Raw genomic sequence first — 111,426 nt, 5'->3', positions numbered from 1 at the left:
GCCAGGTCGAGCACTTCAGCTGGAAGGGCATGCTCGACTTCACGACCTGCACCGAGTGCGGTCGGTGCCAGTCGCAGTGCCCGGCCTGGAACACCGGCAAGCCGCTCTCGCCGAAACTGCTGATCACCGGCCTGCGCGACCACGCCTACGCCAAGGCTCCGTACCTGGCCGCCGGCGGTGGCAAGACCGTGGAGGGCGAGGAGAAGGCGTCGGAGGAGCAGCTCGCGGGGGTGTCGGCCACGGCGCTCGCCGAGGCCGAGCGTCCGCTGATCGGCGACCTCGACTCGCTCGGCGTCATCGACCCGGACGTGCTCTGGTCCTGCACCACCTGCGGTGCCTGCGTCGAGCAGTGCCCGGTCGACATCGAGCACGTCGACCACATCGTCGACATGCGTCGTTACCAGGTGATGATCGAGTCGAGCTTCCCGTCCGAGGCCGGCGTGATGCTCCGCAACATCGAGAACAAGGGCAACCCCTGGGGCGCCAACCCGAACGACCGCGAGGAGTGGACCAAGAACCTCGGGTTCGAGGTGCGCAAGGTCGAGCAGGGTGAGCCGCTTCCCGAGGACGTCGAGTACCTGTTCTGGGTCGGCTGCGCCGGCGCCCTCGAGGACCGCGCGAAGAAGGTCACCAAGGCCGTCGCGACGCTGCTGCACGAGGCCCAGGTCGAGTTCGCGATCCTCGGCACCGGCGAGACCTGCACCGGTGACCCGGCCCGCCGTATCGGCAACGAGTTCGTGTTCCAGATGCAGGCGATGCAGAACGTCGAGGTGCTGAACGCGGCGTTCGAGGAGCGTCAGCCCAAGGACAAGAAGATCGTCGCGACCTGCGCGCACTGCTTCAACACGCTCAAGAACGAGTACCCGAGCATCGGTGAGGACGGTGGCCACTACGAGGTCGTCCACCACACCGAGCTGCTCTCGACGCTGGTGCGCGACGGCAAGCTCACGCCGGTGACGCCGATCGAACAGAACGTCACGTTCCACGACCCCTGCTACCTGGGACGGCACAACCGGGTGTTCTCGGCGCCGCGCGAGGTGATCGGCGCGGTCGTCGACGCGTCGCCGAACTCCACGCTGACCGAGATGCCGCGCTTCAAGGAGCGCTCGTTCTGCTGCGGCGCCGGTGGCGCGCGGATGTGGATGGAGGAGCGCATCGGCAAGCGGATCAACGTCGAGCGCACCGAGGAGGCGCTCTCGACCGGCGCCGAGGTCGTCGCGATCGGCTGCCCGTTCTGCCTGACGATGCTGTCCGACGGGGTCACCGGGGCGAAGGCCGCCGGCACAGCGTCCGACGCCGTCGAGGTGATGGACGTCTCGCAGCTGCTGCTCAAATCGATCCAGCCGGCGGCCGGGCCCGCGAAGCCCGCGCCCAACCCGGTCGGCAACCCGGTTTCGGCGGAAGAGATCGGCCCGAACGAGCCGACGCACAGCTGATTTCTTCACGTACGGCGGTCACTCGAATACGGGTGGCCGCCGTACGCATATGCGTTACATGTCGGACAGACCTGATACGGGTGCGGCGAGACATCGAGCCGTACCATTAGTTGTCGTGAGACCCCGACATAGTTGCCTCGCGAAGAGGTGACCGGTCATTGACGTTCTAATACCCCTGATCGCGTTCGCTGCGCTGACCGCTGCGAACGCATTCTTCGTGGCCGCGGAGTTCTCGTTGGTCACCGTCGACCGCGCGAGCATCTCGGAACAGGCCGCCGCGGGTGACCGGTCCGCCAGACGCCTCTCCACCGCACTGCACTCGCTCTCGTTCCAGCTCTCCGGAGCGCAGCTGGGCATCACGCTCAGCGCGCTGCTCACCGGTTACCTGGCCGAGCCGGCGATCGCCGAGCTGATCGAGCCGGTGATCCCGGGCAGCGACGAGGTCGCGGACGGCATCGCGGTGGCGCTCGCGCTGGTCATCGCCACGCTGATCTCGATGCTGTTCGGCGAGCTGGTGCCGAAGAACGCCGCGCTGGCCCGTCCGCGCGGCCTCGCGCTCTGGACCGCCGGGCCGCTGCGGATCTTCTCCCTCGTGCTCCGGCCGATCATCGCGCTGCTCAACGGCACCGCGAACGTCATCGTCCGTCGGCTGGGCATCGAGCCGCAGGAGGAGCTGGCCAGCGCACGGTCACCCGAGGAGCTCGGACTGCTCGCGGCGATCTCGGCCCGCGCCGGCGCCCTGCCCACCGAAACCGCGACGCTGCTCCAGCGCACGATCCGGTTCGGCGACAAGCGCGCCGCCGAGGCGATGACGCCCCGCGTCGACGTCGTCGGGTTGGAGGCCACCGCGACGGTCGAGGACCTGTTGGCGCTGGCCACCGAGTCCGGGCACACCCGCTTCCCGATCTACATCGACACGCTCGACCAGGTGGTCGGCGTCGTCGGCGTGATCGACGCGCTGAGTGTCCCGGCGCAGCGTCGCGGCGAGACGCTGGCCCGCTCGATCGGGCGCGACCCGGTGCAGGTGCCGGAGAGCCTCGACCTGGACGCCGTGCTGGCCGCGCTGCGGGCCGGGAACGCCGAGATCGCGATCGTCGTCGACGAGTACGGCGGCACCGACGGCATCGTCACCACCGAGGACCTGGTGGAGGAGCTGGTCGGCGAGATCGACGACGAGTACGACCCGCCCACCGGCCTCGACACCCCGCGGATCACCGCGCCGGACGCCGACCAGGCCGTGCTCGTGCCGGGCGTGCTGCGTGAGGACGAACTGGCCGAGCTCACCGGGTTCCGGCTGCCGGACGGGCCGTACGAGACGCTCGCCGGGTTCGTGATGTCCCAGCTCGGGCGCATCCCGGTCGAAGGTGAGCGGGCCGAGTACAACGGCTGGACGTTCGTCGTCACGTCGGTCGAACGGCACCGCATCGAACAGGTGAAGGTGCGGCCGTCGCCGGAGTGGCTGGAAGAGCGGCGTCAGCAGGCCGCCGAGGCCCGCACCGGCGCCGATTCGTCCGCGGACGGCGGACAGGGCGCGGAGCACGAAGCCGATTCCGCGGTCAGGAATGCGTCCGGCGCCGCGGGCGGCGGAGCCGCCACCGCGAGCGGCGACCGCGGAGAGGGCCCGTCACGTGCGGTGTCCGGCCCGGCGGCGTCGGAAATGAAGTCTTTGTCGGTTTCGCGGGGGAAGGCGCAGTGAGCACGCTCAATCTGGCCGTGACGTTTCTGCTGCTGCTCGGGAACGCGTTTTTTGTCGGCGGCGAGTTCGCGCTGATCGCGTCGCGGCGGACGCAGTTGGAGCCGCTCGCGGCCCTGGGCTCACGGCGGGCGGCGGCGGCGCTCAAGGCGATGGCGCAGATCCCGCTGATGATCGCGGGCGCGCAGCTCGGTATCACGATCTGTTCGCTGGGCCTCGGCGCGATCGCCGAGCCGACGCTCGCGCACCTGCTCGAAGCGCCGTTCCACTCGCTCGGGATGTCCGACGATCTGCTGCACCCGATCGCGTTCGTGCTCGCGTTGGCGATCGTGGTGTTCCTGCACACCGTGCTCGGCGAGATGGTGCCGAAGAACATCGCACTGGCCGGGCCGGAGAAGGCCGTGATGTGGCTGGGCGCGCCGATGCTGTGGTTCGCGCAGGCCACGAAGCCGATCCTGGTGGCGCTGAAGTGGGTGTCGCGGACGCTGCTCGGGTTGCTGGGCATCGAGTCGCAGGACGCGGTGAAGACCGTCTACACCGCGGACGAACTCGCCAGCCTGGTGGCGGAGTCGCGCACCGAGGGTCTGCTCGACGCGGAGGACCACCGGCGGATCACCGGGGCGCTCTCGCTGGCCGAGAAGACCGCCGGCACGGTGGCGGTGCCGTGGCCGCAGGTCGACACCGTCAACGAGGAGATCAGCCCGGCCGCGCTGGAGGTGCTCGCGACGCGGGTACGCCGGTCACGGTTCCCGGTGGTGGACCGTTCCACGCTGGAGATCGTCGGGTTCGTGCACGTCAAGGACGTGCTGGGGATGAGCGGGGCCGAGCGGCGGGCGCCGCTGGCACCGTCGATCATCCGGACGCTGAAAGCGGTGCCGCCGTCGATGACGCTGGCCGATCTGCTGGTGCTGATGCGGCGCGAGCGGGTGCACTTCGTGCTGGTGACCGACGGGGTGACGCCGGTGGGGGTGGTCACGCTCGACGACGTGCTCCACGCCGTGTTCGGCGAAGTGGTCGCTTAGCGCTCCGTCGACCAGGTGCGGAAGTTCTTCCACGAGCGCGACGGCGTGGGGCCGCGTTGGCCCTGGTAGCGGGAGCCGAATACGGCTGAACCGTAGGGCTCGGTGGCCGGGCTGGAGAGCCGGAACAGGCAGAGCTGCCCGATCTTCATGCCCGGCCAGAGCGTGATCGGCAGGTTCGCGACGTTGGAGAGCTCCAGCGTCACGTGACCGGAGAAGCCCGGGTCGATGAACCCCGCGGTGGAGTGCGTCAGCAGGCCCAGACGGCCCAGGCTGGACTTGCCCTCGAGGCGACCGGCGAGGTCGTCGGGGAGCGTCACCAACTCCAGCGTCGAGCCGAGCACGAACTCGCCCGGGTGGAGCACGAACGGGCTCTTGTCGGGGGTTTCGACCAGCTCGGTGAGGTCGTCCTGCTGCTCGGACGGGTCGATGTGGGTGTACTGCATGTTGCGGAAGACCCGGAACCACCGGTCGAGCCGCACGTCGACGCTCGACGGCTGAACCAGCTCGGGTTCGTACGGATCGAGGCCCAGCCGGCCGGCGTCGATCTCGGCGCGGAGGTCCCGGTCGGAGAGCAGCATGCTGGCACCCTACCGAGGGCTATCGGGCCGGGGCTGCCCGGCGGTACCAGACGTGGGCGCCGTACCCGGCCGGTGCCGTGAGCACGACCAGGCAGAGGAGGAACGCCGCTGTCGCGGACCAGTGCACCGGCAGCAGGGCCACGGCGGCGAGTGCGGCGCCGAGCCCGATCTTCAACGCGGGGCTCAGCACCGGGTGGGTCGGCTCGTCCGCTGCGCGCTCGAGCGTGAGCTCAAGGACGCCGATCGTCGCCAGCGCCGCCCCGACGCCGACGAACAGCAGACCGGGAACGTCGTGCCCGGTCAGGGCCACGGTGACCATCGAGCCGGCCGCGGTGATCGCGAGCAGCGCCACCAGGTGCAGGTAAACCCAGCCCAGTGCGGTGGCGATCGCCTGGCGGGACGGGCGGCGCGCCACGAAATCGAAGTAGAGCCACCAGAACGCGAAGCAGATCGCCAGCCCGAGCGCCCCGGCGACCAGATTCTTCTCTTTCTCGAGCCCGTGGATGACCCCGACGACCGTCTCGCCGAGCACGATCATCGTGAACAGGCCGAACCGCTCCGGCCACTTCGAGCGGCTCAGCGGCGGCAGCGCGCTCTGCTGTTTCGTGGTGAACGCCGGGGTGACGATCTCGACGAGTACCGCCGCGGCGAACAGCAGGTCGTTGTCGGTCGCGAGGCTTCCGGCGACCAGCCCCGCGGCGATCACGTAACCGGCGGCGAACCGCAGCGCGATCGGGCGGAACGAGCGCTCGTGGGCGGCCGCACGCAGCCAGAGTGCGATGTTCAGCCCACGCGCGGCCAGATAGGCGCCGGCGAAGCCCTCGCCGATGCCGTCCGGCGCCCAGATCGCCAACCCCGCCACCGTGAGCAGCGCGAGGAACGTGAACAGGCGGTTCTCCAGGCCGTCGGTCTCGAAGCGCTCGGTGTAGTAGGTGAACGCGTTCCAGACCCAGAACACGGCCGCGAACTGCAGCGCGAAGCGGGTCAGGTGGTGCGGGTCGTGCGCGAGATCCTCGGCCAAGATCCCGATGACGACGACGAAGACCAGATCGAAGAAGAGCTCCAACCAGCCGACGGGCCGGTGTAACCCGTCCTCTTCGTCGCGGCGGATCTCGGCCCGGCGCCAGTAGGTGCGTTCCATGGTGGTTCTCCCCGTGAGTTGATGCAACAGTGATTACACCGTTGCTGTGAAGAGAACACAATGGAGATTGGCGGGTGGTGCGGGGTCGCCGTGTCGGCGGGGCGCGGAGGCGGTAAGGTAGCTAGCGCTGCGGGTGTAGTTCAATGGCAGAACATCAGCTTCCCAAGCTGACAGTGCGAGTTCGATTCTCGTCACCCGCTCGTTGAAGAAGGCCCAGGTCGGACGCGGTGAGCGTTCAACCTGGGCCTTCGTCGTTCGGGCCATCAGATGGGCCACGGGCCATCCACGGGCCACTAGCTCGCCGGGACCAGGGCGCCGGCCGCGCCTTCGTCCGGGTCGTTGGGGCGCTTCTTCTTGCGGGCCTTCCGCTTCTTTTTCTCCGCCGCCTTCAGCTCGGCGTTGATCGCGTCGGCGATCTTGCGGTCCGCTTCGGCCGACGCGTGCTGGTAGACGATCGCGGCGTCGGAGCTGTCGTGACCCATCCGAGCCATGAGGTCAGCGAGGCTCGCACCGGTCCGAGCCGCCAGCGTGTTCCCGGTGTGCCGGAGGTCGTGGAAGTGCAGGCCCGGCGCGCCGATCGCGGACACCGCTGCCATCCAGCCGACGACCTTGTTGAAGTTGCCCCGCCAGATCGGCCGACCACTCGGCACCGTGAAGACGAACGCATCAGGCTCGGCCGGAACGGAACCGATCAGGTGCTCACGAACCGCCGGAAGAATCGACGCCGGGATCGTGACCGTCCGGAGGCCCGCCCTCGACTTCGGCGGCCCAAGGACCAGCCCTTTCCCCCGCTGCTCCGTGAAGGCTTGCCGGACCCGAACCGTTCCGCGAACCAGGTCGATGTCCTGCCGCTGGAGAGCACTAGCTTCACCCCAGCGAAGACACGCGAACGTGCTGACGAGGATGAAGGCTCGGTATCGGCCGGGTACCGCGTCAGCGAGCTGGAACACCTGTGGCATCGTCAGGACGGGACGCTCCTCGGGTGACTCCTTGTCCGCGCCTGGGATGCGGCACGGATTGACGCGGAGGATGCCGTCCTCCTTGACCGCAGTCATCAGCACGGCCCTCAGGAGGCGGTACGACTTCGCCGCCATCGACACCGAGACGCCGTTGAGAAGCAGCGTCGATCGCCATTCGCGGACGAGCGGCGTATCGAGCTTCCCGAGCGGCACCCCACCGAGGTACGGCGTGATGTGCTTGCCCAGGAGCCAGGAGTACAGATCCCGAGTGCGCGGACGTAAGCCGGGTCGCTGCTCGATCCAGCGGACGGCGTAGTCACCGAGCCGTACTTCCGCGCGGGCTGGGTCGACCCACTCGCCGCGAATCATCTGAACCTCGATCAGGGACAGATACTTCTCGGCGTCGCTCTTCCGGGCGAAGGTCTCCGGTGCGGCGCGGGTCTGCCCGTCCGGGCCGGGATAGCGGACCTGGTAGCGACCGGAGTCACGCTTGCGGATGCTGCCGAAACGTCGACGACCGGTCATCACGCCACCGCCTTCAGGGTGTGCCAGGCGGTCGGAGCAGTCAGCGGCTCCACCCGTCCAGCGGCGATGAGTTCAGTGAGGTCGGATTCGGCGATGCGGACGCTGCGGCCGAGCTTGTGGAACGGGATGCGCCGTTCGGCGACGAGCCGACGTACGTAACGCGGGCTCATGTTGATCCGCACCGCCGCCTCGTCGATGGTGAGCAGGTTGTCGGTCATCGGTGCCTCCCGTCAGGCCGCGGTGGGTTGGGTTGCCGAAAGATCGGCGAGGGTGTCTTGGGCAGCGGCGTACTCCTGTCTCCAGCGGAGTCGGTCGGTGAGTATGCGCATCAGCAGTGATGCGATGGGTGGGCAGTCTTCGTCGGTGGGCTTGGCGCGTTCCCAGATGTAGGCGTCGGCGTTCTCGACCTGCTTGCCGACGGCGCCGAGGACACGGAGGACGTGGGCTTTGCGGTCGGCGCGGTGGTCGGTGAGCGTCTTGCCCGACCACTTCCGGGACACCAGCACGCGCCGGCCGACGAAGCCGAGGGTTTCCCTGCGATGCGCTTTGCCGGAACAGCGGCCAGGGGTCAGTCCGGCCTTCGCGTTGCGGGGTTGGATGCCGTAGAGCAGCCAGTTCGCGCACCGCTCGGAGCAGGGTTCGTACCGGAGCGCGGCGGCGAGCCGGTCGACGTGAGCTTTCTGGGCGTCGGTCTCGGGGGCGTGGCACTCCGCGACGGACTTGGTCAGGTACTTGGTGAGGTACCCGACGCACGTGTTCGCCGACTTGGTTCCGGCCGTGACGCCCTGGATATCGGCGACAGGCCCGAAGCGGACGACGTGCAGCGGTTCGGCGTCGTCGTCCAGCTCGTCGAGTGCGTCGTCGAAGGTCGGGAGGACTTCGCCGGTAGCGGTGTCGACGTAGCCGGCCTCTGTGTCCCAGACCGGGAACGTGTCTGGCGTGTTCGGGTCGAAGCGCATCTCAGTGAGTGCTGGCCACCACACCTGGTGGTAGGTCGCAGCAATGACCTGTTTGAGCAGCGCACGCGGGAAGGTGCCCCGGACGGCGGCGTGCAGGTGCGGAGCGAGACGCTTCTGTGGCTCGACTGCGGCGAAGTATTGGACGTCGTACCCGACGACGCGGCGGAGGTTCTGCCAGAACCGGTCGACGAGCCGGGGGAAGTGGATCGCGTCCCGAGCGGCCCGTTGGTAGTCGTAGGTGTTCGGGTTGACCGGTGTGCCGTCACCTTTGACCCGCCCGTAGGTGTCGCAGGTCAGGGTGAGGAAGGTCGAGGGCCGGAAGACGGTGCCGTCGTTGCCGAGGAAGGTCCGGCCGAGCGTGGTGTCGTCAACCTTGCGGAACGGCAGGTTCGGGGCGTCTTGACGCCGTTTCGTCGACCGCACGCGGCGGGGCTTGGGTGGGTCGGCCGGGTGGGGCAGCGAACCGCGGATTCCGGCGTTGAGCATCTGCTCCGAAACGTCGGCGATCGCAGCGTCCAGCTCGTCGCGCTCGGACAGGTCGCCGGCCTCGTCGGCGTCGGCGCGGGCGTCTTCGAGCGCTGCCCGCCATTCGATGAGGTCGACCTGGTCGTCGGTGGCCTCGTCGGGCGTGAGGTCGGGTTCGTCGTCAAGGTGCCAGCCCTCGCGACATTGCTGCATCCGGAGCCTCTTGGCTCGCTGAGCGCAGGCGGGGCATTTGCTGGCGAGGGTGGAGCCGCACGGAACACCGATGATCGAGGTCTGGCCGGTCGTCGTGTCCGTGCGGTGCATCGGTACGAGGTTTGTGCAGACGCCGTTGTTCGCGGCGACCTCGGAGAGGACGTCCACGGCGCGTGGCATCTTGGCCCGCTGGACGCGGGAGAGCCGCCGGTCGTCGGCCCGCTTGGTCAGGTGGTCGGCTGGTTCGGGTTCTGAGACAGCGTGCATGGTGGTCCTCTCCCGGCAGAGAAGCGCGACGGTGAAATGCGATCGGTCGATGAGTCGAAGCGGTCGTAGGGTTGGTTCGCCCGCGCTAGGCCGGCGCTAGACCCGAGTGACCGGTCCGCAGTTGGAGGGGGAGCCAGCCCGTTCGAGCCGGGCCGGGTGGGTTTCATTCGGCCCTGCGATGGGGTCACGTCGTCGGCTCGCAGTCCGGGCCGCCGTGGTTCCACCAGGCGACGAGGGCGTCGAGCGCTTCGACGGCGGTGCGGAAGGAGCGGCCCCAGGCGAGTGCTTCGCCGACGGGTTGGACGCCCCATTCGTGGTCGGTGCACCAGACCAGCTCGCCGACTAGGACGGCGGAGGTGGCCGACGGGCCGGTCTGGCGTTGCGGGCCGTAGACCAGCCAGCGTCGCGCCGAGGAGCGTTGCGTGAGCCAGCCGGACGGGAGGAAGGGTTGGAGCGCTTCGGACGGGTCGGGGAGAACCCGTCCGAAGGGCCGGTAGCCGTCTGCCGGGTCGTATCCGCCCGGGGCGCCGCTCCAGTAGGTAGGCATGGTTGTCAGGCCGCTTCCTGCGCGTCGTCGGGGAGGATCTGCGGGCGGAAGTTCGGTGCGTAGAGCTGGCAGGTCTCGGCGATCGCGTCGTCGTCGGGGTAGCCGAACCGGACGCGCACGGGGTCGGGGTCGTCGTCGAGCCGGACGTAGGCGACGCCCGGAAGCGCACGCGGGATGCGGTCGCAGAGGGCTCCGCGATCGCGGGCGCCGTCGCCGAGCACCATGTCGACTTGTTCGGCCTCAGTGAGCCGTAGTGCGATCCGGGTGGGGAAGAGGTCCCGGAACGGCACCACGTCCTTACGCGGGTCCTGGACCGCTGCGACCACGAGGAAGCCGGGTGCCCGACCCTGGCTCAGCAGGAGCGAGAGCGCCGCCTTGATCCGATCCCGCAGCTTCCGGTCGGACAGGTACGCGGTGAGCGCGGCGAGCTCGTCGACCAGGACGACGATCAGCGGGTCGCCCGGCGAGGGAGTGTGCAGCCGGGTGACGCCCTTGAGCCGCTGGGTCCGCGCCTGCATCCGCTCGGCGGCTTCCTCGAGGAGTTCGGCCATCGCTTCGGCGTCGGTGTCTTCGTAGCGGGCGAACAGCGGCTTGCCGAACGTCATCTCCATTCCGCCTTTGGGGTCGATGACCCACAGCTCGACCGACTGCTGAGCGACCAGCGGAGCCAGCGCGCGAATCAGGGACCAGAGCACCGAGCCTTTGCCCGCACCGGACGCGCCGGCCACGAGCACGTGCGTTCCGAGCAGCGCGAGCAGGAACGGCACCGCGTCCTCAGTGCGCCCGAGTTCGATCCGGCGCAGGTCCGGAAAGTCCTGCATCGGTAGCGGGCCGAGTGGCGTGGCGAGCGGATCGCGGTGGTAGAAGCGCAGCGTCACCACGCCGGGCTTGAGTTCGCGGGCCGTGCAGCGGTAGGCGCCGAAGACGTGCCGCAGGTTCTCGGCGACCAGCGCGAACCGCTCCGGGGTCTGGCCGTAGAGCAGCCTCACTCGCAGCTCGTCCGCCCACCGCGTTGACCGCACGCGCCGGATGACCGGCAGGTACTGCTTCTCGTCGTGGACGACGGCGAGCTGGCCGCCGATCATCGCGGGACGCCACAGCCTGCGGTAGCGGATCATCAGCCGCCATTGGCCGAGTAATCGCGCGCCGACCACCCGCTTGAAGCTGGCCGGATGCGCGAGCCACCAGGCGACGAGGAACAGCACCGCGCCCGTGAGGAGCGCCGCCGGCCCTGGCCAGTCCCACCGGAAGTACGCGATGACTAGGAGGAGCGCCGGACCGGTGATCGCACCGCGCCGGATGAGCCAGACGAGGGCACGCCAGAGGGCGCGGAAGCAGACGCCGGTCAGGGACATCCACAGCGGCATAACCCAGCGTTCGCGCGTGATCAGGCCGACTCGGGCTAGATCGTCGGCGCGGTATCCGTTGACCTTCATTACTGATCGCCTCCCGGAAAGGCAGCGTCGGATTCGACCCACTCGGGCCGTTGGGGAAGGAACTTCTGACCCCGGTAGTCCTCCGGGATCGCGTACCGCTCGGCCGCCTGCTCGGGCGTGGTGTCGTCGACCGCCGCGAGCTGCTCAGGAGTGGCGCCGAAGTGGATGGCCCACTGGCCAGCGTTCACCGCGAGTTGGTCGAGGTGGTCGGCCGCCGCTCGCTCAGTGGCCAGCGTCAGCAGGTAGCGGGATCGCAGTTCGATCGGGTCACGGCGGGCCGGGTCGAAGACGTCCGGGATCGGACGGAGTCGGGTCACGTAGGCCGAGACCGCAGCCCGCATGCCTGCCCGCAGCGCCAACCACTCCGGTCCCTGGGTGATCAGCTCGGACCGGTACAGGTGCTCAGGTCCGGTCATGCCGCATCACCGGACCACGCCGAGGCGGGCAGATATCGGCCGCGTTCGTCTCGTAGGGGCAGTGCGATGAGTCCGGCGCATCGGGGGCATTCGCCCTGGACGAGCGCGCCGGTCGGGTGAGGTTGGTAGCAGGTGACGCAGTCCCGGGTAGCCGAGCGCCGCGTCGAGTTGTGCTCACTCACGAGGTCTCCCAGGGAAGGAGGACGCGACCCGACAGGAGGGGAAGACGCCGGGTCGCGTCCCGGTCTATGAGGGCTCTCGCGGCCTTGCTCGGGGCGGCGTGAGCAGCGCGGCCCGGAGACCGCATCCCGGACGCGCGGTAGGAGTAGGCGACCCGTCCCCGGCACTGCGAGTGGCCGCCGCCCTTACACCGAGCCCCGTCGACGTAGGGGAAGACGGTCAGGTTCTCGAACTCCACCGGCCGGAACGGCGTCCCCGGAAGCGCTTCAGGGAGCACCGGCTGGACGGGCGCGACGATGGTGATCTTGAGTTCGGCCTGGCCGCGCTTCTGTGCGTCCTCGTCGCCGTCGACGCAGCGCACGACCCACAGCCGCTCGCCGGTTTCCTTGTCTCGCTTCTGGGTGTCGGCTGCTCCGGACTGCTTCCGCTCGAAGTCGATTTCCGGCTCGACGGCCATCGCGAACAGGCCGGCCGCGAATGCCGTGTCCATGCTGATGTGCATACGTCCCTTGATCACGCGAACTCCCTGTGGTTGCCCGCTGCCTCTCTGACAGCGCCAGGCACCTGTCCAGCATGGCTAGCCAAGTTGCATTTCGCAAAGGACTTGGCTAGGCAACCTAGAAAACCTCTAGAGTGTCGGCATGCCCTTTGACCCGGATGACCCCCGCCCGCCCTATCAGCAGGTGGCCTCTGACCTGCGGGCGAAGATCCTGACGAAGCAGTTCGAGCCCGGCGAGAAGTTGCCGTCGGGTCCGGAGTTGTCGAAGCACTACGCCGTGGCGCGGATGACCGTGCAGCAGGCGATCCGCCTTCTACGTGATGAGGGCTTGATCGTGTCCCGCCAGGGAAGCGGCGTCTTCGTCCGAGCCCGCACCGAGCGCCCGGTCGGACTTCGCCCGCACATCGAGCGGGCATTCGAGGCCGAGCACGTGACGGTGGACTTCGCCGGGTTCTCAGGCGAGACACTCGCAGGCGTGATGGCCGAGCCGCTGGACAAGATCCGTGCCGGCCGACTGACGCCGAAGTCTCTTCGCGTACGCGCGCTGGTCCCGGACACGTCTGTTCCGTGGGCGCTCCCGGTCCGTGCCGAAGACCTGGAGGACGACCCGGAGTTCCGCGAGCGCGCCGCCGGTATCACTAGCCGCAGCCTGTCTGCGATCACCGAGGCCGTACACGAGCTGGGGACGCTCGGGCTCGTTCAAGACGCAAAGGCCGAGGTCCGCGTCCACCGCGCGGCGCCCCTTTTCAAGCTCTACATTCTGAACGGGGACGAGGTCTTCTTCGGCTTCTACCCGGTCAGCGAGCACACCGTGACCATCAAGGGAACGGAGCACATCGTGTACGACCTCATGGGCAAGGACGCCACGCTCTTCCACCACTCCGTCACCGAAGATGACACCAGCATCGGCACGCAGTACGTCGAGCAGGCACGCCTGTGGCTGGACAGCATGTGGAACACCGTCGCTAGAGACCACACGCCGTGACCGAGCACGCGGTTGACGATTCCGGGAAGCTAACCGCGCTGCTCTCCCAAGCTCGCTACATCCTGCTCGACTTCGACGGACCGGTCTGCAAAGTCTTCGCCGGTCTCCCCGCGCACGAGATTGCCGCCGAGCTACAAGACCTCGTCGTAAGCCGCGGCTTCGACCTCCCAGTCGAGCTGCACCACACCGGCGACCCGCTCGCGATCCTCCGATGGGCAGCCGACGAGGACGACGACCTTGCCCAGGTCGTCGACAAGGCCCTCACCGACGCCGAAGTCCGCGCCGTCGCCACCGCCGAACCCACCCCCGGCGCCCGCGAATTCCTCGAAGCCTGCCAAGCCACCGGCCGCCCCGTCGCGATAGTCAGCAACAACAGCAGTGAAGCGATCCGCGCTTACCTAAACCGAACTGCGCTGACATCGCTGGTGGCTCATGTCGAGGGTCGGGACCACCAACGGCCGGATCAAATGAAACCGTCACCCTATTTGCTCTTTCGTGCGCTCTCAGTCGGGCGGGAGGCACCAACGGTTGCGGCTTTCGTTGGCGACTCCGTCACTGATGTCCAGGCGGGCAATCGAGCAAGGGTCATGACGATCGGATTCGCAAATAAACTGGGCAAGGTGAGTCAATTGAGCGGTGCTGGCAGCGCCGCCGTCGTACGGAAGCTGACCGAGCTGACCGAATCCATTGCCCGTTTGTAAGCTCGCTAGGCCGACCCCGCGTTACATATCACTGATTTTTGGGCGCGATAGCCATAGGCTCACCAAACGATTTTGCCGATGGCCTCGGCTGGACTTCGATCGTAGGCATCTCCGCTCCAGCGCATAATATGTAGCCTCTTCCGCCCTGCAGAAGTGGCGAGTAGCCACTCGCGTGCACCGTCAGAGAGCTCGGCGTTGGTGATTAGTGCGATTCTATGCGGAGATTTACTTGCCGTAGAAATGGCGCGCTGAATGTCATCTCGAGTGAGTATCCCATCCTTTTTGTACTTAACGATTATCCCCACAGACCCCTTATCTGTCGATAACACAAGGTCAATTTCCCCGTCGGTCGCCACCTGCTCAATTACGGCACTTGGAAACGAAGAAATTAGCATGACCCTTACACGATTCTCGAAGCTGAAGGCGTCTGTTGAGGTCGGTCCGGAAGTGCGAGATGCCACCTTCGGCAATTGCGCAGCGCCTAAGATTCTGAGTAACCTTTCAGACTCGACCATGCCAAAAGTCAGCTGATAAGTGCTCAGTGTATGTATCTCATCGTGGATGAGAGCATTTCTCAAGGCGAGAATCCGTCGAAACACGTGGGTATCGCTGTCCGTCCATGATGGGAGTACTAACAGTGCGGAGAGTGCCCGATCAAGCGGAAGGCTTTCACCTGGCTCCCCCAAGATCCGACCGGCTAAGTCCCGCGCACGACTCTCCAGCTTTGCGAAGTTGGCAATAAATTCCTCCGAGGCAATTTCGTCGGTGGATTCCTCCAGAAGGCCGAGACCTTCAGGTCGACGACGAGATAGATAGCCTAAACCGAGGCCGCCCGCGAGGAGTGAGAGTGGTGCCACGATTAGCGACCAGCCGCTGCCGCTGACTAAGAACATCGTCGGGACCACCAGTAAAGCGGCGTAGGCGAAGAATATGTTCCGAAGGCGAGTCTGTCGGGTTCGAGGATTTCCGCGAACTGGACGCCTCAATGCCGTACTGGTGGTCTCGGATCGCCTAATACCCTCTTTGATGTCCGCCGCGGTGATTTCTCTATCTGTGCGAATGCCGGCGGCGCGAGAAGCTTCGCTGAGGATTCGCTGGGATATTGATAGGAGATGCGTACGAAGCAGCTCTTCTGCGGCGGGCGTGAGTTCGTTCGACTCGAATTCAATGTTCGGAGTAGTTCGAAGCGGCTCAGGCTTGTTCATTTCGCCTCCTGAACCATATGACTAGGTACGCCTGGGCGGAAGCAGCTAGAAGGGTCAACCCCACGGCTGCAGCCCACTGAAAAGTGGAGTTCAGGTAACTCCCGAACATCCCCGCAAGAATCGGTAGAGGTACTAATAGAACCTGTAGGGCAAGCACTCTAAACGGGAGCGTTGCCTTTTTCAGGTGAGGATATCTAACTACCCTGTTGGCTTTTTCGATCATTGTTGCAGTAACTTCTGGCCGGTCAAAGCTTTCGGCTCTTTCACCTTCTTCGAGTCGCGAGGTTTCCCTCGCGAGGGCGCTCGCGAAGCTTTCGACACAACTTTGAAAATGTTCCTGAGCGCCTGAGCTTAGAATGCCTGGAGGGAGGTGAATAGTGACATGCGACTCCCGTTGGATAGCATTCGCGGATTTCGAGTTGCTATGCTCAACGAAATCCCGCACCAGCGGAACATTTGACTCGCCCTGTGCATCCAATTGCCCACGCGCCCCCCGGGCCTGCCTCTGACCGGCTCAGGATAGGCCGTCAGACTCTTCAAGTGGGCCCCGTGCTATCAACGTCCTGCATTTCGGGTTAGATCATCCCGCAATGTTTGTTATGCGATCATTCCGACCTTATATCGGATTCAGCAGTAGTGACCGCCAAAGTCCCGAGCATCGTTGCCGAGTTGCCCTGTAGTAGATCAAGCGGCCCGCCTGCGGCGGGCCGAGCGCGCGCGCCGATGCGAGCGTCTGGTGACGCCGTCGGCGTTCCGCGTCCGGAGCATGCGGCCTCCGGCCGGTCACCGGCCGCGCCGCCACGGCGTCGCATACGACGCGCGACCGCCGGCCATCGTCGGCGAGCTGGCCGCCGTAGCGGCACGCGCTTCATGCGACATGCGAGCACTCAGGCTCCGGGGATGAGGCATCCCGCCTACCGACGACCCAGGCAAGCCGAGCAGATCGTCGTCGGGGTCGCCAGCTTCCATCGAACGGGTTCACGATGTGGTGACAGGTGGCGACCCCGACGCCGCCCCGCTCCCCGGTGGGTGGGTCGACGGCAGACGGGATGCAGGTAAGAGGGGTTCGAGCGCGGGCCATCCACGGGCCAGAAGCCGGGGTAACGCAGTGGTCAACCAGGCCACTTCAGGCCACGCTCACCAGCTCGAACGCCGAGCGTCCTGCGGTACTGGTGCGATTCCCAAGCTGACAGTGCGAGTTCGATTCTCGTCACCCGCTCAAAGGTGGGGCCTCTGTGTCAGCGGGATGCGCTGACCAGGGGCCTTTTCGCAATGCCGCCCCGGGGCCGAGCCCCGGACCCCACGGTGCGTCTGGTGCCGGTTTGAGGATGGCGGGTCATCCACGGGCCACCAGCTCGTCGGCCGCGCCTCTTGCGGCCAGGGTGCCGGCCCGTCGGTGACCGTCTCGCAGCGCCGCCGGCGGCCCGACCCCGCAACCGGCACCTTGTGCCGCCATCGCTGCGTTGCGGGGATCACCCGCAACGCAGTGTCGCTGCGGCTCAGGCGAGTCAGGTGATCTTGATCGCGCTGGCCTTGTCGTTGAACGACGTGCCACCCAACTCCAGGTGGGTGAGGCTCTTGACGGTCTTCGAGGCGCCAGTGCAGTTGGCGTGCTCGTAAACCGTGATCTGGCGCCCGCTGCGATTCTCGATGAAGCTGGCCTCGTCGTTGAAGGCGTCCGGCACGAAGGAGCGGCAGCCTTCGACCTGGGCCGGGTATTGCCGCCAGAGCTGGCCGTTGTAACCGGAGTGTTCGAACAAGCAGATCGTGCCGGTGTACTTCGCACAATCATCCAGGGATGCCTGGGCCGGCTGAGCCGCGAACAGGGCCGCCGTGAGGCCGAGCGCTGCAGCGAGTGAGGCGCTTGCCGCACGGCGACGTGTGGGTCGGCGGCCCGCGATGAGTTCTGTCCTAAGGAGACGCATGGGGCGGAGGGTAGCGACTGGGACCAAGCCCGATGCCGAGTCGGATTCGGCGATGTCGTCGTGCCTCAGCTTCGCCGGCCATGACCACGGCGATGAGTTGCGCCTTGCTCCAGCCGGATGGGTCGGCGACCTTAGGTTACGAAGCTCGCAACGGGCCCGCTGATCAGGCCGACGCGAACAGTACGGAGCAACCACGAGCGAAAGGGCTTCCGACGCCGGTCCTCCCTCGCCGACTACCTGGAAGAACTCCGAGCGGTCCCTGTTTCCCGAGCTTGGTCAGGTCGGCCGCAGGGGCGTCCGCCAACGCCAGGTAGTGGCCGCGAGTCATGCCACTCCACAATTCGACTCGGGCTCCACACCTGGGTGCGCCCTACCGCCTTATCCGGCGCGGGCATCTGTTCGCGCGCGAAGGCCAGGGCCAAAGAGCTGCCTCCGGCGGGGATCTTCCAGCAAGGGGGGCCTGCCTACCGCGACGACCCGAGAGACCTGAGCAGACCGCCAGCCAGGGGCACCAGCCTCCAGTGGGCGCGTCAATCGTGCGTTGACGGGTGGCGCCCCGGGCCGTCCACCCGCTGCCCTGTGGGCGGGTCGACAGCAGACGGGATGAGCCCATCATCCCTGCCCCTCCCCCAGCGTCAGTCACGCTCAGTGGAGAAGGAACGATTCAGCTTCACGCCCGCTCGTCGGTATGCGCTTCCCGGTCCAGCGCTCTCGGAGCGTGTCGTCGCGGCACTGAGCCCTCAACCCACCACGCGGTAGTGGGTCGTGAGCCGTCCGTTCTCCCACACGTGGAACGCCAGGGCCGGCGGGGCGTCCAGGTCGACGATCCGGTCGCCGCCGGCCTCCCACGGCAGGAGCAGCGTCGACACCACGCCGGGGGCCACCAGTAACGGCCGTCCCGCGAACATCGACACGGCGGCCGTGTGCGCGTGCCCGGTCAGAACCGCGACGACCTGGGGAAAGTCGGCCAGCACGCGGGCCAGATCCTCCTCGCCGGCCAAGCGGATCTCGTCGATGTAGGGCTGGTGCAGCACCACCGGCGGATGGTGGAAGCAGACGAACGCCGGGACGTCGAGCGGAAGCGTGGCCAGCGAGCCCCGTATCCACTCGAGCGTCTCGGGGGCGAGCAGGCCGTCGTGGCGACCCGGGATCGAGGAGTCGCAGAGCAGCAACGCCGGGCCCTGGTCGCCCAGGCGATGGAGCCGGTTCACGGGCTCGTCGCCACCGGTCGGGTCGCCCAGGAGGACGGTCCGGTAGGGCTCCCGCCGGTCGTGGTTGCCGGGGCAGGTGAAGAGGTTGCCCCGGTCGGCGAACAGCTTCGCGGCTTCCTCGTACTCGGCCGGAGCACCGTGGTCGGCGATGTCGCCGGTCACCAGGATGACGTCGACCGAGCTGCGGTCGAGGTAGTCGAACACCGCGCCCGCGCGACGTGCCGCGCGCGGGCCACCGTCCAGGTGCAGATCACTCAGGTGCGCGATCACGGTCATCGGTCGAGCGTTTCACATGAAACGAGAGCCAACCGGCGGCCGCGATCCCGAGGCCGAAGATCACCGTGCCCGGAATGATCGCGTACCCCTCCTTGGGCACCGCGGGCGCGAGCACGAGGCCGAGCGTGGTGCCGAGGAAGGACAGCGTGATCCAGAGCGGCAGGAGCTTGTGCCGCAGCGCACCGAAGACGATGAGCAGCGGCCCGATCAGCAGCGGCAGCCCGGACACCAGCCCGAACAGGACCGTCGATTCCTCGATCGCGGTGAAGCCGTCCCGGCCCACGGCGGGGGCCACGTAGGCCTCGGCGTAGGAGCTCACCGGCATCAGCACGAGCGCGACCCACAGGAATCCGAGCCCGACGACCGCGGCCTTCGATCGGGCCAGTCGCTGTCTCAGCGCTCCCAGGCCGGCCGCGACGAGCACGGCCCCGGCGGCGAAGACGACGTGGGCGCCGGCCCAGGTGGGGTAGGTCAGGGCGGCCTCGTCGTGCTCCCAGGGGTGCATCGCGTTGCCGATGGCGAAGAGCACTCCGCCTGCGGTGACGGCGAGCGCTCGGAGGTCGGTGGTGGGCGGGGCGACGACGGTCGTGGTGGTCATGGCCCGCACCGTGCGCCTGCGCGCTTGCTCCCGGGTTGCCAGGTGGATCGCAAGAGCTTCACAAGCGGCTTCGCCGACAGTTCGAGGCGTCGAGATCCGACCCGAGAGAAGAGGCACCGCCATGACCCGCCCGATCGACGTCCGTCCCCGCTCCGCCGGCGAACCGGTCCCCGACATCCTCGGCATGAAGCTGGCCCACCGCGTGATGCTCAAGGACGCGGCCCGGCTCGTCGCGCTCGCCGAGGACCTCGCCGCCGGGCGAACCGTCAGCGACCGGCCGCGGGCGAAGGCGGTCGCCGCGTACGTCGTGGACTTCGCCGACTCCGTGCACCATCACCACACCGCCGAGGACGAGATCCTGTGGCCGGTCATCGAGGCGTCGGCGGGGCCGCACATCGACCTCACCGCGCTCAGCGACGACCACAGCGCGCTCGACCCGCGGCTCGATCAGCTGCGTGCGGCCGCGGCCCGGTTCGCGGCCGCGCCGAGCGAGGACAGCGCCACCGTGCTGGCGGTGGGCCTGGCCGAACTGCGTGACCTGCTGAACGAGCACATCGCCGACGAAGAGGTGTCGGTCTTCCCGGTGATCGAGGAGTACGTCTCGGTGTCGAACTGGCAGGAGGTCGAGTCGCGGATCCAGAAGCGCGCGTCGCTCACGTTCGAGATCCCGCGTGTGGTGGCGGCGACGACACCGACCGAGTACGCGACGCTCCGGGCCGAAGCGCCGCTGCCCGTGCGGCTCATGATCGCGCTCCTGGTGCCGCGCTTCCGCCGTCGCGAGCGGGCCGTGTTCGGATCAGAGACCCAGCGCTCCTAGCTCGGTGGTCACGTGTTCGCGGACCCGGGCGGCGCCGGCCCGGTGGGCGGCCGCGGCCTCCGCGTCACCCAGGAACTCCGCGATCGCGGCCAGCGCGTCGTCGACCGGGCCGACCGGCATCGTGCCGGAGTCCAACCCGGCCACCCGCCCGGCGTACGGCAGCAGGGCCGCACGGGCGGCGATCGCCTCGGCGGTGTCCCCGAGCCGCGCCGCCGCGTGCGCCCGCATCGCGGTCGTCATGAGCCAGTAGTAGTCCCGGGCCACCGGCACCCGCTGCGCCCAGGCCGCCCGCGCGTCCGCTTCCCGCCCCGCGTCCAGCCGGCACAGCGCCACCACCTCGGACATCGCGCCGGGGATCGCGTCGGCCAGCCAGTCGGCGTCGCCGACCACCGGGGACAGGTCCCGCCGGTCGAACCCCACGACGACCCGGCCGACGAGCGCCATCAGCCCGCCGTTCGTGGCGCCGGTCTCGGCCAGCCGCGCCGCGACCACCTCGTACTGCTGCAGGCCCTCGTCGTGCCGCCCGGCCAGCACGAGCAGCGCGCCGGAGAAGATCCCGATGACCCCGAGCAGGTGACCGAGCTGGCCACTGCTCGACAGCGCCACCGCCTGGTCGACGTGCGACCGCGCCCGCGTCAGGTCGGTGCGACCGGCGCAGGTCAGGAACAGCAGCCAGTGCGCCACCGCCTGGTAGTCGACCAGACCGGCGTCGGTGGCCACCTCGAGCAGCTCGGCGGCCAGCGCGTCACGTTGATCGGCGAGGTCGGGTCCGAGCGCCGCGTACGTGCGTACGTTCAGCGCCTCGCACAGCAACCGCGGGTTCCCCTCGGCCCGGGCCAGCTCGAGCGCCTCCGCGCTGGTCCGCAGGGCTTCGTCGTCGTCCTCGCCTTCGATTTCCCGGAACAAGGCACACAACAAGCCGATGCGGACGCTCGGCGCGAGCGTTCGTCCGTGGAGCAGCTCGCGGAGCGGGTCGAGGAGCTCGGCACTGATCGTGCTCTGCTCGCGGACCCGCCAGACGAGTGGTGCGTCCCAGGCGGCGAGCGCCCGGACCAGCTGGTCGTCGTCGGCGAGGTCGGTCGCGATCCGCACCGCGGTGTGCTGCTGCGTCCGCGCGGTCATCGCGTCACCGGCGCGGGCGTGCGCCGAGATCGACGGGAGCAGCAGTTCGAGCTGTTCGGCGGGGCTCCGGTCGGCGGCCAGCCGGACCGCGGTGGCCCACTGCTGCGCGGCCTCGCCGAGCGCCCCCAGCTTCTCGGCGGCGCGTGCGGCCGCGACCACGTACGCGATCGCCCGCTCGTCGTTGCCCGAGGCCACGGCGTGGTGGGCCAGCGTGGCCGCGTCGGCGTCCCGGTCGGCCAGGGTGCGGAGCGCGGCGGCGTGCAGCCGGGTCCGGCGCAGCACGGGCGTGTCGGCGTAGAGCGTGTCGCGGATCAGCGCGTGCGCGAACCGCACCCGGCCGGGCGCCGGTTCGTCGAGCAGTCCCGCGAGCACCGCGGTTTCCAGTGCGTCGATCATCTCGTCGGGGTCGCGACCGGCCACGTCGGCGAGCAGATCGACGTCGACTTCCCGGCCGAGTGCCGCGGCCTGACGCAGCACGGTCACCGACGGGCCGGGGAGCCGGGCGATCCGCCGCCGCAGCACGTCGCCGACGCCGGTCGGGACGACGGTGCGCGCGGCCGCCGTGCCCTCGGCGGCCATCAGCCGGGCCAGCTCGCGGACGAAGAGCGGGTTGCCGCCGGTGCGCTCCCGGAGCAGCGCGACGACACCCTGGTCGACGAGCGGCAGGCCGGCGGCGCGGGCGAGCCGTTCGATGCCGTCGTCGTCGAGGCCGGTCAGTGCCTCGCGGTGCGCGCTGGCCACCGCGAGGGCGGCGCGGGTCGCCGCGAGCTGGTCACCGTCCTCCGAGCCGCGGTAGGTCGCGAGGACGACGACCGGCAGCACCGACACCTGGTCGACGATCTGGCGCAGGAGTTGCAGGGTCAGACCGTCCGCGCGGTGGACGTCGTCGAGCACGATCAGCAGCGGCGCGCTCTTCGTCACATCGGTGACCAGGGCGGCGACGGCACGCGCGAGCCAGAACGCGTCGCCGGTGGTGCCTTCGACCGGGCGTTCGGCCAGCAGCGGTGCGAGCGCCGGGTCGTCGGAGTCACCGGGCAGCGCACGGACGACCTCGCTCCACGCCCAGGCCGGTGGCGCGCCGTCGACCTCCGGGCAGCGACCCCAGGCGACCTGCCAGCCCTGGTGACGCAGTTCAGCGGTGACGGTTTCGGCCAGCGTGGTCTTGCCTGCCCCGGCCTCACCGGCCACCCAGACGACGCCGGCGCCCGTCCGGCCGGTGACCGCCCCGACGATGCGCGCCGTCTCGGGTGCGCGCCGCTCCACGGCCGGCTCCGCGGCCCGGGAGGTGACCGCGGGGACCACGGCGGCCGGGCGCGGCGCGTCCAGGTCGGGCGACTGGGTGAGCATCGCCGACTCGAGCTCGCGCAGGGCCGGGCTCGGATCGATGCCCAACTCGTCGGCCAGATGGGCACGTGCCTCACGCAGGACGGCGAGCGCCTCCGCCTGCCGGCCGCTGCGGTAGAGCGCCAGGCTCAACAGCCGGACGGCCTCTTCCCGGGTGGGGTGGTCGTGCAGGTGTCGTTGCAGGTCCGGTACGAGCAGCGCGGCCCGGCCGAGCGAGAGTTCGGCGTCGGCACGGCTTTCCCGGGCCACCAGGCGCAGGCCGTCCAGCCGGGCGATCTCGGGTACCGCCCAGGACGCGTCGGCGGACTCGGCGTACGCGGGGCCGGACCAGCAGTCGAGCGCGCGGGTGAGCAGCTCGCTGCGGGCCGACGGATCGGCGGTGGCCTGCGCCTGCTCGAGCAGGGCCTCGAAGCGCCAGGCGTCGACCGCGTCCGTGGGAAGCGCCAGCGCATAGCCGGGTGCGGCGCTGACCAGCACCGTGGCCGCGGTGCGCCGGGCTCGCTCCGGCTCTAACGCCCGGCGCAGGTGCGACACGTGCACCTGGAGTGTGGCCAGGGCCTTCGGCGGTGGCTCACCGTCCCAGAGGTCGTCGATGAGCCGATCGGTGGAGACGACGTGCTGCCGGGCCATGACCAGCCGGGCGATGACCGAGCGTTGACGCGGTCCGCCGAGGTCGATCGGTACCCCGAGCCGGGTGGCCCGCACCGGACCGAGCACCGACAGCGTGATTGGCCCCATGACTCGGGAAGATATCCGCTTCCGGTAGCAGACCGGGGCTCACGCCTCCAGCGGGAACGTCAGGCAGGTCAGGCCGCTGACGTCCAGCCGGGTCGTCGTCGGGGTGGTGACGAGGCTCAGCAGCTCCGCGCCGCAGCCCCGGCAGCGCATGACCAGGCCGGGCCCGCCGAAGTAGACGCGGGTGTCGGCGAGCATCGACGTCCGGCCGCAGCTGGTGCACTGCCCCTCCACGGTGGTGGCCTCCACCGCCAGCAGTTCCTGTAACGGGCCGGCCGCGGCGTTGCCGTCGACGTACCCGTAGTCGTTGTCCACGGTTGCTGCCTCTCACCTGGGATGCCTCATTCTCTTGCTCAGCAGCGTCGCGATCAACGGGGCGAGCAGCAGCATGACGAGCAACCGCAGGATCTGGACGGTGAGGATCAGCGTCGTGTCGGCTCCGGTGCTGGTGGCGGTGGCCAGCACGGCGTAGAGCCCGCCGGGCGTGGTCGCGAGATAACCGTCGAGCGGGGACGCGCCGGCGAGGCTCAGCAGCGGGATACCGACCGCGGCCGTGGCCACGATCAGCACCAGCACCAGTGTGATCGCGAGCGGGAGCACCCGCCGGACCGAGCGCAGGCTCTCCCGGGTGAACGACAGCCCCACCTGGAGCCCGATGATCGCGTAGGCGACCTGCTCGACCGCGGCCGGTGCGGTGGCGCCGTGCGCGACGCCGGTGACGGTCAGGACCGCGGACAGCACCATCGGGCCGAGGAGCGAGAGCGCCGGCACCCGGGGCAACAGGCGGGCCAGCACGACGCCGACGGCGGCGCAGAGGACGGTGAACAGCAGGTTCCCGTGGCCCGGGGCCAGTTCGGCACCGGTTCCTTCACCGGCCGGGAGCGTTCCGGCCACGATCGGCATCGAGACCACGATGACCAGCACCCGCAGGTATTGGACGACGGCGACGACCCGCTGGTCGGCGCCGAGATCCTTACTGATCGCGGTGAGCCCGGACGCACCTCCGGCGACCAGCGCGAACGAGCCGGTGACCGCGCCGACGTCGCGGTGCAGGCCGAGCAGCGCGCCGGCGGCGAGGCTCACCAGGAGCGTGGCGACGGTCGCGGCGAGAACGACCAGCCAGTCGCTCGCGAGCGAGCCCAGCGCGCTCGGCTGCACCAGTGCGCCGATCAGCACCCCGACACAGGCCTGGGCGAGCCGGTTCGCGGACTCGGGCAGCCGGACGCGAGCCCGGTCGGCGTCGGCCGCCTCCGCTCGGGACCGCGCGAACCGACCGGCGAAGGGCCGGACGGACACCACGACGCCGACGAGCAGCGCGGCGAAGAGCGTCGCGGACGGGAGGCCGACGGCGTCGAGCGCGAACGCCAGGAGCGGAACTGCGGCGGCGATCGGGATCCAGACCATCAAACCCAGCCTAAGCGGGCTGGGAGAAAGATCTCGGAGGGGTGGGAATGATCCGAGGGCCGGGTACCTTGTAGAGAGTGCCGGTCCGGTCCATGCCCCCGGGCCTCACCTTCAGCCGCTACGAGCGGCCACTCGCCGAGAGGCGGCTGCCGGGCCGGCACACCAAGCACTACGGGCGCGGTCTCATTCGTGAGGCCGCGCCCGTTCAGTTTTCAGCGAGCGCACCCAGCGGGCCTGCCAGGGCATTTCCACGGCCTTGGGGTCATAGGCCTGTCGCACCCACGCCACCGCCTGGTCCGCGGGCATCCCGTCCAGCACCGCGAGCGCGGCCAGCGCCGTGCCGGTCCGTCCCCGGCCGCCCATGCACGCCACCTCGACGAACGCGCCGTCGTGGGCCTTCGTCAGCGCTTCGTTGAGTGCGTCGATCGCGTCGGCGCGGTCGCGGGGAACCCAGAAATCGGGCCAGACGATCCGGCGGTGCGGCCAGGCCGGCAGCGGCCCTGCCACCAGCGCGACCAGGAAGTCCGCCGGAGTGTCCGGCACGTCACGCATCCGGCGGCCCCGCACCCGCACCCCGGACGGCAACTCCACGACGCCAGTCATGCCTCCACTTTGTCGTACCCGGGCCCTAGCGTGCACGGCCATGACGCAGATCGAACGAACGCGAGCCGGGTACGACGCGATCGCCGCCGAGTACGCCGAACACTTCGCCGGTGACGACTTGAGCCGTCGCCCGATCGACCGGGCGTTCGTCGCCGCGTTCGCCGAGCTCGTGGTCGCCGACTCCGGCCCGGGGGCGCGGGTGGTCGACGTGGGGAGCGGCCCCGGTGACCAGACCGCGTTCTTGCAGGCGGCGGGCCTGGAGCCCACCGGCATCGACCTCTCCGCGCGCATGGTCGAGGTGGCACGCGAGCGTCACCCGCAGATCGAGTTCGAGGTCGGCTCGATGCTCGCGCTACCCCAGCCCGACGGGTCGCTGCCCGCTCTCTCCGCGATGTGGTCGATCATCCACGTCCCCGACGAGCTGTTGCCGACCGCGATCGGGGAGTTCGCCCGTGTCCTCGCGCCGGGCGGCCACGCACTCCTGATCTTCCAGACCGATGCCGAGACACGGCACTTCGACGAGGTGTTCGGCATCCCGGTCGACCTCGACTACCTGCGCCACCCGGTCGAACGGGTGGTGGGCCTGCTGGAGGCGGCCGGCCTCCGCGTGCACACCCGGATGCGCCGCGAGCCCGACGACACGATGACCGCGCCGCACGCGTTCCTGCTCGCCCGCAAGACACGATGACCGGATGGACGGTGCGGCTCAGCAGTACCTCGACGCTCTGATCGCGGCCGCTCGAGGCGTCCTCGGGGAGAACCTCGTGGGCGCCTACGCGGCCGGGTCGATCGGGCTGGACGCCTTCCAGCCCGGCCGCAGCGACGTCGACGTGGCGCTCACGGTCACGGATGCGCTGCCCGAGCCGCAGAAGCGTGCACTCGTGGCCGCGCTCCGGCACGAGAACCTGCCGTGCCCGGCGCGCGGCCTCGAGTTGGTCGTCTACCGCTGCGCGGTGGCGCGGTCGGGCACGGCCGAGCCGGGGTTCGAGGTCGAGTTGAACAGCGGCCCGCGGATGGACTTCCGCGAGACCTACTCCCCCGACGCGAGACCGGTCGCCGACGGACTCTTCTGGTACGCGCTGGACCGCAGCATCCTGCACCAGGCCGGCCGGACGTTGTTCGGTGCGCCGGCGGCGGAAGCCTTCGCCGACGTACGGCCGGCCGAACTGCACCAGCTCCTGGTCGACGCCCTGAGCTGGTGGATCGCGCGGCCGACACCGCCCGGCGACGAGCCGGCGCCCGGCACCGAGGACGCGATCCTCGGCGCGTGCCGCTCGCTGGTGAAACACCGCCACGGCGGTTGGCTCCCGAAGATCGCCGCCGGTCGGCGCCTGGCCACCGAGCCGACCGCACCCGATCGGGTCGCGTCGATCGAGAAGGCGATCGCGGCACGCACCGGTGGGCCACCGCCGTCCGGCCCCGAGGCCCGGGCCTTCCAGCTCTGGGTACTGGACGAGATCAGCGGCTCGCCAGCACGTCCAGGTAGTGCTGGTTGAGCATCACGCCGAGCACGTTGCCGAACGGGTCGACGACCGACGCGGTGACAAAACCGGGGCCGCGTTCGGTCGGCTCGTCGTGCTCGGTGGCGCCGAGTTCGAGCAGCCGCGCGTAGGCGGCCTCGACGTCGTCGACGGCCCAGTACGCCACCACACCCGCTCCGGGGGCTGTCGGCGGTGCGAAGCGGCGGTCGAGCAGACCGAGTTCGTGCTGGTAGTCGCCGATGCGGAACTCGACGTAGGCCGGCGGGCCTTCGACCGGCCGCTCGAAGTAGGGCGCGACGCCGAGCAACGTCGAGTACCAGGCCACCGCGGCCGGGACGTCGTCGGCGAAGTACGTGATCGTGGTGAGTCCGCGCAGCATTTCTGAGCTCCTTCGATCGGGTGAACTCAGCATCCGCCCCAAAGTGCTCACCCTCTGAGCACTTTCGGCGGGAGACTGGACTCATGCGCGCCGACCGCCTCGTGGCCACCCTGCTGCTGCTCCAGGCCCGCGGCCGGGTCACCGCGGCCGACCTCGCCACCGAGCTCGAGACCAGCGTCGCCACCGCCCGCCGGGACCTCGAGGCGCTCTCCGCCGCCGGGATCCCGGTCTATCCGCAGCCCGGCCGCGGTGGCGGCTGGTCACTCGTCGGGGGTGCGCGCACCGACCTGAGCGGGCTCTCGGCGCCCGAGGCCCAGGCCCTGTTCCGGCTGGTGGGGCCGGCGGCCGCGGTGTCCGACGAGGCGAAGACCGCGCTGCGCAAACTCGTCCAGGCGCTCCCGAAGACGTTCCGCGCCGACGCCGAGGCGGCCGCCGGTGCCACGATGATCGACCCCACGCGCTGGGGTGAACGGGACCGCAGCCGACCGGCCCGCGTCGACGAGCTGCAGACCGCGATCGTCCGGCAGCGCAAGGTCCGGCTGGTCTACGTCAACGGCCGGCGTGAGCGCACCGAGCGCGTGGTGGAGCCGTGGGGGCTCGTCGACAAAGACGACGTCTGGTACCTGATCGCCGGCACCGCGAACGGGCGGCGGACGTTCCGCGTCGACCGGATGCTCGACGCGGAACCGACCGACGAGCCGAGCACCCGGCCGGACGACTTCGCCCTCGCCGAGGCCTGGGCCGAGGTGGTCGGCGAGGTGGAGGAACGCCGGTCACGCACCTGGGCGACCGTCACGATCGCTACCCGGTTCGTGCCGATCCTGCGGAACCACTTCGGCCGCCACTGCCACGTGGAGGCCGAGAGCGACGACCGGTCGACCGTCCGCGTCGGCGCCCCCACCGCGCTCGACATCGCCCGCAACCTCGCCGGTTGGGGCAGTCAGGTGCAGGTGATCGAACCCGAACCGGTCCGGGCCCACCTGGCCCGGATCGGCTCGGAACTCGCGGACCTCTACCGGGCGAGGTAGGACGCCAGCGCCTTCAACGCGGGTTCGAAGACCTCCGCCGGGAAGAACGCGGTCCAGCGGGCCGCGTCGTCGGACTCGAACACCGCGCTGTACTCGAGGAACGATCGGCCGTCCGAGACCGGCGTCACGCGGAGCGTCGCGATGTAGTCGGTCACCGGGAACGGCGGCGTGCCGACGAACTCGTAGCTGTAGGTGCGTTCGAGGTCGGACAGCGCCAACAGACGTTCCCGAATAGTGCCCTCGCCGAGCTGGAACGACCGCACGGCCCCGACCTGGTCAGCGGCTTTGCCGTCTTCGATGTGGCTCTCGCTGCACGCCTCCGACCACCACGTCGCGAGTCCGTTGAAATCGCGGGCCACCGCCCAGACCGCGGCGGCGTCGTGCTCGAACACGGTGCTGTAGTACGACCGGGCCATGGAACTCCTCCTAGGACGAGAGTGCGGTCAGTCCGGCCCGCAGCATGGTCGGCTCGTGCCAGACCGGTAGCCGCAGGAACGTGCGTTGTCCGTCGTACGTGGAAAAACTCGGTCCGGCGGCCACGCGGACGCCGGCCCGCTTGCCGCGCTCGGCCAGCGCGACGGCGTCCTGGCCGGTGTCGACCCAGAGGCCGGAGCCACCGTCGATCGGGTTCCAGTGCCAGTCGGGATACGCGCACCGCAACTCCGACTCGGTGGCCGCCAGCGCCTCGGTCAGCATGGTCCGGCGCTGGTGCCGGGCCACGTCGGTACGTGCGATCAGTTCGACCGCGACGAGCTGGTCGGCGACCGAGGACGCGAGGTCGACGGCTTTGCGCAGCTCGATCAGCCCGTGGACGCGGGTCTCGCTGGCCCGGATCCAGCCGATGCGGACGCCGCCCCAGAACAGCTTCGAGGTGCTGCCGACGGTCACCAGCAGTTCGGGGTCGACGAGCCCGGCCAGCGTGCGTGCCACCGGCGCGCCCGCGAGCGTCAGATCGGCCGAGCAGGTGTCCTCGATGGTGGGCAGCCCGACGTCGTTGATCAGCGTGGCCAGCTCGGCGCGGCTCCCGTCCGTCATGCTCCGGCCGGTCGGGTTGTGGATAGCGGTCTGGCAGAACAGAGCCTGGGGTCTGCGGCTCGACGCGTGACGCACCTGCTCGACGTCGAGGCCGCCGCCGGCGAGCGGGATGCCCTCGGCCCGCGCGTCGGTCGAGCGCAGCACCTCGAGCACACCGCGGTACGTCGGCTCCTCGGTCAGCACCAGGTCGCCGCTGCCGGCCAGGCTGGTGACCGCCAGCCAGGTGGCCTGCTGGGCTCCGGAGGTGACGAGGATCTGTTGCGGGCGGGTGGGCAGGCCGTCACGGGTGTACTGGTCGGCGATGGCCTGGCGGAGCACCGGCAGCCCGGCCGGGAAGTAACCGTCGGTCGCCAGGTAGGCGGTCAGCTCGGCGCGTGGCCGGGCGAGCACGTCCGCCGCGACCGGCGAGGCGGGCAGCGCACCGGTCGACAGGTCGATGACGTCGGCCGGCGCACTGGTGAACGAGAAGAGCCGACCGCTCGGGCGGCCGTGCAGCTGGCTGCGCGCCGACCGCACCCGCGAGCCCGACCCGCGGCTGGTCGCCAGGTAACCGCGGGCTTCGAGGCACTCGTACGCGGACGTCACCGTTCCACGGGAAACCAGGAGCGCGGAGGCGAGCCGCCGCTGCGGCGGCAACAGGGCACCGGCGGGCACCAGCCCGGCGTCGATCAGCTCGACGAGTGCGGTGACCAGGTCGTCGGTGAGGGTGGCCGACCCGGTCGTCCAGCCACCGAGCAGACGGCAGACCTCACTCGCGTCCAGTGCCGTCATCGCCACTCGTGCACTGTCCCACTGCTGCGGGATCCAGGCGTGGGCCAATCCTCGAAAATTGGCCCAGATCTGCCGGGCTCGGCCCGCCTAGCCTCGGCGTAACCGTTCGTACGTGAGAGGAACAGGTCAATGGCGACCGTGGCACTGCTCGGCACGTTCGATACCAAAGGCGAGGAGTACTCGTGGCTGCGGAACCGCCTGGTCGAGGCCGGCGTCGACGTCGTCGCCATCGATGTCGGCTCGTTCTCCGACAGCACCCTCGCGGACGTGCACTCCGACGAGGTACTGCGCGCCGCCGGCGCCGACCCGGACACGCTGCGTAAACGCCGCGACCGCGGCGAGATGATGACCGCGATGGGCACCGGCGCCGCCCTGGTCGTCCGCCGGTTGTTCGACGAGGGCCGCCTGCACGGGCTGCTCGCCGTGGGTGGTTCCGGCGGGTCGTCGGTGGCCGCGCCCGCGATGCAGGTGCTGCCGATCGGCGTCCCCAAACTGCTGGTGTCGACGATGGCGAGCGGCGACGTGCAGCCGTACGTGGGTGAGGTCGACGCGACGCTGATGTACTCGGTCGTCGACGTGGCCGGGATCAACTCGGTCTCCGAGGCCGTCCTGGGCAACGCGGCCGCCGGTATCGCGGGCATGGCTCGCGCGTACGCCGAGCGTGTTCCGGCCGGGGACCGGAAGCCCCTCGTCGGCCTGACGATGTTCGGCGTCACCACCCCGGCCGCCGACGAGGCCCGCGAGCGCCTCACCGACCTCGGCTACGAGGTGCTCGTTTTCCACGCGACCGGCACCGGTGGCCGGGCGATGGAGAAGCTGGTGGAGTCCGGTCTGCTGGCCGGCGTCTGCGACCTGACGACGACCGAGCTGTGCGACGACCTGGTCGGCGGCGTGCTCAGCGCCGGTCCGTCGCGGCTGGAGATCGCCGGGCAGCTCGGCCTGCCCCAGGTGGTGAGCGTCGGCGCGCTCGACATGGTGAACTTCGGCCCGCGCGAGACCGTGCCGCCGCAGTTCGAAGACCGGAACCTGTTCGTGCACAACCCCACGGTGACGCTCATGCGGACGACGTCGGCGGAGATGGCCGAGCTGGGGCGCCGGATCGCCGGCAAACTCGCCGCCGCCACCGGACCGACCGCGCTGTTCCTGCCGCTGCGCGGAGTGAGCGCGATCGACGTCGACGGTGGTCCGTTCCGGGACGCGGACGCCGACAAAGCGCTGTTCGACGCGTTGCGTGCGGGGTTGGCGGGGTCCGGCGTGTCCGTCTACGAGCTGGACGTGGCGATCAACGACGCTGGGTTCGGCGCCGCGGCGGCGGAAGCGTTGCACGCGTACATCAAGGGGGCTTCGTGACTCGGCAGGACATCTTGGCGCGCTTCCGGGCCGCGGTGGCCGAAGGACGACCGATCATCGGCGGCGGCGCCGGGACCGGGATCACCGCGAAGTCGGCCGAGGCCGGCGGCATCGACCTGCTGATCATCTACAACTCGGGCCGGTTCCGGATGGCCGGGCGTGGGTCGTTGTCGGGCCTGCTGCCCTACGGCGACGCGAACGCGATCGTGATGGACATGGCGTCGGAAGTGCTCCCGGTCGTGTCGCGGACGCCGGTTCTGGCCGGGGTGTGTGGCACTGATCCTTTCCGCGTGATGCCGCACTTCCTGCGGCAGATCCGCGACATCGGCTTCGCGGGCGTGCAGAACTTCCCGACCGTCGGGCTGATCGACGGGGTGTTCCGCGCGAACCTCGAGGAGACGGGGATGGGGTTCGGGCTCGAGGTCGACATGATCCGGGCCGCGCACGAACTGGATCTGCTCACCGCGCCGTACGTGTTCGACGAGGAGCAGGCCGCGGACATGGCGCGGGCAGGCGCGGACATCCTGGTGCCGCACATGGGGCTGACGACGTCCGGGACGATCGGGGCGCAGACCGCGCTGTCGCTGGAGGAGGCGGCCCAGCGTGTTCAGGCACTGGCCGACGCCGCACGTCGGGTGAACCCCGACATCCTGTGCCTGTGCCACGGCGGTCCGATCGCCGAGCCGGCGGATGCCCAGTACGTGCTCGACCACACCGAGGGCGTGGTCGGCTTCTTCGGCGCCTCCTCGATCGAACGCCTCCCCACCGAGGTGGGCATCCGACGCCAGACCGAGGACTTCAAGGCCCTGACGTTCAACTCTTGACCCGATCGGAAAGAGTAGGACGCATGGTCATCGTGGCGGGACAGATCGTGGTGGCGGCGGCGGACCGGGAGGCCTACCTGGCCGGGTGCGTCAAAGTCGTCGAGTTGGCGCGCGCCGCGGAGGGGTGTCTCGACTTCTCGATCGCGGCGGACCTCGTCGATCCGGGCCGGATCAACGTCTTCGAACGGTGGGAGTCGCAGGAGGCCGTCGAGGCGTTCCGCGGCAGCGGCCCCGAGGAGGGCCAGTCCGCCGCGATGCTCTCCGCCTCGGTGGCCGAGTACGACGTCGCCGACGTCCGCTCGCTCACCTGACCGTACGCGGCGAACGGCTCGAACCCGCACTGATGGGTCGTCATGTGCTCCGACCCATGGCCGGGCCGAGGTTAGCCAGAGCCGAAGACCTTCCGAAATTCTCGATCGAGGGCTCCGGCGAATCCTGGAGACAGGCCAATGGTGAGTTGCCAGTCCAGATCCAAAGAATCGTCACTCCCGCTGGCCAGGTAGGGCTGAATTGTGTTGGCCTCCAAGATGAGCCGATCCGCGTAGTCATGGACGGTTCGAATGGGCGATTCCATGAGCTCCGCGAGTCGATTCTTGAGCTCTCGGAACTCACTGCTGATTCCTGTGATTGAGTAGTTCGGGCGCTTTGCTGATGAGTTCGCCAGCTGCGGCGAGGCGCTGAATGCCGAAGTGCAGGAAGTCCTCACGTTCGACGTAAGCGCCGTTGGACCGTGCGTACCCGAGCTCGAAGTCGAGAAATCGCGGCTCCCGCTCCTGAACGGCGTTCCACAGCCTGTCAGCCAAGAGCATGTATTCCCAGCCGGAGGGACGTTCCGCGAGGAGCCGTTGTCTGGCCCGGATTGACATCGGGACCGGAACCGGCTCGCGCTCGGTCGTGGCCTTCCGTGGCTGAGCGGGCATCGAGAGCTTGACCAGCACCGCACGAGCAACATCTTCCGGTGAGTGCTGCCTGGCGTCCAAGTAACCTGTTGTCGGACGTAGGCCGGGAATGTCGGTGTCATCGAGGCGCACAGGCAAGAGGTACGCATCTTTCTCCTCGAGTGCTCGCGTCTGAAGGCTTCGGCGCTCGTGGTTGGTCCACATCTTCCGCGCATAGTTCTCGGAGGCGAAAACCATCGCATACCGAGCCTTCCTCCGATAAACGTCATCAAGGTGCTCGGGGAGATCTACGCCCCATAGATTCACAATTTCAAACTGGTCGTAGAAGACGCGCACTTGGTGCTCGTGGAGTATCTTCGCTACAGCGCTGACATAGTGCCGATCTTCGCTGGCTTACGAAATAGCGACGTCGTACTCAGTGCTCGGCATCGCGTTAGCTTATTACGAGTTGGTTTTCGGTGAAGATCTAGCGGTTGGGTGCGGCCATCTCTTCAGCTCAGCACCCCGACTTCAGCTCGGATCCCGGCTCCAGCTCAGCTCGGATCATCTCAATCAAAGCGGCTCGGCTCGATTCGGCTGGAGCTCGGTGCGATTCGACTCAGACCGGCCCAGCCCACCTCGACCCAGTTAAAGCGCTGCTGGTCGCGCCGCGGCTTGGCACTGCTCGGTGGGCGCGGCGCAGGACGGCAGGCGCAGCGCAGGACGGCAGGCGCAGCGCAGGACGGCAGGCGCGGCGCAGGACCGCGGGCGCGGCACAGCGCAGGACCGCAGGCGCCGCACAGCGCAGGACCGCAGGCGCCGCACAGCGCAGGACGGCGGGCTCGGCCAAGCGCGGCACTACTCAGCGCCGCTGGGGCGGCACGGCACACGCGGACGGCGCAGCCCGGCAGAGCGCGGTGCGGGTGACCAGCGGAAACTCGCTGTACGGTTCGAGGGCGGAGCAAGTTTTGGGGTGGGGTCGAGTCCGGGCGGCGTTGCTGTGGGCTCGAACGTCAGGTGTCAGCGTTGGCCGGGGACTCGGGGGCGGGAGTCGTCGTCCGATGGGCCGGAGGGTGGACGGCCGAAGGGGTCGTCGCCGTCGTCGGTGGTGGCCCACCAGCGATCGACCACGTCGGCTGACTCTTTGCGCCGGTTGAAGAACCCGCGAAGCCCCTTGCGCTGCGGCTCTGCGGGGCCGTCCTGCGTTGCCTCATCAGCGCCGGGCCGGGATGAGTCAGGCCGGGATGGATCCGGCCGGGATGGATCCGGTCGGGATGGATCCGGCCGGGATGGATCCGGTCGGGATGGATCCGGTCGGGATGGATCCGGTCGGGATGGATCCGGTCGGGATGAGTCGAGGCCGGACCGATCGGAGCCAGATGGGTCGAGGCGGCGGGAGTTGGGCTGTGGGGCGTCGGTGCGGGGCTCGCGAGCCGCTTTGTCTGTAGGCGAGGTCGGGCGCGTGCGGGCCCACACCACCTCGGGGTCGGGCTCGACCTCCGGACGCGGTGGAGGCGCCGGCGGGAGCTTGGGGCCGGTGCGACGAACGTGCGCCGCCCGCGATGTCGCCCCGTCATCCACCGCCCCCGGGCGCCCCGTCTCCAGGTCGGCCCCGAACCGCGCCGAGCGCGCACCCAAGCGCGCCGCAGCCGAGTCCGCACCTAGATGCGCAGCCGGTGACTCCCCAGCCCCATCCACACCCGGCCGGAACGCACCGGGGCGCGCCGCAGCCCGATCGACGCCGGGATGAGCGGCACTTGGATCACCGCTGGGACGCGCCACCGAGGAAGACCCAGCCGGGCGCAGCGCCGACAAGTCACCGCTCGGGCTCAGCGGCGACGGATCACCGCTGGGACGCCCCATTGACGTAGCCCCACCCGGTAAGGCGAGCGAACCGGCATCGGGGCGCTCGGCCGGTGAACCGGGGTGCGAGGGCGGCGAACCACCTGGGCGCTGGCCCGGAAAGCCGGGGCCCGACCTCGTCGAAGACGAGATCGGGGTACCGGGGCGTGGAAGGTTCGCGATCGGCGGCGACCCCGCCGGAGGCGGTGGCGTGTTGCCGCCCAGGAAGGGGCGTACACCGGGCGCCACTGGAGGCGTCGCTGGGGCCGGGGGGATCGCACCGCGCCGGACGGCGTCGGGGCTCGGCGGTGGAGGAACGCTTCCATCCCACCCCGGCCCGGCCGGCCATCGACTCCCCCGCTGCTCCGCCCCAGGCCGACTCTCAGCCGGGGCGTTCGACGCAGCATCAGAAGCACCGCGGTCGGGAGTGCCCGGCGGGGTGGAGTGGGTCATCGCCTGTCCCGTCTCCGGCTCGGCGGGGCCGGAAGTCGTCTGGGCGCTCGTCGAGGCCGCCTCGGAGAACATCGTGCTCGGCCGGACAGGCCGGGGGCCAACCAGCCCGGGCCGCTCGCCCGTCACATCCGCGGCCGCACGGTCAGCCTCCGCCGGCGAGCGCTCGAAGGGATCGGCGGCGGCCGCTAACTCCGCCGACGACGGCCCGCCGATGCCGAAATCGATGAGCGCCTCGCGCACCTGGGCGTAGGCGCTGAGTTCGGCCCGCACCGGAGCCAGGACGCGTTCGCGGGCCACCGTGGTCACCGCGTCGAGCACGGCCTGCTCGGCCCGCAGCCGCGCCATCCGTGCGCCCCGACGCGCCACGATCATGCCGGCCACGTGCAGCACCGGGCCCAGCACGAGCCCACCGAAGAGCAGGGTCAACGGCAACACGAGGTCGCCGACTTCGAGTGAACGGCCGACCGCGGCCGCGATGGCCAGGCCCAGCGTCCACGCCAGGCCGCCGAGCAGCGCCAGCACCATCAGGTACTGGACCGCCCGGTAGGCCCACCACCACAGCGGCCGGCGGGCGAGGCCCAGGTCGGCGGTGGCGACCGCCCGGTCGAGCGCGTCGGGTAGCTGGTCGAGCTCGGAGCGGGCCGCGCGGTGCACGAACCGCGGCCACGGATCGGGCAGCGCCTCCGACGTCTCGTCGGCGAGTGAACGCAGCGACTCCTCGACGGCGGGGAGCTGCACCGGGTGCAGCACGGCGGGCCGAGCGGTCGTTCGGCGCCGCGCCTTGGTGGCGTTCTCACGCAGCGGTGCCAGCGGATCGGACTTCGTCCGGCCGAACCAGTGGATCAGCGGCCACCCGAGGCTGCGGCTCGCGGTGAACTTGTAGCCCCGCTCCACCGCCTCACCGACGGCGCCGACTCCGGCCGCATCGGCAAGCGTCGTGTACAGGCGCTTGGCGGCGGCGCGGTCGACGCCTTCGCGGACCGCCGGCCCGGCCAGTGGCGCGAGTTCGTCGGCGACGGTGTCGAGGTCGGCGGCCAGCCGGCGCACCGCGGCTTGGCGGGACGACACGGTGGCGGTGATGCGGTCTTTCAGGTCGGACATGCCGTCGCCGCGCAGCGCCGAGAGCGGCACCAGCGGCACACCGCGCAGCCCGTCGGCGTCGAGCAGCCTGCGGACGTCGGCCAGGCACGCCTCGGTCTCGGCGCTGCTGAGCATGTCGACCTGGTTGAGCACCACGAGCGTGACGCCGGCGTGCCGGGACAGCCGACGCAGGTACCGCGCGTGCACGGCCTCGTCCGCGTATTTCTGCGGGTCGAGCACCCAGACCAGCAGATCGACGAGCTCCACCAACCGGTCGACCTCGAGGCGGTGGGCCAGCTGGGTGGAGTCGTGGTCGGGCAGGTCGAGCAGGACCAGGCCACGCAGCTCGGCCTGCGACTCGGCGTCGAGCGCGCTCTCGCGGCCGGTGCGGTTGTCGTACGGGATGCTCAACCAGTCGAGCAGGGGGCCGGCTCCGTCGCGCCCCCAGACGCAGGCGTGGGGCGCGTTCGTGACCGGGCGGCGGACGCCGACCTCGGACAGGTCGAGACCGGCGAGCGCGTTGTAGATCGACGACTTGCCGCTGCCGGTCGCACCGGCCAGCGCGACGACCGTGTGGGCCGGGGAGAGCGACATCCGCTCGGTGATCTGGCGGGTGACGTCGCGGGCGGACCTTAACGCGTCGCCGTCCACGCGGCTGTCGACCACGCCCATCACACGCTCGAGCGACGTCAGGCGCGCGGCGATCGAGGGCAGCTCGTCCGCGGCTGACGGTCGGCTCATCACGATCCCTTCGGCGAATCGTCGGACTCCGGTGTGTCGTCTGCGTCGACGTTAGCCGTCGTCGGCACGGCCGTGGCCCTGTCCACAGGCTCGGCTGGATTTTCGGTCATTTCGGCGGATGTTTCGCTACTCGCCGCGGTTGAGGAGTCGCTCGGGGTGTCCGGTCGGAGGTCGAGCGTCACCGCGGGACGCAGGGCGGCCGCCACCGCCTGCAGCGTCTCCGTGGAGGGGGCCTCCCGCCCGACCGGGCCCGGCTTGGGACGCAGATCGAGCGTGGACGGGTCGGCGAAGAGCTGATCGACGACCGGGCCGTAGCGGTCGACGGCACGGGCGGCGTCGCGGAGCCGGTCGGCCAGCCCGATCGGCGGGTCGAGCTCGTCGAGCCGCGCGGTGAACCGGTGTTGCTCCGACGCCAGCGCGCTGGCCAGCCGGTCGAGCAGGTCGCTACGAGCGGTTCGCCCGGCCGAACGCACGTCCTCGTCCTCGAACACCTCGGCCAGCAGGTCGGCCGAGAGCGCCACGGTGCCGCCGGCCACGTCGACCTCCCGCCCGACCGGCAGCGTGCCCTCCGGCAGAGCGGCGGAGACGACGACCGGCACCACACCGGCCCGCATGCTCCCGTCGGCGCGCGCGATCGACGCGTCGACGGCGTCCAGCCAGGCCCGGGCGGCGTCTTCGGCCTTCTTCGCGGCCTCGGCCGACGCACGCTCGGTGACCGCTTCGGCGGCGGCCGGCCCGCCGGGATTCGTCCGCCATGCGGCGACCAGCTCGGCCGCCACCTCGTCGGCGATCGACGTGAAGAGCCGGACGACCCCGCCGACCAGCCCCGCCCTGACCCGGGCCGCCCGGATCGAGGCCTGGCCGCTCAGCACACCGCTCTTGCTGCCCGACCGCGCTTCGAGGATCGCCGTCAGGCCACCGTTGCCGGCGTACTCCTGCCAGCGGCCGACCACGTCGCCCCGGAACAGCACGCCGTCCTCCACCGACGCACGCAGCCGGGACTCGGCCGCCGCGTAGGCCTGGCCGACCTGCCCACGGAGCGTCGTGACGGCGCCCTGCTGGGCCTTGGTGGCGTCGGCCACCGTGTCGACCCGGTCGCGGACCGCCGCGATCGCCCCGGTGAGCGTCTGCCGGATGACGGCCGTGCGCTGTTCCGGCGACGCACTGATGCGACCCGCCCACATCCGCAGTGACCGCACGGCCGATTCCGGCAGCAGGCCGTGCTCTTCCAGCGCGACCTGCTCGATGACGAAGAGCGGCGCGGCGCCGAGCCCCTCGGCGCGCAACATCTCACGCAGGTGCGTGCTGACCGTCGCGTGCGCCAGATGGTTCACCCGGGACAGCACGATCGCGATCGAGGCGCCCCTGGCCACCGCCGCGCGGAGCAGCTCCCACGGCACCGCGTCGGCGTACCGGGCGGCGGTGGTGACGAAGATCCACAGGTCAGCGGCGCCGAGCAGCCGGACGGCCAGCTGCCGGTTCTCGGCCACGACCGAGTCGACGTCGGGCGCGTCGACGAGCGCGAGGCCCGGCGGCACCGAGTCGGCCGGCAGGACCCGGATCGTGCCGGGGGCGCCGTCGGACGTGCGCGGCAGCGCCGGCACCGGGCCACCGGAGAGGAACGTGCCGTGGTCGTCGGGGTGGCAGACGAGTACGGCCGAGCGCGTGGTGGGGCGCAGCACGCCGGCCGGGCTGACCGGAGCGCCCACGAGCGTGTTGAGCAGCGTCGACTTGCCGCCGCCGGTGGAGCCGCCGATCACGAGCACGGGCGGCGTCTCCGGGTGCGAGAGCCGGGGCAGCAGGTAGTCGTCGATCTGGTCGGCCAGTGCGGACGCCACGGCAGCGGCATCTTCACCGCCGTGCAGGGGCAGCTCGAAACGCACCTCGTCGAGGCCGGCCCGGAGAGCTCGTAACGGCGAGATCAGCTGGTCCGCGACGCCCCCCGCGGTGGGTACTGCCGGCCACGAGGTGGCATGTACACCCTCGTCGGTCGTCACCCCGAGCCCCGCCCTTCGCTCTCCGGAACGAGCTGCCGCCGTCATCACTCGGCGTGTCCGCCACGGAGATTACCGTCGTCAGGCGGGGCTGACGTGACCAAGTTCCGGCCAACCGGCCGACTCGGCCCTACTCTTCGGGGTCGGACAGATCGGCCAGCGCCGCCTCGATCTCCGCCAGCTGCTGCCGGAGACGTTCGGCCTGCTCCTCGGCCTCGGCGCGCGCCGCGGACACGATCTCGTCGACCGCGTCGGCGACCGCCGGGGACTCGAGGAGCCCGACCATCTTCAGCGCGTCGGCCGCGCGGACGGACGTCGGCTTCACCAGCACCCGGGCCCCGCGGGCGGCGGAGACCGTCCAGTGGCCCTCGTGGTGCGCGAGCGTCACCGTGAGGTCGGGAGCGCGCTTGGCGGCAGCCTTACGAGCCGGACGCGCCTTGGCGACCGGCTTCGACGCCTCAGCCGAGGGTGAAGGTGCGGCCGGCGCAGCAGGTGCCGGTGCGGCCGGCTTCGCCGGTGCGGCCGGCTTCGCCGAAGCGGCGGCCTCGGCCGGAGTGGCAGCCGCGGTGACCGGGCGGGTGGGGGTGGACGTCGCGGCGGCGACCGCGGCCGGCGAGCCGGTGCCGCTCGAGCGCGCGCTCCCCGCCTCCGCTGCGGCGCTGACCGGCGCGGCGGGGGCGCTGGCGACCGCCGCCTTGGGAACCGCCTTCTGACGCGGCGGGGCCTTCGGCGCGATCTGCAGATCAGTCGGGGCGAACGGGAGCTCGTCGCGCCCGAAGCGGACCACGACCCACTCGTCGGCCGACGGATCGTCCAGGCGGACGACCTGGCCGATCTGCCCGGCGATCTGGCCGGCGGCCGAGGTGAACTGGACCTTGGGCTTCCGTCCGGCCTCGACCGCCGTACGGAGCGAGTCGAGGTCGGCAGTGGACAGCCCTCGGCTGCGGGTGGTCGGCATCCTGCCTCCTCCAATGCGACGGGCTCCGGTTCCGAGCCCGCGTCTTGGGGGGATTCCTACCAGAGCCCACCGACGAAACCGTGCAACGGATACCCGGAACTCACAGGTACATCCCGGTGCGCTCGCCGTGCGGACCCGGTTCGCGGCGTTCGGGCAGGGCCTCGCCGAAGAAGACCTTGCCGCCGAAGTCGCCCTGGAGACGGTCGTCGAGCACGTCCGCCAGGCCCGTCATGACCCGGATCGCGGTCGACAGGTGCGTCGGCTGGAAGTCGGTGCCGAACACCCCCACCGACGCCCAGACCGTGTCGTCCTCCAGGTACAACCGGCCCACCGGCAGCGTCTTGGTGAGCGCGGAGAGCCGCTCGTAGAGCCGCTGCGTGGCCCGCACCTCGGTCAACACCGGTGACGACACCTCCACCAGCGGCGGGTCGTCGGTGATGCGGACGAACACCATCGCCGAGCCGCTGCGGATCGCGATGTCGCCGTCGGCGTCCAGCGGCAGTTCGTCCACCGGGCGGGAGAGCAGCTCGGAGACCACCGCGCGGACGCGATCGGGCAGCGGGGCCGACGGATCGTGGGCAGCTGGCGCATCCGCCGCCGAAGTGACACCGGGCACCCGCCGCGCCGCACCCAACGACAGCACCTCCACCTCGCCCTCCAGCGCGGTGGCCGAGTACGTGAGGAACGCCGGGTGCGGCGTCCCGTACACCTCGCGCAGCGTCCGGATCGCGATCGCGGCCAACCGGTCGGCGTCGGACGTCGGCATCTGGATGCCGAAGTTGTCGGTGGTGCCGTCCACGACGCCGGGCGGTGACCAGCCCAGCGCCACCAGGTCGGCGATCGCGTGCCGGTCGAGCCGGTGCCCCGGCGGGAGCGCGGCGTTCCCGACGGCTTCGGCGTGCAGCAGGTTCTCGTCGAACATCACGAATTCGACGGTGTACGTGGCGTCGCCGGTGCCGCCGGCCGTGGGGTCCAGCGTGAGCGTCAGCTGCGCCCCGAGTTCCAGGTGGGCCAACACGCCCGCCAGTGCCGACCGCAACTCGTCCCACGCCGCCTCGACCTTCGCGCCGAGATCGACGGTGGACGGGTCCTCGGCCAGCGGAAGCGGTGAGCCCTCCGGCGGGCGCCGCCGGGAGTGGACGCCACGTTTCGGCTTCGGCACAGGCCTCCCGTCGTCGCTCGGCGCATCGGTCTCGTGCAGGTCATCTTCACCCAGTTCGAGGAACCGGTCGAGCACGAGTTGTCTCAGCCGCCGGTTGTTCCGGCAAGACCGCAGGTAGGCGAGTTGCGCGTCGGCGCCGCGCGGAGCCGCCTCGTGGTCGCCGAGCCCGGCGGCGCGGAGCCCGGCGACGACGTCGGAGCGTGCGTCGGCGTCCGAGACCAGCCATCCGTCACGCAGGATCGGCCACGCGATGCGGACGAAATCGACGCGCGGTACCGGACCGAACGTGGCCCGCAGTGCGGCCGCCGGGCCTCCCGCCGCCTCTTCCAGCGCGAGTTCACGCGCCAGTTCGGCGGCCAGCCTGGTGGGCACACTGGACCAGTCGAATCCCGGCATGGCGCCTCCTGTGTCATGCGTTCGCGGCCTCGGACGCGCTTCGGCAACCCTAGTGCTGCCTCACGAGCCCGTATGACGGGTGGCTGACTCAACAATCCTTCCTTCGACGCTTCCACCGCACACTCGTTGTGGGATCGGACACGAGGTCCGGTTATGAAGGAGAAAAGAGAGTCATGCGGTTACGTCCGGTCCTCCTAGCGGCGGTGGCCGCAGCCACGATGGCCACGGTGCTGACGGGCTGCTCGTCGTCGAACGAGGACAAGGTTCGGACGGCGCTGTCCGAATATCTCGACGAGGTCGGCGAGCAGGATTACCGGGAAGCCTGCGGCTACGTCGACTCGACGGCCAAGCAGAAGCTGGGCGGGGACTGCGCCTCCGCGCTCGGCAAGCGGTACGCCGACCTGTCGACCGACGTTCGCGACGACCTGGACGAGATCGACGTGAACGACGTCCAGGTCAAGGGCTCGACCGCCACGGTCCGCGACGGTGACCTCGAGGTCGAGGAGACCACGAAGACCACCAAGAAGGACAAGAACGGCAAGAAGAAGACGACGACGAGGACGTCGCACCACGCCGCGCCGGACGTCAGCAGCGGCAGTGGCTTCACGCTCGTGAAGAGCGGCGAGAACTGGCTCGTCCGCGACGGGATCTAGTCGGCCAGTAACCGTTCCACGGTGGCGACCTTGCTGGTCAGGCCGTCGGTGACGCCCGGTCGGAGGTCGGCTTTGAGTACCAGGCTGACGCGACCGGCGCCGACACCGGCGGCCTCGACGGCCCGCTTCACCACGTCCATCACCTCGTCCCACTCACCCTCGATCGAGGTGAACATCGCGTCGGTGTGATTGGGCAGGCCGCTCTCGCGGACGACGCGGACGGCCGCGGCCACCGCCTCCCCGACCGACTCACCGGTTCCCATCGGGCTGACCGAGAACGCCACGATCACGAGTTCAGTCCTCCAGCGTCGTGTCGGAGACCCGGTCGGGGTTCCAGCCCTCGGCCAGTGCGGCGATCTTCGTCGCGGTCTCCCGCGGATCGGCGCCGGCCCCCACGGCCAGACCGAGCAGAAACGTGGTCAGCGGCGCGGCCGGCCGGGCGACGCCGTGCGCGACGTCGCGGGCCAGGTCGAGCACCAGGGATCGGTCGACGCGGTGTTCCAGGCCCAAGTCCACGGTGACCGCCGCGACCCAGTCGTCCAGCGTGCTCATCCGCCTGCCTCCCATGTTTCCGCGATCCGGATGTCCTCGGCATCGTCGCAGTCGAGCCACGGCGGTGCGCCGTCGGTCGATACCCGCACACGCGCCAGTTCCAACCCGGCGACGACCCGACGCATCGGCGCGCCGGACGGGGGCCCGACGGAGCGCACCGCGTCGACCAGGGCGGAGACCCGGTACACACCGGCCAGGAATTGGTCGCGGCCCGACGCGTCGACCAGCACCGCCCCGTGCGCCTCCAGCGCGGCACCACGTAGCAGCGTCAGCGCGTCGACGGTGAGGAACGGCAGGTCACCGGCCAGCAGCGCGACCCAGTCGACGTCGCCGAGCGCGGTCAACCCGGCGGCGAGCGCCGCCACCGGCCCCCCACCCGGCGGGTTCTCCCGAACCACCAGCACGTCACCGGGCACCGGCTGCTCCGGCCCGACGACGACGCGGGGGCGCGCGTCGGGCACCGCGGCGAGCACCCGGTCGAGCAGCGGGACGCCACCGATCAGCAGGCCGGGCTTGTGCACGCCGCCCAACCGCGTGGCGCGCCCACCCGCGAGCACCAGAGCCCCGTACGGATCCACGAATTCAAAAGTACTGTGGATACTGTCGACCGCGAGGAGAACACCATGGGCAGGGTGACCGGACGCCGACCGGTGATTCGTGTGAACGGTTCCGAACAGACTCGCCGACCCGACACCCTCGTGGCCGAGGAGCCGCTGGAGATCCGCGTCAACGGACAGTCGTTCGCGGTGACGATGCGCACGCCCGGCGACGACGTCGACCTGGTGCACGGATTCCTGCTCAGCGAAGGCGTGATCACGGCGCCGGAGCAGGTGGCCGGCGCGCGGTACTGCCTGGGCACCGGGCCCGACGGGCAGAACACCTACAACGTCATGGACGTCGTGCTGGCGGCCGGTGTGGCGCCACCGACGCCCGACATCACGCGGAACGTCTACACGACGAGTTCGTGCGGGATCTGCGGAAAAGCGTCGATCGACGCGGTACGCACCCAGAGCTCGTTCCGGGTCGACGAGGACCCGCTGCGGATCGGGGTGGACGTGCTGGCGAAGCTCCCCGACCGGCTGCGTGGAGCCCAGCGCGTGTTCGACCGCACCGGTGGGCTGCACGCGGCCGCGCTCGCCGGCCCGGACGGCGAGCTGAGCATCGTCCGGGAGGACGTCGGGCGCCACAACGCGGTGGACAAGGTCTTCGGCGCGGCCCTGAAGGCCGGCGCGGTACCGGCGAAGAGCCAGGTGCTGATGGTGAGCGGCCGCGCGTCGTTCGAGCTGGTGCAGAAGGCCGTGATGGCGGGCGTGCCGTTACTGGCCGCGGTGTCGGCACCCTCGACGCTGGCGGTCGACCTCGCGGCCGAGGCGGGAATGACGCTCGTCGGGTTCCTGCGCGGCGACACGATGAACATCTACACCGGCGCCGAGCGCATCGAGTTCTAGCGTCCGAACTCCAGGATGTCGGGCTCGTCGGTCGGCGCGGGTGGGGCCGGACGTTCGTGGTGACGGCCGACGGTGGCCACCGGCATTCGCTTCGCACGCAGCTCCACGGTCTTGAGCGACCGCAGCACCGATACCGGCGCCGCCGACCGGTGCACGTTCGGCAGCACCAGCCCGAGCCATCCGCCCACCGCGGTGCACGCCCCGCCGCCGAGCGCGGCCGGGATCGCGCCTAGCGCCGGGCGCAGCAGCTCGGCGTCGTGTCCCCAGCCGATGAGCGCGGCGCCCACCACCGACACCAGGAGGACGGCCGGCCACGCCCGCCGGGGCTTACCGGTCAGCGACACCGCCGCGTGTCCGGTGGCCGTGCCGATGCCGACGTAGGAGAGCAGCAGGAACAGCGGGATCACCAGATCGGACCCCATGCTCGACGCCCAGCCTCGCGCGCTCTCGTACAACAGGAGCGCGAAAACCGACGCGACCGCGCCGACGGCCCAAGCCCGTGCCATGGACGGTCACGGTAGCGCCGCCGACCTCCCGGGCGGACCGGAATCTAGCGAATCGCGCTGGGGAACAGCGCGCGGTACGAGCGGGCGTCCGGGCGGTCGGAGGCGGCGAGCACGCCGTGGGCGATCGCGCGGCTCAGGCAGTCGGCCGCCACGATCTGCACGGCACGCTGGTCGACTCCGGTCAGCGGCTCGCCGACACCCGTGGACAGCGCGAACACCGTGTCTCCGTCGGTGATCGTGTGGGCCGGTCGCAGCGCGCGGGCCAGCCCGTCGTGGGCCGCGGACGCCAGCCCGCCGCAGCCGGCCTTGCTCAGCGGAGCGTCGGTGGCGATCACGCCGAGCGTGGTGTTGAAGTTGAACCGGCCGGGTTCGGCCGGGCCGGTCCAGCGCTCCACTTCCGCCGGGTCCGGCGCGCGGAGGTCGAACTCGCCGGGCAGGCCGTCGGCAGCGCCGTGGAGCAGGCCGGTGCGCGGATCGACCGCGCTGCCCGCCGCGTTCACGACCGCGAGCGCGGCGACCGTGTAGCCGTCGCTGAGCACGGCGCTGGCGGTTCCCACGCCACCGGCCAACCCGCCGGCCACGGCGCCCGTGCCGGCGCCGACACTGCCGGTCGAGACGTCGTCGGTCGCCGCGTCGTAGGCCGCGGCGCCGAGCGCGGCGTCGGGTGTGGACCGGAAGTCACCGCCGCGGGACAGGTCGAAGATGACCGCACCCGGCACGATCGGAACCACCCCGTTCCCGACCGGGAAGCCGATCCCGTGGTCCGCGAGCCGGTTGACGACGCCGTCGATCGAGGCCAGCCCGAACGCGGATCCGCCGGTCAGCACGATGCCGTGGATCTTCTCCACGAGCTTGCGCGGGTCGAGCACGTCGGTTTCACGCGTGCCGGGCCCGCCCCCGCGCACGTCGACGCCGCCGACGGCACCGTCGGGTGGCGGCAACACCACGGTGACGCCGGACAGCCAGCCGTCGCCGCGGCGCTGCGCCTGACCCACGCGGATTCCCGGCACGTCGACCAGGCTGTTCGTTTTTCCGGCGCGGACGACCGTCGGCATCTCCATGCTGTTAGAAAACACCAGTGGATCTCGACTACCTGCGTGCGCACCCGGAGACGATTCCGCGGCTCGTCGAGCACCAGCGGATCCGCATCACGCCGCTGGGTGGTGCGAAGGGTGGCCGGGTCGAACGGTGGACGCTCGACGACGGCACGAGCCTGTTCGCCAAGGTCACCGAGGCGCCGAACGACGCGCTGCCGGCCGAGGGCCGCTCGCTGCGACGGCTGGCCGAAGCCGGCGCGGCCCGGGTTCCCGAGGTCCTCACCGCCGTGCCGGAGATGCTGGTCACCGCCTGGGTGGACCGGACCGGGCCCAGCGCGGCCGGCGCCGAGGAGTTCGGCCGCCGGCTGGCGGCGCTGCACGCGGCCGGAGAACCGACGTTCGGCGCCGAGACCGACGGGGTGCTGGCCACGCTGCCGCTGCCGAACACGCCCGAGCCGGACTGGCCGACGTTCTACGTGAAACATCGCTGCGGGCCGCTGCTGCGCCGGGCGCGCGACGGCGGGGCGCTGACGGCCGCGCAGGCGTCCACCGTCGACGACGCGCTGGCGCGCCTCGCGGACGCGGCCGGGCCGCCGGAACCACCCGCGCGTCTGCACGGTGACCTCTGGTCGGGCAACGTTCTTCCCGGACGCGTCGGCGACGTCGAGGGCTGGTGGCTGATCGATCCGGCGAGCTACGGCGGGCACCGCGAGACCGACCTGGCGATGCTCGCGCTGTTCGGCCTGCCCTTCCTGGACACCGTGCTTGCCGCCTACGACGAGACCTCGCCGCTGGCCGCGGGTTGGCGCGAACGGGTCGGCCTGCACCAGCTGTTCCCGCTGCTGGTGCACTGCGTCCTCTTCGGCGCCTCGTACGCGTCCCGGACCGTCGACGCGGCGAAGAGTTTCTAGGCCAGGTTCTCCGCCATCCGGCGGAGGGTCGCCACCGTCGTCCGGTAGTCGTCCTCCGAGAGCCCCTCGGTGGCCCGCTGACGCACCTGCGTCACCTCGGTACGCAACGACTCCAGCGCCGCCGTGCCGTCGGCGGTCAGCGTGTACGGGTCGCCGGCGACCCAGCCCAACCGTTCCAGTTCGGCGAGCACCGCGAGCATCTCGCCCGGCCCGAGGAACGGGGCCAGCTCCGCGGTGGCTTCCGCGACCGTCCGCGGCGCCTCGGCCAGCAGATTCAGCGTCTGCCAGTGCCGGCGCCCGACCCCGCGCGAGGCAAGCGTGCGATCAAGGGAACCCTCGAGGACGTTGTCGAGGTTCTTCACCCAGTACCCGATCGGTCGTTCCACGGTTCACCTCCATGTAAAACAACAACTAGTTGTAAAGTAACAGCTATGAGCACCGAGGTCGACGCGGTCGAGCGGGCCGTCGTCGCGATGCGTCGCAGCATGACCAGGCGGACGTTCGCGCGGGCGGCCGGTCACGGCGAGAGCGCCGCGACCTACGAGGTCCTCGACGTGGTCGAAGCCTCCGGCGACCGGGCCACCGTGTCGAGTGTCGCCACCGCGCTGCAGGTCGACCAACCCCGCGCCAGCCGCCTGGTGGCCGCCGCCGTCGAGGCGGGCTGGCTCGTCCGGGTCGCCGACCAGTCCGACGGTCGCCGGGCGTTCCTGGCCCGCACCGAGGCCGGGAAGACCGTCTCCGAGCACGTGCACGGCTTCCGCCGGTCGATGGTCGCGTCGGCCATGACGGCCTGGTCCGACGAGGAGCGCGCCACGTTCGCGCGCCTGCTCACCGACTTCGTGGCTCAGCTGCCCGGAACGACGAGCCCCGACTCGTAGGCCAGCACCACCAGCTGCGCCCGATCACGCGCCGACAACTTCATCAACAACCGGCTGACGTGCGTCTTCACGGTGTTGAGGCTGACCACGAAGTGCTCGGCGATCTCGGCGTTCGACATGCCGGCCGCCACCTGCACGAGCACCTCACGTTCGCGCTCGGTGAGGCCGGTGAGCCCGGTCGAGCGCACCACCACGGGTGCCCGGCGCACGAACTCCGCGATCAGCCGGGTCGTCACCCGAGGCGTCAGCAACGACTCCCCCGACGCGACGACCCGGATCGCCGCCACCAGGTCCTCCGGCGGCGTGTCCTTCAGCACGAACCCGCTGGCACCGGCACGCAACGCGGCGAACACGTGCTCGTCCTCACCGAACGTCGTGACGATCAGCACCCGGGCGTCGAGCGACGGGTCGCCGACGACGTGCCTGGTGGCTTCCAGCCCGTCCATGCCCGGCATCCGGATGTCCATGAGCAGGACGTCCGGGTTCAGCGCGCGGCACTGACGCACCGCGGTCGTTCCGTCGGCCGCCTCACCGACGACGGTGAGGCCCGGTGACGCGTCGAGCAGGACCCGGAAGCCGGCGCGGATCAGTGCTTCGTCGTCGACGACGAGCACCCGGAGGTCAGCCACGGCCGGTCCCCACCGGGAAGCGCGCGACGACGGCGAACCCACCGTCGGGGCGCGGGCCGGCGTCGAGCGTGCCGTCGAGCAACGCGACGCGCTCACGCATGCCGACCAACCCGAACCCGGCGTCGCCCGGGGCGCCCGGCCGGCCCGCGCCGTTCACCACCGACACCGACAAAATGCCGTCCGCGCACGTGACCTCGACGCGGGTGGGCACCCGGCCGGCGTGCTTGGCGACGTTCGTGAGCGCCTCCTGGACGACCCGGTACGCGGACTCCTCGACCAGCGGCGGGACGCCGACCGGCGGTGACCTGGTCAGCGTCGCGTCGCAGTCGGCGGTGGCCACGAGTTCGGGCAGGTCGGCCAGGGTCGGCGCGGACGGCGCCACCGACGACTCGCGCAGCGCGTGCAGCACCGTCCGGAGTTCGTCGAGCGCCGCCCGGCTCGCCGATTCGATGGTGCTGAGCGCCACCCGGGCCTCGTCCGGCTGCTGTTCGAGCACGACCCTGGCCACCCCCGACCGCACCGCGATCATGCTCAACGTCGACGACACGATGTCGTGCACGTCGGCGGAGACGCGGAGCCGCTCCTCGGCCCGGATCCGCCGCTCCTCCTCGCGGGCCCGCTGCTCCTCCCGCTCACGCAGCTGCTCGTCCCAGCGGCGCCGCACCGCGAGCGCATACCCCAGTAACGCAGCCGGAACGGCGGTGACCAGCTGGATCGCGTCCTGGGTGACGCCCGGGTGCCGCCCGATCGACGCCACCTCGGCCGCGGAGACGGCCGCGACCGCCACCCCGGCCGCGATCATCGCGACCCGCTTGGGCATCCGCTCGGCGACGGTGAAGGCCGCGAGGGCCAGCGCCGGTCCGCCGTTGCTCACGAACAGCGTGAAGCGGACGCCGGTCGCGGCGGCGACGACGAGCGCGGCGGCCACCGTGGCCAGCACCGCCACCGGGGCCCGCCGCCGCACGGCCAACGGCGCCGCGGCCAGCAGCCCGAGCACCACGATCGCCCACGTCGGCCCGATGCCCTCGGTCGCGCCGACCACGATCGGCCCGGTGAACACGACGAACGAGGCCACCGCGAGCGCGGCGTCGACAAGATCGGCTCGGTTCGTTCGCACGGCACGAACGCTAGTGACGCCCGGCGGGGCGGCGCGTCACTCCTCAGCATGACGAGCCGGGTCACTACCGGGTGCGACGCGCGAACCGGGCCGCCCGCGCCACGGTGAACGGCATGAACACCACCGTTTCCCGTCCCGCTCTCGTCCTCGCCACTGTCTTCACCGGCCTCGGTCTCGCCAGCGGGGTCGCCTGGTACCTCACCCACCGCGGCGACCCGCTCGAACGGCAGGTCCCGGGGACCGAGGCGTGGATACCCCACCTGGTCATCACCGCCGTCGTGGTGGTGTGGTGGGTGATCGCGGCGCACCGCAGCCCGCTCGGAGCGAAAGTCGTGTTCTCTCCGCTGCTGCGGCCGATCACGACGCGGATCGGGGCGACGTTCCGGACCTCACGCAACCCGCTGCGCTGGGCCGCGGTCGCGTTTCTCGTCTTCCTCGAGCTGTACATGTGCTGGCGCATTGGCGAGCAGGTGTTCGCCGGTCTCGATCCCAACTTCACCCGCAACGCGTGGGGCGGGCCGTCCTACCTCGGTGCGATGTACTGCCACTACATCGACGGCGCGCTAGGCTTCTCGCTCTGCCACGCCGGGCTGCGTGCGGCGACCGTGCCGTCAGTCGACCGGCAGCACCAGGACGCGTAGCAGGCGGTCGGCGTCACCGTCCGGGTCGTCGGTGAGGCCGGTGTGCACCGGGCCGGGCTGGATCACCGTGCTCCGCGGTGCGGTGAGCCACCGGAAGCGACGGCCGATCTCCTCCTCGGCGGCCGGGCCCACGGCGTCGGCCGAGCAGGTCCGGCCCGCCGCGTGCAGTGCGCGGGTGATCGCCTCGGCGTCCGCCCGGGGGTCGAGGGCCCGGAGCCGGTCGGCGTCCAGGTGGATGCGCGACCCCAGGTAGCTCAGCGGTCGGCAGTAGACCAGCACCCCGGCGTTCATCGCCTCGCCCCGCTCCACCCGGGGCACCACCCGCAGGACCGCGTACTCGAACACGTGCCGCGTGCTCACTTGGTGCCCTCGAGCCAGGCGGGACGGTTCGACGCCACGCTCCGGCGCGAGCCACGAGCGGTCCGGGCCGTCTCCTCCAGCGGCGGGAGCCACGCCGGACGGGCGGCCAGGCGAGCGAGCAGGCGTTCGACGTAAGCGCGGCGGACGTCGTCGGGAGAGTCGAAACCGGGCTCGTCGGCGAGCCAGATGTCCGGCACCGCCGCCACCGCGGCGCCCAGCGAGTCGGCGGTGACCAGCGGGGCCAGCGCCGCGTCGGCGGCGGCGAGCGCCGGCGGCTGCCCACCGGCCGGCGCGCAGGCGACGAGCGCGTGCTGCGTGGCGTCGAACGGACGGTCGGCGGATTTCGCCGCCCCGGGCCAGTTGTAGTGGAAGGTCAGCGTGGCCCCGTGGTCGATGAGCTGGAGATCGCCGTGCCAGTACAGCATGTTGGGGTTACGCCACGACCGGTCGACGTTGCCCACCAGGGCGTCGAACCAGAGCACCCGGCCGGCCAACTCGGCGTCGACGCTGAACGCGGTCGCGTCGAAGTCGAGCGCGCGGGGCAGGTAGTCCATGCCCAGGTTCAACCCGGCGCTGGCGCGCAGCAGGTCCTGCACTTCCTGGTCGGGCTCTCCGCCGGCGAGGGCGGGCGCGACGTCGACCGTGACCAGATCGGGGATCGGCAGCCCCAGCGCCTGGCCAAGCGTTCCGCAGATGATCTCCGCGATCAGCGTCTTGCGGCCCTGGCCGGCGCCGACGAACTTCACGACGTAGGTGCCGAGGTCGTCGGCCTCCATCAGGCCGGGGAGCGAACCGCCCTCGCGGAGCGGCGTCACGTAGCGGACGGCAGTGACATGGGGCAGCACGACCACGAGCCTAGGCGCCTGCCTCCGGGCGCTCCGACCGCGGCCGGAATTCCCGGAGCGGCACTCGAATCGTGTGACGTTCGAGCCAGTTTCCGCAGGCCGGGGCCGGTCATCTAGTAGATGGACACAACATTGGAGGGATTCGATATGGGTACGCGTTCCACCGCCCTGGACGAAGCCGTCCGCTCCGAGGTGGGCCACCTTCTCGAAGGCGTCGCGGTCGACCTGATCGCCCTGTCGCTCAACCTGAAGCAGGCGCACTGGCACGTGCAGGGCGCCACGTTCAAGCAGGTCCACGAGCAGCTCGACGAGGTACTCGCGGACGTGCGGACCTACTCCGACGACGCGGCCGAGCGGGCGGTCACGCTCGAGATCGCCATCGACGGCCGTCCGGCCGCGGTGGCGAAGTCGCCGGTCGCCGACTTCCGCACCGGCTGGCTCGACGCCCAGGAGACGATCGCGCTGGTGGCCGACGAGGTCGGCGCGGTCGCGGCCCGGGCCCGGGAGACGCTCCCGACGCTCGAGGAGAAGGACCCGGTCTCGCACGACCTGGTGGTGCAGATCGTCACCGGTCTGGAGAAGCATCTCTGGATGCTGCGCGCCCAGACGCGCTGAGACACCGCGAGGCGGGCCCCGCACGGCGGGCGCCCGCCTCTCAGCGTTGCGCCACCCGACGCACGATTTCCGCCACGGCGTCGACGAATGCCCCGTGGTCGAGCTCCTCGTCCCACGCCGTCTGCACCAGCAGGCCCTGGTACACCGCGATGAACACCCGGACCAGGGCCTCCGATTCGACCCCGGTCGCCCGTACCGCCTGTTCGATCCCCGCGCGCGCGAGTGCACGCAACTCGTCGGAGCGAACCGACTCCGCCCACACCTGGAGCGCCAGGCGTGCGTCGGGCGCCTCGGACGTCCCGATCTCGCGCAGCAGCCCCAGATAGGCCTCGGTGCCGTCCCCCGACGTCAACGCCGCAGCGCGGTGCGCGTGCCACTCGCGGACGATCTCGGCGATCATCTCGTCCTTGCCGGCGAAGTACCGGTACACCAGCCCCGCGCTGATCCCGCACTCCCGCACGATGTCCTGCATCGACGTGCGGTGGAAGCCGTCGCGCGCGAAGCACACGGCCGCCGCGTCGAGGATCTGCCGGCGCCGCGCCAGCAGATGCGCCTCACTCACCTTCGGCATGCACACCCGCCCTCGCGACCCGGTAGAACGCCGCCGCCGTGGCCGGCCGCCGGTACCGCTCGGCCGCGTCCAGCGTCGACCGGTCCTCGGCCAGCGACAGCCCGCGTTCACGCAGGTACTCGGCCAACGCGGACGGATCGAACCCGAACGTCCACGGCTCCCCCACCGCCGTGACCGCCCCGCGCCAGGCGTCGGCCACCCCGCCGTCGAGAACCGCCCGGTCGACGTAGGTGAAAATCACCTCGCTGCCCGACGGCAACGCCCGCCCGAGATACCGGAGCATCTCGTCGACGGCCGGCTCGGTGAGGTAGTTCGTCACGCCCTCCCACACCACGACGGTTCGGACCGCCGAGGAGAAACCGGCGGACGCCAGCGCCGACGCCAGGTCGTCGCGCAGGAAATCCACCGGCACGAAATGGACGTCGTCCCGGCTGCGTCCCCTGATCACCCGCTGCTTCACGGCCTGGGTGGCCGGATGGTCGACCTCGAACACGTCGACGGACGCCAGCGCCGGGAGACGGTACGCGCGGCTGTCGAACCCGGCCCCGAGCACGAGCGCCTGCCGAGCGCCCCGGCCGACGGCGTCGGCGACCCAGTCGTCGATCAACCGGGTGCGGACCACCGCGGACGCGCGCGGGCCGCCCCACCGCGAGTCGATGTAGTGCTCCAGCCGCCGCCCCACCGGCCGGAACCGGGCCGCCCGAGCCGCCGCCCGGTACCCGGGCGGGAGGAAGAGCCGCGCGTACGAATCGCTGAACAGGCGATCGGCACGCGCCGACTCCAGCGCCCGGAACAGTGCTACGTGAACCGCCGTCCTGCTCCCCGTGGTCAGCACCGGCCCAGAATAATGAATGAACGTCCATTTTTAAAGCCCTGCACTAGCCTCAAGGAGCAACTGACGACGAGAGGGACGGGCCGTGGAGCTACTTCATTCCGGCAAGGTTCGGGACGTCTACCTGGACGGGGACGACCTGATCCTGGTGGCGTCGGACCGGGTGTCGGTCTACGACGTCGTGCTCCCCACGCCGATCCCCGACAAGGGCGCGATCCTCACCCAGCTCTCCCTGTGGTGGTTCGACCAGCTCCACGGCGTCGTCCCCAACCACGTGATCAGCACCGACGTGCCGGCGGAATGGGCCGGGCGCGCGATCCGCTGCCGCCGCCTGCGGATGGCGCCGGTGGAGTGCGTCGCCCGTGGCTACCTCACCGGCGGCGGGCTCACCGAGTACCGGCAGAGCGGGACGGTGTCGGGCATCGAACTGCCGCCCGGCCTGGTCGACGGCGACAAGCTGCCGGAACCGATCTTCACTCCGTCCACGAAGGCGACCGAGGGCCACGACGAACCGATCTCGTTCGACGAGGTGCAGAACATCGTCGGCGCGGACGAGGCGAACCGGCTGCGTGACCTGACGCTCGAGATCTACCGGCGCGGCGCCGATCTGGCGGCCGAGCGGGGCATCATCGTCGCCGACACCAAGGTCGAGTTCGGCTGGGCCCCCGACGGCGAGCTGGTACTCGCCGACGAGGTCCTGACGTCGGACTCCTCGCGCTTCTGGCCGCGCGACGAGTGGGAGCCCGGACGCCCGCAGCGGTCGTACGACAAGCAGTTCGTGCGTGACTGGGCGACGAGCACCGGGTGGGACAAGCAGCCGCCGGCACCCGAGATCCCCGACCACATCGTCAAGGCCACCCAGGCTCGCTACGTCGAGGGTTACGAGCTCCTGACCGGGAATAAGTGGTTGAACGGGCAACTCTAAGTGTCATGCGTGTAGACATCTGGTCGGACATCGGCTGCCCCTGGTGCTACGTCGGCAAGCGCCGGTTCGAGAACGCGCTCGCCGCGTTCGAGCACCGGGACGACGTCGAGGTGGTATACCACTCGTTCGAGCTCGACCCGAGCCACCCGACCGAGAAGACCGTGCCCGTCACCGAGATGCTCGTCGGCAAGTTCGGAATGCCGAAAGCCCAGGTGGAGGCGGCAGAGAAGCGCCTCGAGGACACCGCGGCCGCCGAAGGGCTGGCCTACGACCACGGTCGACACGCCGGCAACACGTTCGACTTCCACCGTCTCGCGCACTGGGCCGCCGAGCAGGGCAAACAGCAGGACCTGCTCGACCACGCCTACACCGTGCACTTCGGTGAGGCGAAATCCGTGCACACCGTCGACGCGCTGGTCGAACTCGCCGCCGGCGCCGGGCTCGACCCCGACCGCGCCCGCGAGGTCCTCACCGACAAGAACCGGTACGCCGACGACGTGCGTGCCGACGAGAACCAGGCGCGTGAGCTCGGGATCAGCGGCGTGCCGTTCTACGTCCTCGACATGAAGTACGGCGTCTCCGGGGCCCAGCCCACCGAGGTGTTCGCGGAAGCGCTGGCGCGGGCCCACAGCGGCGCCTGACCCCTGTTACCAGGAGTGATACCCGAACTGATGTGAGTGTCTCCTTGCCCCGGCTCACCGGTCGGGGTCAAGGTTGACCTCATGGACCCGCACCTCATGGCGACGCTGCACCGTGTCGCCGCGTCCGGTGGTCCGGTGATCGTGGCCGCCGCGGGCACCGAGAGCTGGGCGGCGGTCAAGAACCGGTTCGTCAAGATCCTCGGACACGGTCACACCGGCCGTGAAGAGGTCCAGTCGGAGCTCCTCGAGGAAACCAACCAGGCGATCGCGCACGCGCCCGCCGGCCTGGTCGACCAGGTCACCCACGACCAGCAGAGCCGCGCGCAACAGCTGCTGCTCCAAGCGATGCTCGTCGACCCGTCCGTCTCCGAGGAACTGGAGAAACTGGTCGCGGAGCTGAACCCGCCGCCGGAGGACGACGAGGAGCCGGCACCCGAGCCTCCGAGCAGCCGCCAATCGGTGCTGCGGCCACGCATTCTCGGTGCCCCATGGGCCTGATCAGCGGCTCGGCGCGTCGGACACCGAGGGCGTCGCCGAAGGTGACGGAGGCGTCGGCGTCGGCGAAGCGGACGGGGTGACCGGCACCGGTCCGGGGCGAACCCGCACCCGCCCGACGGCCGGTCGCCGTCCGTCGGAAGTACCAGCGGAGTCAGGCGCGGCGTCGGTGGGCCGTGCCGACCCCTCCCCAGGGGACGCCGGCTCGGCCTCCGGCATCACCGCGCCCGACTCGCCGGGTCTCGGTGTCGTGTCGTTCATCGTCCAGAACTCCTCGGACTCGCTCGCCCACTCGTCGGCCTCGTCAGCCGGCTCCGTCGACCACGCGGCAGTCGGGGTGGGCTCGACCCGGGGTGCCGACGTGGTCGGGGTCCGGGACGGAGCCGGCTGCGGCGAGGACGGACCGGTCACGTGGGGCCGGCGTGCGTCCGGCGTCGACCAGCCGAAGGCCGATTCCCGCGACGGCGTCACCGAGCCCGCCCGGCCGGCCGGTAGGCGATCGGGGCGTTCGCCCGCCGCGGCCCCCGGCTGCAACGGCGTGATGCGCACCAGGTCGACGCCGGCGTTGGCGACCACCAGCAGCGCCGCGGTCGATCCGGTCGCCAGCGCGCAGAGCGCGACCGCCCCGCCCCACTGGGCACGACGACGGCGCGGAGAAGGGCGATATCGCGTCCGCATCACCACTCCTCCCCGCCGGCGACGGCAACCGTGCTGACCTACCCATCGTCCGCTGCGCGCCCGCCGCCGGGCGAGCCTGGCACCCCCGGCGTTCGCCCAGGCTCCGCTGCCCGATCGGGGGACGGCACTGTTCACCGACGCGAAGTTCGGTAATGCTGACGACGAGGGCTACCAGCGCCCTCGACGTTCAGAAGGCCCCGTTGCCGACCGCGCCACCCCTGCGTACGGCATCGGTATCGATCACCTCCGTGCGGTGACCCCGCGCCGGAGGGCACGAGCGAGGAGATCGGCATGTCCGAGTCCGCCCCCGAAACGTCTCGACCGCTCGGCGAGGCCGCCGTGGCCGAGCGCGGCTTCGTCCAGTTGCTCACCCCAGAGGGCGAACGCGTTCACGACAGCGACTACGACGTCCACCTCACCGACGCCGAATACCGCAGTTTCTTCCGCGACCTGGTTCTCGTCCGGCGCGTCGACGCCGAAGCCACCGCACTCCAACGTCAGGGTCAGCTCGGTCTGTGGGCGTCCCTGCTCGGCCAGGAGGCGGCCCAGATCGGCTCCGGTCGAGCCCTCCGCCCGCAGGACATGGCGTTCCCCACCTACCGCGAGCACGGCGTGGCCTGGTGCCGCGGCGTCGACCCGCTGCACGCGCTGCGGATGTTCCGGGGCGTCGACCTCGGCGCGGCCGACCCGCACGCGCACAACTTCGCGATGTACGCGATCGTCATCGGCGCCCAGTGCCTGCACGCCACCGGCTACGCGATGGGCATCCAGAAGGACGGCAAGGTCGGCGGCGGCGACGGCGAGGCCGTGATCGCCTACCTCGGCGACGGCGCGACCAGCCAGGGCGACGTCAACGAGGCGTTCGTCTGGGCCGCCGCGTTCGCCGCACCGGTCGTCTTCTTCTGCCAGAACAACCAGTACGCGATCTCGGCTCCCACCGACCGGCAGACGCGGGTGCCGCTCTACCGCCGGGCGGCGGGCTTCGGCTTCCCCGGCGTGCGCGTCGACGGCAACGACGTGCTGGCCACCTACGCGGTGACCAGGCGCGCGCTGGACGACGCCCGGAACGGCCAGGGCCCCTCGTTCATCGAGGCGTTCACCTACCGGATGGGCGCGCACACCACGTCCGACGACCCGACCCGCTACCGCATCGCCGCCGAGCTCGAAGAGTGGCGGCTACGCGACCCGATCGAACGGCTCCGCTCGTTCCTGGTGCGTCAACAGGTCGTCGACCAATCGTTCTTCGACGAGGTCGAGGCGGAGGCCGACACCCTCGCCGCGCGGGTGCGGGCCGGCTGCCTGGAGATGCCCGATCCCGAGACCGCGCACCTGTTCGACCACGTTTACGCGGGTGAACAGCCCGTGTTGAAAGAGCAACAGGAAGCGTTCACGGCCTATCACTCGGAATTCCTAGCTTCTGGCGACGAAATCGGGCGGAGTACCGTCCCCGGCCGGGAAGGGAGCCGTCGATGACGTCGATGACGCTGGCCAGGGCATTGAATGCCGGGCTGCGCAGCGCACTGGACACCGATTCGAAAACGCTGATCATGGGAGAGGACGTCGGGCGGCTCGGGGGTGTTTTCCGAGTAACCGACGGTCTGCAGAAAGACTTCGGAGAGCATCGGGTAATCGATACGCCGCTGGCGGAATCGGGCATCATCGGAACCGCTATCGGGTTGGCCATGCGGGGTTACCGGCCGATCTGCGAAATCCAGTTCGACGGGTTCGTGTACCCGGCGTACGACCAGATCGTCAGCCAGCTCGCGAAGATCCACTACCGCTCGCAGGGCCAGGTGAAGTTGCCGGTCGTCGTCCGGATCCCGTTCGGCGGCGGCATCGGCGCGGTCGAGCACCACAGCGAGTCGCCCGAGGCGTACTTCGTCCACACCGCCGGGTTGAAGGTCGTGACCTGCTCGAACCCGGCCGACGGGTACACGATGATCCAGCAGGCGGTCGCGTCCGACGACCCGGTGATCTTCTTCGAGCCGAAGCGGCGGTACTGGGAGAAGGGCGAGGTACCCGACGACGTCCCGCGGGCCGACTGGTACCCGCTGCACTCGACCCGGGTGGTGCGGCCGGGCACCGACGCCACGCTGGTGGGGTACGGGCCGATGGTGCGCACGCTGCTCGAGAGCGCGGAGGCCGCGGTCGAGGACGGACGTGACCTGGAGGTCATCGATCTGCGGACGCTCTCACCGCTCGACCTGGAGCCGGTGTACGCCTCGGTGGAGCGCACCGGGCGGCTGATCGTCGTGCACGAAGCGCCGTTCACGCTCGGGCTCGGGTCGGAGATCGCGGCGCGGGTCACCGAGCGGTGCTTCTACGCGCTGGAGGCGCCAGTGTTGCGGGTGACCGGGTACGACACCCCGTACCCGCCGGCCCGCCTGGAGGACGACTACCTGCCCGACCTCGACCGGGTTCTCGACGCGGTCGACCGGTCGTTCGAGTTCTGAGGAGCCGGGATGGCGGACATTCGCACGTTCGACCTGCCTGACCTCGGCGAAGGACTCACCGAGGGGGAGATCCTGCGCTGGCTCGTGGCCGCGGGGGACACGGTCACGCTCAACCAGCCGATCGTCGAGGTGGAGACCGCGAAGGCCGCGGTGGAGATCCCGTCGCCGTTCGCCGGGGTGGTGACCGCGCTCCACCACGAGGAGGGCACCACCGTGGAGGTCGGTGCCCCCCTGATCGCGATCGACACCGCGCCGCCCGACGCCGGCAGCGGGCCGACCGCATCGCCGGGAGGCGGGGACGGTGCTGGGGGCGCCGACTCGTCCGGTGGCGGCGGTGAGCCCGCGTCGGGCGACGGGGGCGGTGAGGCGTCGGGTGGGCGTACGCCGGTGCTCGTGGGGTACGGGCCCCGCACCGGTGGTCCGGCGCGGCGGCGGGCGCGCAGGCACGCCGCGCCCGAGCCGGAGAACACGCCACTGGGAGGGTCCGGTCTCAGCGGCGATCGCGCCGAGCCGGCACCCGACGACACGATCCCGCTGCTCCCGACGATCCCCGACGCGCTGGCCGCCGGGGCGAAACCGGTCCGGCACGGGGGCCTCGAGATGGGGCGTGCCGCCGAACGCGCGGCCACCGCCGCCGGCACCGTCACCGCGCTGCCCACCGGCGGGGTCCACCGGGCGCACGCCACGATCACCGCCCGGCCGCGAGCGAAGCCACCGGTTCGCAAACTCGCCCGCGACCTCGGCGTCGACCTGGCCTCGGTCTCCCCGACCGGCCCGGACGGCACCGTCACCCGGGAAGACGTCCGCGCCGCCGCCGATCCGGCCACGACCGCTGCGGCGACGTCCCCGGGGTCGGCCGATCCGAGCGCGCCGCTTCGCGGAGCGGAGCTCTCCGCGGCGGCGCCGGGCGCACCGGCGGGGGCCGGCGGAGAGGTCGCGTCGGTGGAGAGCGTGGGGGCGGCCGCGGTCCTCGGCGGAGCGCGCGAGCGGCGCGTCCCGGTGCGCGGGGTACGCAAGCTGACCGCGGAAGCGATGGTCCACAGCGTGGCCACCGCCCCGCACGTCACCGAGTGGCTCACCGTCGACGTGACCAGAACGCTCCGCGCCGTGGAGCGCCTCCGCACGAACAAGGCCTTCGCCGACGTCCGCGTGAACCCGCTCCTGCTCGTCGCCAAGGCGGTGACCCTGGCGACCAGGCGCCACCCGGAGCTCAACGCCAGCTGGGTCGACGGCCCGGACGGCGCCGAGATCGTGCTGAAGGACTACGTGAACCTCGGCATCGCCGCCGCCACCCCGCGCGGCCTCCTGGTGCCGAACATCAAGGACGCCGGCCGACTCGGGCTGCCCGAACTCGCGGCCGCGCTCGATTCCCTGGTCAGCGTGGCCAAAGCCGGGCGCACACCCCCGGCCGACCTGACCGGCGGCACCATCACGATCACGAACGTCGGGGTCTTCGGTGTCGACGCCGGAACGCCGATCCTCAACCCGGGCGAGGCGGCGATTCTCTGCGTCGGACAGATCGCCGAGCGCCCCTGGGTGCACAAGGGTGTCGTGAAGCCGCGGTCGATCTGTCAGCTCGCGCTGTCGTTCGACCACCGGATCGTCGACGGCGAAGGCGGGTCGAAGTTCCTGGCCGACATCGGGCGGTTCCTCGAGGACCCGGAGGGCACCGCACTCGCCTGGTCGTAGCGACCCAGATCACAGCGCGTAACCCACACGGCGCCCCGTTCTCGTCCGATGACGAGTGCGGGGCGCCGCGCTGTGTCAGCCGGTTGACCGAACCTCAGTGGGGCGTCTCACCGTAAATTCAATGGAATATTCGCGCCTCCTACCGCATTATTGAAGGCGTAGAGATCAACACAGCGATGGAAAGAAGGTAGTAACCGTGTCCACGTTTGCCCAGCGGTTCCGTGAGCGGCGCACTGCGCACCGTCGTGCCCGGGCCCTGGAGAGGGTTCTGGCACGGGTGCCGGACGGCACGATGCGCGACGAGATCCTCGAGATCGCGAGCCGGCAGCGCTAAGTCGGTGCGGCGGGCCTTGACCCCGCCGACGCGAGTCTCGATCGGTCGTGGGAGTAGTCCGCGACCCTGGACCCGGTGCCCCTCGAGGGCACCGGGTTTCGGCGTTTTTGACGCCGCCGCGTAATAGGAGTTGCCGTGTTCGTACCCTGTCACCGGTTGACCCGATAGCGTCCCAAATCTCGGACCCGTACCCGCACCGGTGGAGGAGTCGCGCGATGACCGAGGGCACTCGCCCGCCTGAGCCGCAGTCCCCGGAACCGGAGCTGCCGCCCTCGTCCGGGCCCGGGGCTTCGGACACGCCCGGGACGCCGTCGTCAGGGCACGCGCCTGCTGCACCCCAGCCGGACGATCCCGAGGCCACCCAGGTCATCCCCCCGTCGGCGCCTCCCGCTCCGGCCGCCCCGAGCTCGGCGCCTCCGAGTTCGGCCGCCCCAGGTTCAGCGGCTTCCACTCCCGCGGCCTCAGCTCCGGCCGCCGCCGATTCGGCGGGCTCGGGCGCAGCGGGCTCGGACCAGGGTGGCCCGGCTTCGGCCGACTCCGAGGCGACCCAGGTGATTCCGCCTCCCGCTGGGGACTCGCGCGAGACCGTGCCGATCTCCACCCCGACATCGGCGCCTCCGGCCGCACCGCCATCGCCCGGACCGTCGGCCCCCACCTCCGCACCGCCCGCAGCGCCCCCGGCGCCGCACACCGCCGCGCCGTCCGCCGCGCCGTCGGAGCCCGCGGCGGCCCGGCCGGCCTCCGGGGCACCGGGCTCGGGCGCTCCGAGCGGAGCAACTCCCCCCGCACCCGGGCCGAACGCGCCCACCTCGGCACCGCCGGTGAGCGCACCGACCTCCGCGCCGCCGGTCACCGGACCGAGCGCTCCGACCTCCGGTGGGCCTCGGCCGCCGGTGGCGCCTCCGACCGCGCCACCCCAGCCGACCCCCGGCACCCATCAACAGCCCGCCGGCACGGTCTACGGCGGCCCTCAGCCCGGCACCACAACCCCCAGCGCCGGCCCCTTCCCACCCCAACCCGGCACCCCACCCACCGCCCAGCCAGGAGCACACCCGGGCCAGCCCGGAGCACAGCAACCCGGGCACCCCGGCGCACAACCCGGCTGGGCCGCCACCGGCTCGCCGCCGCCGAGCACCGCGTACGGCCCGCCTCCGCAGGGCTACGCCACCCCGGGCACGCGCCCCCCAGGCGCACCGCCCGCACCCGGCCCCGCCGCCCCGGCCGGCCCCAAGAAACCCTGGTACAAGCGCGGCCCGATCCTGGCCGCCGTCGTCGTGGCCGTGGTTCTGCTCGTCGGCTGTGTCGGCGGCGTGCTCCTGGGCGCCCAGGCGATCGTCGGCAGCGACTACTCGTCCGGCAAGTGCATCAAGCGCGAAGCGTCCGGCGACAAGGACCGCGCGATCCCGGTCGAGTGCGGCACCGACGGCTCGTACAAGATCATCGACCGCGCCAACGGCACGACGACCGTCCAGGACGGCTCCTGCCCGCCCGACACCACCGACGCGTTCGTCAACTTCAAGGACGAGTACGTGCTCTGCCTGCGTAAAGAAGACTAGGACCCGTGACGAATCAAGAGTTCCGCGTCCGGGCCCCGCAGCTTCAGGGTCGCGGCTGGCTGAACACCGCCGGCCGTGACCTCTCCCTGGCCGATCTGCGCGGCCGCATCGTCCTGCTCGATTTCTGGACGTTCTGCTGCATCAACTGCCTGCACGTGATCGACGAGCTCCGCCCCTTGGAAGAGGAGTTCGGCGACAAACTGGTCGTGATCGGCGTCCACTCCCCGAAGTTCGAGCACGAGCGCGACCCGGAGGCTCTCAAGGCCGCCATCGAGCGCTACGACGTTCCGCACGCGGTGCTCGACGACCCCGAGCTGCTCACCTGGCAGCAGTACGCGGCGCGGGCCTGGCCGACGCTGGCCGTGGTCGACCCCGAGGGTTATCTGGTCGCGAGCATGTCCGGCGAGGGTCACGCGGAGGGGCTCCGCCGCCTGATCGGCGAGCTGATCGAGCGGCACACCGCGAAGGGCACGCTGAGCACCGATGGCGTGCTGCCCGAGCGGACGAAGAGGGAAGACACCGAGCTCCGCTTCCCCGGCAAGATCGCGCTCCTGGCCAACGGCAATTTCCTGGTCAGCGACTCCGCGCACCACTCGGTGGTCGAACTCGCGCCGGACGGCGAAACCGTGCTGCGACGCATCGGTGACGGCACCCGCGGCGCGGACGACGGCCCGAACCCGCGCTTCTCCGAGCCCCAGGGCGTCTGCGTGCTGCCGGAGGAGATCGCAAAGACCGTCGGCTACGACGTCGTGATCGCCGACACGGTCAACCACAAGTTGCGCGCGCTCGACTGGGAAACCAACACCACCACGACGCTCGCCGGGACCGGCGAGATCTGGCGCGGAGCACCCGGGGACCCGGTGGAGATCCCGGACGACCCGCGGGAGGCCCGCCTCAGCTCTCCGTGGGACGTGGCCTGGTTCGAGGGACAGGTCGTCGTCGCGATGGCCGGTACGCACCAGCTCTGGTCCTTCGACCCGGTGACGAACCACCTCGCGGTCTATGCCGGCACGACCGTGGAGTCGCTCAAGGACGGCCCGAAGGAGCAGGCCTGGTTCGCCCAGCCTTCCGGCCTGGCTGCCGACGCCTCGAAGCTGTGGATCGCCGACTCGGAGAGCTCGGCGCTGCGGTGGATCGAGAACGGCGAGGTCCACACCGCCGTCGGCAAGGGCCTGTTCGACTTCGGCGCGATGGACGGCAAGGCCGACGAGGCGCTGTTCCAGCACCCGCTCGGCGTCGCGGTGCTGCCGGACGGCTCGATCGCGGTGTGCGACACCTACAACAACGCGATCCGACGCTACGACCCCGTCACCGACGAGGTGTCCACGCTGGCCACCGACGTGCTCGAGCCGTCCGGGGCGGTCGTCGTCGACGGTGTGCTCGTAGTGGTGGAGTCAGCGGCTCACCGGGTCACCCGTCCGGTGCCGCCGGGCGCCACCCAGGAGCTCACGCAGACGCGGCACCGCACGAAGCGCCCGCCGGTGGAGCTGAGCCCGGGCCCGATCAAGGTCGAGATCGTGTTCGAGCCACCGTCCGGGCAGAAACTCGACGACCGTTACGGCCCGTCCACCCGCCTGGAGATCTCCGCGAACCCGTCCGGCCTGGTCGTGGACGGCGAAGGCGTCACCACCGAGCTCCACCGCCAGATCGTGCTGGCGAAGGACGAGGACGAGGCCGAGCCCACCGAGGATGGCGACGGCGTCCTGCAGGTGATCGCGCACGCGGCCAGCTGCGATGTGGAGGGTCCGAACCCGGCGTGCCACCTGAGCCGCCAGGACTGGGGCATCCCGATCCGGTTGGTGCCGGGCGCGCCGTCCGAGCTCGTCCTCATGCTGCGCGGCGTCAGCGCATAACCCAAGGAGCCCCGACCGTGGTCGGGGCTCCTTGGTCAGAACGTCACAGCGGAGGTGGCGGCTGGGTCGGATCGTCGGTGTAGATCCGCTCCCGGTTCGCCGTGGTCGCGCGCTTCCGCGGACCCCAGTAGAAGACGCTGATCAGGATCCCGACGACGCCGACGAACATCAGGATCCAACCGACCGCCTGAAGGTTGATCCCCTGCAGGTCGACCGTGACGGCAAAGGCAAATATTGCGCCGAGGGCGATGAGGAAGAGCCCCGCGCCGATACCCATGTCGACCTCCCGGTCGTGTACGCCGGGTGCCGCGCGGCACCCCGGTTGCGTCGCCACGGGCCTCGTACCCGGCAGAGGCCCACCCGACACGCGAATCACACACCCGTGTGAACGGGCCCGACGCTACTCCAACCAGGGTACGACGGTATGCCGAAACGGTGACGGCCAGCCACGCGTCAAAAGGCGCTTTCGGGAAGTTCCATCACGTCGAGGGTGGTCGCTTCGAGCACGGCACGCCGGGCCGACAGCTCCGGCAGCACCTGCGCGGCGAAGAACCGGGCCGACGCGATCTTGCCCACGTAGAACTCGTCGGAAGATCCGGCGTCGAGCGCCCGGATGGCCACCTCGGCCTGGCGGAGCAGCAGCCACCCGACGACCAGGTCGGTCGTCGAGAGCAGCACCCGGCTCGTGTTCAGGCCGACTTTGTAGACGGAAGACGGGTCCTCGGCCATCGACATCAGCTGGGTGACGCTCCACCCGACCATCGCCTGCACGTCGTCGAGCGCGGTCTTGAGCAGTGCACGCTCGTTCTTGAGGCGCCCGTTGCCGCTCTCCGCCTCGATGAACGCCGCGATCTCGCCGGCCAGCACACCGAGCGCCTTGCCGCCGTCCTTGACGATCTTCCGGAAGAAGAAGTCCTGGCCCTGGATCGCGGTCGTGCCCTCGTAGAGGGTGTCGATCTTGGAGTCGCGGATGTACTGCTCGATCGGGTAGTCCTGCAGGAAGCCCGACCCGCCGAACGTCTGCAGCGACTCGGACCCGAGCAGCTCGTAGGAACGCTCCGAGCCGCCGCCCTTCACCATCGGCAGCAGCAGGTCGTTGAGGCGCTCGGCCGCCGCACGCTCCTCGGCGTCGGTGGCGACGATCACCCGGTCCTGCACCGACGCGGTGTAGTGCACCAGCGCGCGCAGACCCTCCGCGTAGGACTTCTGACGCAGCAGGCTCCGGCGGACGTCCGGGTGGTGGATGATCGTGACCCGCGGAGCGGTCTTGTCGGCTTGGCGGGTCAGGTCGGCACCCTGCACGCGGTTCTTCGCGTAGTCCAGCGCGTTGAGGTAGCCGGTGGACAGCGTCGCGATCGCCTTGGTGCCGACCATCATCCGGGCGGCCTCGATGATGTTGAACATCTGCCGGATGCCGTCGTGCACGTCGCCGACCAGGTAGCCGACGGCCGGGTGCTTGTCGCCGAAGGTCAGCTCGCAGGTCGTGGAGACCTTCAGGCCCATCTTCTTCTCGACGTTCGTGACGTAGACGCCGTTGCGCTCGCCGAGGTTGCCGTCGTCGTCGAACTGGAACTTCGGCACCATGAACAGGCTCAGGCCCTTGGTGCCGGGGCCGCCCGCGCCTTCGACACCGACCGGGCGGGCCAGCACGTAGTGGATGATGTTCTCGGCCATGTCGTGCTCGGCCGAGGTGATGAAGCGCTTGACGCCCTCGAGGTGCCAGGTGCCGTCGGGCTGCGGGATCGCGCGGGTGCGGCCGGCCCCGACGTCCGAACCGGCGTCCGGCTCGGTGAGCACCATCGTGGAGCCCCAGTGCTTCTCGACGAACAGCTTGGCCCAGGCCTTCTGCTGCTCGGTGCCGAGCTTGTAGAACACGCCGGCGAACGCGTAGCCGCTGGCGTACATGTGCAGAGCCGGGTTCGAGCCGAGTACCAGCTCGGAGATCGCCCACACCAGCTGGCGCGGGCTGCGGATGCCGCCGATCTCCGGCAGCACGTCGAGCTGCCAGGCCTCGGAGTCCTGCAGGGCCCGGTAGGACTTCTTGAACGACTCGGGCAGCTTAACCGAGTTCGTGGCCGGGTCGAACACCGGCGGGTTGCGGTCGGCGTCGGCGAAGGACTCGGCCAGCGGGCCCTCCGCCAGCTCGACCATCTGAGTGAGGAACGCGCGCGCGGTCTCCTCGTCGATCGCCTCGAACGGGCCGTTGCCCAGGCGATCACCGGCGCCGAAGACCTCGAAGAGGTTGAACTCGAGATCGCGCAGGTTGGCTTTGTAGTGGCTCATCGCGGGTCCTCCCCGTGAAGACTGGCCCGCCGCCGTGACGAGCCCGCTTACCCATCGGTATACCGGGCAGTAACATTTGCCATGTTACCGGCCGGTAATGCTCGCGCGCATGAGTATGAGCGGGCTCACATCCATGAGCCGCCAACAAATTGGCGAGGCGTGACGGTCGCCGCCTCATCGACGTCCGATAAATGCCGTTTAGCCGACGACGGCGAGCGCACCGCGGCCGCAACTAATCCCCGGAGATGGGGTCCCACTCCCAGGCCGGCCGAGCCGCGGCGTTCGACGTCTCGGGCTTGCGCTCGGAGCCGGTGTACTCGAGCAGGATCAGCGCGATGTCGTCGTCCAGTACTCCGTGCACCCAGCCGCGCAGGGCGTTGACCAGCGAGGTGAGCCCGTCCTCGACGGTGCCGTGACCGGCGATGCGCCAGGCCCGCTCGCGGATCGGGAAGAACTCACCGTTCCGCCGCGCCTCGGCCAACCCGTCGGTGAACAGGAGCAACCGGTCCCCCGGTTCCAGCCGCTCGACGCGCGGCCGCACCACCGGCAGGAACCCGAGCGGCGGCGCCGGTGACGGCGGCTCCAGCGCGATCACCGTGCCCCGGCGCAGCAGCAGCGGCGCCGGGTGCCCGCAATTGAGCACGGTCAGGGTTCCGCCGCGCTCCTCGATCAGGCACGCGGTCACGAAGTCCTCGTAGCCGACCGAGCGGGCCACCGCGCGGTCCAGGTCGGCCACGATCGCCCGCAGGTCGACCCGCTCGTGCGCGACGTGCCGGTAGGAACCCAGCACGCTGCTGGCGAGGCGGACCGCTTCCAGCCCTTTGCCGCGCACGTCCCCGATCAGCACCCGGGTGCCGTACGGCGTGCTCATCGCCTCGTAGAGGTCGCCGCCGATGTCCGCTTCCGCGTTGGCCGACACGTACCGCACCGCGACCGACATCGTTCCGATCCGGGGCCCGATCGGCCGCAGCACGGCCTGCTGCGCCACCGAGGCCAGTTTGCTGAGCGTCGCCACTCGTTTCGACGTGCGGTCGCCGAGCATCGACAGCCAGGCCGCCAGTGCGGTGAAGACCAGGATCGCGGCCAGGCGCAGGACCTGCTGGGGCGCGAACGCCTCGCCGTCCACCATGCCCAGCGCCGCGCCCAGTGCGAAGCAGAGGGCCCCGACCGCGAACGTGGCCCGGTACGACGCCAGCGCGGCCGCGAGGAAAGGCGGCGCGACCAGCAGACCGACGAACTGCAAACCCGGCATCGCGACGTCGAACGCGGCGATCGCGAGGGCCAACAGGCACGCGCCGACGATTCCGGTGCGTGGTGACACCACCGGATCCCCGAGGTGCGGGTTCGTTGGCATCGGCGGGCCCACCCCTGACAGCACAGCGTGGCGCGTCTGCGCACGGACCTTCCATAGGATGCCCGTTCGGTTGCCGCTCGACGCGTCGCCACGACGAGAACCGGCCGTGTGCTCGGCGGTCCCGCCCGTTCGTCCGAGGGGAAGCTGTCCGTTTGGCGGCATTTAGAGCTAGGGCAGTTCGCCCTCTCGCACCAGACCGCGGATCCGCAGCCGTTCGCGGACCTCCGGCTGCGCTCCGTCCACGATGACCGCCGCACCGAGGTAACGCGCACCGGCCGCCGCCACGATCTCGGCGAGCGCCGAGAGCTGGGCTCCGGTCTCGACCCAGTCGTCGACGACGAGCACGGCGTCGTCGGGGCCGAGGTGGCGGGCCCGGACACCGAGCACCACCGGACGGCCGTCGTGCCCCGGACCGCCGGTGCGGGTGATCAGGTCGTCGGCGAGCTCGGCGCCGCTCAGATCCCGGTAGGCCTCCACGAACCCGACGCCGATCGCCCGAGCGACGAGCGGCCCGAGCAGGAACCCGCTGGTGGCCGGCGCGACGATCACGGTGGGCAGTACGGGTGAGAGCTCGGCGAGCGCCGGACCGAGCCGGTCGAGGATCACCGGATCGCGCCACCACCCGGACCGATCGGTGAGCAGGTGGTCGCACCAATCGCCGGGGTCGATCCAGCGGAAGTTCTCGAGCAGGCGAACGCGCAGGTCAGGATCGGCGGGCGGCACGGGGCTCTCCGACGGGTCGACCGAGAGCGGGGCACTCGACACGGGGACACCGTAGGTACAGGCTCCAAACACGTCAACGCCACTCGCACGGATGGGGAAACCTGGGCTTCATGGGAGCAGCGATCGAGGTCGACCGGCACCAGGTGCTCGCCTACCGGGTGGGGGCACAGCAGCTCGACCGGTCCGAACCGGAGGTCACCCGGCTGGCCGTACTCGATCTCGGGGTCGCCGACACCCCACCGGGTTCGGCCCGGGTGGCGTTCGCGGCGCGGCTGCCGTCGCTCGAGGACGACGACGCGCTGGTGACCGTGTGGGGAGCGCGCGGTGCGCCGTTCGTCCACCGCGCGGCCGACCTGCCGGCTCTGGCCGCCGCGCTGTTCCCCCGCGACGAGGCGGACGCCAGAGCGCGGGTCGGTGCGTCCACGGCGCGGATCCCGGGTGACGATCTGGAGGCCGTGCGAGCCACCGCGTCGGCGTTGCGTGCGGTCGTCACCGCGCCGGTCGCCAAGGGGACGATGAGCACGGCGCTGACCGCGCACCGGCCCGAACTGGCCGCGTACTGTCCCGGTTGCCGGGTCGAGCACTTGAGCGATCAGCTGATCCGCGTCGCCGGTCTGGTGGGCGGCGTCCGGATCGAGCCGGGCACCACCCCGTTGATCGTGTCACCGGTCGCGGACCGGGTACCGGACACCGGCTCCGCGCCGCTGCCCGCGCGGGCCTACCTCCGGCTGCTCGGTCCCGGGACGACGGCCGAAGTGGCGGCCTACTTCTCGGCGAGCAAGGCCAGGGTCGCGGAGGACTGGCCGGAGGACCTCGTCGAGGTGCGGGTGGACGGGAAGGCCGGCTTCTGGATCCCCGCCGAAGCGGAGCCCGCGCTGCGGCAGCCGGCGGCACCCGACCCGGTACGGCTGCTGCCGCCGAGCGATCCGTACCTGCAGACCCGCAACCGGAACCTGCTCGTGCCGGAGAGAGCCGAACAGAAGGCGCTCTGGCGGCCGCTCGGCAACCCGGGCGCGATCCTGGTCGACGGCGAGATCGCCGGGACCTGGCGTGCGAAGCTCGCGGGCAAGCGCCTCACGATCACGCTCGAGGCGTTCCGCCCGCTCCGACCGGCCACGCTGGCCGCGATCAACGCGGAGGCCGGGACCGTCGCCACCGCGCGCGGCGCCACGGACGTCCGGATCGCCTGACGCCGGACCGCACATTCCGTGCCCACGGAGCCGCAGATGTGACCAGAATTCACAGAATGACGGGGAGTGCACTGGTACTCGGCGGGGGCGGAGTCACCGGAATAGCCTGGGAGATCGGGCTACTGGCCGGGCTGCTCGACGCCGGAGTCGACCTGACCACGGCAGATCTGATCGTCGGCACCTCGGCCGGCTCGGTGGTCGGGACGGTCGTCGCGACCGGCGCCGACATCGAGGAGCTCTACCGCAACCAACTGGAGCCCAGCGGCAGCGAGATCCCCGCACGGATGGCCACCACCACGCTCCTGCGCTGGGGCTTCGCCGCGGTGACCAGTCGGAGCCCGGAGCGGTTCCGGGCCCGGGTCGGCGCGCTCGCCCGGCGTACCCGCACCGTTCCGGAGGAGGAGCGCCGCCAGGTGATCGCCTCCCGGCTGCCGGTGCACGACTGGCCCGACCGGCGCCTCGTGCTGACCGCGGTCGACGCGGTCACCGGCGAGCTCGCCCCGTTCGACCGGCACAGCGGTGTGCCGCTGGTGGACGCGGTGTCGGCGAGCTGCGCGGTGCCGGGCGTCTGGCCGCCGGTGACCGTGAACGGCAGGCAGTACATCGACGGTGGGGTGCGGTCGACCGCGAACGTCGACCTCGCGTCCGAGTGCGATCGAATCGTCGTGCTGGCGCCGCTACCCCGCGGCGGCGGGCCGATGCCCGGCGTCTCGACGCAGGTCGCGCGCCTCGGCGACTCGGCCCGCGTCGCCGTGGTGACACCGAACCAGGCGGCTCGGGCCGCGTTCGGCCGCAACGTGCTCGACCCGGCTCGCCGGCCGCCGTCGGCACGCGCCGGCCGCGCCCAGGCCGTCGACGTGGCGATGGCCGTCCACTCGGTCTGGTCGGACCACTAGAGACGTCAGACGCGACGGAACTTCGGCCAGAGACCGGCCCACGGTTCGCGGGGGTCACGGCAGAGCCAGATCGGGGCGCCGTTCTCCTCGTTGTCGATGTCGACACCCACGTCGACCGAGCCGGCGCGCTCCACCGAGCCGAAGAACCGCCGCAGGTAGGCCGGATCGTCGAAGCCGACGGCGACGACGACGTCCGCCGACTCGGGCGGCCGGCCGAAGTCGGCGACGCTCATGTGACCGGAGTAGACCGGCACCGTGCCGTACCGGCTCACCGCGCCGGCCTCGCCGTAGTTGCTGGTGACGATCACCGCGCCGGGCGGCGTGACCCGCTCGATCGACGCCACCGCCGCCGGCCAGCCGATCGTCTCACCGGCGTCGTAGTTCACCGCGACGACGGCGTCCGGCACCGACGACGCCGGCGCGATCGGCAGCATCAGCAGGGCGTCGACGACCGCGCAGAACACCACCGCGGCGGCGAGCCCGACCCGGCGGAGCACCACCCGGCCACGGGCGAGCCACCCGACCACCGGGATCGCGCCGACACCGGTCAGCGCCAGCAGCATCGCGGCGTCGTAGTAGCCCTTGCCCCCGCCGATGAGCACGAGCGCGGCGATCACCACCCACGCCCAGGCCACCGCACGGTACGGACGCCACTCGGGGCGGCGGAAGAGCGCCACGAGACCGGCGATCCAGACGGCCGAGGCGACCGGGCTGACGATCACGAACTGCAGCGCGACGGCCACCGGGCGGCCGGCGTACGAGCTGTCCCCGGACGCGATCTGGCCGGCCACGTCGAGCTGCGGAAAACCGTTCACGATCTGCCAGACGACGTTCGGCGTCACGATCAGCAGCGCGAGCGCGGCTCCGGCGAGCACCCAGCGGTCGCGCAGCAGACGGCGCGGGCCGGCGACGAGGAGGCCGCCGACCAGCCCGACGGCCAGCAGACCGACCAGGTACTTGTTCAGCAGGCCCAGGCCGGCGACCGCCCCGATGAGCACCGCCAGGCGGGTGTCGCCGGTACGGAGCACCCGCAGCGTCAGCCAGAGCACGACCAGCCAGATCAGGACGTCGACGGTGGTGGTCGACAGCAGGTGCCCGAACGCGAACGCCGCCGACGACGTGGCGATCAGCACCGCGGCGAGCAGCTGGGCGGCCCGTCCACCGCCGAGTTCGCGGGCGATCAGGGCCACCAGCAGCACGCAGGCACCGGCGATCAGCGCCGAGGGCGTCCGGAAGACCGTCAGGTTGCCGGGGGCGATCGTGTCGGCGAGCCAGGCGATCGCCGGGGTGAGCGGCGGCTGGTCGACGAAGCCCCAGTCCAGGTGGTGCGCGCACAGTAGGAAGTAGAGTTCGTCGCGGTGGTAGCCGTAGCGCCCGGCGAACACGAGCAGCACGGCGGTGACCGCAGCGGCGATCACCCAGACCCAGCGTTCGAGCGGCGGAAGAGTGCGTCGCTCGGCTTCGACCTGCGCCATGGCTTCAGGATGAGGGGCACGCGCTAGGTCGGACATCGGATTCGTAGCCAATTGACTCAGGCGGCAACTCGTTGCTCCGGTTACGCTCGGATCATGGCTGTGGTTCCGCTCGGGCTGCCGGCCGTGCCGGCCCAGCGCCAGGGCACGGCGGCCGATCGACCCCTCGGTGAACGCGGGCTGATCGACCGGTTCGGCCGTACCGCGACCGATCTCCGCGTCTCGCTCACCGACAAATGCAACCTCCGGTGCAGCTACTGCATGCCGCCGGAGGGGTTGCCCTGGCTGCCGTCCGACCGGCTGCTCAGCGACGACGAGGTGATCCGGCTGGTCACCATCGCGGTGGAGCGGCTCGGCGTCACCGAGGTGCGTTTCACCGGCGGCGAGCCGCTGCTGCGGCGTGGGCTGGTCGACATCCTGCGGGCCATCACCGCGCTGCGGCCGCGGCCGGAGACGATGCTGACGACGAACGCGATCGGGCTGGCACGCCAGGCCACGGCACTGGTGGACGCCGGGCTCGACCGGGTGAACGTCTCGCTCGACACGCTCGACCGCGACACGTTCCGGCAGCTCGCGTACCGGGACCGCCTGGCCGACACGCTGGACGGGCTGCGTGCCGCGACCGAGGCCGGCCTGACGCCGGTGAAGATCAACAGCGTCCTGCTGCGTGGTGTCAACGAGCACGAAGCGACAGCGCTCGCGGAGTTCGCGCTGGAGCACGGCCACGAGCTCCGCTTCATCGAGCAGATGCCGCTCGACGCCCAGCACTCGTGGGAGCGGACGTCGATGGTGACCGCCGCGGAGATCCTGGCCGCGCTCAGGACGCGGTGGACGCTCACGCCCGACCCGGCGCACCGCGGCGCGGCTCCGGCGGAGACCTGGCTCGTCGACGGCGGGCCGGCGCGCATCGGCGTGATCGCGTCGGTCACCCGGCCGTTCTGCGGCGCTTGCGACCGCACGCGGCTGACCGCGGACGGGCAGGTGCGCAACTGCCTGTTCGCGACCGGCGAGACCGATCTGCGTGGCGCGCTGCGCTCCGGGGGCACCGATGCGGAGATCGCGGACCTGTGGCGGACGGCGATGTGGGGCAAGCTGGCGGGGCACGGCATCGACGACCCGTCGTTCCTGCAGCCCGATCGTCCGATGTCAGCCATTGGAGGCTGAGTGAACGTCACGGTGCGGTACTTCGCCGGGGCCAGGGCCGCGGCCGGTATCGAGGAGGAACCCGCGGATGCGGGCACGCTCGGCGAACTGCGCACGCAGCTCGTGGCCGCGCACGGTGAGCGGCTGGAGCGGGTGCTCACCGCCTGCTCGTTCCTGGTGAACGGGGTGGCGGCGAAGGAAGAATCGGTGCCGCTGCCGGCCGGCGGTACCGTCGACGTGCTGCCGCCGTTCGCCGGGGGTTAGTCCCTCAGGATCCTTTCAGGCGTCGACCCCTACGCTCCGCTAGGGCTCGCTAGCACTGTCTAGCTCCTGAACTAGAAAGCCCTAGAATCATCTACAGGGAGCGCTGTGGGCGTCGTCGTCATCGTCGTGGTGGCTGTTGCCGTCGTCGGAGGCATCCACGGTTATCTGTGGTGGCGCCTGGTCGCGAGCCCGTTCTCGTCGAAACGGATCCGGTGGATCGGGTTCGGCGCGGCCGTGCTGATCGTCGCCACCGCGATGTTCGGTCTGCGCGGAGCGCCGGAGGCACTGCCGGGGCCGCTCGGCACCGTGGTGAGCTGGGCCGGCCCGCTCTGGATCGCGGTGATGTTCTACCTGTTGCTGATCCTGCTGGTGCTGGAGCCGGTGCGCCTGATCGGCCGCATCCTGATCACCCGCCGGGCCCGTGCGCGCGAGGTCCCGGCCACGGTCGGCGCTCCGACGACCGACGCCTCCGGCCCGAGCGAGGACCAGGCCGCCCAGGCGGAGAACTGGGGCCACAACCGGCGTGTGTTCCTGGCCAGGGCGCTGGCGGTCACTGCGGGCGTCGGAGCGCTCGGCACCGTCGGCTACGGCACCACCGAGGCCCGTCACGTGCGGGTGAAGCGGGTCCCGATCACGCTCCCGCGTCTCGATCCGGCGCTGAGCGGGTTCCGGGTCGCGCTGCTCACCGACATCCACATCTCCGCGACGCTGCACCGGCCCTTCGTCGAACGGGTCGTCAACCGGGTGAACTCGCTCGACGTCGACGCGGTGGCGATCGTCGGCGACCTGGTCGACGGCACGGTGGACGAACTCGGTGAGGACGCCAAGGCGCTGAGCGCGCTCCACTCCACCCACGGCACGTACTTCGTCACCGGCAACCACGAGTACTACTCGGGCGCCGAGGAGTGGGTCGAGTACCTGCCGACGATCGGCGTGCAGGTGCTGCGCAACCGGCGGATCGAGATCCCCGGCGGCGCCGGGCTCGACCTGGCCGGCGTCGACGACGTCACCGCGGCCCGCTCCGGCGTTCCCGGCCACGGCGCGAACCTCGCCGCCGCACTCGACGGCCGGGACCGGGACCGGCCGGTCGTCCTGCTCGCCCACCAGCCGGTGCAGTGGCCCGAGGCGGTGGACCGGGGCGTGGACCTGCAGCTCTCCGGGCACACGCACGGCGGCCAGATGTGGCCGTTCACCTACGGCGTCCGGCTCGAGCAACCGGTGGTGGCCGGGCGGGCCACCGACGGCGACAGCCAGATCTACGTCAGCCGGGGCGTCGGCTACTGGGGCCCTCCGGTCCGGGTTGGCGCGCCCCCCGAGATCAGCCTGATCGAGCTGCGTTCTCTCTGATCCTCTCTACGCGATTCTAGGAATCGACGAAGAAAGCGTTAGACACGCCTCGATGCGCTCGCGATGGCCCCCGCCTGGGGGTCTACCATTCTCCGCAAACAAGGTCCGAGCGGGCAGTTGACTCGATCCGGCACCATCGGGGTCCTCGTGTGTGTCTGCAGCTCAGCGGCCTCACGCAAAACATCATCGTTGATCACTGAACCACCGGGTATTTCCCCGCGTGACCGGGGCATCTCCCCGTGGCCGGTGTGGCCCACCGCGGAAGGGCGCTGCGTTATGACCCATGCTGTTCCTCGTCCACGCAAGACCTCGTCGCGCACCAGCGGCACGCGGCACCCGGTCACGCCGGTCCGCAACGCCGGCGCCACGGATCGCCGCTCGCTCGCCGCACCCGCCGACCGCATCCCGCTCGACCGGCAGCCCCCGCTCCCCAAGCGGCAGCCCGGCGCGGCACTGGACGCCGTCCACCGGAACAGCATCATCCAGGTCAACCGCGACGCGAACGGCGCCGTACCGGCCTCCGACCGTTGGTTCCGCGCCAACGTCGAACCCGACACGTCGACAAACCTCTAGCGAGATCTACCACTTTCGCTAGAAAGCCCGATACGGTCCGAGCGTATGGACCCGGTCCGTAATCCGTATGCGCCCGGAGCCGGGCAGCGCCCGCCTGAGCTGGCCGGTCGCGACCGCGAGCTCGACCAGTTCGACGTCGTGCTCGAGCGGGTGGCGCGCAGACGTCCGGAACGGTCGATGATCCTCACCGGCCTGCGCGGGGTGGGCAAGACCGTCCTGCTCAACGCGCTGCGCTCCCAGGCCATCGGCCGCCAGTGGGGCACCGGCAAGATCGAGGCCCGTCCCGACCAGACGCTGCGCCGCCCGCTCTCCGGAGCGCTGCACATGGCGGTGCGTGAACTGTCGTCCCAGCACCGCGCTCTCGACCAGATCGACGACTTCCTCGGCACGCTGAAGGCGTTCGCGCTGCGCTCCAACCCGACCGGCGGCAAGATCCGCGACCGCTGGCAGCCCGGCATCGACGGGCCGGCGATCAGCGGCCGGGCCGACTCCGGCGACATCGAGATCGACCTGGTCGAGCTGCTCTCGGACGCGGCCGACCTGGCCGCAGCGGTCGGCACCGGCCTCGCGCTGTTCATCGACGAGATGCAGGACCTGGGGGCGGAGGACATCTCCGCGCTCTGCGCCGCCTGCCACGAGCTCTCCCAGACCGGTGCTCCGCTGATCGTCGTCGGGGCCGGGCTCCCGCACCTGCCCGCTCTCCTCTCGGCCAGCAAGTCGTACTCCGAGCGGCTGTTCCGCTACGTCCGGATCGACCGGCTCGACCGGGCCGCCGCCGACGTCGCACTGCTCGCGCCGGCCGAGCGCGAAGAAGCCACGTTCGACGCCGAGGCGCTGACCGCGCTGTACGAGGCCGCGGACGGCTACCCGTACTTCGTCCAGGCCTACGGCAAGGTCACCTGGGACGTCGCGCCGCGCTCGCCGATCACCGCGGCCGACGTGAAAGTGGCGGCGCCGGAGGCGGAGGCCGAGCTCGCCGTCGGATTCTTCGGGTCCCGGTACGAGCGGGCGACCCCGGCCGAACGCGAGTACATGCGCGCGATGGCGGCCCTGGAGAGTGATGCGAGCGACGCGGTCTCGACGTCGGAGATCGCGGTTTCGCTGGGACGCAAACCGTCGAGCCTCTCCCCCGCACGGGACAGTTTGATCAAGAAGGGGCTGATCTACTCCGCCGAGCGGGGAACCGTGGCCTTCACCGTGCCGCATTTCGCCCGGTACCTACGCACCCAACCGGCGTGACTTAGTAAAAGTGGCGGGGACCGGGCAGAGTGGGCGGGGATGACCGACCGCTTGGGAGCGCCTCGATGACCGGTGAGCTCACGGATGACCTCGAAAAGGCTCCGCAACCCGGCACCGACCGGCCGCGGCGCACGTGGAGTCGCCGGCTGACCACGTTCGGGGTGGCCTGCGCCCTGGTGATCGGCGCCGCCGCGCTGACACTCGAGGTGGAGGAACAGCGCGACCGCGACCAGCGCAGCCTGATCGTCGCCGAGCAGGAGCGGCTGCAGCGCATCGAGACGGTGCTCACCGCGGACGACGCGATCAGCCGCACCACCACCACCGAGGACGGCGCCCGGGTGTCGACCGTGTTCTCCGCCGAGCACCACGCGGCGATGGTGACGTACTCCGACCTGCCCGACATCGACCCCAAGCAGACCTACCAGATCTGGCGGGTGCGCAACGAACAGCCCCGCTCGGTGCGGGTGCTGGCCGCGGACGCACGGGAGGGCACCGCGCTGGTGCTCGATCTGACCGACGGGGACGCGATCTCGTTCACCGTCGAGCCGGAAGGCGGCTCCGGGCAGCCCACCGGCGACATCGTCGTCGCCCTGCGGCTGAACTAGCTCAAGCGCGTCGGGCGGATCGCGGCCCATTCGAGTGAGTGGCGGATGCCTTCCTCGACCCCGTACTTCGGTTCCCAGCCCAGTAGCTCGCGGGCCAGGCCGTTGCGTGCGTAGGCCCCCACGACGTCCCCGGGGCGGGCCGGCGCGTCGTCGTGCGGCAGGGGTTCGCCGATCACCGCTTCGAACGCGGTGACCAGTTCACGCACCGTCGTGCCGGTGCCGCTGCCCAGGCACACGACCCGGTAGTCGGACACGATGTCGTCGAACCGGCGGAGCCCTTCGACGTGTGCACGCGCCAGATCCCAGACGTGCACGTAGTCGCGGATGCCCGTGCCGTCACGCGTCGGCCAGTCGGTGCCGGTGATGTGGAACGCCACCCGGTCCTCGTAGGACTGCACCAGCTTGCCGAGCGCGTGCGACGGCCGGGCCACCTGGAGACCGGTACGCAGCTGCGGGTCGGCGCCGATCGGGTTGAAGTAGCGCAGCGACAACGTCCGCAGCGACGACGCTTTCGCGACGTCACGCAGCACGTTCTCCACCATGACCTTGGTGGTGGCGTACGGGCTCTGCGGGTCGATCACCGAGTTCTCGTCGACCGAGAAGTCGGCCTCCGTGCCATACATCGACGCCGAGGAGCTGAACACCATCCGCTGCACGCCGTTGCGTTGCAGGTGGTCGACCAGCTCGATCGACTTCGCCACGTTCTCGCGGTAGTACCGCAGCGGATCGGCCATCGAATCCGGCACGACGATCAACGCGGCGCAGTGGATGACCGCCTCGATGTCGGGATGATCGGTGAAGATCCGGTCGATCAGCGCGCCGTCGGCGATGTCACCCTCGTAGAACGGGCGCCCTTCGGTGAACTCGCGCCTCCCGGTGACCAGGCTGTCGAGAACGACCGGCTGGATTCCGCCGTCGAGGCAGGCCGAACCGATCGTGCTCCCGATGAAGCCGGCACCGCCGGTGATCAAGACCTTCACACTCGAGTTCCTTCCGGTGGCCTAAATCGTCGCCGATGGTATCGGCTGCTGACGACGTCTCACGGCGCTGCGGAGAGCCACCACCCGGAATGACGACCTACCGTGGTGTCCCCGGATACTAAGCGTGAAATCAGGGGCAGGCGACCCACTCGTCGGTGCCGTCCTCGAACACCTGGCGCTTCCAGATCGGAATCCGCGCCTTCACCGCGTCGACCAGCTCGGCGCAGAGCGCGAACGCCTCGGCCCGGTGAGCGGTGCTGACTGCGCAGGCCAGCGCGGTGTCACCCAGCCGGAGCGGGCCGATGCGGTGGCTGACCGCGATCGCCTCGACGCCGTCGCGCTCGGCGAACTCGGCGGCGATCTTCTCGAGCACCTCACCGGCGGAGGGATGTCCGGTGTATTCCAATTCGGTCACGGTCCGGCCGTGGTCGTGATCGCGCACCACACCGGCGAAGCCCACCACCGCACCGGCAGCCAGATCCGCGACGGCCTGCTCGTGCTCGGCCACGGAAATCGGAGATTCAGTGACCTGGGCCACCACGACCCGGTGGCCGGCCTCGCGGATGGTCTCCGGCATCGTCTCGCTGCTCATGTGGCCATCCAACCACCGGAACGTCAGTTGGGCATCGGAACGAAGTCGGCCCGGGTGCCACTGGGCGCAGTGGTGTCCGGACGGACGATGACGAACCCGTCCGCACCGGCGACCCCGCGGAGCATCGCCGACCCGGCGTGGGGCAGCGTCACCGCGCCGTCCGGCGTCAGGCGAGCCAGGGCCAGGTGGGTGAAGTTGCCCCGCCCCGGGACGTCGTTGGCGACCACCACCGACGCCAGCGGCGGCAACGGTGCACCGGACAGGCCCGCGATCAGCGGCGCCGCCAGCGTCACCAGCCCGATCACCGCCGACTGCGGGTTGCCCGGCAGCCCGACCAGCCAGCTCGCGCCGGGCCCGGGCAGCCGCGCCGCGAGCATCGGGAAACCAGGGCGCACCGCGACCGTGTCGACGACGTAGGAGGCGCCCAGCGTCGCCAGCGTGGGGTGCAGGTGGTCGACCGGGCCGTGCATCGTGCCGCCGGTGGTGACGACGACGTCGGACCGAGCGGCCGCGGCCCGCACCGCGGTCTCGTGCGCCTCGAGCGTGTCGGCGGCCCGCGTCACCGACACGACCTCGGCGCCGAGGCGGCGCATCCAGGCCGGCAGGGACGGGCCGAGCGCGTCGCGCACCCGACCGGCTCCAGGTGGCCCGCTGTCGAGCAACTCGTCGCCGAACACGACGACTGCGACCCGGGGCCGTCGGCGCACCGCGAGCACGTCGTGACCGCACGCGGCCGCGAGCGCCAGCACGCCCGGCGTCACCCGGACGCCCGGCGGCAGCAGTACCTCGCCGGATGCGGCTTCCTCGCCGGTCGGACGCCACTCCTGCTTCTCCGGGAGCGGTGCGGTGACCCAGGAGCCGTTCTCGACCTCGGAGCTCTCCAGCCGGATCACGTGCTCGGTGCCGAACGGCACCATCGCGCCGGTGGCGATCTCCACCGCCGTGCCCGACACCACCGTGATCTCGCTGGCGTCACCGGCCAGCACCTGGCCGACCAGCCGCCACGGCGCGGGCCCGGCGACCGCGTAACCGTCCACGCTGGACGTGTCGAACGCCGGTAGTGCGGTGAGCGTGACGAGCGGCGTGGCCAGCACGGCACCGTCGGCCTCGGCCAGCGGCACCGGGCGTCCGGGCAGCGGAGTCGTCGCCGAGTGGACGGCCGCTCTGGCGTCGTCCCAACTGATCGGGTCGGTCACGCGTGCCCTCCGGGGTGGTCTCCACCGTGCAGCTGATCGATCGCGTGCGCCAGCACGGGGCCGAGCACGGCCAGCCCGTCCTTGGCGCCACCGCGGGAGCCGGGAAGGTTGACGATCAGCGTGCGGCCGGCTACCCCGGCGATACCGCGCGACAACATCGCCGTCGGGAGCCGGGGCACCGCGTACGCGCGGAGCGCCTCGGCGATGCCCGGGATCTGGTAGTCGAGCACGGCCGCGGTGACGTCCGGCGTGCGGTCGGTGGGGTTGATACCGGTTCCGCCGCTGGTCAGCACGGCGTCGACACCGTCGGCAACGGCTGCGCGCAACGCGTCGCCGACCGGCTCGCCGTCCGGGACGACGACGGGATCGCCGACCTCGAACCCGAGCTCACGCAGGCCGTCGACCAGCAGCGGGCCGCTGGTGTCTTCGTAGATGCCGGCGGCGGCCCGGTTGGACGCCACGACGACGCGCGCGGTGCGGCTCATCGGCCGGCCGGCCGACGCCACGAACCGGTCTTGCCGCCGTCCTTCGCCTCGCAGCGCACGGCCTCCAGCGAGGCCGCCGGGTCGACCGCCTTCACCATGTCGATGAGCGTCAGGCCCGCCGCGGCCACCGCGGTCAGCGCCTCCATCTCGACGCCGGTGCGGTCGGCGGTGCGCGTCGTCACGGTGATCGCGATTTCAGCGTCGCCGATTTCGAAGTCGACGGTCACACCGTGCAGCGCGATCGGATGGCACAGCGGCACCAGGTCGGGTGTGCGCTTGGCGCCCATGATCCCGGCGACGCGGGCGACCGCCAGCGCGTCGCCCTTCGGCAGGCCGTCGCGCCGGAGCAGGCCGATGACCTCGCTCGTCGTGCGCAGGAGGCCGGTGGCCACGGCGGTTCGGACGGATTCCGACTTCGCGGAGACGTCGACCATCCGGGCCGATCCGGCCGCGTCGACGTGACTGAGCTCCGGCATGGCTCCAGAGCTTACTGTCCGTCCCTGGCCACAGCCGCCAGTGGCCTGGTTCGATAATGTCCAGTCGTGAGTGCACCGCTACGCGGGCGGCTGGCCGACGGCCAACCGGTCACCCTGCTCGCCGAACTCGTCGACCCCGCCGAGGCCGAATCCGCGGTCGCGGCCGGCGCGGAAGGCGTCGGTCTGCTGCGCAGCTGGTTCGCCGTTCGTCCGGACGGTTCGCCGCTACCGACCGGCGATCAGCTGAACGGCTACCGACGTGTGCTGAGCGCCTTCCCCGGCGCGCGGGTGACCGTCGAGGCCCTCGATCCCGGGGAACGCCAGGGTGCGTTCGGAATTCGGGGCGTGCGCGCCCTGCAGGCCCGTCCGGACGTGCTGTCGTCCCAGCTCGAGGCGATCGCCGGCGCGATCAGGGAGACCGGCGCGCACGTGGTCGACGTCGGGGTCGTCACCTCGATGGTGAGCGAGCCGGACGAGGCCGCCTGGTTCCTCGAGGAGGCGCGGTACGGCGGGGTGGCGACGGCCGGCGTGCTCGTCGACCTGCCTGCGGCCGCCCTGCTCGCCGGCACGATCCTGCGCACCGCGTCGTTCGCGACGATCGACCTGGACAGCCTGACGCGCTACGCGGTGGCGGCGGACCCGTCGGCCGGGAGCGGCCGCTGGTACGACCCGTGGCAGCCGGCCGGGCTGCGCCTGGCCGAGCTCGTCGGTGCGTCCGGGTCGTTGGCGGGCAAGGAGATCAGCGCACGCGGTGCCGCCGCGGCCGATCCGCTGCTCGCGTGCGTCCTGATCGGTCTGGGCATCACCAGCCTGGTGCTGCCGGTCGACCGGCTCGAGGCGGTGCGCACCGCGCTGGCCCAGCACAAGTTCAGCGACTGCCTGCGCTACGCCGAACTGGCCACCCGCGCCACGTCGGCCGCCGACGCCAAGCGCCGCGTCGACGCCGCGGTGGATCGTTAGATACCGGTCGCGCGGGTGGACGTCACCAACTCGCGCAGCGAGACGCCGGAGCCGATCCGCTGCCAGCGGCGCTGGGTCCAGGCGTGCAGCGTCCAGCCGTCCCTGGTGACCGCGGCCAGCACGCGTCCGTAGCGCTGCGCGACCTCCTGCAGCAGCGTCTGGATCCCGGTCTCGACCTGCACGGCCCGCCCCTGCTGGGCGGGGCTGAGCGGCTCGGTGCGCGCGACGTCGTGCTCGATGCCGCCGAGGCGCTGCGGTAACGCCGTGAGCACCCGGCCGACGGCGTCGCCGAGGGTCAGGTCGATCTCCGGCGGGGCGTACCGGCTCTGGGCGCCCCGGTGGGTGACCGCGAGCCCCCAGCGCAGCCGGCCGCGCGGGTCGACGGCGATCGCGAACTCCGCCCGGGCGTCCACGCCCAGCACCGGCCGGAGCAGCGACTCGACCGGTACGTCGCCGGGCGGCCGGACGAAGTAGACCAGACGGCCACCGGGCCGACCGGCCGTGAGCCGGGCCAGGTACTCGGCCACGACCTCGCGGGGATCGGTCAGGTCGGTGGCCAGGACGCCGTCCCGCGCGAGCGCGCCGATCGAGCGGATGCCGTGGCTGCACAGCCAGTCCACGTCGACGCCGAACGCCTCGGCCCAGGCCACCGCGGTGAGTTCCCGGGGTACCCGCGCGCAGCGCACACCCTGGTCGTTCACGAAGAACTCCACGTCCGGCGTCTTGCCGATCCGCAGGTTCGTGGCCTGGCCACGCCCACCCGGGCCGATCAGCGTCACGACCGCGCCGAGGTGAACCAGCCGGGTGTCGTCACAACCGGAGCAGTACGGGTCCGGTGCCCGCCCGACGCCGGCGCAGCGCGGGCAGTCCGGCGTCGCGACGTCGTCCAGATAGGTGCACGAGCATTCGCGCCACGCGACCCCGGAGACGCAGCGCGCGCAGCGTTGCGTCGGGATCGACGGGCCCAGCCACGGCGGGGTCTTCAAGTCGTCGACGCGGCCGACCACCCGCTCGACGGTCGACCGCACCTGCCCGGTCTGCTGCGCCGCGAGCAGCTCACGCTCCTCGACGACCTGCAGCGCGGAGAGTTGCCAGCGGCCGTCCCGCCAGGTGGCACTGCCGCCGGCCGCACCACCGGCCGTGATCGAGACGGCGGCGACGAGGTCCTCCACCGTCCACGCCGACGTGCCGTCCCCGGCCGGCGGCGGTGCGGCGACCACCCAGTGGCCGGCCGCGGTGGTGGCGCCCTTGGCCTGTTCGACCAGATCGGACGGTGTGTGCGCGAGTAACGACTCGACGAGCGTGGACGTACCCGGGTACCAGGCCTGCCCCTGGCGGGGATGCGCGCCGGGAACCTCATAGGCGACCGACCAGAACCCGTCCAGGAACCGCACGACCAGGTCGAGCCGGCCGGCGTCGGCGGCGCGACGCAGCTCGACCAGCCGCTGCTCGGGATCGGTCTCGGAGCGGACGCCGTCCGGGTAGCCGACGTACAGGTGCCAACGACGACGTCCGGCCCACTCGGCGATCGCGGCCTGCTCCGCGGCGGCCTTCTCGGCCTCCGGCGACGCGGGCGACCAGGTGTCGGGCAGATAGATCGGGGTGGCCAGGTCGTGGCTGGAGAGCGGCCGGTCGAGCATGTCGTAGAGCGTGTCGACACCGACCCGGGTGGCCAGCTCGCCGACGATCGCCGAGAGGTCGATGATCCACCGGCCGGGCCGGGCCTCCCACGGCACCGGCTCGAACGCGCCCGGGACCACCTGCACGGACCCGGTCTGGCCGGTGACCGCGTTGACGACCGTCACCACGCCCTGGGCGAGCAGCGACCCACCCTGCCGACACGGGAAGCACATCACCGTGGTCTCGCCGGTGCCCCGGCAGATCTCACAGTCCGGGTACGGGTCGGAGTCGGAGAGCAGGAGACGGCCGCTCACCAGGAACTCGGTTCCGTTGTGCCGACAGGCGCACGGAGCGATCCTGAATCCGAGACCGTCGCACGCCGGACAGGCGATCAGCGCGGGCTCGACCGGAGCGGTGTCTGTCATGGAGCCTCTTCGGGTTGCCTCGACCCTGTACTTCACACTCGCGGAGCGTGTCTAGCGAGCGCTTCACGGTAGCGTTTGTACCGCCGTTGCGGGAGAGGTATCTGTTAAACATTGCCGTACGTTTGGCAACCGTCGGAATAATCTCCGCTTAAGTCCCGCTTTGAACTTTTCTTAGTTTTAGACGCCATTAAGGTTTATCGGCCAGTCAAAGCCCAGTTCCCTCGTCGGCGCCCACCAACCCCTGCACGACACCGTGACAAGGTTGTGTCAACTGACGGGCGTCCACGTTTGACCAGGCCAAGCCGGGAAAAACTCCTCATATCGGGTCGAGAGGAGCAGGGGATGTCCGGCCTACCGAAGAATCACAAGCTGGGGAAGGTGTACCGCTACGGCGGTGGCCTCACCGGAACGGCGCTGCTGGCGTTCGGCGTCCTCGGCTTCGTCAACAAACTCGATTTCTTCTCCACCTCGGGTAAGGAGATCGCCGGCCTATCCTCGAACGGGGCGCTGTCGTTGATCTCCGTGGTCGTCGGCGTGTGCCTGCTCGGGTGCGCCGTGGTCGGGGGCAACACCGCCTCCTGGGCCAACTCGATCTTCGGCTGGGCGTTCATCCTGAGCGGCCTGGTGAACCTGACGATCATGCGGACCGACCTGAACTTCCTGGCGTTCCGGATGACGAACGTCATCTTCTCGTTCGTGGTCGGCACGGCCCTGATCACGTTCGGCATGTACGGCCGGGTGAGCGGGGCGCTTCCGCCGGACAACCCGTACTGGCGTGAACGCCACGGCCTCCCGCCCGAGGTGCAGGAGGGCGAGGACCTGGAGATGGAGGCGCTGCTCGGCGGAGCCACCGACGGCGACCGCGGCATCGACCCGCAGAACATGGCCGGCCTCGCCAACCGCACCGAGACGACCTCTCCGGCCCCGGTGTTGTCGGGTGGTCCGATCCTCGGCGGAGCGCCGAAGCAGCAGTAGCGGCTCGTCCGAGGCCCCGCTCCCCGTCGTGGGAGCGGGGCTTCTTCACGTCCCCGCTCGCTCGGCGAGGAGCCGGCGCGGAGTCAGGCCGGTCAGGGCGCGGATCTCCCGGGTGGCGTGCGACTGATCGGCGTACCCGGCGGCGGCCGCGGCCGGCCCGAGACCCGCGTCGGCCCGGTTCAGGAACTGGTGCAACCGGGCGACCCGCTGCAGGGTCTTCGGACCCAGCCCGGTCTCGGCCCGCACGAGGCGGCGGAGGTGGCGAGGTGAATAGCCGGCCCGCTCGGCGATCGTGTCCACGGACGGGGCGCCGGGAGAGGTCAGGGCTTCCACGATGCCGACCGTGGCCTTCTCCGGCCGGAGGTCCCGCCACGAGCGGGGAACGCCGTCCCACACCTCCTCGGCCAGGCGGCGAGCAGCCCGATCACCGAGAAGCGTGTCCAGGCCGAACGTGCGGTCGGTCAGCTCGTCGGCGTCCAGCCCGAAGATCGTCCGCACCGCGTAGGGCTCGATCCGGAGACCGACGATCCGCGTGCCGGCGACCAGGCGGGGCAGTTCGACCTTCGTCGACGGCCCGACCAGCACGGCGCGACCGTCCGCACGCACGAGGACGTCCGCGCAGTTGTCCGGCAGCACCCGCTGGACGTGATCGGTGCCGCTGATCTCCTGGCTCCACCCGCAGCGCACCACGTGCTCGAGCCCCGGCACCGCGAACTCGCGGTAGGAACCATGGCCGGTTCCTTCAAGACCGGGCGGCGCCTCGACGGCAGAGTGGTCGGCATGGAACAGAAGCTGAACGTCCTCACGCTCGGCGTCCGCGACCTGGACGCCAGCCGCCGGTTCTTCGTCGACGGGCTCGGCTGGAAGCCGCACCTCGACGTGCCCGGCGAGGTGATCTTCCTGCAGGTCGGTCACGGCCTCCTCCTCTCGCTGTGGGACCGCGAGGCGATGGCGGCCGAGGCCGGCGAGTTCTACCGGGGCGGCGACCCGATGCCGATCACGCTCGGACACAACGTCGACAGCGAGGACGAGGTGACCGCCGTACTCGATCGTGCCACCGCGGCGGGAGGTTCAATCATCGCTCCGGCCACCCGTCGCGACTGGGGCGGCGTCTCGGGCTACTTCGCCGACCCGGACGGCTTCCGGTGGGAGGTCGTCCACAACCCGGGCTTGGCGTTCTCCCCCGACGGCACCATCACGATCGCCCCGCCGCCAGAATGACCCCGTGGATCCTTCGTTCGCCGAGCTCTACCCGGACGTGGTGGCGGCAGGTAGCCTCGCGTCCGCGCTGGAGCAGGTAGCCGCCGGTCTCGGGCTCGACCTGGGTGAGGTGCAGTTCGCCGACCCGATGGTGCTGCTCGAGTGGGCCGGTGTGCCCAACGTGGTCCCGGACGGCCGCCCGCTGTGGGTGCGCACGACGCCGTTCGAGCGGGTCTTCGAGATCGACGGGCGCTCACCCGACGGCGAGCCGCTCCGGGGCCGCACGTCCGATCTGAGCGAGGTGGCTCGCGCCGCTGCGTCCTGGCGCAGTGGCGCGCGGCTCGCCGAGATCCGGCAGGTCGCCGCGTTCGTGAACGCCGCTTAGACGCCGGTGCTCATGTCGACAAATCGACTGAAGTGACCCTGGAAGGCCACGGTCACCGTGTCGGTGGGGCCGTTCCGGTGCTTGGCCAGGATGAAGTCGGCCTCGCCGGCGCGCGGCGACTCCTTCTCGTAGTAGTCCTCGCGGTGCAGTAGCAGCACCATGTCGGCGTCCTGCTCGATCGAGCCGGACTCACGCAGGTCGGAGAGCTGCGGACGCTTGTCGGTGCGCTGCTCGGGGCCACGGTTGAGCTGCGAGGCGGCGATCACCGGCACTTCGAGCTCCTTCGCCAGCAGCTTGAGGCCACGGGAGAGTTCCGCGACCTCCTGCTGGCGGGACTCGACCTTCTTGTTGCCGGTCATCAGCTGCAGATAGTCGATGACGATGAGCCGCAGGTCGTGGCGCTGCTTGAGCCGGCGCGCCTTGGCCCGGATCTCCATCATCGTCATGTTCGGCGAATCGTCGATGAACAGCGGCGCCTCGCTGACCTCGCCGATGCGCCGGGCCAGCTTCGTCCAGTCGTCCTCGGAGAGCTGGCCGGAGCGCAGGTGGTGCAGCGGTACGCGGGCCTCGGCCGAGAGCAGACGCATGGTGATCTCGATCTTCGACATCTCGAGCGAGAACACCGCCGCGGTGAGGTGGTTGCGGATCGACGCCGAACGCGCGACGTCGAGACCGAACGTGCTCTTACCGAGACCGGGCCGGGCGGCGACGATGATCAGCTGGCCCGGGTGCAGGCCGTTGGTCAGCCGGTCGAAGTCGGCGAAGCCGGTCGGGACACCGCTCATGATGCCGCCGGTGGCGCCGATCGCCTCGATCTCGTCCATCGTCGGCTGGAGCAGCTCCTCCAGCACCGTGTAGTCGTCGCTGGTGCGCTTCTCGGTGACGTCGTAGATTGCCTGCTGCGCCATGTCGACGACGTCGTCCACCTCGCGCCCGGCGCCGGCGGCCGACCCGTAGCCGAGCTGGACGATGCGGGTGCCGGCCTCGACCAGGCGGCGGAGGATCGCGCGCTCCGAGACGATGCGTGCGTAGTACGCGGCGTTGGCCGCCGTCGGCACCTGCTGGATCAGCGTGTGGACGTACGGCGCACCGCCGACGCGGGCGAGCTCGGCGCGGTCGGCCAGGGCGGCCACGACCGTGACCGGGTCGGCGGGCTCGCCGCGGCCGTACAGGTCGAGGATGGTGTCGAAGACGAGCGCGTGGGCGGGCTTGTAGAAGTCGTTCGAGCGCAGGATCTCGACGACGTCGGCGATCGCGTCCTTGGAGAGGAGCATGCCGCCGAGCACGCTCTGCTCCGCGGCGAGATCCTGCGGAGGGGTGCGATCGAAGTCGCTCGGCGCCGAGTACGCCTCGACCTCATCGGTGACGGCCACACGCGTCCCCTCCCCCGGCAAGCTGTTCACCTCATGTCGTACCGGATGGGTCCGACAGTTCGGTGGGACGACCTTAAGAAGCCGGGGCGCTAGTGAACAAACCGGCCTGTGCACAGGGCTGTGGATAACCCGGTGGAAAACTGGGGGTAACTCTGTGTGGTAGCTGTGCAGGACACTGTGAACTGAGCGACCTGAACGCCGTTCGCATGGCCGCTGACCAGCAAAAAAGGCAGTCCACCGGGTGTGGACGGCAATTAGTCGTCCCATCGGTGTCGCGGTTGGTTACTGTGCGTACGCCTTCACATCACTGCATACACGTTCTATCCACAACCGCGGTTCAGCGGCCACGCTCGGCCGGCGCCAGCACGATCCGGCGCGCGACGTCCCGGGTGATCGTGTGCACAGCCGCGAAGCCCGGCTCGCCGTCCTCGGCGACCGGCCGCAGACGCGACCACCGCCGCCAGTGCCGACGCAGCGTCCGCTCGGGCACTTTCCGCCCGCGGATACGCTGCCCGTCCAGCGATTCGGCCAGCGAGACGTTCAGCCAGAGCAGCATCGCCGGACGACGCGAGAGGCGCGCGAGGAGTCCCAACAGGCGACGGGCCCAGCCGCGGGTCGCGGTGTCGTGGAGCACGATCGTCTTCCGGCCGGGCAGCGCCAGCAGTAAACGGATGTAGTGCTCGAGGTACACCAGCGGACGCCAGAACCGGTAACCGCGCCGACCGCCGAGCAGCCGCTCCCAGCGGGTCCGGATGTCCTCCGGATCACGGACGCTGAACACACCCCGCGGCGACGTGACGCGCAGCCGGTGCAGCAGCGTGCTCTTGCCCGCGCCGGGCACCCCGCCGACGACCACGAACGCCCGGTACGGCAGATCGAGCCGGGACGTCTGGCTGGGATCCGGATCGGCCGGATCGAGCCGCGTCGGACCGCCACGGGACGCGGCACCGCGCCGCGGGACCCGGGCGGCGGCCGGTACGGGCTCCGGCAGCGTGTTCAGGTCGGGCGTGGGGGTAGGAGGGGCGAAAAACAGGGCGGATGAAAGAACGGCGGTCCCGACTCTCATGCTTCAGTGTGCACACGCCCAGGCAAGAATTTGCTGAGGGAAGTCGCCACCCGGACAGTCACGGCAGCCAGGACAGGTGATCTTTCAGCACGGTGTAACCGACGAACGCGACGACGTCGATCAGCCAGTGTCCCAGCACCAGCGGCCAGAGCCGGTTGGTGCGCTGCCAGAACCGGCCGTAGACCAGGCCCATGATCACGTTGCCGAGGAAGCCACCGAAGCCCTGATAGAGGTGGTAGGAGCCGCGCAGGACCGCGGCGGAGAGCAGTGAGGCGTTCTCCCCCAGGCCGAGCTGGCGCAACCGGGTGATGAAGTACCCGACGACCAGCACCTCCTCGGCCCAGGCGTTGGCCAGAGCGGCGAGGATCAGCACCGGCGCCCGCCACCAGACGTCGTCCAGGGCCGCGGGCACGACGGTGAGGTTGATCCCGATCGCGCGGGTGATGAGGTAGAACCCGAGGCCTGGCAGCCCGATCAAAGCGGCCAGGCCCACGCCGCCGGCGAGGTCACCGCGGATCCGGTCGCGGTCGAGGCCGATCGCCCGCAGGCCGATGCCGGAACGCCACAGCAGGTACAGGCCGAGACCGCCCCAGACACCCAGTTGCCCGGCCGACACCAACTGGTAGGCGAGGTCGATCAGGTTCGCCGCCGCACGCGACACGTTCAACGCGACGGTCTGGTCGGCCAGGCGTTGGGGCTGCAGCAGCGAGTCGAGCAGCGAGAGCAGGCTGCGGACGCCGGAGAGCCCCAGCGTCAGGGCGAAGACCAGGAACACTTCGAGCCCGAGGGCGCGCCGCTCGGCGGGGTCGGTCACCACGAGCGGCTCCGCCGGCCGAGCGGGCGCGAGGATGGTGCGCACGCTCACGCTCGCAGGCTACCCATCCGCGCCGCGTTGCCCGGCCGCGACCGGTCCCACTCGAGCGCGTTCCGGCGCGTCGGAACGGGACCGCTTCGGCCGGCGCGCTCCCGGACCTGGCGCCGGACACGTCGATGGCCCGGACCGATCGGCGCCGGACACGTCGATGGCCCGGTCCGCAGTGCGGGCCGGGCCATCGAAGCGAGGCTTACTTCTCCGCGACCACGTCGAGGGAGATGTTCGCCGACACGTCGGGGTGCAGGCGCACCGCGACCTTGTGCGACCCGGTCGTCTTGATGTGACCGGGCAGCTCGAGGCGACGCTTGTCGAGCTCCGGGCCACCGGCCCGGACGACCGCGGCGACGACGTCGGCGGCGGTGACCGAGCCGAACAGCCGGCCGCCCTCGCCGGCGCGGGTCGCGAGCTGAACCTTCAGCTTCTCGACCTCGGCCTTGATCTCCTGGGCGTGACCGAGGTCGCGCACCTGGCGAGCGTCACGCGCGCGCTTGATCTGCGCGACCTGCTTCTCCTGGCCGCGGGTGGCCGCGATGGCCTTGCCCTGCGGCAGCAGGAAGTTGCGACCGTAGCCGTCCTTCACCTCGACGATGTCGCCGGGCGAACCGAGACCACTGACCTCAGAGGTGAGGATGATCTTCATTTCCTCGCCTTCCTCAGCGCGCGGTGCTGGTGTAGGGCAGCAGCGCCATCTCGCGGGCGTTCTTGATCGCGCGAGCGATCTGCCGCTGCTGCTGGCTCGACACACCGGTCACTCGACGGGCACGGATCTTGCCGCGGTCGGAAATGAACTTCCGCAGCAGCGCCGTGTCCTTGTAGTCGATGTAGGTGATCTTGTCTTTGTCGAGCGGGTTGATCTTCTTCTTGGGCTTCCGCACGGGCGGCTTGGCCATGGGTCTTCCTTACTCTGCTCTGGCTATCAGTGGCTCTACGCGGCTGTGGCCGACGCGGCGTCAGAAGGGGGGTTCGTCGGCGAACGCGCCGCCGCCGCCCCCTCCGGCCGGAGTCGACACGGCCCAGGGGTCGTCCGCAGGCGCCCCACCGCCGGAGTTACCGCCGCCGCCGGAACCGGACGAGCCGTAACCGCCGCCGGAGCCACCACCACCGCGGGTCGTCTTGTTGACCCGCGCGGTCGCGCTGCGGAGCGACGGGCCGACCTCGTCGACCTCGACCTCGAAAACGGTGCGCTTCTCGCCCTCGCGCGTCTCGTAGGACCGCTGCCGGAGCCGGCCCTGGATGATGACGCGCATGCCGCGCTGCAGCGACTCGGCCACGTTCTCCGCCGCCTGACGCCAGACGTTGCAGGTGAGGAAGAGGCTTTCGCCGTCCTTCCACTCCCCGCTCTGCCGGTCGTAGGTACGCGGCGTCGACGCGATACGGAACTTCGCCACAGCCGCGCCACTCGGGGTGAAGCGCAGCTCGGGGTCGTCAACAAGGTTGCCGACCAGGGTGATGACGGTTTCGCCTGCCATGGGGTGCGATCCTCCTCAACCGGTTTCGTCGGACACCATGCACGAGGGGTACGACGAAAATCGGTTGATCTCAGCGCATCAGCGCTGGTCGGGGCGGATGACCTTCGTCCGCAGAACGGACTCGTTGAGGTTCAGCTGACGGTCGAGCTCCGCAACGGCCGGAGGCTCCGAGTTCAGGTCGACGATGGCGTAGATGCCTTCGACCTTCTTGTTGATCTCGTACGAGAGCCGACGGCGGCCCCATACGTCGACCTTCTCGACGCTGCCACCGGCAGTGCGGATCACGTTGAGGAACGTGTCGAGCGAGGGCTGGACAGTGCGTTCCTCGAGATCGGGGTCGAGGATCACCATGACTTCGTAATGACGCAAGGTAGAACCCACCTCCTTTGGACTCAGGCGGTCACGGTCGGTCCGTGACAGGAGGGTCGATTGCGTCATGCAATCCCGACCACCTTACCAGCGACCACGGAGCGCAACCGCCCCGAGCGACGCCCTGTGGATCAGGCGCGGCGGCGAACCGCTCGACGGGCCCGGCTGGCCGCCTGCGAATGGGCCCCGACCTCGACCACCGGGCGGCAGGCCAGCACCGTGCGGAACCCGGCCGTACCCAGCCCCACCGCGACGACGAGCGAGAGCAGCACGACGAGTCCCAGCTGGTCGTGCCGGCTGGAGAAGCCCGGGAACGGCGGAAGGGCAGGAGTCTCCTCGACGTCGGAGTCCTCGGCGTCCGGCCGCGCCGGGCCCGAGGGGGTGGCGGCTCCGCCCTCATCCGCGTCCTCCCGGTGTCCGCGCCGGTCACCCGCGGCAGCCGGGGACGAGGGTGCCGCCGAGGTGGCGGAGCTCGCGGGACCGTCGGTCGGGGCCGGGTCCGGGGTCACGTCCGGGCTAGGTGTCGAACCGAACTCCTCGGACGTGGAGCCGCGCTCGTCGGACGAGGTGGCGGGGTCGGCGGCCGACGGATCGTCGGAGGCTTCGCTCTCGACGGACTCGTCGTCGTCGGACTCGGTACCGAGGTCCTCGTCGACGCCGTTCTTCGCTTGTCGCTTGGCTTCCTTCTTGGCTTGTTTCGCGGCCTTCTTCTCTTCCTTCTCCTCGGCCTTCTCGGCTTTGCCCTCGCCGTTGCCGTTCCCGTTGCCCTGCGTGGGCACACCGGCCAACCCGATCGCCGGCGGTTGGACGACGAGCACCGATCGCACCGTCGACACGGTGAGCCGCCCCGCCGAGACCGTCGTCGTCCGGATCCGCGTCACCTCGCGCGTCGTGGTCACCGACACCTCGACGTCCACCGGATCGGCTCGACCGACGGCCGGAACGGCCACCCCACCCACGAGCAGGCCGAGTAGCGCCGCCAGCGTGAGGAGTGCAGGAGGCGCGGCCACGCGCTGCTGATGTCCTGACACCGGCCCTCCCGTACCGCAGCCCGCGATGGTCTACCGAAGCCAACGACGTCACCCGACGGCGGTGACGCACGCTCTCTAGGGGCAGCCCCGCACCGGGCGCGGCGCTCGTGACACAGGGCCTAGGCTCACGTTCCATGCGAATCGGTGCCCATGTCGACCCCGCCGACCCACTGGCCGCCGCCTCCGTTCGCGGCGCCGACGTGGTCCAGTTCTTCCTCGGTGACCCGCAAGGCTGGAAAAAACCGGTGCCGCGCGACGACGCCGAGGCGTTGAAAGCCAGCGACGTCGACGTCTACATCCACGCGCCGTACGTCATCAACCTGGCCAGCACCAACAACCGCATCCGCATCCCGTCCCGGAAGATCCTCGGCCAGCACGCCGAGGCCGCTGCCGGCGTCGGAGCGAAAGGGCTGATCGTCCACGGCGGCCACGTCGGCAAGGGAGACGACGCCGAGGTCGGCTTCGAGAACTGGCGCAAGGCGTTCGCGCAGGCCGCCGAGTCCGGTGGGTTCCCGCTGCCGATCCTGGTCGAGAACACCGCCGGCGGTGACAACGCGATGGCCCGCCGGTTCGACCGGCTGGCGATGCTGTGGGACGCGATCGGCGAGTACGAGCCCGGTTTCTGCCTCGACACCTGCCACGCCCACGCCGGCGGCGAGGACCTGCTGGACATCGTCGACCGGGTGAAGGCGATCACCGGTCGCATCGACCTGGTGCACGTCAACGACTCCAAGGACCCGTTCGACTCCGGTCGCGACCGGCACGAGAACCTCGGCAGCGGCCAGATCGACCCCGACCTGATCGTCGCCACCGTGAAAGCGGCCGGTGCGCCGGCGATCTGCGAAACCCCCGGCGGTGACGACGGGCAGAGCGCCGATATCCAGTTCCTGAAGGAGCGGCTGGCCAAGTGAGCGTGGCGGTACCGGAGAGAGTCCGACGCTTCGGCACCAGCGAGTTCACGCTCGTCGGCGTGGGATTCGCGCTCGTCGCGGTGATCCTCACCTGGCCGACGCTGAAGCACCCGGCCACCACCATCCCCCAGGACACGTTCGACCCGCTGCTGATCGCGTGGGAGATCGCCTGGGGCGGGCACGCGCTGCTCACCCAGCCGGGCGCGCTCTGGCAGGCCAACGTGCTCTTCCCCGAGCACGACTCGTTCGCGTTCACCGACAGCCTGCTCGGCTACGCCCCGCTGGGTTTTTTCGGCGAGGGCCCGACCGCTGCGGTCGTCCGCTACAACATCGCGTACGTCCTGGCGTTCTACCTGGCGTCGGTCGGCGGCTACGCGCTCGCGAGGCGACTCGGCTCGGCCTGGCCCGGCGCCGTGCTGGCCGGTCTCGCCGTCGGCTACGCGCCGTGGCGGCTCGGGCAGGCCGGCCACCTGCACGTGCTCTCCACCGGCGGTATCGCGCTGGCGCTGGCCGCGCTGGCCAAGGGGCACGGGTACTCGTTCACCCGCGGCTTCCGCCCCGAGGAGGTGCGGCCGGGCTGGGCGGCGGCCGGCTGGGGGTTGGCCTGCTGGCAGATCACGATCGGCTTCGGCGTCGGTCTGCCGTTCGGGTACGTGCTCGGCGGCATCTGTCTGGCGTCCGCGATCGGCTGGCTGGTCACCGGCCGCCCGCGACTGCCGAAGAAACTCCTGATCGCCGACGGCGTCGGAATGCTCGCGTTCCTGACGATCACGGCGCTGATGGCCCGCCCGTACCTGCGAGTCGTCGAGGCCCACCCGTACGCCCGGCGCACCGAGGCCGACCTCGGGCTGTTCTCCCCGCCGTTCCGCGGGTTCCTCACCGCGCCGGAGACGTCCTGGCTGTGGGGTGAATCGTCGGCCCGGGCGCGGGAGACGCTGGTCTGGGCACCGGAGATGACGATGCTGCCCGGCATCTTCGTCGGCGCGGCCGCGGTCGTCGGCCTGTTCATCAGTTCCTGGACGCTGCGGCAGCGGATCCTGCTCTGGGTGGCCACCGCGGTCAGCCTCGTCCTCGGCATGGGCACGACGTTCCTCGGCAGTGGCGAGCTCGGTTACCTGCTGCTCTACCGCTACCTGCCGGGCTGGGACGCGATCCGCACCCCGGGTCGCCTGGTCGTGTGGACCAGCCTGCTGCTCGCGATCCTCGCCGCCGGCGCGATCACCGCGATCGGCGAGCGCTTCGCGAAACCGACCGGCTGGCCGCGGTTCGTCGTCGCGCTCGCGCTGATCCCGGCCCTGCTGGTGGGCGTCGAAGGCATCAACACGACGCCGCACCCGCGGGTGCCGGCCCAGCCGCAGTCGTTCAAGGACATCGTCGGTCCGGCGCTCGTGCTGCCCAGCGACGCCCGCGACCAGTGGGTGATGCTCTGGTCGACCGACGGGTTCCCGAAGATCGTCAACGGTGGCTCGGGCTTCACCCCGCAGTCGCAGTCGACGATCCGGGAAGCGGCCAAGGAGTTCCCGAGCGAGCGGAGCATCGCCTACTTCCGCCGCCTCGGTATCAACACCGTGCTGGTGCTCCAGTCCGGCGACCTCAGCGCGGTCGGCGGGGAGTACCAGAACGCGCTGACGGCCGACGTGAGCGGGCTAGACGTCCGACGCAGCGACCGCGGCGACGGGGTGTTGTTCGACCTTCGGTGAGCGGGGCGGGGGTGTCTCGTCGAGCACCCCGCCCTCCGGATCGTCGACGCCGTCGCGCCGGACCACGTCCAGTTCCGGCCGCAGGATCTCGCGGATCACCAGACCGCAGAGCACGGCGACGCTCACCCACCGGCCGATGCTCGCCAGCGTGAACGCCGCCTCCGGGAGCACCGTGGTCTTGCCACCGGAGACCCGGATCAGGATCTGGTAGAAGCTGAAGAAGTAGGCGAGCTCGGCGGCCTGCCAGATCAGGATCGCCCGCCACTTCGGCCGGGCCAGCACCGCGAGTGGGATCAGCCACAGCACGAACTGCTGCGACCAGACCTTGTTCGTCAGCAGGAACGCGGCCACCACCAGGAACGCCACCTGGCCGAGCCGCGGCCTGCGCTTGGCGAAGAGCACCAGCGCGGCGATGCCGATGCAGCACAGCGTGAACGTCAACCAGGCCACCGTGTTCAACGCCGGGATGTGCTCACCGAGCCAGACGAACGGCGGCAACCCGAGCTCCGGCTTGCCCTCGGCGTCCCGGCCGACCGGGATGTGGGTGCCGATGTACCAGAACGTGCCCCAGTCGATCGGCCGCTCCGACGACAGCCGGAAGAAGCGCGACCAGCCGTCCGGCGCCATGATCGCGAACGGCACGTTGATCACCAGCCAGGTGAAGACACCGGTGCTGACGGTGACCAGCGCCGAGAGACGCGCCTCCGCCGTCCGCCGTCGGAAGCAGAGCAGCACCAGCGGACCGAGGATGAGCAGCGGGTAGAACTTCGCCGCGGTCGCCAACCCGAAGAACACGCCGGCCCAGCCGGCCCGTTTGCGCGACCAGGCGAGGATCGCCAGTGCGGTCAGCGCGATCGCCAGGTAGTCCCAGTTGACGGTCGCGGTGACGAACACCGCGGGGGCGAGCGCGACGATCGCCCCGTCCCATGGTCGTCGTTCCCGGGTGCGGACCACCGCCCAGGCCGTCACGAGACCGAAGCCGGCCAGCGCCAGAGCTGTCAGGTCGTAGAAGACCGTGCCCTCGTTGATGTTGCCGGGCGTCAGCGCGTCGACGGCTCCGCTGGAGATCAGCGCGTGCACCGGGAGCCCGATGACGCCCATCATGATGCCGGTGAGCACCGGGTACTCGACGTCGTGGTCGAGGTAGGGGACGTACCCCTTGTTCAGCTCCTCGGCGTAATAGAGCGCCAGGACGTCGGTGTAGCACGCGTTGCGGTACTGGTCGTAGTTCTCCCAGGCGCCGTCCCGGCAGGGGGACTTCTGCACCCAGTTGAACGCGAACACCAGCGTGGTCAACAGCAGGATGACCTGCAGTGGCGTCCAGAACCGACGGCGGAGCGTTGCGTGCCGGCCCAGCGGGCCGCCCACGGCCCCGGACAGGCCCGCCACGACCGGATCGCGGTGGCTCGGGAGCACGATGTCGACGTCGGTTCGCTCGGTCACGCCCCGATCCTGCCGCACGGGGCAAAGCCGGGTGCGACAGCGCCCCGCCCGGCGGCTGCCGGGCGGGGCGCTGTCGACTCGGTCGGCGCTAGTTGGGCCAGATGCTGCCGTCTTGCTGTTGGCCGTCGGGATTCTCACCCTGCTGCCCGTCACCATTGGTGCCGTCCGACGGGCTCGGCGACTGGCCGTTGTCTCCGTACCAGGGGGCACCGTCGTTCTGGCCGTCGGGGTTGTTCGGATCCGGCGTGTCCGACGGCGTCGGGTCCGGTTCCTCGGTCGGCGCGTTGCCGAGCTTGTCGCCCTCGCGCAGCGGCTCGGCGAACTTCTCCTTCTCGACGCCCGTGAGCGTCGTCTTCATGAACGAGCTCCAGATGCGGCCGGGGATCCCGGAGCCGTAGACGCGGCCGCCGTTCACCTGGTCCTTGAGCTTGATGTCCTTGTCGGCGCCGCTACCGACCCAGACCGCGGTGGCCAGGTTGGGCGTGTAACCGCACATCCAGGCGTGGGCGTTGTCGTCGGTGTTCTGGTACTGCTGCGTGCCGGTCTTGATCGCGGCGTCCCGGTTGATCTTGTTCTTCGACGACTTGTCGTAGACCTGCTGCATGGCGTACGAGACGTCACGGCCCACCGACTTGTCGAACGCCTGCACCGGCTGCGACGGGTTGTCCGCCCGGTTGTAGAGCACGGTCTTGCCGTCGGCATCGAGGACCTTCGAGACGAAGTACGGCTCGTGGTACGTGCCGTAGCTCGCGAACGTCGCGTAGCCGGCCGCCTGCTCGAGCACCGAGACCGAGTACTGACCGATACCGATACCGGAGTTGATGCCCTTGCTGATCCGCTCCTCGACCGGCATGCCGTCGAGCGTCTTGACGCCGGCCTTCTCCGCCAGCCGTGCCACCTTCTTAGCCCCGACCTCGAGGGTGAGGGCCCAGTACACGGTGTTGATCGACTGGACCGTCGCCTGGGTCAGCGTGCACTGCTTTCCACAGCTGTCGTCCTCGGAGTTGCGCAGCGGTGCTTCGCGGTCCTCGAACTTCTGCCCGGACGTGCCGTCCCACTTCGAGTCGATGCCGTAGCCCTCTTTGACGCCTTCCGCGAGGACGTAGGGCTTGAACGAGGAGCCGGCCGGGTGCGGTGCCGACGCCGAGGCGAGGTCGAGGTTGCCGTAACCGCGGTCACCGCCGTAGTAGGCCCGGACCGCGCCGTCCTTCGGGTCGATCGAGACCATGGCCGTGGCCATGTCCTTGTCCTGGCCCTTGAGCTGTTCTTGCGACGCCTTCTCGGCGGCCTTCTGGGCCTTGTTGCTGATCGTCGTCAGCACGGTCAGGCCACCGGTGTTGATGTCCTGCTCGCTGAAGCCGAGTTTCTTGAGCTCGGCCTCTACCTTCTGCCCGAGGATGCCGGTGGACCCGCTCCGCCACTCACCGGTGCGCTTGGCCTCCGGCAGCACCTTCGGGTAGGCCAGCGACGCCCGGGAGGCCTCGTCGAGGTGGCCGGTCGCGACCATCTGGTCGAGTACGTAGCCCCAGCGCCCCTGGGCGCTCTCCGGCTTGTTCGCCGGATCGAAGTTCGTCGGGTCCTTGATGACCGCGGCGAGAACCGCGCCTTCCTCGGGCGTGATCTTGTCGATGTTCTTGCCGAAGTACGCCTGCGCGGCCTGCTGGATGCCCCAGGCACCGCGGCCGAAGTAGATCGTGTTCAGGTAACCCTCGAGGATCTCGTCCTTCGAGAGGGTGTCGGAGAGCTTCCTCGCGAGGATGATCTCCTTGACCTTGCGGGTGTAGCTCCGCTCCTTGGTCATCTTGAACACGTTGCGGATGTACTGCTGGGTGATCGTCGAGCCACCGCCGGCGCCCTCGTCGCCCTTGACCAGACCCCACACCGCACGGGCGGTTCCCCGGAACGAGACGCCCTTGTTGTTCTCGAAGTCCGGGTCCTCCACCGCGGTCACGGCGTACTGGACGTGTTTGGGCACCTTGCTCAGCGGCACTTCGACCCGGTTCTCGGCCGAGAACGTGGCGAAGGTGATGTTGTCGGAGAACTGGAGCTGCGTGGTGCCGCTGGCCTCGGGGATCGGCGGCAGTACGGTGCTCGCGTAGGCCACCCCGCCACCGACGAGACCGAGCAGCATCGCGACCGCGGTGGTCACCCCGACGCCGATCAAGATCTTCTTGCGGCGTCCAGGCTTTTTGACCTTTTTCGGCGAATTCGGTGCCATACCACCGAATTCTGGGAGTAACTGGTCGTCTTCCAGCGCCGCCGCGCGGCTGCGCGGTCCGAGACCGGCCGGACGATCACCGCCGGCGCTGCCGTAGGTGGTTCCGGACGAGACGTTCGAGCCGTACGTGGTACCGCCGGACGCGCTGCTCGAGCCGTAGGTCGTGCCGCCGCTGGAGCCGTACGTGGTGCCACCGCTGGAGCCGTACGTGGTGCCGCTGCGACCGGCCGCCGACGATCCGTACGTGGTGCCGGACGACGAACTTCCCGACGCCGCACTCGAGCCGTACGTGGTACCGCCGGAAGCGGCGCCCGAACCGTAGGTGGTGCCGGACGAGCCACCGGACGAACCGCCGTAGACGGTGCCGCCGCCCACTCTGGCCGCACCGCTCGACGCCGATCCGCCGTAGACGGTCCCGCTCGACGAACGCTCGCGCGCGTCGGGGTTACCGTCACCACCCTCGGGGGTCTGGCCGTAACTCATACGCCCACCATGCCCCGGAAGGACCAAGCGATCAAAACAGCCCCGCGCTCCTGTGACACGCCGCTCACAGAGCAATCACCATTTCCCACGCCTTGCCGTAAACGGGCCTTCACTGACCGAGTCTCCCCTATGGCATAGGCACCACGGGCCAACCCGGTCACATCCTTAACCAGCTTTAATCCAAACGACAGACAGCAGCCGGTTGATCACTGGTCAGTAGACCGTGCCCTGACAACCCGCTGGGAGTCAGGGCGAGAAATCGAGCCGTACGGGGGATCAGTCCGCCGCTCGTCGCCGGTCGTCGGCGTCGTCGCCGAGACCGTCGCGTCCCAACACGTATTTCTCCACCAGATGGTTCCAGCCGCAACCGCGGCACACCTCGACGACGTAGACGTCGAAGGCCCGGTAGTGCGCGGCCAGCACGGCCAGCTCCGCGCGCGGGCGCGCCTGTCCCGCCGACGCGCGCAACTCGTCGCCGTAGATGTAGTTGACGTGCCACACCGGTTCGCGCCGGCAGATCGGGCACGGGGTCGTGGTGGCCTCACCGAAGAACTTCGACGCCCTGACCAGGTACGGCGATGCGTCGCAGACCTCCATCGTGGCGACCCGGCCCGCGTGGACCTCACGCAGAAGCGCACGGCGCTTCAACGTGTAGTCGACGACCTGCCTCTGGGTCCGCACAGCCGAAGAGTACGCCGTGACCGGGCGACCACTGAGGGTCGATGAATGCCCATGACGTGAATTACCCCCGTGTCCCGTGCGTCGAGGCATCGGTTGGATGTATCGTCTCGATACATCGGCGCGAGCCAACGCCAGATGGACGAGAGGAGGCCCGGCGGTGCTCGAGTTCGCGGTCTTGGGTCTCCTACACGAAGGCCCGATGCACGGGTACGAGCTGCGTAAGCGGCTGACGACCCTGCTCGGGGCGTTTCGTGCGGCGATTTCCTATGGGTCGCTCTATCCGACCCTCCGACGGCTCCAAGCGGGGGGATGGATCACCGAGGTCGCACCTGACCCCGACGACGTGGTCACCGCTCCGCCGCTCACCGGCCGACGGGGAAGAGTCGTCTACAAACTCACCGCCGAAGGCAAGGAGCGGTTCGCCGCCCTGCTCGCCGGCTCCGGCCCCGAGACCTACGACGACGACGAGGGTTTCGGCGTCCACTTCGCGTTCTTCAGCCGCACGGATGCGGCCACCCGGCTCCGGATCCTCGAGGGACGCCGGCGGCGGGTGGAGGAACGTCGGGACGGGTTGTCCCAGATGCTCGCCAGAGCAGGCGAGCGCTTGGACGCCTACACGCTCGAGCTGCAGCGCCATGGCTTGGAATCAGCCGACCGGGAGGTCCGCTGGATCAACGAGCTGATCGCCAAGGAGCAGGCCGGTCGCTCACCACGCGCCGGTCTGGAGCGCCCGGCGGCGGCTCCCGACGAGGAACTGTGAGCGCTCCAGTTCCTCAGGCAAACACTTTTACCGTGAGTTGAAACACAGAGAGGGAGGCCCCTATGGGCTCCGTACGTGTCGCCATCGTCGGCGTCGGCAACTGCGCCGCGTCGCTCGTGCAGGGCGTGCACTACTACCGTGACGCTGACCCCACGACGCGGGTGCCCGGGCTCATGCACGTCCAGTTCGGCGACTACCACGTCCGCGACGTCGAGTTCGTGGCCGCGTTCGACGTGGACGCCAAGAAGGTCGGGCGTGACCTCTCGGAGGCGATCGTCGCCAGCGAGAACAACACGATCCAGATCACCGAGGTGCCGCCGACCGGCGTCACCGTGCAGCGTGGTCACACCTTCGACGGCCTCGGCGAGTACTACCAGGAAATGGTCACCGAGTCCGACGACGAGCCGGTCGACGTCGTCCAGGCGCTGAAGGACGCGAAGGTCGACGTCCTGGTGTCGTACCTGCCGGTGGGCTCCGAGGACGCCGACCGCTTCTACGCCCAGGCCGCGATCGACGCCAAGGTCGCGTTCGTCAACGCGCTGCCGGTGTTCATCGCCTCCGACCCGGAGTGGGCCCAGAAGTTCACCGACGCCGGTGTGCCGATCGTCGGCGACGACATCAAGTCGCAGGTCGGCGCCACCATCACCCACCGCGTGATGGCCAAGCTGTTCGAGGACCGCGGGGTCGAGCTGCTGCGTACGTACCAGCTCAACTTCGGCGGCAACATGGACTTCATGAACATGCTGGAGCGCAAGCGCCTCCAGTCGAAGAAGATCTCCAAGACCCAGTCGGTCACCTCGCAGATCCCGCACGAAATGGAGAAGGCCGACGTTCACATCGGCCCGTCCGACTACGTGCCGTGGCTCGACGACCGCAAGTGGGCCTACGTCCGCCTCGAGGGCAAGGCGTTCGGCGACGTCCCGCTGAACCTGGAGTACAAGCTCGAGGTCTGGGACTCCCCGAACTCGGCCGGCGTCATCATCGACGCCGTTCGCGCCGCGAAGATCGCCAAGGACCGCGGTATCGGCGGCCCGATCAACTCGGTGTCGTCGTACCTGATGAAGTCGCCGCCGGAGCAGTACTCCGACGACGAGGCCAAGGCCGCCGTCGAGGCCTTCATCAAGGGCGAGATCTGATCTGACTCCTGAAGGGGCGCGGCCACCGGGCCGCGCCCCTTCAGAGTTTCAGCGACAGCAGGACCTGGTCGTAGCGGAACATGCCGAAGGCCACGAAGCCGCGGCGCCGCCCGTACTCGGTGAAGCCGAGCCGCTCGTACAGCCGGATCGCGTCCGTGTTGTCACCCCGGACGTCGAGCGTCAACGTCTCGATCCCGGCCTGGCGTGCGGACTCCGCCAACAGACTCACCAACCCGCGCCCGATGCCGGCTCCCCGGGCGCCGGGCGCGACGAACACCTTCTCGATGTCGGCGTTCACCCGCAGCGTCGGTCGCGAGTACCGGCGCCAGTAGCCGAAGCCGAGCACCGCCCCGCCCGCTCCCCCGGCCAGCACGCCGATCGCCTCTCGGCCCCGCACCGCGTCGACGACCTCGGCCAGCCACTCGTCGAACTCCGCGCGGCTCGGGATGGACGACCACCCGATCGCACCGCCGGACGCCACCACCCCGGCGACGACGCTGTAGAGATTCGCCGCCGTGCGTGCCGGTAACGGCCCGGTGAGCTGGGCAAACTCTGCCATCAGCCCGGCAGGTAGCCGTTGCGGTCTCGCCATAGTTCCACGTGGAACGGTGCCGCCGCCTGGTCCCGGGCCGGCCACCAGCGGTCCAGCACGCGCTGGGTGAGCGGCCCCAGCTCACCCTCGCCGAGCGACCGGGGATCGAGCCACCGCACCTCGACGATGCCCTCGTCCAGCTGGGGCACGGGCTCGACGTCCGTGTCCACCAGCGTGCCCCGGTAGAACGCGCCCAGCACCACGGTGCCGGTGTGCAGCCGGTACGAGGCGTAGGTGCAGATGAGCCGGTCCACCGACACGTCGACGCCGGCCTCCTCGCGGGCCTCCCGCACGGCGGCGGCTTCGAGCGTCTCGCCGGCTTCCTGACCGCCGCCGGGAACCTCCCAGCGCACCCCGGTGCGACGCTCCTGCCGAATCATCAGTAGTCGATCGTGGTGGAGAACGAGGACCGCGGCACCAGCGGTGGTGCGGGTCGGGGCAATGGGTGACACACCGGTCACTAAGCCTCCTAGGAGCGACGTTGTTCATGTTAGATCCACGGTCGGCGCCCGTACTCTGGGCGCCGTGAATGGCGCGTGGCGGGAGCTGGGCGGGCTGCTCCGGCGCCGCGAGTTCCGCCGCCTGTTCGGCGTCCGGCTCGCCGGGCAGTTCGGCGACGGCGTCTTCCAGGCCGCGCTGGCCGGCTCGGTGCTGTTCAACCCCGACCGGCAGACCGAACCGGTCGCGATCGCGCTGGGCTTCGCGGTGCTCCTGCTGCCGTACTCGGCGCTCGGCCCGTTCACCGGCATCTTGCTCGACCGCTATCCCCGGCGGAACGTGCTGCTCTGGGCCAACGTGGTCCGCGCCGCGGTGCTGGTGGGGGTCTCGGGCGTGCTCTGGGCCGGCGGACGCACCGGGCCGTTCCTGCTCCTCGCCCTGGTGGCGGTAGCGGTCAACCGGTTCATCCTCGGTGGGCTCTCGGCCGGCCTGCCGCACGTCGCCAACGACCGCGAGCTCGTCACCGCGAACGCACTGTCCCCGACCGCGGGCACCGTGGTGCTGACGCTCGGCGTCGGTGTCGCGGTGGGGCTGCGGAGCCTCGTCGACGCCGGTGACCTCGGGTACGCGGTGATCGTCCTGGTGTCCGCGGCCGCCTATCTACTGTCCGGTGCGCTCGCGGGCCGGTTCGCCGTCTCCGCGCTGGGGCCCGACCGGGACGACCCCACCGCACGTCTGGACACCGTGCGCTCCGTGGTGGCGGGGATGGCCGCCGGCGCACGTCACCTCGCCGAGCGCCGGGCCGCCGGGTACGGCCTGCTGACCGTCGGTCTCGGCCGGATCGGGTTCGGCGTCACGACGATGGCGCTCCTCCTGCTCTACCGCAACACGCTCGAGCGCACCGGCCTGTTCCCGAGCGGTGACACCGGGCTCGGGCAGGTCGTGCTCGCGACCGGCCTCGGCGCGTTCCTGGCCGCGGTCGTGACGCCCGGCGCGGTCCGGCTCATCTCGCGCCGGACCTGGATGGTGAGCCTGCTCGTCGTCGCCGCGGTGGCGTGGCCGGTGGTCGTCGCGGTGCCGCGGACCCCGGCCGTGGTCGCGGTCGCCGTGGTCACCGGGCTCGCCGCCCAGGGCGTCAAGATCCTGGTCGACGCCGGGGTGCAGTCCGAGGTCGACGACGAGTACCGCGGCCGGGTGTTCGCGCTCTACGACATGCTCTTCAACGTGTGCGTCGTCAGCGGGCTGCTGATCGGCGCGTTCGGTCTGCCGGACTCCGGCCGGTCCTGGCCGGTGTTCCTCGGTGTGGGGGCGGGGCACCTGCTCCTGGCCGGGTGGGTGGCGCGCTGGACCGTGCGTCACGGCTGGTCCGAGGTGAGCGTGACGACCCCGCGAGTGGGTAGCCACGCCCCGTGAGCTCGCCGTCACCGGCTGGCGGCTACTCCGCCGCCGGCCGGATTCCGTTCTCCGCGGCCCAGCGGAACAGCTCCGCCTCGGCCTCGTCGCGGCTGAGCTGACCCCGGTCGAGGCGCACCTCCTTGAGGTGCTTCCAGGCCTTGCCGACGATCGGGCCGGGCGGGACGCCGAGCAGCTCCATGATCGCGTTGCCGTCCAGATCGGGACGGATCCGCGCCAGGTCCTCCTCGGCCGCCAGACGCTCGATGCGTTCCTCGAGCGTGTCGTAGGAACGGGCCAGCGCCGCGGCTCGCCGCTTGTTCCGGGTGGTGCAGTCCGACCGGACCAGGCGGTGCAGCCGGGGCAGCAGGTCACCGGCGTCGGTGACGTACCGGCGCACGGCCGAGTCGGTCCACTCGCCCCGCCCGTACCCGTGGAACCGCAGGTGCAGGAAGACGAGCGTCGCGACCTGCTCGGTGACGTCCTTGGGGTAACGCAGTGCCTTCATCCGGCGGCGGGTCATCTTGGCCCCGACCACCTCGTGGTGGTGGAAGCTCACCCCGCCCTCGGACTGGATCTCCCTGGTGGCCGGCTTGCCGATGTCGTGCAGGAGCGCGGCCATGCGCAGCACGAAGTCCGGCCCGTCCGACTCCAGGTCGATGGCCTGCTTCAGCACCGTGAGCGTGTGCTCGTAGACGTCCTTGTGCTGGGCGTGCTCGTCGATCTCCATCCGCATGTTCGGCAGCTCGGGCAGCACGTGGGCGGCCAGCCCGGTGTCGACGAGCAGCCGCAGCCCGGTGACCGGGTCCGCGCCGAGGAGGAGCTTGGTCAGCTCGTCACGCACCCGCTCGGCGGTGATGCGGGTGATCTGGTCGGCCATCGCGGTCATCGCCGCCACGACCTCGGGAGCAACCGCGAACTTCAATTGCGACGCGAAGCGGGCCGCACGCAGCATCCGCAGCGGATCGTCGGCGAACGAGTCCTCGGGAGCACCGGGTGTCCGCATGATCCGGGCCGCCAGGTCGTCGAGACCGCCGTGCAGGTCCACGAACCGGTGGTCGGGCAGGCTCACGGCCATCGCGTTGACCGCGAAGTCGCGCCGGACCAGGTCGTCGGCGAGCGACTCCCCGTACCGCACCACCGGGTTCCGGCTCTGCCGGTCGTAGGCCTCGGCGCGGTAGGTGGTGATCTCCAGCCGCAGCCCGTGCCGGGCGGCGCCGACCGTGCCGAACTCGATCCCGGTGGTCCACGTGGCCTCGGCCCAGCCGTTGATCAGCTCGAGCACGCGGTCGGGGCGGGCATCGGTGCAGAAGTCGAGGTCGTCTCCGAGCCGGCCGAGCAGAGCGTCCCGTACCGAGCCACCGACGAGGTAGAGCTCGTGGCCGGCGGCTTGGAAGCGGCGACCGAGATCGTCGGCCACCGGGAAGACCCGGAGGAGCTCGGCGACGGCGCTCTGCTGAGCGGCGGTCAGAGAAGTAGGTGCGATAGGAGCCACAGTAAGACCAGTATCGGGAGACGGTTCGGGGGTTCGGGCTGAACCTTATCTATTGGCAGCCGCCGCCGACGCACGGGTTTTCCGCTTTATCACATCTGCGCGGCGGCGGTGCGACGGCCGTCCCGGTCACGAGCCGGTCCCTGGACGGCCTCACGGCGTTCACCCGACACGAGCGCTATCGTCAGCTTCATGGCCCGCCGAAGCTCCCCGCGTCGGCCCGGGGGTCCCGGGCGGCTGCGTCGGGTCGAAGAGGTCTCCGCAGGTGGTCTGGTCGTCCAGGGCGACGGCAGCCATCTCGAAGGCGCGCTGATCGGAAAACTCGACCGTCGCGGTCGTTTGCTCTGGTCGTTGCCCAAGGGACACGTCGAGGCCGGCGAGACGCTCGAACAGACCGCGGCCCGTGAAGTCGCCGAAGAGACCGGCATCGTCGGAGACGTGCTGGCGGCGCTCGGTACGGTCGACTACTGGTTCGTGTTCGAGGGCCGTCGCATCCACAAGACCGTGCACCATTTCCTCCTGGATGCGGTGGCCGGAGTGCTCTCCGACGCCGACGTGGAGGTGACCGAGGTGGCGTGGGTTCCGCTGGGCGAGATCCCGGAAAGGCTGGCTTACCCGGACGAGCGGAAGCTCATCGCCCGGGTGCCCGACCTGCTCGAGCGTCCTGCGTGACCGGGCCGGAGTCCGCCGACTTCGACCTGCGTCGACCGCGCTCGAACCTCTACGACCCGGACTCGACCGTGGTGCTGCCGACGCAGACGCCCGGCGAGGAGCCGACGGCCGTGCTCCCGACGATTTCGCAGCCCGTCGGCCCGGTCGCCACCGGAGCCGCGGAGCCCACCGTGCCGATCGCCCCACCGGTCGCACCGATCGCGCCGGGCCCGGAAGAGCCGGCCGGAAGCGGCAAGGACGGCGGGGCGCAGAGCGTCGCCCGCTCGAGCGGTGTCATGGCGCTGTTCAGCCTCGTTTCACGGGCAACCGGCTTCCTGCGCACCGCGGTCATCGGCGCCGCGATCGGCGGCGGCCTGGTCGGCAACGCCTACCAGGTCTCGAACACGCTCCCGAACATGTTGTACGAGTTCCTGCTCGGCGGCATCCTCACCAGCGTCGTCGTTCCGCTGCTGGTCACCGCGCGCAAACGCGACGCCGACGGCGGCGAGGCGTTCACCCACCGTCTCCTCACCGCGGCCGCGCTCCTGCTCGCCGCCGCGACCGCGGTCGCGCTGATCGCGGCCCCGCTGCTGACCGCGTTCTTCGCCGACTCGAACTCGACGTCGGCCAGCAGGCAGCTCACCACGACGCTGGCCTACCTCCTGCTGCCGGAGATCTTCTTCTACGGTCTGTCCGCGCTCCTCGGTGCCGTGCTTAACACGCGGAACCAGTTCGCGGCCCCGGCGTGGGCACCGATCCTCAACAACATCACGGTGATCGTCACCGCCGCGGTGTTCCTGCTGCTGCCGGGTCCGGCGACGCTCAACCCGGAGACGATCACCGGCGCTCAGGTCGCGGTTCTCGGCATCGGCACCACGCTCGGCATCGTGCTGCAGTCACTGGCGCTGTGGCCGGCACTGCGCAAGGTGGGCTTCCGCTGGAAGTGGCGCTTCGATCTGCGTGGCGCCGGCCTGGGTGAAGCCGGGCGGCTCGGCGCCTGGATGTTCGTCTACGTCGGCGTCAGCCAGCTCGGCCTGCTTCCCGTGATCAAGATCGCGAACTACGCCGGCAACCGCGGCGGGCCGGGGCCGCTGATCCACAACAACGCGTTCCTGATGTTCATGATGGTCCACGGCATCGTCGCGGTGAGCATCCTCACCGCGCTGCTGCCGCGGATGAGCGCGGCCGCGGCCGACCGGAACTTCCCCGAGGTCACCCGGAACCTCTCACTGGGCACCCGGCTCTCGTCGGTCGTCCTGGTTCCGGCCACGGCGGCGTATCTGGTGTTGGGCATCCCGCTCACCGTCACGGTTTTCCAGTGGGGTGAGTTCACCCACGATCAGGCGATCGCCACCGGCTACGCCACGATGGCGGCCGCGATCGGCCTGGTGCCGTTCGCGATCAGCCAGATGCAGATCTTCGCGTTCTACGCGCTCCGCGACACGAAGACACCGGCGCTGATCAACCTGCCGGTGGTCGTCGCGAAGATCGTCTTCGACCTCGGTGTCTTCTTCGTGGTGCCGGACGACTACGTCGTGGTCGGCCTGCAGTGCGGCAACACCGTCTCCTACATCGTCGCGGTGCTGGTCTCCGGTCACTTCCTCAAGCGTCGGCTGGGCAGCCTCGACACCGCGGCCTCGGTGCGGACGATCACTCGGCTGGGTCTCGCCGCGGTGGTCGCCGGCCTGGTCGGCTGGGGCGTCGCGTACGGCCTCCAGGCGGCCCTCGGTATCGGGAAGCTCGGCGCGTTCGTCTCCCTCGTCGTGGGTGGTGCCGTGCTCGTCGGCGTCTACGCGGTGGCGGCGTTGCGTCTGCGCGTCCCGGAGGTCGTCGACGTGGCGAACACCGTGAAGCGTCGCCTGCCCGGCCGCTGACGCGTAAACACGGAGGGTTATCCACAATCCTCGCGGAATAACGTGACGAAGCCCACGCCGCAGGTAGGGTCGTTTTGTCGCTCTGAACGGTGTCTCCGGGCCGACTACGCCACGTGACGTCTGAACCCATTAGTCGGGTTCACTTTTCCAACTGGCAACACGCTTCACATCTCACCGTTACCGCTTCGCGACGCGCCGAAGATGTCCCCAGCGGTACGTGAAATACCCGTGAAGTGGTACTAAATTAACAAATTGACTGTGACGCACGTCGCAAAGCACTGGCAACTCCCACGAGGCGCAGGTTCAGTTCTTCGCGGCAACTGACGCGGCAGCCAAGCCGCGCACACCGCCCGGATTCGCACGCCGAGCCCTGTCCACGAATCCGCGGTGTCCCGACGAGTAGCCAATCAAATGGACAGGAGCGGGGGACCCACACGCACGTGGGGTCGCCGGAGAACAGATCCGGCGCGATCCCTTGGGGTGAAGACGCGCTGAGCGCGACCGGGCACTACACCTTCCCGCCCGAACCCGACAGCTAACTCCGCAGGCGTGCACGGAAGGACTCTCCTTGCATACGGTGCATTCCCATCGGTGTGCCCTGCCCGCAAAACAGTACGACCGTCCCGGGTTCACCACCCAAAACGTGACCAAGGCGCGCAAAGCCACACTCCGGACCACCGCAATCGCCGGCGTAGTTGCCGGCGCGCTCGGCGTAGGCCTGATCGGCGTGACTGCCTCTCCGGCAGCAGCAGCATCCGCCGTCCCAGCCGCCGCGAAGCTGTCGGGCGCCAAGACCGTCACCACCGGAGCGAAGACCACGCTCCACGCGATCGCGACGGTGAACGGCTCACCAGCTGCCTACAAGTCGATCTCGCTGCAGTACCAGTCCAGCCGGGGCTGGCGCACTGTCAGCACGAAGAAGGCACGCCCGTCCGGTCAGATCGAGTGGACCGTGACGATCGGCGGCACCTCCAACTGGCGCGCGCTGCTCTACGTCAACGGGACGCAGAAGCAGGTCTCGCCCAACCACCACGTCGTGGCCAAGTCCAACGGCAACGCGATCGTGCAGGCGGCCTCCCGTCAGGCCGGCAAGCCGTACGTGTTCGGTGCCGCCGGTCCGAACTCGTTCGACTGCTCGGGCTACACCCGCTTCATCTACAAGCAGTTCGGCAAGAACCTGCCGCACAGCGCCACGCAGCAGGCGCGCTACGGCAAGTCGGTCGGCAAGGGCTCCAAGAAGCCGGGCGACCTGATCCTGTTCGGCAGCGGAAGCTACTACTCCCACGCCGGGATCTACGCCGGCGGTAACTACATGTGGGACGCCTCCACCGCGGGCCAGCCAGTGGCCAAGCGGAAGATCTGGAGCAACACCTACGTGGTTCGCCGCCTGGTCTGAGTGTCGTGATGAGGAAAAACCCGCGCCCAGGCGCGGGTTTTTCCTCATCAATTCTCATCACGCACTCATTCCGAGCCGCCACAACCGCTGTGAACTGCCGCGACACACGATCCGGAAGCCCGTGCCGCGCGTGCGGGACGTGTGCGTCGCCGCGATACTTTGTGTCGCGGAACCATTCGTTGCCTACGAGAGCCAATCTTCCGGTGGCGTCCGACGCGCCGGAACAGGCAGGATGGACCTGTCCCCAGTAGCCGCCGCACGGCCTACCCTGAGGGGCGGAGCGGTAGATGCTGCGGGAGGGCGGGTTGTGACACAGGTCGGCGCGCCCGTTCAGGGTGAGGTGCTGGCGGGCCGGTACCGGCTCGAAGAGGCGCTCTACGCCGATGCCGCCAGCGGGCACGCACTCTGGCGCGGCACGGACAATCTGCTCAACCGCACGGTCTCGATCGAGCTCCGGGTCCCGGGTGGGCCCGCCGCCGAGCAGATGATCGCCGAGGCGGTCGCGGCCGGGCGCATCGTTCATCCGTCGGTGATCGGTGTCTACGACGCCGTCGACGAGGGGCCGCGGGCCTACGTCGTCCGCGAGTGGGTGCACGGCCAGACGCTCTTCGACACGCTCGCGAACGGGCCGCTGCACCCGGCCCGCGCCGCCTCGCTGGTGCGCAACACCGCCGACGCGCTCTCCGGCATCCACGCCACCGGCCACGCGCACGGCAACCTCACTCCGTCCACGGTCCTGATCGGCAACGACGACGAGGTCACTCTCGTCGATCTGCACCTGGGTGGTCCCGGGCAGCAGCCGGCCGACATCCGTGCGCTCGGTGGCCTGCTCTACGCCGGGCTCACCGGCCAGTGGCCCGACGTCCTGCCACCGCACCGCACCGGCCTGCCCGACGCCACCCGCGTCGACGGTCGGATGTGTTCGCCGCGGCAGATCCGGGCCGGCATCCCCGGCTACCTCGACGCGCTGACGATGGATCTGCTCGATCCGGCCGTCCCGCCGCCCACCGCCGCCGATCTGGCGAGCGAACTGCGCCGCTACGACGTCGCCGACCCGGCTCTGAGCGCGCTGGCCGTGCTCGCGCCGGAACCGGCCACGAGCGGCCCGAGGTGGACCCGGCTCGGCGTCCTCGTCGTCGGTGTCCTGGTCGTGTTGGGCGTCATCATCGGCGTCGCCGCGATCGGCCTGCCCAACTTCGGCGGGGGAGGCGACGCGAGCCCGTCGGGCAAGCCCAGCGCGTCCGCGTCGGCCCAGCCGGGCGGGGGCCCGGTGAAGGTGGTCAGGGCGACGTTCATCGACGGGCCCGGCGGTGACTTCGCGGAGGACAAGTCCCCCGGCAACGCGGTGGACGGGAAGCCCTCCACCGTGTGGAAGACCGACCAGTACAAGGGTTCGCAGCTCGGCAAGTTCAAGCCCGGCCTGGGCCTGATCCTGGACCTCGGCGGCGAGAAGAACGTCTCCAGCGTCACGATCGCGTTCGATCACCCGGGTGCGACGTTCGAACTGCGGGCCGGCTCCGAGCAGCCGTCGTCGCGGCCCACCGACATCAGCCCGTACAAGGTGATCAGCCCGTCGCAGACGAACTCGGCCGCGACGGCCACGATCACCCTGGAGAAGCCGGTCAGCACGCCGTTCCTGGTGGTCTGGATCACCGACACCGGCACGAACCAGGACGGCAAGTACCAGGTCGCGATCTCCGAGATCACCGTCAAGGGCTAGTCTCTCGGCCCATGCAGCCGTTGGACGACCGTGCCCTGTTGAGGGCGCACGTCGACGGTGATCCCGACGCGTTCAGCGAGCTCGTGCGCCGCCACCGGGACCGGTTGTGGGCGGTGTCGCT

At 70.4% G+C, this 111,426-nt stretch carries 111 protein-coding genes, 1 tRNA gene, 2 pseudogenes and 1 riboswitch (2 of these 115 only partly in view); of the genes and pseudogenes, 50 read left to right on the top strand and 64 right to left on the bottom strand.

The annotated features are described in order from the left end of the window. The 3 genes and pseudogenes from ABD437_RS35345 to ABD437_RS35335 all read left to right on the top strand — a co-directional run. A protein-coding gene (locus ABD437_RS35345; RefSeq protein WP_344653322.1) for a (Fe-S)-binding protein crosses the window boundary here: on the top strand, positions 1-1,436 show its 3' portion. The gene continues 865 nt to the left of window position 1, outside the view; only the last 1,436 of its 2,301 coding nucleotides appear in the window; the start codon falls outside the window, past its left edge; the stop codon is at positions 1,434-1,436. 169 nt (positions 1,437-1,605) lie between these two features. Continuing rightward, positions 1,606-2,892: pseudogene (locus tag ABD437_RS35340) on the top strand (hemolysin family protein); the annotation flags it as partial. Positions 2,893-3,128: 236 nt separating this feature from the next. Then, entirely contained in the window at positions 3,129-4,151 is a 1,023-nt protein-coding gene (locus ABD437_RS35335; protein ID WP_344653321.1) for a hemolysin family protein, read from the top strand. Here ABD437_RS35335 and dcd read toward each other — a convergent pair. Continuing rightward, positions 4,148-4,729 carry a dCTP deaminase gene (dcd, locus tag ABD437_RS35330; protein WP_344653320.1) on the bottom strand — a complete coding sequence of 194 codons (582 nt, stop codon included), beginning with the start codon at positions 4,727-4,729 and terminating at the stop codon, positions 4,148-4,150. The two genes, ABD437_RS35335 and dcd, sit on opposite strands and share 4 nt — an antisense overlap. 19 nt (positions 4,730-4,748) lie before the next feature. Continuing rightward, complete coding sequence (locus tag ABD437_RS35325) at positions 4,749-5,870, bottom strand: low temperature requirement protein A (protein ID WP_344653319.1); 1,122 nt, start codon at positions 5,868-5,870, stop codon at positions 4,749-4,751. 129 nt (positions 5,871-5,999) lie between these two features. Between ABD437_RS35325 and ABD437_RS35320 the strand changes: the two genes are divergently transcribed. Continuing rightward, a tRNA-Gly gene (locus ABD437_RS35320) sits at positions 6,000-6,070 on the top strand. 93 nt (positions 6,071-6,163) lie between these two features. On the opposite strand, the gene ABD437_RS35315 is transcribed toward ABD437_RS35320, so the two are convergent. The 7 genes from ABD437_RS35315 to ABD437_RS35285 all read right to left on the bottom strand — a co-directional run bounded on the left by ABD437_RS35315 (position 6,164) and on the right by ABD437_RS35285 (position 12,354). Further along, positions 6,164-7,354 (bottom strand): tyrosine-type recombinase/integrase, encoded by a 1,191-nt coding sequence (locus tag ABD437_RS35315; protein ID WP_344653318.1) that lies wholly within the window; start codon positions 7,352-7,354, stop codon positions 6,164-6,166. Then, positions 7,354-7,572: a helix-turn-helix domain-containing protein gene (locus ABD437_RS35310; protein ID WP_344653317.1), complete on the bottom strand. Its 219-nt coding sequence runs from the start codon at positions 7,570-7,572 to the stop codon at positions 7,354-7,356. The genes ABD437_RS35315 and ABD437_RS35310 overlap by 1 nt, the downstream gene beginning before the upstream one ends. 12 nt (positions 7,573-7,584) lie before the next feature. Next, positions 7,585-9,258, bottom strand: coding sequence for a replication initiator (locus ABD437_RS35305; protein ID WP_344653316.1), 1,674 nt, complete (start codon positions 9,256-9,258; stop codon positions 7,585-7,587). A 184-nt stretch (positions 9,259-9,442) separates the two neighbouring features. Further along, positions 9,443-9,805 (bottom strand): hypothetical protein, encoded by a 363-nt coding sequence (locus ABD437_RS35300; RefSeq protein WP_344653315.1) that lies wholly within the window; start codon positions 9,803-9,805, stop codon positions 9,443-9,445. A gap of 5 nt (positions 9,806-9,810) precedes the next feature. Continuing rightward, positions 9,811-11,160, bottom strand: coding sequence for an FtsK/SpoIIIE domain-containing protein (locus ABD437_RS35295; RefSeq protein WP_344653314.1), 1,350 nt, complete (start codon positions 11,158-11,160; stop codon positions 9,811-9,813). 80 nt (positions 11,161-11,240) lie between these two features. Continuing rightward, a complete protein-coding gene (locus tag ABD437_RS35290; RefSeq protein ID WP_344653313.1) occupies positions 11,241-11,657 on the bottom strand; it encodes a hypothetical protein in 417 nt (138 codons plus the stop codon). A gap of 178 nt (positions 11,658-11,835) precedes the next feature. Next, positions 11,836-12,354, bottom strand: coding sequence for a plasmid replication, integration and excision activator (locus ABD437_RS35285; RefSeq protein ID WP_344653312.1), 519 nt, complete (start codon positions 12,352-12,354; stop codon positions 11,836-11,838). A gap of 124 nt (positions 12,355-12,478) precedes the next feature. Here ABD437_RS35285 and ABD437_RS35280 point away from each other — a divergent pair, with 124 nt between their 5' ends. Further along, positions 12,479-13,321, top strand: coding sequence for a GntR family transcriptional regulator (locus tag ABD437_RS35280; protein WP_344653311.1), 843 nt, complete (start codon positions 12,479-12,481; stop codon positions 13,319-13,321). Next, the gene (locus ABD437_RS35275; protein WP_344653310.1) at positions 13,318-14,022 is read left to right on the top strand and encodes an HAD family hydrolase; all 705 of its coding nucleotides are present in this window, start codon (positions 13,318-13,320) and stop codon (positions 14,020-14,022) included. Before ABD437_RS35280 ends, ABD437_RS35275 begins: the two co-directional genes overlap by 4 nt. A 59-nt stretch (positions 14,023-14,081) precedes the next feature. On the opposite strand, the gene ABD437_RS35270 is transcribed toward ABD437_RS35275, so the two are convergent. From ABD437_RS35270 to ABD437_RS35255, 4 genes are all read right to left on the bottom strand, one after another. Beyond that, positions 14,082-15,227 (bottom strand): hypothetical protein, encoded by a 1,146-nt coding sequence (locus tag ABD437_RS35270; protein WP_344653309.1) that lies wholly within the window; start codon positions 15,225-15,227, stop codon positions 14,082-14,084. A 1,508-nt stretch (positions 15,228-16,735) separates the two neighbouring features. Beyond that, positions 16,736-17,152 (bottom strand): peptidase inhibitor family I36 protein, encoded by a 417-nt coding sequence (locus ABD437_RS35265; protein WP_344653308.1) that lies wholly within the window; start codon positions 17,150-17,152, stop codon positions 16,736-16,738. Between the two features lie 740 nt (positions 17,153-17,892). After that, the gene (locus ABD437_RS35260) at positions 17,893-18,639 is read right to left on the bottom strand and encodes a metallophosphoesterase (RefSeq protein WP_344653307.1); all 747 of its coding nucleotides are present in this window, start codon (positions 18,637-18,639) and stop codon (positions 17,893-17,895) included. Then, positions 18,614-19,237, bottom strand: coding sequence for a hypothetical protein (locus ABD437_RS35255; protein ID WP_344653306.1), 624 nt, complete (start codon positions 19,235-19,237; stop codon positions 18,614-18,616). Before ABD437_RS35255 ends, ABD437_RS35260 begins: the two co-directional genes overlap by 26 nt. A 121-nt stretch (positions 19,238-19,358) precedes the next feature. Between ABD437_RS35255 and ABD437_RS35250 the strand changes: the two genes are divergently transcribed. Beyond that, entirely contained in the window at positions 19,359-20,054 is a 696-nt protein-coding gene (locus tag ABD437_RS35250; protein WP_344653305.1) for a hemerythrin domain-containing protein, read from the top strand. On the opposite strand, the gene ABD437_RS35245 is transcribed toward ABD437_RS35250, so the two are convergent. The 4 genes from ABD437_RS35245 to ABD437_RS35230 all read right to left on the bottom strand — a co-directional run bounded on the left by ABD437_RS35245 (position 20,034) and on the right by ABD437_RS35230 (position 25,262). Next, on the bottom strand, positions 20,034-23,258 hold the full coding sequence (locus ABD437_RS35245; protein ID WP_344653304.1) for an ATP-binding protein: 3,225 nt from the start codon (positions 23,256-23,258) through the stop codon (positions 20,034-20,036). The two genes, ABD437_RS35250 and ABD437_RS35245, sit on opposite strands and share 21 nt — an antisense overlap. Positions 23,259-23,297: 39 nt before the next feature. Further along, complete coding sequence (locus tag ABD437_RS35240) at positions 23,298-23,570, bottom strand: DUF6510 family protein (RefSeq protein WP_344653303.1); 273 nt, start codon at positions 23,568-23,570, stop codon at positions 23,298-23,300. Positions 23,571-23,582: 12 nt separating this feature from the next. Beyond that, on the bottom strand, positions 23,583-24,659 hold the full coding sequence (locus tag ABD437_RS35235; protein WP_344653302.1) for an AbrB family transcriptional regulator: 1,077 nt from the start codon (positions 24,657-24,659) through the stop codon (positions 23,583-23,585). A gap of 183 nt (positions 24,660-24,842) precedes the next feature. After that, positions 24,843-25,262, bottom strand: a complete 420-nt coding sequence (locus ABD437_RS35230) for a protein-tyrosine phosphatase family protein (RefSeq protein ID WP_344653301.1) — start codon at positions 25,260-25,262, stop codon at positions 24,843-24,845. Positions 25,263-25,302: 40 nt separating this feature from the next. Here ABD437_RS35230 and ABD437_RS35225 point away from each other — a divergent pair, with 40 nt between their 5' ends. Both ABD437_RS35225 and ABD437_RS35220 read left to right on the top strand, forming a co-directional pair. Beyond that, positions 25,303-25,950, top strand: a complete 648-nt coding sequence (locus tag ABD437_RS35225; protein WP_344653300.1) for a class I SAM-dependent DNA methyltransferase — start codon at positions 25,303-25,305, stop codon at positions 25,948-25,950. Between the two features lie 4 nt (positions 25,951-25,954). Continuing rightward, positions 25,955-26,758, top strand: a complete 804-nt coding sequence (locus ABD437_RS35220; RefSeq protein ID WP_344653299.1) for a nucleotidyltransferase domain-containing protein — start codon at positions 25,955-25,957, stop codon at positions 26,756-26,758. On the opposite strand, the gene ABD437_RS35215 is transcribed toward ABD437_RS35220, so the two are convergent. Then, positions 26,721-27,122, bottom strand: coding sequence for a VOC family protein (locus tag ABD437_RS35215; RefSeq protein ID WP_344653298.1), 402 nt, complete (start codon positions 27,120-27,122; stop codon positions 26,721-26,723). The two genes, ABD437_RS35220 and ABD437_RS35215, sit on opposite strands and share 38 nt — an antisense overlap. A gap of 83 nt (positions 27,123-27,205) precedes the next feature. On the opposite strand from ABD437_RS35215, the gene ABD437_RS35210 reads away from it, so the two are divergent. After that, positions 27,206-28,150 (top strand): helix-turn-helix transcriptional regulator, encoded by a 945-nt coding sequence (locus ABD437_RS35210; protein WP_344653297.1) that lies wholly within the window; start codon positions 27,206-27,208, stop codon positions 28,148-28,150. Here the strand turns inward: ABD437_RS35210 and ABD437_RS35205 are convergent. Next, entirely contained in the window at positions 28,135-28,566 is a 432-nt protein-coding gene (locus tag ABD437_RS35205; RefSeq protein ID WP_344653296.1) for an SRPBCC family protein, read from the bottom strand. The two genes, ABD437_RS35210 and ABD437_RS35205, sit on opposite strands and share 16 nt — an antisense overlap. A gap of 10 nt (positions 28,567-28,576) precedes the next feature. Next, entirely contained in the window at positions 28,577-29,956 is a 1,380-nt protein-coding gene (locus tag ABD437_RS35200) for an aminotransferase-like domain-containing protein (protein ID WP_344653355.1), read from the bottom strand. Between the two features lie 129 nt (positions 29,957-30,085). Between ABD437_RS35200 and ABD437_RS35195 the strand changes: the two genes are divergently transcribed. From ABD437_RS35195 to ABD437_RS35185, 3 genes are read left to right on the top strand one after another with little or no spacing between them, the layout of a single operon-like run. Then, positions 30,086-31,306, top strand: coding sequence for a Tm-1-like ATP-binding domain-containing protein (locus ABD437_RS35195; protein ID WP_344653295.1), 1,221 nt, complete (start codon positions 30,086-30,088; stop codon positions 31,304-31,306). After that, on the top strand, positions 31,303-32,130 hold the full coding sequence (locus ABD437_RS35190) for a phosphoenolpyruvate hydrolase family protein (RefSeq protein ID WP_344653294.1): 828 nt from the start codon (positions 31,303-31,305) through the stop codon (positions 32,128-32,130). The genes ABD437_RS35195 and ABD437_RS35190 overlap by 4 nt, the downstream gene beginning before the upstream one ends. 23 nt (positions 32,131-32,153) lie before the next feature. Then, positions 32,154-32,441 (top strand): putative quinol monooxygenase, encoded by a 288-nt coding sequence (locus ABD437_RS35185; protein WP_344653293.1) that lies wholly within the window; start codon positions 32,154-32,156, stop codon positions 32,439-32,441. Between the two features lie 297 nt (positions 32,442-32,738). On the opposite strand, the pseudogene ABD437_RS35180 reads toward ABD437_RS35185, so the two are convergent. The 5 genes and pseudogenes from ABD437_RS35180 to ABD437_RS35160 all read right to left on the bottom strand — a co-directional run. Beyond that, positions 32,739-33,410 (bottom strand): annotated as a pseudogene (locus ABD437_RS35180) (TIR domain-containing protein); the annotation flags it as partial. A gap of 618 nt (positions 33,411-34,028) precedes the next feature. Next, positions 34,029-37,124: a GTPase gene (locus ABD437_RS35175; protein ID WP_344653292.1), complete on the bottom strand. Its 3,096-nt coding sequence runs from the start codon at positions 37,122-37,124 to the stop codon at positions 34,029-34,031. Continuing rightward, complete coding sequence (locus tag ABD437_RS35170; protein ID WP_344653291.1) at positions 37,124-39,121, bottom strand: ABC transporter; 1,998 nt, start codon at positions 39,119-39,121, stop codon at positions 37,124-37,126. The genes ABD437_RS35175 and ABD437_RS35170 overlap by 1 nt, the downstream gene beginning before the upstream one ends. 127 nt (positions 39,122-39,248) lie before the next feature. Further along, positions 39,249-40,076, bottom strand: a complete 828-nt coding sequence (locus tag ABD437_RS35165; RefSeq protein WP_344653290.1) for a hypothetical protein — start codon at positions 40,074-40,076, stop codon at positions 39,249-39,251. Between the two features lie 100 nt (positions 40,077-40,176). Next, the gene (locus ABD437_RS35160) at positions 40,177-41,634 is read right to left on the bottom strand and encodes a T3SS (YopN, CesT) and YbjN peptide-binding chaperone 1 (protein ID WP_344653289.1); all 1,458 of its coding nucleotides are present in this window, start codon (positions 41,632-41,634) and stop codon (positions 40,177-40,179) included. 173 nt (positions 41,635-41,807) lie between these two features. Between ABD437_RS35160 and ABD437_RS35155 the strand changes: the two genes are divergently transcribed. Beyond that, the gene (locus tag ABD437_RS35155; protein ID WP_344653288.1) at positions 41,808-42,287 is read left to right on the top strand and encodes a hypothetical protein; all 480 of its coding nucleotides are present in this window, start codon (positions 41,808-41,810) and stop codon (positions 42,285-42,287) included. Here ABD437_RS35155 and ABD437_RS35150 read toward each other — a convergent pair. The 3 genes from ABD437_RS35150 to mobA are packed head-to-tail and all read right to left on the bottom strand — an operon-like array spanning position 42,284 to position 43,399. Then, a complete protein-coding gene (locus ABD437_RS35150) occupies positions 42,284-42,577 on the bottom strand; it encodes an MTH1187 family thiamine-binding protein (protein WP_344653287.1) in 294 nt (97 codons plus the stop codon). The two genes, ABD437_RS35155 and ABD437_RS35150, sit on opposite strands and share 4 nt — an antisense overlap. A gap of 4 nt (positions 42,578-42,581) precedes the next feature. After that, on the bottom strand, positions 42,582-42,839 hold the full coding sequence (locus ABD437_RS35145; RefSeq protein WP_344653286.1) for a DUF6457 domain-containing protein: 258 nt from the start codon (positions 42,837-42,839) through the stop codon (positions 42,582-42,584). Then, positions 42,836-43,399, bottom strand: a complete 564-nt coding sequence (gene mobA, locus ABD437_RS35140; protein ID WP_344653354.1) for a molybdenum cofactor guanylyltransferase — start codon at positions 43,397-43,399, stop codon at positions 42,836-42,838. Before mobA ends, ABD437_RS35145 begins: the two co-directional genes overlap by 4 nt. Positions 43,400-43,462: 63 nt before the next feature. Here mobA and fdhD point away from each other — a divergent pair, with 63 nt between their 5' ends. Beyond that, positions 43,463-44,287 carry a formate dehydrogenase accessory sulfurtransferase FdhD gene (gene fdhD, locus ABD437_RS35135; RefSeq protein WP_344653285.1) on the top strand — a complete coding sequence of 275 codons (825 nt, stop codon included), beginning with the start codon at positions 43,463-43,465 and terminating at the stop codon, positions 44,285-44,287. Here fdhD and ABD437_RS35130 read toward each other — a convergent pair. After that, a complete protein-coding gene (locus tag ABD437_RS35130; protein WP_344653284.1) occupies positions 44,284-44,793 on the bottom strand; it encodes a hypothetical protein in 510 nt (169 codons plus the stop codon). The two genes, fdhD and ABD437_RS35130, sit on opposite strands and share 4 nt — an antisense overlap. 44 nt (positions 44,794-44,837) lie before the next feature. Next, entirely contained in the window at positions 44,838-45,854 is a 1,017-nt protein-coding gene (locus ABD437_RS35125) for a P1 family peptidase (protein ID WP_344653283.1), read from the bottom strand. A gap of 17 nt (positions 45,855-45,871) precedes the next feature. Between ABD437_RS35125 and ABD437_RS35120 the strand changes: the two genes are divergently transcribed. Continuing rightward, complete coding sequence (locus ABD437_RS35120) at positions 45,872-46,741, top strand: fructosamine kinase family protein (RefSeq protein WP_344653282.1); 870 nt, start codon at positions 45,872-45,874, stop codon at positions 46,739-46,741. Here ABD437_RS35120 and ABD437_RS35115 read toward each other — a convergent pair. Beyond that, entirely contained in the window at positions 46,738-47,127 is a 390-nt protein-coding gene (locus ABD437_RS35115; protein ID WP_344653281.1) for a MarR family winged helix-turn-helix transcriptional regulator, read from the bottom strand. The two genes, ABD437_RS35120 and ABD437_RS35115, sit on opposite strands and share 4 nt — an antisense overlap. A gap of 45 nt (positions 47,128-47,172) precedes the next feature. Here ABD437_RS35115 and ABD437_RS35110 point away from each other — a divergent pair, with 45 nt between their 5' ends. Further along, positions 47,173-47,619, top strand: coding sequence for a MarR family winged helix-turn-helix transcriptional regulator (locus tag ABD437_RS35110; RefSeq protein ID WP_344653280.1), 447 nt, complete (start codon positions 47,173-47,175; stop codon positions 47,617-47,619). Here ABD437_RS35110 and ABD437_RS35105 read toward each other — a convergent pair. Together ABD437_RS35105 and ABD437_RS35100 are read right to left on the bottom strand one after the other, a co-directional pair. Beyond that, positions 47,586-48,248: a response regulator gene (locus ABD437_RS35105; RefSeq protein ID WP_344653279.1), complete on the bottom strand. Its 663-nt coding sequence runs from the start codon at positions 48,246-48,248 to the stop codon at positions 47,586-47,588. The genes ABD437_RS35110 and ABD437_RS35105 overlap by 34 nt on opposite strands. Continuing rightward, positions 48,241-49,365 (bottom strand): sensor histidine kinase, encoded by a 1,125-nt coding sequence (locus tag ABD437_RS35100; protein ID WP_344653278.1) that lies wholly within the window; start codon positions 49,363-49,365, stop codon positions 48,241-48,243. Before ABD437_RS35100 ends, ABD437_RS35105 begins: the two co-directional genes overlap by 8 nt. Before the next feature lie 113 nt (positions 49,366-49,478). Here ABD437_RS35100 and ABD437_RS35095 point away from each other — a divergent pair, with 113 nt between their 5' ends. Continuing rightward, a complete protein-coding gene (locus ABD437_RS35095) occupies positions 49,479-50,006 on the top strand; it encodes a hypothetical protein (RefSeq protein ID WP_344653277.1) in 528 nt (175 codons plus the stop codon). On the opposite strand, the gene ABD437_RS35090 is transcribed toward ABD437_RS35095, so the two are convergent. Together ABD437_RS35090 and ABD437_RS35085 are read right to left on the bottom strand one after the other, a co-directional pair. Beyond that, a complete protein-coding gene (locus ABD437_RS35090; protein ID WP_344653276.1) occupies positions 49,977-50,366 on the bottom strand; it encodes a DUF3037 domain-containing protein in 390 nt (129 codons plus the stop codon). The two genes, ABD437_RS35095 and ABD437_RS35090, sit on opposite strands and share 30 nt — an antisense overlap. Continuing rightward, a complete protein-coding gene (locus ABD437_RS35085; protein WP_344653275.1) occupies positions 50,363-51,211 on the bottom strand; it encodes a HipA family kinase in 849 nt (282 codons plus the stop codon). The genes ABD437_RS35090 and ABD437_RS35085 overlap by 4 nt, the downstream gene beginning before the upstream one ends. Before the next feature lie 147 nt (positions 51,212-51,358). On the opposite strand from ABD437_RS35085, the gene ABD437_RS35080 reads away from it, so the two are divergent. Next, the gene (locus ABD437_RS35080; RefSeq protein ID WP_344653274.1) at positions 51,359-51,826 is read left to right on the top strand and encodes a Dps family protein; all 468 of its coding nucleotides are present in this window, start codon (positions 51,359-51,361) and stop codon (positions 51,824-51,826) included. 40 nt (positions 51,827-51,866) lie between these two features. On the opposite strand, the gene ABD437_RS35075 is transcribed toward ABD437_RS35080, so the two are convergent. Both ABD437_RS35075 and ABD437_RS35070 read right to left on the bottom strand, forming a co-directional pair. Then, a complete protein-coding gene (locus tag ABD437_RS35075; protein ID WP_344653273.1) occupies positions 51,867-52,397 on the bottom strand; it encodes a TetR/AcrR family transcriptional regulator in 531 nt (176 codons plus the stop codon). Beyond that, positions 52,381-53,232: a class I SAM-dependent methyltransferase gene (locus tag ABD437_RS35070; RefSeq protein WP_344653272.1), complete on the bottom strand. Its 852-nt coding sequence runs from the start codon at positions 53,230-53,232 to the stop codon at positions 52,381-52,383. Before ABD437_RS35070 ends, ABD437_RS35075 begins: the two co-directional genes overlap by 17 nt. An 82-nt stretch (positions 53,233-53,314) precedes the next feature. Here ABD437_RS35070 and ABD437_RS35065 point away from each other — a divergent pair, with 82 nt between their 5' ends. The 3 genes from ABD437_RS35065 (at position 53,315) to ABD437_RS35055 (ending at position 55,293) form a co-directional block, all read left to right on the top strand. Continuing rightward, complete coding sequence (locus ABD437_RS35065) at positions 53,315-54,154, top strand: phosphoribosylaminoimidazolesuccinocarboxamide synthase (protein ID WP_344653271.1); 840 nt, start codon at positions 53,315-53,317, stop codon at positions 54,152-54,154. Between the two features lie 5 nt (positions 54,155-54,159). Next, positions 54,160-54,795, top strand: a complete 636-nt coding sequence (locus ABD437_RS35060; protein ID WP_344653270.1) for a DsbA family oxidoreductase — start codon at positions 54,160-54,162, stop codon at positions 54,793-54,795. Between the two features lie 81 nt (positions 54,796-54,876). Continuing rightward, positions 54,877-55,293 (top strand): hypothetical protein, encoded by a 417-nt coding sequence (locus ABD437_RS35055; protein WP_344653269.1) that lies wholly within the window; start codon positions 54,877-54,879, stop codon positions 55,291-55,293. Here ABD437_RS35055 and ABD437_RS35050 read toward each other — a convergent pair whose 3' ends face one another. Further along, positions 55,294-55,968 carry a hypothetical protein gene (locus tag ABD437_RS35050; protein ID WP_344653268.1) on the bottom strand — a complete coding sequence of 225 codons (675 nt, stop codon included), beginning with the start codon at positions 55,966-55,968 and terminating at the stop codon, positions 55,294-55,296. It lies immediately after the preceding gene. 291 nt (positions 55,969-56,259) lie between these two features. On the opposite strand from ABD437_RS35050, the gene pdhA reads away from it, so the two are divergent. From pdhA to ABD437_RS35020, 6 genes are all read left to right on the top strand, one after another. After that, positions 56,260-57,441, top strand: a complete 1,182-nt coding sequence (gene pdhA, locus ABD437_RS35045) for a pyruvate dehydrogenase (acetyl-transferring) E1 component subunit alpha (protein ID WP_344653267.1) — start codon at positions 56,260-56,262, stop codon at positions 57,439-57,441. Next, on the top strand, positions 57,438-58,421 hold the full coding sequence (locus ABD437_RS35040; RefSeq protein WP_344653266.1) for an alpha-ketoacid dehydrogenase subunit beta: 984 nt from the start codon (positions 57,438-57,440) through the stop codon (positions 58,419-58,421). Before pdhA ends, ABD437_RS35040 begins: the two co-directional genes overlap by 4 nt. 9 nt (positions 58,422-58,430) lie before the next feature. Then, on the top strand, positions 58,431-60,110 hold the full coding sequence (locus ABD437_RS35035; protein WP_344653265.1) for a dihydrolipoamide acetyltransferase family protein: 1,680 nt from the start codon (positions 58,431-58,433) through the stop codon (positions 60,108-60,110). A 196-nt stretch (positions 60,111-60,306) separates the two neighbouring features. Further along, positions 60,307-60,444: a hypothetical protein gene (locus ABD437_RS35030; RefSeq protein WP_344653264.1), complete on the top strand. Its 138-nt coding sequence runs from the start codon at positions 60,307-60,309 to the stop codon at positions 60,442-60,444. An 893-nt stretch (positions 60,445-61,337) separates the two neighbouring features. Continuing rightward, a complete protein-coding gene (locus tag ABD437_RS35025) occupies positions 61,338-62,000 on the top strand; it encodes an LppU/SCO3897 family protein (RefSeq protein WP_344653263.1) in 663 nt (220 codons plus the stop codon). Positions 62,001-62,005: 5 nt separating this feature from the next. Beyond that, complete coding sequence (locus ABD437_RS35020) at positions 62,006-63,853, top strand: NHL domain-containing thioredoxin family protein (RefSeq protein ID WP_344653262.1); 1,848 nt, start codon at positions 62,006-62,008, stop codon at positions 63,851-63,853. A 43-nt stretch (positions 63,854-63,896) separates the two neighbouring features. On the opposite strand, the gene ABD437_RS35015 is transcribed toward ABD437_RS35020, so the two are convergent. From ABD437_RS35015 to ABD437_RS35000, 4 genes are all read right to left on the bottom strand, one after another. Then, positions 63,897-64,130, bottom strand: a complete 234-nt coding sequence (locus tag ABD437_RS35015) for a DUF6458 family protein (protein ID WP_344653261.1) — start codon at positions 64,128-64,130, stop codon at positions 63,897-63,899. 176 nt (positions 64,131-64,306) lie between these two features. Then, positions 64,307-66,136, bottom strand: a complete 1,830-nt coding sequence (locus ABD437_RS35010; RefSeq protein ID WP_344653260.1) for an acyl-CoA dehydrogenase — start codon at positions 66,134-66,136, stop codon at positions 64,307-64,309. A 232-nt stretch (positions 66,137-66,368) separates the two neighbouring features. Beyond that, positions 66,369-67,490, bottom strand: a complete 1,122-nt coding sequence (locus ABD437_RS35005) for a PP2C family protein-serine/threonine phosphatase (RefSeq protein ID WP_425558312.1) — start codon at positions 67,488-67,490, stop codon at positions 66,369-66,371. Positions 67,491-67,658: 168 nt separating this feature from the next. Next, entirely contained in the window at positions 67,659-68,255 is a 597-nt protein-coding gene (locus ABD437_RS35000) for a phosphoribosyltransferase family protein (protein ID WP_344653259.1), read from the bottom strand. Between the two features lie 68 nt (positions 68,256-68,323). Between ABD437_RS35000 and ABD437_RS34995 the strand changes: the two genes are divergently transcribed. After that, positions 68,324-69,403 carry a DNA glycosylase AlkZ-like family protein gene (locus ABD437_RS34995; protein ID WP_344653258.1) on the top strand — a complete coding sequence of 360 codons (1,080 nt, stop codon included), beginning with the start codon at positions 68,324-68,326 and terminating at the stop codon, positions 69,401-69,403. 56 nt (positions 69,404-69,459) lie between these two features. Continuing rightward, on the top strand, positions 69,460-70,299 hold the full coding sequence (locus ABD437_RS34990) for a patatin-like phospholipase family protein (protein ID WP_344653257.1): 840 nt from the start codon (positions 69,460-69,462) through the stop codon (positions 70,297-70,299). 5 nt (positions 70,300-70,304) lie between these two features. Here the strand turns inward: ABD437_RS34990 and ABD437_RS34985 are convergent, their stop codons facing one another. Next, on the bottom strand, positions 70,305-71,774 hold the full coding sequence (locus ABD437_RS34985) for a glycosyltransferase family 39 protein (RefSeq protein ID WP_344653256.1): 1,470 nt from the start codon (positions 71,772-71,774) through the stop codon (positions 70,305-70,307). 93 nt (positions 71,775-71,867) lie between these two features. Between ABD437_RS34985 and moaA the strand changes: the two genes are divergently transcribed. The 6 genes from moaA to ABD437_RS34955 all read left to right on the top strand — a co-directional run bounded on the left by moaA (position 71,868) and on the right by ABD437_RS34955 (position 76,942). Beyond that, positions 71,868-72,935: a GTP 3',8-cyclase MoaA gene (gene moaA, locus ABD437_RS34980; protein ID WP_344653255.1), complete on the top strand. Its 1,068-nt coding sequence runs from the start codon at positions 71,868-71,870 to the stop codon at positions 72,933-72,935. After that, a complete protein-coding gene (locus tag ABD437_RS34975; protein WP_344653254.1) occupies positions 72,936-73,178 on the top strand; it encodes a MoaD/ThiS family protein in 243 nt (80 codons plus the stop codon). A 105-nt stretch (positions 73,179-73,283) separates the two neighbouring features. Continuing rightward, entirely contained in the window at positions 73,284-74,525 is a 1,242-nt protein-coding gene (locus tag ABD437_RS34970) for a metallophosphoesterase (RefSeq protein WP_344653253.1), read from the top strand. A gap of 276 nt (positions 74,526-74,801) precedes the next feature. Continuing rightward, complete coding sequence (locus tag ABD437_RS34965; RefSeq protein ID WP_344653252.1) at positions 74,802-75,098, top strand: hypothetical protein; 297 nt, start codon at positions 74,802-74,804, stop codon at positions 75,096-75,098. Positions 75,099-75,143: 45 nt separating this feature from the next. Further along, positions 75,144-76,337 carry an AAA family ATPase gene (locus ABD437_RS34960; protein WP_344653251.1) on the top strand — a complete coding sequence of 398 codons (1,194 nt, stop codon included), beginning with the start codon at positions 75,144-75,146 and terminating at the stop codon, positions 76,335-76,337. A 65-nt stretch (positions 76,338-76,402) separates the two neighbouring features. Continuing rightward, positions 76,403-76,942 (top strand): anti-sigma factor, encoded by a 540-nt coding sequence (locus tag ABD437_RS34955; RefSeq protein ID WP_344653250.1) that lies wholly within the window; start codon positions 76,403-76,405, stop codon positions 76,940-76,942. Here the strand turns inward: ABD437_RS34955 and galE are convergent. The 5 genes from galE to moaC all read right to left on the bottom strand — a co-directional run bounded on the left by galE (position 76,939) and on the right by moaC (position 80,671). Continuing rightward, positions 76,939-77,922: a UDP-glucose 4-epimerase GalE gene (gene galE, locus ABD437_RS34950; protein ID WP_344653249.1), complete on the bottom strand. Its 984-nt coding sequence runs from the start codon at positions 77,920-77,922 to the stop codon at positions 76,939-76,941. The genes ABD437_RS34955 and galE overlap by 4 nt on opposite strands. A 130-nt stretch (positions 77,923-78,052) precedes the next feature. Continuing rightward, positions 78,053-78,499 (bottom strand): molybdenum cofactor biosynthesis protein MoaE, encoded by a 447-nt coding sequence (locus ABD437_RS34945; RefSeq protein ID WP_425558314.1) that lies wholly within the window; start codon positions 78,497-78,499, stop codon positions 78,053-78,055. A gap of 38 nt (positions 78,500-78,537) precedes the next feature. Continuing rightward, on the bottom strand, positions 78,538-79,710 hold the full coding sequence (locus ABD437_RS34940) for a molybdopterin molybdotransferase MoeA (protein WP_344653247.1): 1,173 nt from the start codon (positions 79,708-79,710) through the stop codon (positions 78,538-78,540). Continuing rightward, positions 79,707-80,195, bottom strand: coding sequence for a MogA/MoaB family molybdenum cofactor biosynthesis protein (locus ABD437_RS34935; protein ID WP_344653246.1), 489 nt, complete (start codon positions 80,193-80,195; stop codon positions 79,707-79,709). The genes ABD437_RS34940 and ABD437_RS34935 overlap by 4 nt, the downstream gene beginning before the upstream one ends. Further along, positions 80,192-80,671, bottom strand: coding sequence for a cyclic pyranopterin monophosphate synthase MoaC (gene moaC, locus ABD437_RS34930; protein ID WP_344653245.1), 480 nt, complete (start codon positions 80,669-80,671; stop codon positions 80,192-80,194). The genes ABD437_RS34935 and moaC overlap by 4 nt, the downstream gene beginning before the upstream one ends. A gap of 66 nt (positions 80,672-80,737) precedes the next feature. On the opposite strand from moaC, the gene ABD437_RS34925 reads away from it, so the two are divergent. Then, on the top strand, positions 80,738-81,631 hold the full coding sequence (locus ABD437_RS34925; protein ID WP_344653244.1) for a putative PEP-binding protein: 894 nt from the start codon (positions 80,738-80,740) through the stop codon (positions 81,629-81,631). On the opposite strand, the gene ABD437_RS34920 is transcribed toward ABD437_RS34925, so the two are convergent. Further along, positions 81,628-83,565, bottom strand: a complete 1,938-nt coding sequence (locus tag ABD437_RS34920; protein ID WP_344653243.1) for a hypothetical protein — start codon at positions 83,563-83,565, stop codon at positions 81,628-81,630. The two genes, ABD437_RS34925 and ABD437_RS34920, sit on opposite strands and share 4 nt — an antisense overlap. Before the next feature lie 453 nt (positions 83,566-84,018). Between ABD437_RS34920 and ABD437_RS34915 the strand changes: the two genes are divergently transcribed. Beyond that, the gene (locus ABD437_RS34915) at positions 84,019-84,651 is read left to right on the top strand and encodes a DUF4383 domain-containing protein (protein ID WP_344653242.1); all 633 of its coding nucleotides are present in this window, start codon (positions 84,019-84,021) and stop codon (positions 84,649-84,651) included. A 45-nt stretch (positions 84,652-84,696) separates the two neighbouring features. On the opposite strand, the gene ABD437_RS34910 is transcribed toward ABD437_RS34915, so the two are convergent. Continuing rightward, positions 84,697-85,359, bottom strand: a complete 663-nt coding sequence (locus tag ABD437_RS34910) for a helix-turn-helix domain-containing protein (RefSeq protein WP_344653241.1) — start codon at positions 85,357-85,359, stop codon at positions 84,697-84,699. Between the two features lie 72 nt (positions 85,360-85,431). Here ABD437_RS34910 and ABD437_RS34905 point away from each other — a divergent pair, with 72 nt between their 5' ends. Beyond that, positions 85,432-85,872 (top strand): VOC family protein, encoded by a 441-nt coding sequence (locus tag ABD437_RS34905; protein WP_344653240.1) that lies wholly within the window; start codon positions 85,432-85,434, stop codon positions 85,870-85,872. A gap of 4 nt (positions 85,873-85,876) precedes the next feature. After that, positions 85,877-86,236: a hypothetical protein gene (locus ABD437_RS34900; protein ID WP_344653239.1), complete on the top strand. Its 360-nt coding sequence runs from the start codon at positions 85,877-85,879 to the stop codon at positions 86,234-86,236. On the opposite strand, the gene dnaB is transcribed toward ABD437_RS34900, so the two are convergent. From dnaB to ABD437_RS34860, 8 genes are all read right to left on the bottom strand, one after another. Further along, on the bottom strand, positions 86,233-87,609 hold the full coding sequence (dnaB, locus tag ABD437_RS34895) for a replicative DNA helicase (RefSeq protein WP_344653238.1): 1,377 nt from the start codon (positions 87,607-87,609) through the stop codon (positions 86,233-86,235). The two genes, ABD437_RS34900 and dnaB, sit on opposite strands and share 4 nt — an antisense overlap. 337 nt (positions 87,610-87,946) lie before the next feature. Continuing rightward, complete coding sequence (locus ABD437_RS34890; RefSeq protein WP_344653237.1) at positions 87,947-88,675, bottom strand: AAA family ATPase; 729 nt, start codon at positions 88,673-88,675, stop codon at positions 87,947-87,949. Positions 88,676-88,733: 58 nt separating this feature from the next. Then, positions 88,734-89,540: a CPBP family intramembrane glutamic endopeptidase gene (locus ABD437_RS34885; protein ID WP_344653236.1), complete on the bottom strand. Its 807-nt coding sequence runs from the start codon at positions 89,538-89,540 to the stop codon at positions 88,734-88,736. Positions 89,541-89,739: 199 nt separating this feature from the next. After that, entirely contained in the window at positions 89,740-90,189 is a 450-nt protein-coding gene (rplI, locus tag ABD437_RS34880; protein ID WP_344653235.1) for a 50S ribosomal protein L9, read from the bottom strand. Positions 90,190-90,202: 13 nt separating this feature from the next. Continuing rightward, the gene (rpsR, locus tag ABD437_RS34875; protein ID WP_035859653.1) at positions 90,203-90,439 is read right to left on the bottom strand and encodes a 30S ribosomal protein S18; all 237 of its coding nucleotides are present in this window, start codon (positions 90,437-90,439) and stop codon (positions 90,203-90,205) included. A 60-nt stretch (positions 90,440-90,499) separates the two neighbouring features. Beyond that, entirely contained in the window at positions 90,500-91,018 is a 519-nt protein-coding gene (locus ABD437_RS34870) for a single-stranded DNA-binding protein (RefSeq protein WP_344653234.1), read from the bottom strand. Positions 91,019-91,096: 78 nt separating this feature from the next. Then, positions 91,097-91,387: a 30S ribosomal protein S6 gene (gene rpsF / locus ABD437_RS34865; RefSeq protein ID WP_035859660.1), complete on the bottom strand. Its 291-nt coding sequence runs from the start codon at positions 91,385-91,387 to the stop codon at positions 91,097-91,099. 131 nt (positions 91,388-91,518) lie between these two features. Beyond that, a complete protein-coding gene (locus ABD437_RS34860) occupies positions 91,519-92,397 on the bottom strand; it encodes a hypothetical protein (protein ID WP_344653233.1) in 879 nt (292 codons plus the stop codon). Positions 92,398-92,552: 155 nt separating this feature from the next. On the opposite strand from ABD437_RS34860, the gene ABD437_RS34855 reads away from it, so the two are divergent. Beyond that, the gene (locus ABD437_RS34855; RefSeq protein ID WP_344653232.1) at positions 92,553-93,329 is read left to right on the top strand and encodes a deoxyribonuclease IV; all 777 of its coding nucleotides are present in this window, start codon (positions 92,553-92,555) and stop codon (positions 93,327-93,329) included. Then, on the top strand, positions 93,326-95,029 hold the full coding sequence (locus tag ABD437_RS34850; RefSeq protein WP_344653231.1) for a hypothetical protein: 1,704 nt from the start codon (positions 93,326-93,328) through the stop codon (positions 95,027-95,029). Before ABD437_RS34855 ends, ABD437_RS34850 begins: the two co-directional genes overlap by 4 nt. On the opposite strand, the gene ABD437_RS34845 is transcribed toward ABD437_RS34850, so the two are convergent. The 3 genes from ABD437_RS34845 to ABD437_RS34835 form a co-directional block, all read right to left on the bottom strand. Continuing rightward, entirely contained in the window at positions 94,976-96,472 is a 1,497-nt protein-coding gene (locus ABD437_RS34845; RefSeq protein WP_344653230.1) for a glycosyltransferase family 87 protein, read from the bottom strand. The two genes, ABD437_RS34850 and ABD437_RS34845, sit on opposite strands and share 54 nt — an antisense overlap. Positions 96,473-96,560: 88 nt before the next feature. After that, a complete protein-coding gene (locus ABD437_RS34840) occupies positions 96,561-99,173 on the bottom strand; it encodes a transglycosylase domain-containing protein (protein WP_344653229.1) in 2,613 nt (870 codons plus the stop codon). Between the two features lie 276 nt (positions 99,174-99,449). Continuing rightward, complete coding sequence (locus ABD437_RS34835) at positions 99,450-99,854, bottom strand: DUF5318 family protein (RefSeq protein ID WP_344653228.1); 405 nt, start codon at positions 99,852-99,854, stop codon at positions 99,450-99,452. 157 nt (positions 99,855-100,011) lie between these two features. On the opposite strand from ABD437_RS34835, the gene ABD437_RS34830 reads away from it, so the two are divergent. Next, positions 100,012-100,614, top strand: a complete 603-nt coding sequence (locus ABD437_RS34830) for a PadR family transcriptional regulator (RefSeq protein ID WP_344653227.1) — start codon at positions 100,012-100,014, stop codon at positions 100,612-100,614. A gap of 62 nt (positions 100,615-100,676) precedes the next feature. After that, positions 100,677-101,750 (top strand): inositol-3-phosphate synthase, encoded by a 1,074-nt coding sequence (locus ABD437_RS34825; RefSeq protein WP_344653226.1) that lies wholly within the window; start codon positions 100,677-100,679, stop codon positions 101,748-101,750. 40 nt (positions 101,751-101,790) lie between these two features. Here ABD437_RS34825 and ABD437_RS34820 read toward each other — a convergent pair whose 3' ends face one another. Together ABD437_RS34820 and ABD437_RS34815 are read right to left on the bottom strand one after the other, a co-directional pair. Further along, positions 101,791-102,309: a GNAT family N-acetyltransferase gene (locus tag ABD437_RS34820; protein WP_344653225.1), complete on the bottom strand. Its 519-nt coding sequence runs from the start codon at positions 102,307-102,309 to the stop codon at positions 101,791-101,793. Beyond that, positions 102,309-102,722, bottom strand: coding sequence for an NUDIX hydrolase (locus ABD437_RS34815; protein WP_425558311.1), 414 nt, complete (start codon positions 102,720-102,722; stop codon positions 102,309-102,311). The genes ABD437_RS34820 and ABD437_RS34815 overlap by 1 nt, the downstream gene beginning before the upstream one ends. A gap of 145 nt (positions 102,723-102,867) precedes the next feature. Between ABD437_RS34815 and ABD437_RS34810 the strand changes: the two genes are divergently transcribed. Then, positions 102,868-104,193, top strand: a complete 1,326-nt coding sequence (locus ABD437_RS34810) for an MFS transporter (protein ID WP_344653223.1) — start codon at positions 102,868-102,870, stop codon at positions 104,191-104,193. 22 nt (positions 104,194-104,215) lie between these two features. On the opposite strand, the gene ABD437_RS34805 is transcribed toward ABD437_RS34810, so the two are convergent. Continuing rightward, positions 104,216-105,667 (bottom strand): CCA tRNA nucleotidyltransferase, encoded by a 1,452-nt coding sequence (locus ABD437_RS34805; protein ID WP_344653222.1) that lies wholly within the window; start codon positions 105,665-105,667, stop codon positions 104,216-104,218. Between the two features lie 189 nt (positions 105,668-105,856). On the opposite strand from ABD437_RS34805, the gene ABD437_RS34800 reads away from it, so the two are divergent. The 5 genes from ABD437_RS34800 to sigM all read left to right on the top strand — a co-directional run. Next, positions 105,857-106,336 carry an NUDIX hydrolase gene (locus ABD437_RS34800; protein ID WP_344653221.1) on the top strand — a complete coding sequence of 160 codons (480 nt, stop codon included), beginning with the start codon at positions 105,857-105,859 and terminating at the stop codon, positions 106,334-106,336. Then, positions 106,333-108,189 (top strand): murein biosynthesis integral membrane protein MurJ, encoded by a 1,857-nt coding sequence (gene murJ, locus ABD437_RS34795; RefSeq protein WP_344653220.1) that lies wholly within the window; start codon positions 106,333-106,335, stop codon positions 108,187-108,189. The genes ABD437_RS34800 and murJ overlap by 4 nt, the downstream gene beginning before the upstream one ends. 391 nt (positions 108,190-108,580) lie before the next feature. After that, a riboswitch (cyclic di-AMP (ydaO/yuaA leader) is annotated at positions 108,581-108,754 on the top strand. Between the two features lie 12 nt (positions 108,755-108,766). After that, entirely contained in the window at positions 108,767-109,585 is an 819-nt protein-coding gene (locus ABD437_RS34790; protein WP_344653352.1) for a C40 family peptidase, read from the top strand. A 307-nt stretch (positions 109,586-109,892) separates the two neighbouring features. Beyond that, positions 109,893-111,305 (top strand): protein kinase family protein, encoded by a 1,413-nt coding sequence (locus ABD437_RS34785; protein WP_344653219.1) that lies wholly within the window; start codon positions 109,893-109,895, stop codon positions 111,303-111,305. Positions 111,306-111,316: 11 nt separating this feature from the next. After that, on the top strand, positions 111,317-111,426 hold the beginning of the coding sequence (sigM, locus tag ABD437_RS34780) for an RNA polymerase sigma factor SigM (RefSeq protein ID WP_344653218.1). 478 nt of this gene lie beyond the right edge of the window; the window shows 110 of its 588 coding nt (coding positions 1-110); its start codon is at positions 111,317-111,319; the stop codon falls past the right edge of the window.

The sequence above is a fragment of the Cryptosporangium japonicum genome, from assembly GCF_039524755.1.
Lineage (GTDB): Bacteria > Actinomycetota > Actinomycetes > Mycobacteriales > Cryptosporangiaceae > Cryptosporangium > Cryptosporangium japonicum.
Note: the sequence above shows the minus strand (reverse complement) of the source record. Positions and strands in the feature narration are given on the sequence as shown.

What these genes read in the sequence shown, in the direction of transcription:
- dcd (WP_344653320.1), bottom strand. Translation starts at nt 4,729, where the DNA reads ATGCTGCTCTCCGACCGGGACCTCCGCGCCGAGATCGACGCCGGCCGG.
- ABD437_RS35325 (WP_344653319.1), bottom strand. Translation starts at nt 5,870, where the DNA reads ATGGAACGCACCTACTGGCGCCGGGCCGAGATCCGCCGCGACGAAGAG.
- ABD437_RS35315 (WP_344653318.1), bottom strand. Translation starts at nt 7,354, where the DNA reads ATGACCGGTCGTCGACGTTTCGGCAGCATCCGCAAGCGTGACTCCGGT.
- ABD437_RS35310 (WP_344653317.1), bottom strand. Translation starts at nt 7,572, where the DNA reads ATGACCGACAACCTGCTCACCATCGACGAGGCGGCGGTGCGGATCAAC.
- ABD437_RS35305 (WP_344653316.1), bottom strand. Translation starts at nt 9,258, where the DNA reads ATGCACGCTGTCTCAGAACCCGAACCAGCCGACCACCTGACCAAGCGG.
- ABD437_RS35300 (WP_344653315.1), bottom strand. Translation starts at nt 9,805, where the DNA reads ATGCCTACCTACTGGAGCGGCGCCCCGGGCGGATACGACCCGGCAGAC.
- ABD437_RS35295 (WP_344653314.1), bottom strand. Translation starts at nt 11,160, where the DNA reads ATGTCCCTGACCGGCGTCTGCTTCCGCGCCCTCTGGCGTGCCCTCGTC.
- ABD437_RS35290 (WP_344653313.1), bottom strand. Translation starts at nt 11,657, where the DNA reads ATGACCGGACCTGAGCACCTGTACCGGTCCGAGCTGATCACCCAGGGA.
- ABD437_RS35280 (WP_344653311.1), top strand. Translation starts at nt 12,479, where the DNA reads ATGCCCTTTGACCCGGATGACCCCCGCCCGCCCTATCAGCAGGTGGCC.
- ABD437_RS35270 (WP_344653309.1), bottom strand. Translation starts at nt 15,227, where the DNA reads ATGAACAAGCCTGAGCCGCTTCGAACTACTCCGAACATTGAATTCGAG.
- ABD437_RS35265 (WP_344653308.1), bottom strand. Translation starts at nt 17,152, where the DNA reads ATGCGTCTCCTTAGGACAGAACTCATCGCGGGCCGCCGACCCACACGT.
- ABD437_RS35260 (WP_344653307.1), bottom strand. Translation starts at nt 18,639, where the DNA reads ATGACCGTGATCGCGCACCTGAGTGATCTGCACCTGGACGGTGGCCCG.
- ABD437_RS35255 (WP_344653306.1), bottom strand. Translation starts at nt 19,237, where the DNA reads ATGACCACCACGACCGTCGTCGCCCCGCCCACCACCGACCTCCGAGCG.
- ABD437_RS35250 (WP_344653305.1), top strand. Translation starts at nt 19,359, where the DNA reads ATGACCCGCCCGATCGACGTCCGTCCCCGCTCCGCCGGCGAACCGGTC.
- ABD437_RS35245 (WP_344653304.1), bottom strand. Translation starts at nt 23,258, where the DNA reads ATGGGGCCAATCACGCTGTCGGTGCTCGGTCCGGTGCGGGCCACCCGG.
- ABD437_RS35235 (WP_344653302.1), bottom strand. Translation starts at nt 24,659, where the DNA reads ATGGTCTGGATCCCGATCGCCGCCGCAGTTCCGCTCCTGGCGTTCGCG.
- ABD437_RS35230 (WP_344653301.1), bottom strand. Translation starts at nt 25,262, where the DNA reads ATGACTGGCGTCGTGGAGTTGCCGTCCGGGGTGCGGGTGCGGGGCCGC.
- ABD437_RS35225 (WP_344653300.1), top strand. Translation starts at nt 25,303, where the DNA reads ATGACGCAGATCGAACGAACGCGAGCCGGGTACGACGCGATCGCCGCC.
- ABD437_RS35220 (WP_344653299.1), top strand. Translation starts at nt 25,955, where the DNA reads ATGGACGGTGCGGCTCAGCAGTACCTCGACGCTCTGATCGCGGCCGCT.
- ABD437_RS35215 (WP_344653298.1), bottom strand. Translation starts at nt 27,122, where the DNA reads ATGCTGCGCGGACTCACCACGATCACGTACTTCGCCGACGACGTCCCG.
- ABD437_RS35210 (WP_344653297.1), top strand. Translation starts at nt 27,206, where the DNA reads ATGCGCGCCGACCGCCTCGTGGCCACCCTGCTGCTGCTCCAGGCCCGC.
- ABD437_RS35205 (WP_344653296.1), bottom strand. Translation starts at nt 28,566, where the DNA reads ATGGCCCGGTCGTACTACAGCACCGTGTTCGAGCACGACGCCGCCGCG.
- ABD437_RS35200 (WP_344653355.1), bottom strand. Translation starts at nt 29,956, where the DNA reads ATGACGGCACTGGACGCGAGTGAGGTCTGCCGTCTGCTCGGTGGCTGG.
- ABD437_RS35195 (WP_344653295.1), top strand. Translation starts at nt 30,086, where the DNA reads ATGGCGACCGTGGCACTGCTCGGCACGTTCGATACCAAAGGCGAGGAG.
- ABD437_RS35185 (WP_344653293.1), top strand. Translation starts at nt 32,154, where the DNA reads ATGGTCATCGTGGCGGGACAGATCGTGGTGGCGGCGGCGGACCGGGAG.
- ABD437_RS35175 (WP_344653292.1), bottom strand. Translation starts at nt 37,124, where the DNA reads ATGAGCCGACCGTCAGCCGCGGACGAGCTGCCCTCGATCGCCGCGCGC.
- ABD437_RS35165 (WP_344653290.1), bottom strand. Translation starts at nt 40,076, where the DNA reads ATGCCGACCACCCGCAGCCGAGGGCTGTCCACTGCCGACCTCGACTCG.
- ABD437_RS35160 (WP_344653289.1), bottom strand. Translation starts at nt 41,634, where the DNA reads ATGCCGGGATTCGACTGGTCCAGTGTGCCCACCAGGCTGGCCGCCGAA.
- ABD437_RS35155 (WP_344653288.1), top strand. Translation starts at nt 41,808, where the DNA reads ATGCGGTTACGTCCGGTCCTCCTAGCGGCGGTGGCCGCAGCCACGATG.
- ABD437_RS35145 (WP_344653286.1), bottom strand. Translation starts at nt 42,839, where the DNA reads ATGAGCACGCTGGACGACTGGGTCGCGGCGGTCACCGTGGACTTGGGC.
- fdhD (WP_344653285.1), top strand. Translation starts at nt 43,463, where the DNA reads ATGGGCAGGGTGACCGGACGCCGACCGGTGATTCGTGTGAACGGTTCC.
- ABD437_RS35130 (WP_344653284.1), bottom strand. Translation starts at nt 44,793, where the DNA reads ATGGCACGGGCTTGGGCCGTCGGCGCGGTCGCGTCGGTTTTCGCGCTC.
- ABD437_RS35125 (WP_344653283.1), bottom strand. Translation starts at nt 45,854, where the DNA reads ATGGAGATGCCGACGGTCGTCCGCGCCGGAAAAACGAACAGCCTGGTC.
- ABD437_RS35110 (WP_344653280.1), top strand. Translation starts at nt 47,173, where the DNA reads ATGAGCACCGAGGTCGACGCGGTCGAGCGGGCCGTCGTCGCGATGCGT.
- ABD437_RS35095 (WP_344653277.1), top strand. Translation starts at nt 49,479, where the DNA reads ATGAACACCACCGTTTCCCGTCCCGCTCTCGTCCTCGCCACTGTCTTC.
- ABD437_RS35080 (WP_344653274.1), top strand. Translation starts at nt 51,359, where the DNA reads ATGGGTACGCGTTCCACCGCCCTGGACGAAGCCGTCCGCTCCGAGGTG.
- ABD437_RS35075 (WP_344653273.1), bottom strand. Translation starts at nt 52,397, where the DNA reads ATGCCGAAGGTGAGTGAGGCGCATCTGCTGGCGCGGCGCCGGCAGATC.
- ABD437_RS35060 (WP_344653270.1), top strand. Translation starts at nt 54,160, where the DNA reads ATGCGTGTAGACATCTGGTCGGACATCGGCTGCCCCTGGTGCTACGTC.
- ABD437_RS35055 (WP_344653269.1), top strand. Translation starts at nt 54,877, where the DNA reads ATGGACCCGCACCTCATGGCGACGCTGCACCGTGTCGCCGCGTCCGGT.
- ABD437_RS35050 (WP_344653268.1), bottom strand. Translation starts at nt 55,968, where the DNA reads ATGCGGACGCGATATCGCCCTTCTCCGCGCCGTCGTCGTGCCCAGTGG.
- pdhA (WP_344653267.1), top strand. Translation starts at nt 56,260, where the DNA reads ATGTCCGAGTCCGCCCCCGAAACGTCTCGACCGCTCGGCGAGGCCGCC.
- ABD437_RS35040 (WP_344653266.1), top strand. Translation starts at nt 57,438, where the DNA reads ATGACGTCGATGACGCTGGCCAGGGCATTGAATGCCGGGCTGCGCAGC.
- ABD437_RS35035 (WP_344653265.1), top strand. Translation starts at nt 58,431, where the DNA reads ATGGCGGACATTCGCACGTTCGACCTGCCTGACCTCGGCGAAGGACTC.
- ABD437_RS35015 (WP_344653261.1), bottom strand. Translation starts at nt 64,130, where the DNA reads ATGGGTATCGGCGCGGGGCTCTTCCTCATCGCCCTCGGCGCAATATTT.
- ABD437_RS35010 (WP_344653260.1), bottom strand. Translation starts at nt 66,136, where the DNA reads ATGAGCCACTACAAAGCCAACCTGCGCGATCTCGAGTTCAACCTCTTC.
- ABD437_RS35005 (WP_425558312.1), bottom strand. Translation starts at nt 67,490, where the DNA reads ATGCCAACGAACCCGCACCTCGGGGATCCGGTGGTGTCACCACGCACC.
- ABD437_RS34995 (WP_344653258.1), top strand. Translation starts at nt 68,324, where the DNA reads ATGGGAGCAGCGATCGAGGTCGACCGGCACCAGGTGCTCGCCTACCGG.
- ABD437_RS34990 (WP_344653257.1), top strand. Translation starts at nt 69,460, where the DNA reads ATGACGGGGAGTGCACTGGTACTCGGCGGGGGCGGAGTCACCGGAATA.
- ABD437_RS34985 (WP_344653256.1), bottom strand. Translation starts at nt 71,774, where the DNA reads ATGGCGCAGGTCGAAGCCGAGCGACGCACTCTTCCGCCGCTCGAACGC.
- moaA (WP_344653255.1), top strand. Translation starts at nt 71,868, where the DNA reads ATGGCTGTGGTTCCGCTCGGGCTGCCGGCCGTGCCGGCCCAGCGCCAG.
- ABD437_RS34965 (WP_344653252.1), top strand. Translation starts at nt 74,802, where the DNA reads ATGACCCATGCTGTTCCTCGTCCACGCAAGACCTCGTCGCGCACCAGC.
- ABD437_RS34960 (WP_344653251.1), top strand. Translation starts at nt 75,144, where the DNA reads ATGGACCCGGTCCGTAATCCGTATGCGCCCGGAGCCGGGCAGCGCCCG.
- ABD437_RS34955 (WP_344653250.1), top strand. Translation starts at nt 76,403, where the DNA reads ATGACCGGTGAGCTCACGGATGACCTCGAAAAGGCTCCGCAACCCGGC.
- ABD437_RS34945 (WP_425558314.1), bottom strand. Translation starts at nt 78,499, where the DNA reads ATGCCGGAGACCATCCGCGAGGCCGGCCACCGGGTCGTGGTGGCCCAG.
- ABD437_RS34935 (WP_344653246.1), bottom strand. Translation starts at nt 80,195, where the DNA reads ATGAGCCGCACCGCGCGCGTCGTCGTGGCGTCCAACCGGGCCGCCGCC.
- moaC (WP_344653245.1), bottom strand. Translation starts at nt 80,671, where the DNA reads ATGCCGGAGCTCAGTCACGTCGACGCGGCCGGATCGGCCCGGATGGTC.
- ABD437_RS34915 (WP_344653242.1), top strand. Translation starts at nt 84,019, where the DNA reads ATGTCCGGCCTACCGAAGAATCACAAGCTGGGGAAGGTGTACCGCTAC.
- ABD437_RS34905 (WP_344653240.1), top strand. Translation starts at nt 85,432, where the DNA reads ATGGAACAGAAGCTGAACGTCCTCACGCTCGGCGTCCGCGACCTGGAC.
- ABD437_RS34890 (WP_344653237.1), bottom strand. Translation starts at nt 88,675, where the DNA reads ATGAGAGTCGGGACCGCCGTTCTTTCATCCGCCCTGTTTTTCGCCCCT.
- rplI (WP_344653235.1), bottom strand. Translation starts at nt 90,189, where the DNA reads ATGAAGATCATCCTCACCTCTGAGGTCAGTGGTCTCGGTTCGCCCGGC.
- rpsR (WP_035859653.1), bottom strand. Translation starts at nt 90,439, where the DNA reads ATGGCCAAGCCGCCCGTGCGGAAGCCCAAGAAGAAGATCAACCCGCTC.
- ABD437_RS34870 (WP_344653234.1), bottom strand. Translation starts at nt 91,018, where the DNA reads ATGGCAGGCGAAACCGTCATCACCCTGGTCGGCAACCTTGTTGACGAC.
- ABD437_RS34855 (WP_344653232.1), top strand. Translation starts at nt 92,553, where the DNA reads ATGCGAATCGGTGCCCATGTCGACCCCGCCGACCCACTGGCCGCCGCC.
- ABD437_RS34840 (WP_344653229.1), bottom strand. Translation starts at nt 99,173, where the DNA reads ATGAGTTACGGCCAGACCCCCGAGGGTGGTGACGGTAACCCCGACGCG.
- ABD437_RS34825 (WP_344653226.1), top strand. Translation starts at nt 100,677, where the DNA reads ATGGGCTCCGTACGTGTCGCCATCGTCGGCGTCGGCAACTGCGCCGCG.
- ABD437_RS34820 (WP_344653225.1), bottom strand. Translation starts at nt 102,309, where the DNA reads ATGGCAGAGTTTGCCCAGCTCACCGGGCCGTTACCGGCACGCACGGCG.
- ABD437_RS34815 (WP_425558311.1), bottom strand. Translation starts at nt 102,722, where the DNA reads ATGATTCGGCAGGAGCGTCGCACCGGGGTGCGCTGGGAGGTTCCCGGC.
- ABD437_RS34800 (WP_344653221.1), top strand. Translation starts at nt 105,857, where the DNA reads ATGGCCCGCCGAAGCTCCCCGCGTCGGCCCGGGGGTCCCGGGCGGCTG.